Raw genomic sequence first — 114,348 nt, forward strand, 5'->3', positions numbered from 1 at the left:
ACCTGCCGAAGCAGGCCGGGGTATCAACATATCTGGCGTTGACTTTTGGCACGCTGTTGAGTTCTCAAGGAACGGACGCTTCCTTTGTACTCACCCCTGCGGGCTTTCCTCCGGGCGCTTCCCTTCGGTCTTGCGTTTCCGACTCTATCAGACTCTTTCGTGTCCGATTCCCGGTCGAAGCGGGTCGCGCTTTTTCGCTTTCCAGTTCTTCGCTTTCGCGTTTCCCTTTCCGGCGAGTCCGACTCTATCAGATCCTTTCGGGCCTGATTCCCAGTCAGTGGGGCTTGTCCTCGCGGCTGTTGGGCCGTTCCGACGTCCAAAACTCTAGCGGATTTTCCCGGCGACTCATAATCGAGCCTTCGAAATTAATTTCGGCATGCCGAAATTTCTCCGAGTGGGAGATCGTGCTGAGTTTTGGTTGCCGCATCCGCGGCGGGATCGGTTTCCACAGAACCGCAAGGGCTCCGTGGCAACCCGAAGAACCTTACGGATGGCAGAGGGGCGTGTCAACCCCCCTCCTGGTCAGTCCAGGTCGGTGAGCCGGCCGCCCGCGTCCGGCTGCGCGTGCTCCACCCTGCGCAGCAGGCGGGTCAGCATCTCACCGAGCACTCCGCGCTCGCCGCTTCCGAGGTCCTGGAGCAGGTCCTCCTCGAAGTCGGTGGCCATCCGCATCGCCTCCAGCCACTTCGTACGCCCCTCGTCCGTCAGCTCGACGATGACGCGTACGCGGTTGTTCTCGTCGCGGTCGCGGGTCACCAGACCCTCGCCGGCCATGCGGTCGATGCGGTGGGTCATCGCGGCCGGGGTGAGGCCGAGGCGCTTGGCCAGCTCGCCCGGGCCGAGCCGGTACGGCTCCCCGCCCAGGACGAGGGTCTTGAGCACCTCCCACTCCGCGTTGCTGATGCCGAGAGCGGCGAGCTGCCTCCCGTACGCCACGTTCATCCGGCGGTTCAGCCGGCCGAGGGCGGAGACGACCTGTTCCACCTGCGGGTCCAGGTCGCGGTACTCGCGCTGGTAGGCGGCGATCTGCTCGTCGAGGCTCGGCTCCTGGAGCTCGGGCTCGGTGGTGTCAGACATGGCGCGCAGTATGGCACGCCCCCCATAGCCGTCGAAGTCCTTCGGACTGTAGTGTTGAGGGTTGAAGTTTAGTGGTAAAGTCTTCGGGTTCGAGTCGTTCGGTACGCGACGACACAGAGAGTTTCGAGAGCTTGAGGTAGGTGAGTGTGACCAGGGAGATGGGCGCAGCGCTGCGGAGGATCCAGTTGGGGAGCGCGCTGAGCGCGTTCGGGCTCGGGTTCACCGTTCCGTATCTGTACGTCTACGTGGCGCAGGTGCGGGATTTGGGCGCCGGTACGGCGGGGGTCGTGCTGGCGGTCTTCGCGATGGCGGCGCTCGCCGTGCTGCCGTTCACCGGCCGGGCCGTCGACCGGCGCGGGCCGCTGCCCGTGCTGATCGTCGCTTCGGTCATCGCCTCCCTGGGCGCGGTCGCACTGGGTCTGTCCTCGCAGGTCACCGCTGCCGTGCTGTCGGCGGCGGTGCTCGGCGCGGGTACGGCCGTGATGCAGCCGGCACTCGCCACGATGCTCGTCCGGTGCACGGGCACCAGTACGCGTACGCGGGCGTTCGCCATGCAGTTCTTCCTGCAGAACCTGGGCCTCGGCATCGGCGGGCTGGTCGGCGGGCAGATCGTCGACACGAGCCGGCCGGCGTCGTTCACCCTGCTGTTCCTGATCGAAGCGGTGATGTTCCTGGTGCTCGGCGCCATCGCCGCGACCGTGCGGATGCCCCGTACCCCCGTGGCCGCTCCGGGAGCGGTGGCGGACGGGACGGCTCCGCGTGGCGGGCTGCGGGCGCTGCTCTCGCACCGGGCCATGGTGCAGCTGTGCGTGCTGGGCTTCGTGGTGTTCTTCGCCTGCTACGGGCAGTTCGAGTCCGGGCTCGCGGCGTACGGCACCGAGGCGGCCGGGATCCAGCCCTCGACGCTCGGCGTGGCGTTGGCCGCGAACACCGCCGTCATCGTCGTCGCCCAGTTCGTGGTGCTGCGTCTCGTGGAGCGCCGCCGGCGCACCCGGGTCATCGCCGCGGTCGGTCTGATCTGGGCGTTCGCCTGGATCGTGGCCGGTTACGCGGGCCTCGGGCACGGCAGCCAGACCATGGCGACGGCCGCGATGATCTCGACGTACGCGCTGTTCGGGCTCGGTGAGTCGATGCTGTCGCCGACGGTCGCGCCGCTGGTCGCTGACCTGGCGCCGGAGTCGATGGTCGGGCAGTACAACTCGGCGTTCGCCCTGTGCAAGCAGCTCGCGCTGGCGGTCGGCCCTGCCGTGGGCGGGCCGATGGGGGCCTCGCTGCACGGCCCGTACATCGTGACGTTCGTCCTGTTCTCGCTGGGCATCACCGCGCTGGCGCTGCGGCTCGGCCGGCGGCTCACCCCCGTACAGGACCAGCCCTCGCTGGCGAATGTGCCGTCGCGGGTGGTGGCCGTGTCGGTGCCGCAGGAGACGCCGGCGGAGGTGCCGGCTCCGGTTGCCGCCGTGCACTGACGGCGGGTGCTACTGCGGCAGGGCGAATTCGCACCACACCGCCTTGCCGCCGTCGGGGGTGCGGCGGCTCCCCCATGACGTGGCGATCGAGGCGACGATCGAGATGCCCCGGCCCGCCTCGTCCGCCGGCTCCGCGCGGCGGCGGCGCGGCAGGTGGTCGTCGCCGTCCGTCACCTCGATGATCAGCCGGCGGTCGGTGCGGCGCAGGCCCAGGCGCATGGGCGGGGTCCCGTGCTGCAGGGAGTTGGCGACCAGCTCACCGGCGGCGAGGACGCCGAGATCGCACAGTTCCACCGGGAAACGCCATGACGTGAGCACGCCCGTCGCGAAGGCGCGGGCGCGGGGGGCCGCCTCGGTGCCGCCGAGCAGATCGAGCGAGGCGTTGTGGAAGAGCTCGGCTGCGGCGCCCGTGCGGGCGGGGTGCTGCACGACCAGGACCGCCACGTCGTCATCGTGCTCGGCGGTGACGTTGAGGGAGCGGATCAGCCGGTCGCAGACGACCTGCGGTGCGCCCTTCGCGCCGGACAGCGCCCTCTCCAGCGCGGCCACACCCTCGTCGATGTCCTCACTGCGGCGCTCGACCAGCCCGTCCGTGTAGAGGACGGCGGTGGAACCGGGCGGCAGGGGGATCGTGCCCGAGGTGTGAATCCAGCCGCCGGTGCCGAGCGGCGGGCCGATCGGGTCCTCCGCGCGGTGGACCGTGCCCTCCTCGTCGCGCACCAGGATCGGCAGATGGCCGGCGGAGGCGTAGACGAGCAGTCCCTCGTTGGGATCGTGGACGGCGTAGGCGCAGGTGGCGATCTGGCTGGCGTCGATCTCGGCGGCGAGCCCGTCGAGCAGCTGGAGCACCTCGTGCGGCGGGAGGTCCAGGCGGGCGTAGGCCCGTACGGCTGTGCGCAGCTGGCCCATGACGGCGGCGGCGCGCACCCCGCGGCCCATCACGTCTCCGATGACGAGCGCGGTGCGGCCCGCGCCGAGGGTGATCACGTCGTACCAGTCCCCGCCGACCGCGGCGTCCGTGCCGCCCGGCTGGTAGGTGGCGGCGATCCGCAGGTCGTCGGGCTGTTCGAGCTCCTGGGGGAGCAGTGAGCGCTGGAGCGTGACGGCGGTTTCGCGGTGGCGGCCCTCGCTGGTGCGCAGCCGTTCGGCCGCTTCGGCGTGGTCGGTGACGTCGGCGGCGTAGACGAGGACTCCGCCGTCGCGCCCCTTCTCCCTGTCCTCGCGCACGGGGGAGCAGGTCACGGTGTACGAGCGGCCGTCGGCGGCCTTGCGGGACTTGACCGTGCGCGGGGTGCCGCTGCGCAGGACCTGGTCCATGAGGGGCAGCAGGCTGAGGTCGGCGAGCTCGGGCATGGCCTCGGCGGCGGGGGCTCCGCAGGGGCGCGGGCCGAAGGCGGTGGTGTAGGCGTCGTTGACGTACGCGATGCGGTGGTCGGGGCCGTGCACCAGGGCGATGAGGGCGGGCAGCCGGCCCAGGATGTCGCGGGCGGAGAGGTCCTCCAGGTCGGGCGCCGAGGGCAGGGGGATGCCACCGGGCCCGTCCTGCGGCGGGCCGGCCCCGGGCTCGGCGCGGGCCGCCGGTACGGAGCTGTGGTCCTCCCGGGCGGCGCGACGCTGCGTACCGGGGAGGCGGGCGCTCCAACGCGTGAAGTTCACGGAATTTCTGGCCTCGTGTGTCGGTCTGGTCCGCTCGGGCGGGCTGCTTCCTCTGCCGGGGCGTCCCACCTGTCGGGGGGCGTTCGTCGCCCCTGGGACGGTCTTCGCTGGTCACTGTCGGTTGCGGCCGGCCGGGTCACTCTGTGCAGATGTGGGCCCACCCATGGTCACACGTCCAGTGTGTCGGACCCTACTGACAGTCGTCCCCGTCGGGCCGTGGGCGCCTGCCCGCGGCGAGTTCGAACTCGGCCCTGGGGTGTTCCAGGGAGCCCAGGGAGACGATTTCGCGTTTGAAGAGGCCGGCGAGCGTCCATTCGGCCAGGACGCGTGCCTTCCGGTTGAAGGTGGGGACCCGGCTCAGGTGGTACATGCGGTGGATCAGCCAGGCCGGGTAGCCCTTGAGCCTGCGTCCGTAGATGTGCGCGACACCCTTGTGGAGGCCGAGCGAGGCGACGGAGCCCGCGTAGCTGTGGCGGTATTCGGTGAGCGGTCCGCCGTCGAGCGCGGCGACGACGTTGTCCGCGAGGACCTTGGCCTGGCGGACCGCGTGCTGGGCGTTGGGTGCGGTCGTGCGGCCCGGTTCGGCGGCGGTGAGGTCGGGTACGGCCGCGGCGTCCCCCGCGGCCCAGGCGTGTTCGGTGCTCTCGACGGTGAGCCGGGCCGTGCAGCGGAGCCTGCCGCGTGCGTCGAGGGGCAGGCCGGTGGCGGCGAGGAGCGGGGCGGGTTTGACGCCGGCGGTCCACACGAGGGTGCGGGTGGGGAAGCGGGAGCCGTCGCTGAGCACGGCGATCCGGTCCTCGCAGGAGTCGAGCCGGGTGTCGAGGCGTACGTCGATGTTGCGGCCGCGTAGTTCCCGTACGGCGTACCGGCCGAGCGATTCGCCGACCTCGGGCAGGATGCGGCCGGTGGCCTCGACGAGGATCCATTTCAGGTCCTCGGCCTTGATGTTGTGGTAGTACCGCGCGGTGTAGCGGGCCATGTCCTCCAGCTCCGCGAGTGCCTCCACGCCGGCATAGCCGCCGCCGACGACGACGAAGGTCAGGGCGGCGTCGCGGACGGCGGGGTCGCGGGTGGCGGAGGCGATGTCCATCTGCTCGATGACGTGGTTGCGCAGCCCGATGGCCTCCTCGATCGTCTTGAAACCGACGCCGTTGTCGGCGAGGCCGGGGACGGGGAGGGTGCGCGAGACGGAGCCGGGTGCGAGGACGAGTTCGTCGTACTCGATCTCCAGGGCGCCGGTGCCGTCCTCGCCGCCGGCGAGCGTGGTGACGGTGGCGGTGCGCTTGGTGTGGTCGACGCTCCGGGCCTCGCCGATGACGATGGTGCAGTGCGGCAGGACGCGGCGCAGCGGTACGACGACATGGCGCGGTGAGATCGAGCCGGCGGCCGCTTCCGGAAGGAAGGGCTGATACGTCATATAGGGCTCGGGCGCGACGACGACGATCTCGGTGTCGCCGCTTCTCAGTCTCTGCTTGAGCTTCCGCTGGAGGCGCAGCGCTGTGTACATCCCGACGTAGCCTCCGCCGACGACGAGAATGCGCGTGCCCGGCGGGGGGCCGGGGGGTGTTCCCCCGGAAGCTGAAGCCATCACCACCCCATGACGCAACGTGCACCGGAGTTTGTCCACAGGCCCGGCAAATTGTGTGACCGGAGGTTCGGAACGGGCCGGTGGTGCGGGGCGGTTCCGTGGCGGGCCAGTCCCGCAGGTCAGGCATTGCGGCGCAGGGCAGGGGCGGGTGGCCGATCGGTGACCAACCGGTCCTTGCTCCGATCGGGGGGCGCTCCGGGCGGAACTGCCCTCTTCTGAATTGACCCTGGCTCAACTATGTTCGTATGTCGTCGGGGTGCCGGACGGTGACCATCGGTCCGCCCTCGACTGACACGGCGGGAGTCTCCGGGGGGAGACGTCATAACCGGGGGAACTGTTATGGATATTCAGGAATCGCATTGGCCGACCACTGCTGTCGCGCCTGAAGAAACCGGACACATCGGGGCAGTCGGCACCCTCAACGGGGTGGGGCCCACCACAACCGCCACGTCTTCGGCGCCGGTGGGCGCGCTCGGCAGCGCGCTCGGCGCCCCGGCCGGTGTCACCTCCGCGCATGTGCGGTCGGCCCCGCTGCGGGTGGACGCGCAGCGCAATCTGGAGCACGTACTGCGGGCCGCGCGCGAGGTGTTCGGAGAGCTGGGATACGGCGCCCCGATGGAGGACGTGGCACGCCGTGCCCGGGTCGGCGTCGGCACGGTGTACCGGCGCTTCCCCAGCAAGGATGTGCTGGTGCGCCGGATAGCCGAGGAGGAGACCTCCCGGCTGACCGACCAGGCCCGCTCCGCGCTGGGGCAGGAGGACGAGCCGTGGTCGGCGCTCTCGCGCTTCCTGCGGACCTCGGTGGCCTCGGGGGCGGGCCGGCTGCTGCCGCCTCAGATACTGCGGGTGGGCGTGGAGTCCGATGACCCGACGGGCGTCGGTGAGACGGGTGCCGCGGGGGCGGCCGATCCGGTGGGGGACGCGCGGAACGAGGCCCGGGTGCCCCAGCAGCGGAAGGAAGCGGGCGCGGCCGCGCGGGTGGCCTCTGCCGGCCCCCGGTCCGACCGGGAGACCGGTGGTGAGGATCTGGGCGCCGGAGCGGCGGAACTGCTGGAGGTCGTGGGCCGGCTGGTCGACCGGGCGCGGACGTCGGGTGAGCTGCGGCGCGATGTGACGGTGTCGGACGTGCTGCTGGTCATCGCGACGGCGGCTCCTTCGCTGCCGGACGCGGTTCAGCAGGCGGCGGCCTCTTCCCGGCTGCTGGACATCCTGCTGGAGGGGCTGCGCTCCCGGCCCGAGTGACGGCGGGCCGGCGGACGAGGGGGCGGCGGGGGCTTCGGCCTTCGGCGGGGTGAGGAGTTCCTCGCCCTCCCCGTGTCGCGCCCTGTCGCGTCACCCCGGCCGGTTCCTCCGCATCAGCCCAGCCGGTTGATCCTTCCCCGAATGAGTGCCCGCTAGTGCTCACATTCGGCAGTACGCCCCGGATGAGTGGTTGGCGGGACTGAGGGCCCGTCGCCTCGGCGCTCTGTGGCACGCTTGCCCGGTATTGGGTCCGATGGCGCATACGGGGGCGTCCGCGATGAGTGGTGACGGGCAGAGGGAAGAGTCGTACGACGGTGTGTCCACCGCGGGCGACGGTACGGGGTCAGGCGGCTCGCCCGGGTACCAGGTGCCGAGCCAGGCTGCCCCCGGACACCAGGGCGTCGTTCCCGGACACCAGGGCGTCGTTCCCGGGCACGAGGCCGCTCCCGGGCATCAGGTCGGCTCCGGGCACCAGGGCGTCGTTCCCGGACACGAGGCCCCCGGGCATCAGCGCGGCTCCGGGCACCAGGGCGTCGTTCCCGGACACGAGGCCCCCGGGCATCAGCGCGGCTCCGGGCACCAGGGCGCCGGTGAGGACGACGGCGGCGGAACGGTCCTGCCCGGTCCGTGGCCGCCCGCGCCGGTCGGCAGCGGTGTCCCGGCGGCCGATGCGGGGCCTTCGGGGACGGGGGCCGTCGATGTGGCGGTTGCCGTGCCGATGCAGCGGGCGGGGCGGGGCTCGGGGGCTGCGGAGGGCTCCGCGGCGGGACCGTCCGACGCGCGGTTGATCCAGCGGATGCGTGAGGGCGACGACCTCGCCTACGACGAGCTGTTCCGCCGCCACTCGCAGGCCGTGCGCCGTTACGCCCGCACCTGCTGCCGGGACGGGCACACCGCCGACGACCTGACGGCCGAGGTATTCGCCCGGACGCTGCAGGCGGTCCGGGGCGGCAAGGGGCCCGAAGAGGCGGTGCGCGCCTACTTGATGACGGCGGTGCGGCATGTCGCCGCCGCGTGGACGAAGACCGCGAAGCGCGAGCAACTGGTGGACGACTTCGCCGCGTTCGCCGCACAGGCCGCGCGCTCGTCGGAGGTGTCGGACGCGGACACCCTCGACCTGGGCGCCGACGTGCTGGCGATGCACGAGGCCGAGCAGTCGATGGCCATGCAGGCATTCCGCAGCCTCCCGGAGCGCTGGCAGGCCGTCCTGTGGCACACCACCGTCGAGGAGGAGTCGCCCAGCGACATCGCCCCCCTCTTCGGGCTGACCGCGAACGCCACGTCGGTCCTGGCCAGCCGGGCCCGCGAAGGTCTCAAGCAGGCGTACTTGCAGGCCCATGTGAGCCAGGCGCTCACCTCGGGCGGGGGCTGCGCGCGGTACGCCGACCGGCTCGGCGCCTACGCCCGGGGCGGGCTGCGCATGCGGGCCGAGCGCGGGCTGCGCGGGCACCTGGACGAGTGCGCGAAGTGCCGGGTCGCGGCGGGCGAGCTGGCCCAGGTCAACGCCGGCATCCCCGCGCTGCTCCCGGTCGCGGTCATCGGCTGGTTCGCCGCCGGATACACGCTCAAGGCGGCCGGAATCGCAGCGGGAGGCGCGGTGGGTGCCGCCGGGGCGGGGGCCGCCGCCGCGGCGACCGGAGGGGGCTCGTCCGCGGGCTCGGCCGGTGGCGCGGCGGCCTCCGAGGGGCTCGGTGCCCCGGCGAAGGCCGGGATCGCGGCGGCGGTCGTCGTCGCGGCGGCGGCCGGGCTCGTCTGGGCGCTGGTGGGCGACGACCAGCCCAGGCCCGAGGCGAAACCGGTGCCGAAGCCCCCGGCCGTGGCGCCCGCCGTGCCCACGCCCGCACCTACGCCCCCGGAGCCCGAGCCGACCCCGCCGAAGCCCGCGCCGCCGGCCCCCGCACCGCCGAAGCCCACCCCCGCCCCTACTCCCCCGAAGCCCACGCCGACACCGACACCCACGCCGACACCGACACCCACACCGACGCCAACTCCGACCCCCACGCCCACCCCGACTCCCCCGCCGCCTCCCGCGCCGGTGCCGGAGGTCTACCGGGTCAGCGAGCTGGCCTACACCCTGATCGGCGACCACAGCGCCCCCGAGGTGGTGCTCGGTGAGAGCAGCTGGGTCTGGCAGCGTTCCGGCATGTCGATCGGCGGCGCGCGGTACGCGCACGGGGTGACCGTCCACAGCCGTTCCTCTGTGGTCATCCAGCTGAACCGCCAGTGCACCCGCTACGAGGCGATGGCCGGCGTCGATGACCTCACCATGGGGGTCGGCGCGGTGCGGTTCTCGGTGTTCGACGGCGACGGGGTGCGGTTGTGGCAGTCCCCGGTGATGCGCGGTGACGATCCCGCCGTGCCGGTCGGGGTGAACGTCAAGGGCCGGACGCGGATTCGGCTCGTCGTGGAACCGGAGCATCCGTACGGCAGGGTGGCCCTCGCCGACTGGGCCGAGTCGCGGATCATCTGCCGCTGAGGGGGCTCGGCGGTGTCGCTGCGGTTGCGGCGGGCCTTCGAGCGGGGCAACAGGCTTCTACGGCACCGGCAGGTCCGCGACGATGCCCGTCAGGAGGTCGATGACGTCGTCCAGGGTCAGCCCGAGGCCCGCGGCGTGCTCCTCCTCGTAGCGCTGCGCGCCCAGTTCCTTGCGGCACAGCCGCTCGACCGCCTCGATCTCGGCCTGCTCCCCCGCGGTCCTGGGGCTCGACAGGTGCCGCCAGTCGTCTGCGGCGGCGAGGATGCGGACGGCGGCCGCGCGGTGGCCCAGCTTGGACAGGACCGTCACCGCGCCATCGGCCAGATGACCGGTGACGATCTCGGCGCACTGCGCCTCCTTCGCCGCGACCAGGGCTGCGGCCAGCCCGCGCGCCCCGGCGTCGAGACCGCCGTCGGGCCCGGGCTCGTACACGGTGATCCGGGCCGACAGCCCGTTCATCGCCACGGTGAAGTGCGACGGCGGGCCGCCGCGCCCGGCCTGCTCCTGGGCGACGGTGAGCAGCCGCCGGGCGTCCGCGATGTCGCCCCGGTGGAACGCCATGGTGGCGCGCAGGTAGTGGGTGTACGCGGTGGCGTCGTGCGCCTGGTGGCGTTCCGCCTCGGCCTCCGAACTGTCCAGCCTCTGGTGGGCGGCGGCCAGGTCGCCCGTACGGTAGGAGAGTTCGGCGAGCCGGGCCAGGATGAACGGGGCCTCGGCGTGGGCACCGACCTCGCGGGCGAGCAGCAGCGCCTCCTCGTAGGCGGCACGCGCCTCGTCGTAGCGTCCGCGCATCATGCCCGCCTCGGCTGCGGCGCTCGCGACCTGGGCGCGCATCCACCGGTCTCCGACGCGGCGGCTCAGGGCGCGCAGTTCGGCGAGGTCGTCATCGATGCCGGGCATGCCGCCCGGCATGTCCACCAGCATGTGCGCGCGGAACATCAGGATGACGCCGTACTCCCAGGCGCCGCCGTACTCGCGGGCGTTGTCGACGGCCGCGTCGATCTTCCCCCGGGTGTCCTCCGTGGTCCCGGTGAGGTACGAGGTCATCGGCCAGAGCAGCCCGGGGAAGCAGACGCTGTGGGGCCTGGAGGCGGCGAACGCGTCGGCCACCCGGCGCACGAGCGCATGGAGTTCGGCGTCGTCGTGGGCCATCTCGGACTGCCCGCTCTCCGCCGCGAAGAAGAACCACAGCAGGTGGAGGTTCATCCGGGGCCAGTACCGGGGGTCCGACTCGTCGGTGGGTTCGGGGCCGAGCGAGCGGGCCCTCCGGGTCCAGGCCAGGCCCTCCGAGCGGTAGTTGCGCAGCCACCAGAACCAGCCCATGCCCAGCACCAGACGCGCGGCCTCCGGCTCGGCGGGGCCGGAGGGTGCGGTGGTGCGCTGGAGGGCGGCGCGGATGTTGTCGAGGTCCGTCTCCAGGCGCTGGATCCAGGGGAGCTGGTCGCCGGAGCGCAGGCGCGGTTCGGCCTCCTCCACGAGCGCGAGGAAGTACGCGGTGTGCGCGCTCTCGGCTGCGGCGCGCACCTGCGGGGCCTCGGCGCACCGCTCGGCGGCGTACTCGTGGATCGTCTCAAGGAGGCGGTAGCGCATCGCCCCGTCCGCGGCCGGGGCGGCGACGACCAGGGACTTGTCGACCAGTGCGCCGAGCAGGTCGGCCGTGTCGGCGGCGGGGCGGCCCTCGCCCGCTGGTGTCCTGATGACGGCTTCGGCGGCGGTCAGGTCCCAGCCGCCCGCGAACACGGAGACCTGCCGCAGGGCGGTCCGTTCGTCCTCGTCCAGGAGGTCCCAGGACCAGTCGACAACGGCTCGCAGAGTCTGCTGGCGGGGCAGCACGGTCCGGCTGCCGCCCGTCAGCAGACGGAACCGGTCGTCCAGCCGGTCCGCGATCTGGCGCGGTCCGAGCAGACGCAGCCGGGCGGCGGCCAGCTCGATCGCGAGCGGCAGACCGTCGAGCCGGCGGCAGATCTCCGCGACGGCGTCAGGATCGTGCGCGGGCTCGTGGTCGGGGTCGAATCCCGGGCGCACGGCCCTGGCGCGTTCGGTGAAGAGGCGGTGGGCGGGGTCGGCGGGGAGCGGGTCGACCGGTCGCACGGACTCGCCGGGGACGGCGAGCGGCTCCCGGCTGGTGGCGAGGATGCGCAGCTGCGGGCAGCGGGTCAGCAGGGTCTCGGCCAGCGCTGCGGCGGCGCCGATGACGTGCTCGCAGTTGTCCAGGATGAGGAGCACGGGCGTGGAACGAGAACCGTGCCCCAGGCGGTCGACCAGCAGATCGACGGGGCCGGTGCGCGGCAGGGAGCCGTCGAGGGTGTTGTCCCGCAGCAACGCGGTCTCGCGCAGGCCGAGCGCGGAGAGCACGGCTCCCGGGACGGCTTCGGGGTCTTCCACGGGGGCGAGTTCGGCGATCCAGACGTCCGGCGCGGTAGTGCCGGCCGGATTCCGGCGTGCCGCTGACTCCTCGGCGAGTCGGGTCTTCCCCGAGCCGCCTGGGCCGGTGAGGGTGACCAGCCGGGACCGGGCCAGGTCGTCGTGGATGGCGCGGAGTTCGGGTTCGCGCCCTACGAAGGAGGTGAGCCGGGGGCGCAGGTTGCCCCGGGCAGGTTTCACGTGAAACAAGCCGCTTTCGGCGGGCGCGGGAGGTGCGGGTGCGAGGAGTTCGCGGTGCAGGGCGGTCAGTTCGGGCCCGGGGTCGGTGCCGAGCCCGTCGGCGAGGGCGCGGCGCGCGTCCTCGTACGCGGCGAGCGCGTCGGCCTGCCGGCCGTCGGCGCGCAGGGCCCGTATGAGCTGAGCCCGGAAGCGCTCGTCGTACGGGTGGGCGGCGGTCAGCTCCGTCAGCTCGGCGACGAGGGCGGCGGGGGGCGGGGCGGAGGGGAGGGTGGAGGACAGGGCGGACCCGTTGGCGGTGGCGTGGGGGCCGGCGGTGGCGGTCCCTGCCTCGGCCCCGGGCTCGGTCCCTGTCCCGGCCCCGACGCCTGTCCCTGTCCCGGCCCCGGCCCCTGTCCCTGTCCCTGTCCCGGCCCCGGGCTCGGCCCCTGCACCTGCCCCGGGCCCGGGTTCGGGCTCGGACCCGCTCCCTGCCCCGCTCCCTGCCCCGGCCTCGGCCTCGGCCGGTACGGACGCGCTCGTTGGGCGTGCGGCGCCGGATGCGGCGGCAGACCCGGGATACGCGGCGCCGGAGGTCGCGGCGGGCCCGGGATACGGAACGCCGACAGCCGCGGCAGGCCCGGAATACGCGGCGCCGTGAGCCGCGACATGCCCCGGGTACGGAGCACCGGAAGCCGCGACATGCCCCGGGTACGGAGCACCGGAAGCCGCCTCCGCGGTCTTCCCCGCGCCCGTCGCGCGGCGCAGGTCGGCCTCGATGCGGCGTTCCAGGGCGGCCAGGCGGTGGGCCTCGGGGCGCAGGGCGTGGCCGTGGTCGCTCTCGGGCAGGTCGGCCAGGGCGGGGCCGCGCCACAGGGCGAGGGCGGTCCGCAGGGTGCGGGCGGCCGCGTCCGGGGTGCCGGCCTCCAGCTCGGCCCCGCCCTGCCGGGCCAGCCGCTCGAACACGTACAGGTCCACGTCGTCCGGTCCGGCGGTGAGGCGGTAGCCGCCCGGAGTGCTGGTCAGCGCCTCCTTGCCGAGCACCCGGCGCAGCCGCCCGACGAGGGCCTGGAGCGCGGCGGGCGCGTCGGCGGGGGGCTCGTCCGCCCAGACGTCGTCCACGAGCTCGGCGACGGTGACGGGGCGCCCCGGCCGCAGGGCGAGGGCGGCGAGAAGGGCGCGCAGCCGGCTGCCGCCGAGAGGCAGCGGGCCGCCGTTCTCGTCTCGCGCCTCGGTGGCGCCCAGGATCAGATACCGCACGGCACCATTGTGTCCCGCCCCCACCCCCTGAGAGCAGCGGTCGGGCGGACCGGGACGTCTCAGGACAGTCCGCCCGCGCCCGCCGGGACCACGCGGCGGGGCCCGGGCCGGCCGGCTCAGCCCTGCAGCGAGCGGCGGGCCGGGACGACTCCGCCGGCGACCGCGCGCTGGCGGGGGGCCGCCGTGCCCGTCCAGCAGGTGCCGCGCCGTGAGACGAGGCGGCGCAGCCACAGTTCGGTGGAGGCGAGGTCGGCGAGCCCGTCCAGGGGAAGGGGTTCGCCCTCGGAGGCCGCGCGCAGGGCCTTGCGTACGACGCGGGCCTCGACCAGGCCCGCGTCGGCGAGCAGCGGGGCGTCGAAGAGGGCGATCAGCTCGGGCAGGGCGGCGCGCAGGCCGGTCCGGGTGACCTCGGTCGAGCCGGCCTGGGAGGGGGCGCCCCAGCCCGGCGGCAGCTCGTGGATGCCCGCACCGGCCAGGACGCGGCGCAGGATCGCCGCGCGGGCGCCCGGCTGGACCCGCAGGGACTCGGGGAGCGCGCGGGCGGCGCGTACGACCTGGTTGTCGAGGAAGGGGGCGTGCAGCCGCTGGCTGCGGATCTCGGCGGCCTGCTCCAGGACGCGGTGGTCGGCGGCGCTGCGGGTGAGGGCGGCTCTGGCCCGGGCCTCGCCGGGGCGCTGGACGGAGGACGGGCGGATCGCCGCCTCCTGGAGGCGAACCGATACTTCAGCCAGCGCCTCTCCGGTCAGCCACCGGGCGGCGGGCCCCGGCCTGGACCAGGCGAGCGCGGCGAGCGAGGCGTCGGCCGGGGTGTCGAGGCCGGGTGCGAGGCGGTTGGCGTCGGGCAGCCGGCCGGCGGCCGTTTCGAGGCCGGTGCGGTAGGACGTACGGGCGAGCCGGCGGGCCGCGCGGTAGACGGTCAGCGGGACGAACAGGGAGTGCGCGGAGGGCCCTTCGGCCTTGGCGAGGGCGGCGACCGGGCGCAGCAGGTGGCGCCGGCGCCGGTCCATCAGCAGGTCGGCGAGGCGGGCCGGGTGGGCGTCGAGGACCTGCCGGGCGCCGGCCCCCACGAAGTGGTCGGCGCTGCCCGCGGAGAGCCGGCGCCGGTGGCGTTCGGCGAGGACGAGGGAGGGGGCCGGTTCGTCGGTGAGCGCGCCGGCGCCCAGTTCGGCGTAGGGCAGGGCCTCCTCGCCCGCGGCAACGACGACGTGGTGCAGGCGGGGGTTGGCCGCGATGGCGCGGGCGCGTTCGAGTTCGGCCTCGTGGGCGCGGGTCGTCAGGTCGTTGAAGGTGACGGCGAGCAGCCGCTCCCCCGCGCCGGTGCCGTGGCCGAGGATCGTGCCGGGCAGCCCGGGGAGGCCGGCGGCCAGCAGGGCGAGGGTCGCCGACGCGCTGCCGCCGGAGAGGTCGGCGCCGATGCCGGGCACGGGCGCGCCCCGGGCGGCGCGGCGTTCGGCCGGGCCCATGCCGGGGACCGGGCCCGGGTCGGGCGGCAGGGTCTCCGGGGCGTGGCGCGGGGCCAGCAGCCGGGCGCGTACCGCTTCGACCAGGGCGTCGCGCACCCCTTCGACGGCGCTCACCGGGTCGAGCTCGGGCGCGGCCACGGCGAGGGAGGCCACGGCCTCGTACCCGGTGATCTCCCGCGAGCCCTCGCGGAGGATCAGGGCGTGGCCGGGCGGGATGCGCTTCACGCCCGCGTAGGGGGTGCCGTCGCGCAGCGCCTCCGGGGTCTCGGGGCAGGCGAGCAGCGCGGCCAGGTGGCCGATGTCCAGCTGCGCCTCGATGAGGTCGGCGAGGGGGAGCGCGGCGGTGGCGTACGCCGTGCCGGCGGCCCAGGGCGTGTAGAAGACGGGCCGGGCTCCGGCGAGGTCGCCGACGACGGTGATCCGGCGGCCGATCTGGACGACGGCCGTGTAGCTGCCGGTCCACGCGGTGAGGTGGCGCAGGGCTCCACCGCGGGCGGCGAGCAGGCCGACGCGGAGTTGTTCGTCGGTGGCGCCGCAGCATCCGAGCACGGCGAGCCGGACGGTGGTCGCGCCCTCGGCGGTGTCCAGCCGGACGGTACGGATCTCGTCGGGCCGCCAGTCGCCGACCGCCCAGAGCGGATCGGGGTCTCCCCACAGGAGTTGGGAGCCCACGGGGTGCATCGTGCGCCCGTCGTCACCGCCGCCCACCGCACCGGCCGTGCCGAAGCTCGCGGCGATACTGCTCCAACCCACCAACCAACGCATCGCCGCCTCCACAGGCTGTGGACAAAAACGGCGCGGCAGGGAAGCACCCGGAGAACTCCGGTGGCGGTCGGCGCCGTTGCGGACATGCTGCCACGACAACGGCGCGCAGGAGTGGCTACGGACGGCGCACGTCGTGAGCGCATGCGCCCCTGGCAAAGGCCGCAGGGCCGCCGCCGGAGCAACCGGCCCGCGAACGGCCCGCGCGCGTCGCGCGCGTCGCCAACGGAGGTACGGATTCCGGGCGTTGCGTTCCCCGCACCCGCTCCGCGTGAACGGCCCTCTTCCGGCCATCTCGCGCAGTCGGCGCGAGCGGTGGCGGGAATGTCCGCGCACCGCTCGACCCAACCTCGTCCGACCGTCGAGATCCGGCCAATCTCCGAAGGAATGGGAACCGGCGGGGAGGCGACGAGTCGCCCTGTTCCTCCGTATTCCTCCCTGTTCGGGCGACGCTTTGCCGGGCGGCGCCCCCCGATCCCCCGCACGCCCGGCAAACGCCTGTGGAACGCCCCCGCGGGACCCGGAACCCACGGTCCGGGAGGCGGGCTACGCCTCCCGGACCGGTCCACCGCCCGCGGGGAATGGGACGGTGATATCCCCCAGCCCCTGTGTCCAGCACAGCGGGCCGATCCACGCAGCACCCATGCAAGCGCCGCCTCCGGGGCCGGGCCAGAGCGCACGTACGGGCGCACGGCCACACACCGGGGTGCACGCGCGAGCACCCGGGACCGGCCTCGGGAAACCGGCCGGGAGCGCCGGGGACACGGCCCCGCCCGTACGCCCCCGATGCCCGTCCGCGCTGGTCGGCGGGCGGGGAGCCGCCGGGCTCCCCGCACTCGGTGACCGCCGCACACCCCGTCGACTGCCGCCGGCGACCGGGCCGGCACCCGCCCCGACGCCTCCACACGCCCTTCCCCACTCCCCCGTATTTCCCCCGCCCTTCCTTCGCCCTTCCTCCGCCTCGCGTTCGCCCCTGCTGCCCCGTACGCCTCTATCGTTCTCATCCGCCACACGACTCCCCGCGCGTGGCCGGGACGGACAACAATCCCGCCATACGGACGTCCGGCCCTTAACGGTAGGGATGCGACGAACTACGCTGGGTTGACTGATGTTCTCAGCAGGGCGGCATATTCCCCGGGGCACGGCCAAATGCGTGTGCGGGCGGAGTGACGGGGTTCGTCCCTGGGGAGAACACGGTACGAATGCCGCGCGCCGTGACGGTGACGCGGCTGCCGTCTGTGTGTCGAGGGGTGGCCCATGTCCAGGGAGCAACGCGGACCGAACGAGAAGCTCGGCACCGTTCTCGCCCTCGCGGGAATCAGCAACGCCGGGCTCGCCCGGCGGGTCAACGACCTCGGGGCGCAGCGCGGGCTGACCCTCCGGTACGACAAGACGTCGGTCGCCCGGTGGGTCTCCAAGGGCATGGTGCCCCAGGGCGCCGCGCCCCATCTCATCGCCGCGGCGATCGGCGCCAAGCTCGGCCGGCCCGTTCCGCTGCACGAGATCGGGCTCGCCGACGCCGATCCGGCGCCCGAGGTCGGGCTGGCCTTCCCGCGCGACGTGGGCGAGGCCGTGCGATCGGCCACGGAGCTGTACCGGCTGGATCTGGCCGGACGGCGGGCCGGCAGCGGCGGGATCTGGCAGTCGCTGGCGGGCTCCTTCTCCGTGAGCGCGTACGCCACCCCCGCGTCCCGCTGGCTGATATCCCCTGCCGACCCGTCGGTGGCCCGCAGTTCGGCGGCCGTCACGGGACCGCCGCCCGGCGCCCAGGGCGCGCGGGGCGCATCGGGGGCGCACAGCGCATCGGCGACGGCCGGGGCACAGGGACGGCAGGGCCTGCCCGGCACGGCCCTCGCCCCGCCCGCCCAGGGCAGCGGCGCACCGCCGGTCCCCGGGCACAGTCTGATGATTCCGGCCCAGCCCGGCCCCGAGTCCGGACCCGACGCCTCCTCGCTGCGCGTCGGCCACAGCGATGTCTCCAAGCTGCGCGAGGCAGCCCAGGACGCGCGCCGCTGGGACTCCAAGTACGGCGGCGGGGACTGGCGTTCCTCGATGGTCCCGGAGTGCTTACGCGTCGACGCGGCCCCGCTGCTGCTCGGTTCGTACAGCGACGAGGTCGGCCGGGCGCTGTTCGGCGCGGCGGCCGAGCTGACCCGGCTGGCCGGCTGGATGGCCTTCGACACCGGCCAGCAGGAGGCGGCCCAGCGGTACTACATCCAGGCGCTGCGCCTGGCGCGGGCGGCGGCCGACGTGCCGCTCGGCGGTTACGTACTGGCGTCGATGTCGCTCCAGGCGACCTACCGCGGCTTCGCCGACGAGGGCGTCGACCTCGCGCAGGCCGCCGTCGAGCGCAACCGCGGCCTCGCGACGGCCCGCACGATGAGCTTCTTCCGCCTGGTGGAGGCCCGGGCCCACGCCAAGGCGAACGACGCGCCGGCCGCGGGGGCCGCGCTCAAGGCGTCCGAGAGCTGGCTGGAGCGTTCCCGCGACGGCGACGCGGACCCCGCGTGGCTGGGCTTCTACTCGTACGACAGATTCGCGGCCGACGCCGCGGAGTGCCACCTCGACCTGAAGGCGCCCCGCCAGGTGCGGCGCTTCACCGAGCAGGCGCTGTCCCGGCCCACCGAGGAGTTCGTCCGCTCGCACGGGCTGCGGCTCGTGGTCTCGGCGGTCGCCGAGCTGGAGTCGGGCAATCTGGACGCGGCCTGCGCGGCGGGCACCCGGGCCGTGGAGGTGGCGGGCCGCATCTCGTCGGCGCGGACCACCGAGTACGTGCGCGACCTGCTGCACCGGCTGGAACCGTACGGGGACGAGCCGCGCGTCGCCGAGCTGCGCGAGCGCGCCCGCCCCCTGCTGGTCGCCCCGGCGTAACCCGCCCGCTCTCGGGACGCGCCAGGCTCGCCCGCACTGGTTCGAGTGCGTTGTCAGTGGGTCAGTGCACTATCGGGGTGGGAGGTGGCGTGATGATGACTCACGCGGCGTACGACTGCGACGTGCTGGTGATCGGCGGCGGGATCGTCGGCCTGTCGGCCGCGTACGCGCTCACGCGGACCGCACCGGGCACGCGGGTGACCGTGCTGGAGAAGGAGCGGGCTCCGGCGTGCCACCAGACCGGGCGCAACAGCGGGGTGATCCACAGCGGGATCTACTATCCGCCGGGCTCCCTCAAGGCCCGGTACGCGCTGGGCGGCGCCGCGGAGATGGTCGACTTCTGCCGGGAGCACTCCATCGCGCACGCGGTGACCGGCAAGCTGATCGTCGCGACGGACCGCGCCGAGCTCCCCCGGCTGCACACCTTGGTCCAGCGCGGCCGCGAGCACGGGCTGCCGGTGCGCGAGCTGGGGCCCGCGCAGATCGCCGAGTACGAGCCGAGGGTGCGGGGCCTCGCCGCGATCCGGGTGGGCACGACGGGCGTGTGCGACTTCCGGGCGGTCGCCGGGCGGCTCGCCGACGAGGTGCGCGGCGCGGGCGGCCTGATCCGGTTCGGCGCCGAGGTCACCGCGATAGACCGGCGCCCCTGGGGCGTGGCCGTGCGCACCGCCGACGGCCTGGTGGTGCGGGCCCGGGTGCTGGTCAACTGCGCGGGGCTGCACTGCGACCGCGTCGCGCGGCTGGCCGGTGACGACCCGGGAATGCGGATCGTGCCGTTCCGGGGCGAGTACTACGAGCTGGCCCGACCCGAGCTGGTGCGCGGCCTGGTCTATCCGGTGCCCGACCCGGCGTTCCCGTTCCTCGGCGTGCACCTGACCCGCGGCCACGACGGCTCCGTCCACGTCGGGCCCAACGCGGTCCCGGCGGCGGCCCGCGAGGGCTACGGCTGGCCTGTCGTCCGCCCCCGCGAGCTGCTGTCCACGCTGGCCTGGCCGGGCTCCTGGCGGATCGCCCGAAGACACTGGCGGTACGGGGCGGGCGAGGTGCACCGCTCACTGTCGAAGCACGCCTTCACCCAGGCCGTGCGCCGGCTCCTGCCCGACGTCACCGAGGACGACCTGCGCCCCTCGCCGGCCGGCGTCCGCGCCCAGGCCGTGCTGCGGGACGGCACCCTGGTGGACGACTTCCTGATCCGCGAGGCCCCGCACACCGTGCACGTGCTGAACGCCCCGTCGCCCGCCGCCACCGCCTCCCTGCCCATCGGCCGGGAAGTGGCCCGCCGGGCGCTGCTCCGGGCCCGGTCGGCCGGATGGAAGCCGCCCACCCTGGAGGCCGCCGGGTGACCCGCGCCGGAGCCCGCCGGGTGACCCCTGCACGCGCCCGCCGGGTGACCCCTGCCCGTGGTCGCCGAGTGACCCGTGCGCGGGCGGCCCCGTAGAATCAGGCCATTGTGTCTGAGTCCTTGAACCCCTCCCACCCGACGCCCGGCGACGCCGCCGCGCCGGACGGCACCGCGTCCACCACCGCCGGAATCCCGGACGATCTGCGGGCCGCGTCCCTGGAGCGCGCGCGTCGGCTGCGCCAGGAGCCCCGTTTCCCCGGCGGCCCCGCCGCCGACCCGGCCGGCTCGCACCACGAGCGCCGCATCCGCAGCTTCCAGCCGCGCCGCAGCCGGGTCACGCCCGGCCAGCAGGACGCCCTGGAGCGGCTGTGGCCGAAGTGGGGCCTGGACATCGACGGGCTGCGCGTCCTCGACCTGCCCGCGATGTTCGACGGGCTCCCGGTGGTGCTGGAGATCGGCTTCGGCATGGGTGAGGCCACCGCGCAGATGGCGGCCGACGACCCGGGCACCGGCATCCTCGCCGTAGACGTGCACACGCCCGGCCAGGGCAACCTGCTCGGTCTCGCCGACCGGAACGGGTCGACCAACGTCCGGGTCGCCAACGGGGACGCGATCATCCTGCTGCGCGAGATGCTGGAGCCGGACTCGCTGGACGGGCTGCGGGTGTACTTCCCCGACCCGTGGCCCAAGACCCGCCACCACAAGCGCCGGCTGATCCAGCCGGAGTTCCTCGACCTGGTGGCGGGGCGGCTGAGGCCCGGGGCGATCGTGCACTGCGCGACCGACTGGGAGCCGTACGCCGAGCAGATGCTGGAGGTGCTGACCGCGCACCCCCGTTTCGAGAACACCGCGGCCGACGGCGGTTACGCCCCGCGGCCCGCGTTCCGGCCGCGGACCCGGTTCGAGGGGCAGGGCCTGGACAAGGGCCACGTGGTGCACGACCTGCTCTTCGCCCGCCGCTGATCCGGGCACCTCGCACGCCCCGGGCCGCACCCCGCGCCATGGCCGTTGTCAGTCCCGCTCGTTAGGGTCGTGGGGTGTCCGACGGGTCTGTTCAGCGACAACGGCAGGATCAGCCGGCCGTCCCGGTGCTCGAGGAGCAGCGGGTCGGCGAGATCCTGGCCGCCGTACCGGAGCGGGGCCAGTGGCGTTACCGGCCCCGCCGCGTCGGCGTGCTGTGGCGGAATCGGACGTTCCGCGTGTTCGCCGTCTTCGCGCTGCTGGCGCTCTGCGGCGTGGTGATCCTGGCCCTGGTGCGGGACGAGACCGGGACCGAGGGGTTCCTCGTCGGTCTGGGGCTGGCCGTGCTGCCGGTCCCGGTGCTGATGACGGCCTTCCGCTGGCTGGACCGGGTCGACCCCGCGCCCTGGCGCAACCTGCTGTTCGCCTTCGCGTGGGGCGCGTGCGCGGCGGCGCTGGTCGCGATCCTCGCCAACTCCTTCGCGACCCGGTGGATCGCCACCGCCGACCCGGGCAACGCGGACACCCTGGGCGCCACGGTCATAGCCCCCGTGGTCGAGGAGAGCGCCAAGGCGGCGGCCGTCCTGCTGCTCCTGCTGTTCCGCAGACGGCAGTTCACCGGCATCGTCAGCGGCATGGTCGCCGCCGGCTTCGCCGCGACCGGTTTCGCCTTCACCGAGAACATCCTCTATCTGGGCAACGCCTTCGGCGAGGACCAGCAGATGGGCTCCGCCTTCGCCTCGGTGACCGTGATGACGTTCCTCGTGCGGGCGGTGATGACGCCGTTCGCGCACCCCCTGTTCACCGTCCTGACCGGCATCGGCCTCGGGATGGCCGCGAGCAGCGCACCGCGCCAACGGGTCAGGCGCATCGCGGCGCCGCTGCTCGGCCTGCTCCTCGCGATGGGCATGCACGCCCTGTGGAACGGCTCGGCGACCTTCGGCCGGTACGGCTTCTACGTCGTGTACGGGGCCTTCATGGTCCCGGTCTTCGGCCTGGTGACCTGGCTGGCCGTCTGGTCGCGCCGCAACGAGCTGCGCACCCTCGCCGTCGAGCTCCCGGTGTACGCGGAGGCCGGCTGGCTGGCCTCCGCCGAACCGCTCACCCTCTCCTCGATGCGGGCCCGCTCCCTGGCCAGGCACGCCGCGCGGCGGCGGTATCCGGTGGCGGAACACGGAAGGGCGGCGGCACGAACGGTCGCCGAGTACGAGGCGTTCGCGACGTCCCTGGCCTTCCTGCGCCGGCAGGTCCGCCGGGGCACGGCCGACCCGGACTTCGCCGCCCGCGAGCTGGAGCTGCTGCACCACCTGTGGCAGCGCCGGGACATCGCGGGCCCCGCCCTGGCCTACGCGGCCCGGATCACGCACCGCGCCCGCACCCACCGCCTCGCGCCGCCGGGCCCGTACCCGTATCCGTGGTACGGGACGCGCGGCCCCTCGGGCCCGTACGGCCCCTCGCCGTACGCGCATCCCGCGCAGCCGTACGGCCCCCGGCCCTACGGACAACAGCCGTCCTCCGCCCCGCCGCCGTACGGCCAACAGCCCTCCGCGTACCAGCCGTACCAGCCCGACCAGGTCGGCCGGCCGTACGCGCAGCCGCCGTACACCGCCCCGCAGCAGACCGGCAGCCCTGACGTCGGGGGGTGAGCGTCAGGACTGCCGGGGTTCGATGGGCGCGCGGCGGCCGTGCCGGGCGCGCGCCGACGCGAAGGGGCGCGCGCCGGAGTGCGTAAGGGGTCAGACGGTCAGGCCGCGGGCGCGCAGCCAGGCCATCGGGTCGATGCCGGTGCCGTCCGGGGTGTGGACCTCCAGGTGGAGGTGCGGGCCGGTGACGTTGCCGGTGGCGCCGACGCGTCCGATGGTGTCGCCGGTGGTGACCTTCTGGCCGACGGTGACGCCGATCGAGGACTGGTGGCAGAACCACAGCTCCGTACCGTCCTCGAGCTCCAGCACCGTGCGGTAGCCGTAGGCGCCGGACCAGCCGGCCGACTTGATGGTGCCGGAGTGGATGGCCTTGATCGGGGTGCCGGTGGGGGCCGCGAAGTCGAGGCCCGTGTGGTAGCCGGAGGACCACATCGAACCGGCCTCGCCGAACGTCGAGGTGATCGTGTACGAGGAGGTCGGGATGGCGTAACTGGCGGCGAGCTTGGCGAGGCGCAGGGCCTCGGCCTTCTTCTTCGCCTCCTCCTCCGCCTTCTTCTTCTCGGCGGCGGCCTTGGCCTCGGCCTCGTCCTGCTGCTTCTTCGCCTCGGCGGCGGCCTTCTCGGCAGCGGCCTTCTCCTCGGCCGCCTTGGCCTCGGCGTCGGCGGCGCCCTGCTGCTGCTCGGCCTGCTGGAGGATGCGGGCGCGCAGCGCCTCACCGGCGTCGGTGGTGCCCTGCTCGGCCTCGGCCGTGGTGATGCCGGCGGTCGTCAGCGGGGCGGCGGCTGCCGCGGTGGCCGGGGTATCGGCCTCGGCCTCGGCCTCGGCCTCACCGGTGAACAACGCACCCACGCCGGGAAGGGACTTGGCGTCGGGGAGATTGTCCGCGATGGAATCGGGAAGGGAGATGGAGACCGGCGGTTTGCTCTGCGCGGTGGCCATGCCTCCCGCACCGACGGCCGCGATGACACCGACGCCGAGGACGGTGGAGCTACGGGCCAGACCATTGCGCTGCTTGGCGACACGATGCTTGCCGCGGACGGGGCGGACGGACTCCTCGGTGGGGTTCCATTCCTCGAAGGCCCGGTCGGAGTCGGCCTCGTCGGCGCGGAAACCGGCACCGAAACCTGAGCCGGTGCCGTGGGCGAAGCCGTTGCCCCGATCGGTCGTGTAGTCCGCGTAGTCGCTTCCCTGCTCGGGGACGTAAGCGGCGGCGGGGCCCGACGCGAAGTCGGGGCCGTACTCGGGCACGAACCGGGAAGGCGATTCGGGGGCAGGCTTGTTGGACGCCACGCGGGCGCACTCCTTTCCTTCCTTCTCGCCTACCGGGTTAGCTGACGGGTTCGGAGCAGGAAGGTCTCCTACGGGTGCCTCCGCCTCTTGTGAAGACAGAGATGCCCGATTCACCCCATGTAGGTGGTTCCCCGGTTCCCTTGCGGAATTCGGCGCTCGCGCACGGTGCCGCCACTGACGGCGGCTGGGACAACCGCGCTGCGTTATCGAACGTTAATAGACAGACGGCTCCGATTCCAAGCCGTTCCCACTGATCGTTCACGTCCTTGGCCTGGACTTTACGGGACACAACCGGGTGCAATCGGGCGAGTTGATCGCCCCTCGGCCATTACCCGGTTCCTGACATTGCGTCAAACGTTATGCGGAGCGACGCCCTTCAGTCACGCAGGGTGGCGTCCCTCTTGATGATCTTGACCGTCCTGCGTCGGCCGGGCTGCCCCTTCGCCGGCCGCTGGACCGCGAGCAGCGCCATGTCGTCGGTCGCCCTGCCCCCCGTATGCAGCCGTACGTCGTCGCTGAGCGCGGACAGCAGCTCCTCGGGCTCCGGGAAGAGCCGGCCGCGCAGCCGCTCCACCGGGTCGTAGAAGACGCCTTCGGCGTTACGGGCCTCGGACAGGCCGTCCGTGTAGAACAGGAGCGTCCCCCCGTCCGGCAGCCCCCACTCGTCCGCCCGGTCCGGCCGCACGTCCAGGCCCATGCCCAGCGGCAGCGCGGGCTCCGAGGGCGCCAGGACCTCCACCGCCCCGTCCTGGCGCAGCAGCAGCGGGTCGGGGTGGCCCCGGTTCACGATCCGCACCAGGTGCGCACCCGGCGGGATTTCCGCGAGCACGGCGGTGACGAACTCCTCGAACGCGTCGAAGCCGCCGCCCCGGGTCGACTCGCGCGCCAGCGCGCGTTCCAGCCGCTGCGCCACCCCCTCCAGCGACTTCTCCTGCTCGGCCGCCTCCCGGAACGCGCCGATGACCACCGCCACCGCCGCCACCGCGTCCAGCCCCTTCCCGCGCACGTCACCGAGCACCAGGCGTACGCCGTACGGGGTGTCGGTCGCCGAGAACAGGTCACCCCCGACGAACTCGTCCGCCTGCGCCGCCTCGTAGCGCGCGGCCACGTGCAGCCCGCCGATCCGGTCGGCCGGCGTCGGCAGCACGGCCCGCATGGCGGTCTCCGCGATCACCCGGGCGGAGGCCAGCTGCTCGTCACCGCGCCGGACGACCCGGTTGATCACACCGGCCTCGACGGAGACCGCGAAGACGGTGAGCAGTTCGATGAAAGGGACCACTCCCGGCAGGTCCCCGGTGTACAGCCGCATCCCGGCGATGGCGAGCATCCCGGCGATCCCGATCCGGAGGGTCGCGCCCAGGCTGAAGAAGGGGGCGGCGAGCACCGGGGCGGCCGCGAACATCGGGACGGCCGTGAAGGCGGGCGGGGTGAAGAAGTCGAACACCACCCCCACCACGATCATCGCGGCGGGCAGCAACCGGACGAACCCGCGGCTCCGCACACCGCGCACCGGCCACCGTCGCTTCCACTTCCCCACCTGCGGTCTCCTGCCCGGCGCCACCACGGCCGCGGACGGTACCGCGCACCACTCCCAGACTCGCCGCTGCCGGGCGCCGGGGCGACTTCTGGTCGGCCGATGGAGCGAAGCACCCGGGAAACACATCGGGCCCGGCACGCTGCTCGCGTGCCGGGCCCGATGTTTCAGTAGCGGGGACAGGATTTGAACCTGCGACCTCTGGGTTATGAGCCCAGCGAGCTACCGAGCTGCTCCACCCCGCGTCGATGAACACAACTCTACGGCATGTTCGGAGCTCTCATGACCACCCGCCCCGCACGCCCCCCTGCGCACCGGCTCCCGGACCGCGGCCGGCCCTCGCCGGAACGTCAAAGTGTCGAAAACGAGAAGGTGTTGCGAGGAACACGTGTTCTGCCGCAAGGTAACTGCTGCGCCCCCGGCCCGGTGGGCTGCCCGTACGAGCAGGCCCCCGACCGCGCATGCCGGCGCACCCGGGAGCCGCTCCCGGTCTCTCATCGCAGCCTGTCTGGAGGGCTCTCGACGATGACCGCACCGCTCACCTCCGATCACACCCCCGCCTCCTCGGCCACCCCGCCGTCGCCCGTACGCGCCGCCGCCACGAGCGGTCTCATCGGCGGCGTGATGGGCGCGGTGATGAGCGCGGCGGTGAACTACCTGGCGATCGGCCTCCCGGCCAGTGAGTCGGCCAACGCGGCCAACCATGCGATATCTGGCCTGATCAGCGGATTCATCGCCGGTTTCATCGGCATCATGGTCCACAGCAGGAAGACGGCCGCGGCGGCGGTCGCGACGACCACCACCGTCACCGCCGACACGGACACCGCCCCGGACGCGGACGCGGAAACGGGCACGAAGACGGCCCCCGAGGCGGACGCCGGCAAGACTCCGGCCACCGCCTCCGTACCGGAGAAGTAGCCGCCGCACTCCACGCCGCGCCGCGCCGCGCTCCGTCCGGACCGCTCCCTCCCCTCCTGGCGGAAGCCGGGCCACACCAACGGACGAGCGCGCGCATACGGCGATATGACGTGATCGCGCGCGGCACACCCATGGGCGAGCGCGACGTCCAGGAGGCGAAGGAACGCGAGGCGGCCTTCGAGGCGTACGTCAGAGAGGCGGTCGCACCCCGCGCACGGCCGACTCCCACTCCGCCCGCCCCGGGCCGTCGAACCCCGGCGCGAAGTCCGGGTGTTCCGCCGGCCAGACCGCCGGCCGGCCCGCACCTCCTCGGTGCCGTAGGCCAGGTCGGCGGGCTGGACGAGATGGCGGACCCGGGCGCGGGCCCGCATGACGACCGGGTCGTCCCAGGAACACGCGGACAGGGCGGCCTTCTCACGGGCGCTCTCACGGGCCCCGTCCTGAGTCCCCGTCCCGGCGGGCGGCGGCCGGTCCGGCTCCCGGCCGAGGTTCCTCAGCCGGGCCTCGTCGGCCCGCTCCATCGCGGCCTGGACGTCGAACCACGGGCGCAGCCGCCGCCCGGCCCAGCGGTGGTAGGCGTCCGCGAACGCCGCCGGACCGCCCGCAGCGTCCTCGGCGTGGCGGACCACCCACTGGGCCGCCCACAGGGCCGGGGACACCCCCTGGCCCATCGTCGGGTTGGTGTGCGTGGCCGCGTCCCCGACGCCGACCTGGCCGGTGACGACCGGCCCGCCCGCGTCGGCCGGCGCGGTCCAGCGGTTGTCGAGGCCGCCCATCGCGAGGATGGGTACATCCCACCAGCTTGGCAGGTCGGTCTCGCCCGGAAGACCGGGATGCGCAACTCACCGGCACCGGCCCACGGATCCTCCCCACCCGCCGAACAGCAGGACGCCCCGACCGGCCGAAACCGATCGGGGCGCTCCACCGCAGGTCAGAAGGTTTCCCCTCCCCCGCTGTCGGTAGGCCGTGTGGGACTCGAACCCACAACCAACGGATTAAAAGTCCTGGTCAGGGCCGGGTGGGCGATGCCGACCGATGTTGCTCCGTCCGGAACGGCCTAGTCGGACGGGCTGTCCGGTACCACGCGGTCCGGACGAAACCGGGCTGTGCCGGAGCGTCCGCTCACGCATCGCTCACGCACGGACGGCGCTGCGACCCACCGTCGACGTCGATCCTGTGAGTAACCCAATCGGATGAATCCGACATGTGGAGTCCGTTTATTACACCGGCCACGCTGGTACCGCCAGCTGCAACCGGTCCGCAGAGGCCCGGAGGACATAGCGGGTCACCCAGGTTTCCTGGCTCGTCCAGAGTGCGGCGTGCCCACTCAGCGACCCTAGTGTGCCTCCCGATGCGCGAACACGGATGCGACTCCCGGCTGGCCTGGCAGCGACGGCAAACTTTGGGCAGTGGGTTTGTGCACGGGTATGAGCCTGAAGGTTTCGTGGGCCGGACCGGGACGAAGTCCGACCCTCTCAACCGTTAGAGAGTCGAGTCGGCCAGCCGTCGGGCCTTCCGCGGGACGTCGTGCCTGCCCGCCGTTCGGCTGTCGCGCATCAGAGTGTGCTGGGTGTCGACCAGCCGGGGCGTCAGCCTCAGGGGGACCTCCTGCACCGGGTGGAGGAGACCGTCGTCACCGAGTTCCGCCCGCCAGACCCGGTAGTCCAGCTCGGAATAGGCGGGATTGACGCCGATCTCCCCCTTGGGCATGGTCCCGTTGAAGGGCAGCGCGATGTCCATGTGGTTCCAGTAGTTCCATGCCTGGACGGCCTTGTACGCGTCGAAGAAGTGGTAGAAGTCCGGGTACCGGTGGAAGCGGCGCAGCTCGCGGTGGATGAGGTGACCCAGGAGCGGACCGAAGACCTCCGCGACGTGGTCGAAGTCCCAGCGGATGCGATGCCACGGCTCAGCGCTCCGCTCCGGCCCAAGGAAACGCGCGGTGGCCAGGTGGCTGATGCGCGCCGTGAGGTGGGCTCGGGCATGGGCCGCCTCGATGCTCGGGTCCACCTGGTCCAGGATCTGCTCCAGGAGGGCAAAGCCGGGACGGAACCGTGCCAGGTCGAAATGGCCCGCCGTGCCGGGGAATCCCTCGAACAGCACTTTCTTGTAGAGCCAGTTGTTGAACTCTCCCTGCTCCGCCAACCGCTGGGTGTGAGGCGAGCGGGAGTACAGCATGAGGTACTCCGACAGGGCCTCGAAGTAGACGTAGCCCAGGACAGGAAGTCGAGGGATGGTCTCGGAGAGGAGGCGGGGGAACGCCTCGTGCTCCGCGGGTTCCGGCCGGTGGGCGATGGTGGCCGCCAGGCCGAGGAAGTCCGCCGAGTTCTTCACCCGGCTCACCACCGCTTCGCGCAGCTCGCACCGTTCCGTGGGTCCCAGGAGGTTCTCCAACTCGCGGTAGTTGCGCAGGTGGATCGAGCCCAGCCGGAGGTAGTCGATGCCCGCCAAGCCGCGGTAGCCGTGGCGCGGCGTGGTGATCTCCAGGACCAGCGGGGTCGTGATCCGGCCGGAGAACGGGGAGCGGGCCAGGGAGGCGGGCGCCTCCCTGGTGAGGACGTACTCAGCGAGGTTGTGCATGCGCAGCCCTCCGGACGTGGGCGCGAGCGGCGCGCAATAGAGGCTTCCCACCAGGCAGCCGCCCGACGGACGGAGCGTGCCGTCTCGCACGATGCGGTCGAAGGAGTGGGTGACGTGGAGCAGGTGCTGGGTGTTCCCACCGCGCAGCGACGCGAACATGGCGTTGTCGGTCAGCAGGGCCCCCTGAGGTGCCGTTTCGGCCAGCCGGGCGTTCCACGCCGCCGCCTGTTCGGCGAGAGGGCCGGAGCGGTGGGCGGCGCCCGGCCCGGCGGGCGCGGAGTAGGAGACGTGGGCGTCGGCCCACATGCCGTGGAGATCGAGGTTGCTCATGGGGCGATCACTCCTAGGTCGAAGCAAAGCTGAACGGCTCCGTCGTCTTCTTCGGGCTCCGTCGGTTGATCCCGAGTGGTGGGCAGGACGTACTCGGTGGCCTTGCGGGCCAGGTGGAGTGGAAGCGGTAGGGCGAGCAGGGGGGCCCGTCCGGGCGACTGCCGCAGCCGGTGGGCGAGGGTCGCCCACAGCTCGGGGTCGTCGTCGGGCAGACATCCCGCGACGACGATCTCCAGCAGCCCGGGATTCCACGCCGGCCGGTCGGTATCAATCGTGGAACCCGTCTTTCCCTCCCTGGTGTAGGAGCGGAAGGCCCAGCGAGACGCCATGACGGATACGTTCGTGCCCGGCCCCGCCTTTTCGCCGGTGCTGCCGAACACCCGGTTCCGCGGGTCATGGCCGGCCGGTCTCCACAGCCCGGTGGCGATGCCGAGCCTCTCCTCCTCACCGTCGTCCGAGGTCTGCGATCCGCGCCCCCACCACTGGGGGGTTTCGGTGTCGGTGCTGTCCCGGACCCGGATCAGGCGGAGCCCGTGGCCTTGGACGGCGAGCCTTTGAGCCGGCCGGCCGTGGAGCCGGACTCTATCCGGCTCGATGTGGCCGTCCTGGAGCCACGGCCACAGCCGGCGGGCATTCTGGGCGTGGACCAGCAGCAGGGTCGGGCGGTCGCGCAGGCCGAACAGGACCTCCTGCACGGCGTCCGCCACGATCCTCCGATGCCGTTCGGTGGGGCCGTTCCGGTCCTCGTCCTGATCGGAGGCTTCACCGTCCTCCGCCCCGGAGGGGCCTCCCGCATCGTGGGAGGGCGGCTCCTCGTCGGGATCATCGGCGGTCGGCAGTTCGGCCGATTCGGCCAGGCGCACCAGGAGCGTCGGGTACGGGACCCACTCGCCGGTCCTGACGTCCCAGCCGGTGATGCGCTCCGGGACGGGATCGCCGGGGCGCACACGGACGGCGATCGGCACGAGGTCCGCCCGGCGGGTCGGCCCGTCCCGGCGCCGCTTGACCAGCCACAGGGCGGCGTACTGCGTGTCGGCGGGGATCGCCGGTCCGAGGCCGTGGGCGGGTACGGCGCGGTGGCCGAGCTGACGGAAACCGTCCGTCCAGCATGCCTCGAGCTTTCTGGCCCTGGCCGTGTCGGCGTCCGCGGGCTTGCCCGGCACCCGACGCGGGTTCACCACGAACTGGGTCACCTGTCCCGCGTCCCGGAATCCCAGTCGCAGAGCGAACTTGGGGTCGGCGGGGCGCGGAGCGTAGGCGTCCTTGGGATGGATCTCCAGCAGGGCGAGCGAGGCACGGTCGTCCGCCGACGCGGCGGGCAGGCGCCGTACGACCTGGGCACGGCGGTCCGCGATGGCCGCGTGCAGGGCGCTGGTACTCCTTTGGTCGGCGGGGGAGAGGACGAGGCTGTCGGCGAGCCCGCCGATCCGTGCCAGGTGCAGTTCCACTGTGAGCTCGGGCGTCTGCCACGAGAGGGTCTCTCCGTCCGGGGAGGGTGCTTCCCCGGACGGTTTCCGCACGGGTTCCTCGTCGAGGCCGAGCAGGGTGGCGAGTGCCTGTACGCCCGCGTCCCTGATGGGCTCGGTGAGCCAAAGAAACTCCGCCCGGAAGGGTTCTCCCGCCAGGAGCTCGGCCAGCTCCTGACGACGTTCCGTGGTTTCCCACGTGTCCGGGTCAAGGACTTCCCCGCTACGCTGCCCGGCCGGTCTCCGCACCGTGGACCAGCGGTTCGCCCGCACCGGGTCCGGTGCCCGGCGCAGACCTTCAGGCAGGGCCTGCTCGAACCATTCCGTGAGCGGGACGCGATCACCGGGCATCAAACCGGCCTTCACCCCGTGCGAGCCCATCGGCGCGCTGTGCACCACGGCGGCGGTGACTCCCCTCGTACCGGCGAGCCAGCGGGTCGGGTCGCCGGTGAGGCTGTCGGGCTGGGGGAACGGTTGCCGGAGCCGCAACCGGGAGAGCATTCCGTCGGGCCCGCCCGCCTCCCATCGGCGGGCGCGAAGCTCGCGGTCGTACCGGAGGCGTCCCACGGAGAAGCGGGCGGAAGCCCGGCTCTCCGGGCCGTCTTCAATCCACGGCGCGTTCGCCAGCAGGTAGACGGAGGCGGCACGACGGGGCGGGAGGTACAGGCCGTTCGGTCCGGTCCGCGTTGCCCACCGCCGGACACCGGACCGCAGGTGGACCCGGAACTCCGGGGAGAACGGGACGGTCTGGAGGGTCAGCGTGAGGAGGGCCGAGAACCACCACGTCCGCCCGTCGCGGTCCACGTACCGGTCGGGCGGCCAGGAGAGCAGCTCGGCACCCCGGTCGGAGGGCCGCCGGGCGACACCGCGGAATCCCAGGGACCCGCCGGGGTAGGAGAACGGATCCAGTCCCAGGGCCAGATCGGCGAGGGCATCGGGGAGCAGCTGGTAGAGCCGCCCGTCCGGCTGCGCCGTACCGGCGGCCGTCGGCGTCCGGGCCAACATCGGGACCTCGCACCGCTCCCAGCGGAGTTCACCGGGGCGTAACGCGTCGAGCACCTCGCGGACCGCCTGCCGGTGCTCGGGCTCGGGGCGCAGGTCGTTCACCCAGGCGTGCACCAGTGTCGCGAAGACGTCCGCGGGTACGGGGCCCCGGGCGTACAGCCATGGCTCGTCGTGGGAGACGTCGAGCCATTTCGCCACCGAGACCACTTCGGGGGCCAGCGCTTGAAGGAGCGAGTTGAGACGGCCGACCGGGACGGCGAGGCAGTCGTCCGGCCGCTTGAGTCCCAGGCGGTAAAGGTCGAGGAGCAGCCTCCGCTGGGGCCGAGGGAGGGCCAGCGTGTAGTAGGGGACGGTCCACTCGGCGTCCGAGTCGGGGACGTAGCCGGCGAGTCTGATGGTGTCGTAGCGGGTCACGGGGTTCCTCATGCCGTACGGCGCGGCGAGTCCGGCCGGTGGGTGGGGATGTTCTTGAGTGCCAGGTAGAGGGGCTCGTAAAGGGTCTGCACCAGCTGCCGCTGGTCAAGGGGGAGCGGTTCGTCGTCGTCGAAGTACGGGGCGAGAACGTGGACCATGCTGGCGAGGAGTCCGGTGCGGAAGGTGTCGGGCCCCAGGCCGGCAGCCTCGCGCTCAGCAAAGCGGGAGTCCACGAAGACGACCCTGGCCGGGACCCCACCTCGCACCAGCCGCCCGATCACCTGCCACATCACGACCAGCCGGTCCCAGGTGAAAGCCGCCTTGTCCTCGTCGTTCAGGTGCCGCCAGGCCATCTTCCGGGTGAGCAGGTAGCGCCACCGGATGCGCGCCTCCCGGCGGAAGGCGCGTCCGGCTCGGTCGAGGTCCGGGGCCGAGGAGACCAACTCGTCGAATCCGCCGTCGGCCACCAGGCGGGTCACCCAGCTGTTGATGCCCTGTACCGCCAGACCGATGTCGTGCGGGCGGGGATGGGGCCGGGCCAGGAAGAAGACCGAACCGATCGCCGCCTGTCCGGAGTCGTTCAGGATGTTGTGCCCGCGTTCCACGGACATGAGCGGTGCGATGAGGATCTCGGCGTCCATGGAGCCGAAGGAGGAGACGTCACCACGCCGCAGCGTCCCTGGCTCGGTGACTGTGGACGGGTCTCCCGGCGTGGCCCCGCCGAAGGAGGTCTCCAGCTCCGCGTCGTCCGCGATCAGCCGGCGCACCTTTCCCTTCCAGCGGGGGATGGTGTTGAGGAGCTGGAAGCCCCGGCGGGCCTCCTCATACGAACCGACGAGCACCAGCAGGCGCTTTCTCCTGGCGCTCCCGATGAGGTTCAGCTCCTGTTCGAAGTCGCTCTGGAGCTGGTCTCCCCGAGGTCGGGCGAGACCTTCGAGCATCAGCTCCAGGACCTTGGGCCGGCGGTCGGGCCGCATGCCGGACAGGTGGAGGGGTTTCCCGTCGGGCCCCGGGATGAAGATCTTCCGGAAGGAGGTGCGGCGCAGTGCGCCGCGTTCTTTGGGAGAGGACTTCAGGATGGCTTTGACCGGCGCCAGCACGTGGGCGCCCACCGCGGTGCCCGCCCAGCTGGTCCCCGACATCAAGAGGACGTTGGCCCGCGGGGCGCCGTCGAGCGAGGACACCTCGTGCAGTGAGGTCAACAGCGACCGTCCGACTCCGGCGCAGCGGAAGAAGCGGAGCACGGCGCTGCCGGAGCCCGGTACGGCGTCCGGCTCCTCGGTGAGGAACTGAAACCCGAGGATGTTGCCCATCGGCGACTCCGGGACGAGAGGGCCGTAGTCGAGCGGAGGCCGGCGGGACAGCTGGTTGTCCGTCGATTCCAGGTTGAGCGCGGCCTCCACCGTCGGCCACAGCTCGGTGAGGACATCGAGGCGCTGCTGGAGCACCCCGAGCAGCAGGGTGAACTCGAACCGCATGGTCTTGTCGAGGAGTTCGTCCGCGGAGGCGGGAACGATCCCAGACAGCCGCCGCAGTGCGGCTTTGGCCCTGGCCCGGGTGCGGTCCTCGTCCAGGGTGTGCAGCAGATCGTGGGCGAGGCCCACCAGCTCGGCTAGTTCGGAGGACTCGGGATGGACGCCCCCGAGGGGCTCGTCGCGGAAGGCGTCCAGCACCTCCATGACCGCGGCCCGGCGTGCGTCGTCCGGGTCCGCCGGCTCCTCGCCCTCTCCGGTGCCGTGGGCGTCGGGGTCGTCCGGGTCGTCCTCCTCGGAATGTTCTTCCTCGAATTCGTCGTCCGTCTCGTCGTCCGGCTCGTCCTGGGCGTTCTGGTCGCCGAGGGCGGAACGGCCCCGGAACCAGTCCTCGACCAGCTTCTGCTGGAGAGTCCAGGTACTGAAGTAGTCGGCCTGTACCCAAGCCCGGAGCTTGGGGTGGCGCATCAGCATCGAGTACAGCCGGTTGGTGGCGGCGATCGATGCGGTCAGGGCGGAGGACCAGCGATCCACGTCCGCGTCCGACAGTTGCAGGCGTCCGTTCCGGGCGAACTCGTCAGTCGTGTGGGCCTGCAGCTCGTCGAGCCAGGAGTCCGGGGATCGTCCGACGAGGGTGGCGGAGGGCACGAACATCGAGTCGAGCTGCATCTGTACGCGATCGGCCTCGTCCACGATGATCAGGTCGCTACGGACGCATGCGATCTCCAGGAACCGGGCCCGCTCCCGGTTCTGGTGCCGGGGGACCAGTCCATAGAGGAGGCTGGCGGGGTTGGCCACCCAGATGTCCGCGTCGACCAGGTCGTGGGCGCCGCGTTGCCGGGGGCACCCTGACCACAGGGGGCAGCCGTGCCCGGGGTCTGGCCGGTCGGTGCCCGTCTCGCCGGGCACGTCGGCGGTCGGTACGGCCGGTGCTCCCGGGGCCGACGCGTCCGTTCCGGCCGGCTCCTGAACGTCCGCTCGCGGGTCCGCCGGGTACAGGCGGGTGCAGGGCGATTCGAGGATGTCCAGGGGCTGGTGCGCCTCCGTACCACGCAGGGCGTCGAGCGGGCAGGCGGTGCTCAGATAGGTGAAGTGCCTGGCCTCGTGGCCGAGCAGGGACGTCACGCCGGCGCCCGCGAGCCTGCGGTGCATGCGCTGGGTGTTCCGGGCCCGGGTGGAGGACCCCAGCACGGGGGCGACCTTCAGTTCCAGCGCGCCGAAGAGGGCCACCAGCGTCAGCTGTTCGGCGACGTCCCCCACGACGATGGTCACCTTCCGTCCTTGCCGGACGGCCTGGACGGTGAGCACGTCCCGCAGCGTGCTCTTGCCGGCGCCGACCATGCCCACCAAGTGGAAGAGGCCGGCGACAGACAGTTTCCGGCTCGGCCGGTAGGCCGTTCCTTCGGAATCGAGCATGTCCAGTTCGACTCGCTGCACCCGGTTGTGCCAGGTCCTGCGTGGGTCGGTGATTCCCAGCCGCTCGTCCATCCACGCGGCGGTCGCCAGCAGCTCGTCCCAGGTCGTCTCGATCGGAAATCCCACGCCGGGAAGGCGCAGGAGGCCGTGCGGCCGGGCGACACCGACCGGGAGGTGTTCGGGCAGCCGGACGGAGGTATGGAGCTTGCCCTGCGTGAAACGGTAGGACCTTCCGAGCCCGGCGATCTTCAGCCGCTGCCTCAAATGGAAGGGGGGAGCGGTGGTGAGGGCTCGTTCGTACGTTCTCCAGCGATCGGAGGCGATGGCCGGTTCATGCCGTTGGGCAGGTGCGTCGTAGTCGGTGATCAGGTAGCCGCGCACCTCGGCAGGGAAGGACGCGTACTGCCGCAGCGCGCGTTCCCAGGTGCGGGGGCGCCGGAGCATCCACAGCAGGTGCCGTGCGACCCGGAGCATCCTCTCCCGCTCCGGTGTCCGGTCCCCGACCAGGGCGAAGGGGTAGCCTCCGAGGACCGTCCATGCGGCGCGGGCCGACTCGCCGGGGCAGAGGCGTTCCAGCAGGTACAGCCCCAGCTCCACACGGAAGAGGCGGGTCGCTCGGATCGGGCCGCGCTCTTTGGGCCAAGCGGCGCGAACGCGTGGGGAGAGCTCGGCGAACCAGAAGCTGCGGTCACGCATCAGAACAGTCCCTCCGGTGCTTCCCCGGGCGTGACCGGGTCGATGTCCTCGTACGGGCGACCGGCGGCGACGAGTCGCCGCGCGGTGCGGAGCAGTTCCCGGTCGGTCACGAGTTCCGGCGACGCGGACGGCCGGTAGCGCTCGAAGACCGCCTGGAAGCCGGGGTGATCGCGGAGCCTGCCGGCCGGTATCACCCACAGGCAGCGGTCGTACGGAGGGTCGGGCGGCGGCGGGGTGGCCCGGCGTCCCAGCAGTGCCGGGCTCGTCCAGTCCCTGCAGTCGACGGCCAGGGTCGGGCCGCTGGGAAACCGCACGCGCATGCCGTACGCACCGAAGCCGGGCCACAGTTCGACCTCCGCCCCGATGTCCGTCAGCTGGTCGGCCAGCCGCTTCTCCATGAGGCCGGGCGCCGACACCCACTGACGCAGCGGCCTGACCAGCAGCTGGACTCCGCCGCCTTCGTCGGCCCGGTACTCGCGCCCTCGTCGGACGGTGCCGGCCTCTTGGCACCGCCGCTGCTCGCACCACAATCCGCCCCCGGTCGTGGGGTGGAGCAGGCCGTGACAGCGCTTGCAGGAAACGTAACTGCGCCGTTCCCGGTCGAGATGGCTGGCCGGTGCAGGCTGGTAGACGTCGTACAGCAGGTCGCCGAGCGACCCCAGGTCGCTGCCCGCCGCGGCGGGAAGGGTGGCCAGTTCACGGTGGGTCAATACGGGACGCCGCACCAACAGGAGCCGAAAGGCCCGGTACGCCTCCGGATACTTCTCCTCGCGGCAACGCTGGGCCACGACGCTCATGTGGTGCTGCCCGGAGTACCGGGCTGCGGAGTCCACCTCGTCCACGGCCCATTCGTAGCAGAGCTGGGTCGGCTGGCGGGTGTCCTCGTCAAGGAGCCGGGCCTCCGGAGGAACCACGTCCGGCGGCAGCGTGACGGGCCAGCGGTCCAGCGACCGGCACGCCGCCCATTCGACGAGTTCGGGAAGGCTCTCCGGGGGGCGTGCCTTGAGCAGCAGACAGGTGAGGACCGTGGTGTTCAGGGCCCGCTGCGCCTCCTCGGGATACGGCACGGCGGACGCCGTCCCCGGGTCGCCAGCCTCGCTGAGGCGGACCATGGCGGTGGCGACGCTCCGCAGCAGGAGTACGCCGTCCGCCTCCGACCATCGGGCCGTGCGAACTGTCCGGTCGGGATTCATCTCAGCCTTTCGTCGGGTCGGGAAGGGCGGGGCGGCACCAGACGGACATCTCGCAGGTCCGGCAGTGGGGGCCCGGGCGAGCGACCGCGGTGGTGTCCGCGTGCCAGTCGGAGGCCAGGGACCGCACTACCTGGCGTGCCGAGGCGCGGATCTCGGTGTCGAAGGGGTCGATGACGGTGAGCCGGGCGCCACGCGGTCCGAGGACCTCCAGCTCCACCCGCGCGGCGGAGACGTCCTCGCCGACGACCGGACTGGTGCTGAGCAGGACGGCGAGCGCGAGTTGCGGCCGTTCGCGCAGGACGTCGGTCTCTGGGGGAGGGTCCCGCCGGGCGTCCGTCTTCGTCTCCCGGTAGACCCAGGAGGAGCCGTCGAGGTAGAGCGTGTCGGTTTTGGCGAGCACCACGACGTCGGCGTCGGCGTCGTGCGCCACGAGGGTGCGTTCGTGGACCAGTTCGCTGACGGTGGAGAGCCGATACGGGCAGTGGCGGGCGTGCGCGGCGACCATCCGCGCGCCGAGGTCCGCCTGGTCCGGCGGGACCGTCCAGCGTCCCGCCGACCAAGGGGCCCGGCCGTCGGGAGCGTCGTCGGGGCGGCAGGCGATTCCGGGGTGGGCCTCGTGGTGCTGCTGGATCCAGGTGTGCACGGCGTGGCCGCGGACGACGTGCGGGGTGAGGGCGCGGGCCTCGGGGTCCGGCAGCCGGAGCCGGCGCAGCCGCTCCCGGGCGGGGCAGCTCTCGTCGCGGTCCGGACGGCCGACGTACGACCGCCCGTTGGTGATCGACCACGTACGGCGCGGCCGGTTCAGCTCCTCGATGCCCAAGAGGCCGCCGAGGCGGGGTAGAGCGGGGCAACTGGGCGCGTATTTGCAATCCTCACAGTCGTGGCCGGGGAGGAAGGTGCCGGCGGAGACGGCGGCGGTCAGCCTCGGACGGCCGTGGACGGCGTAGCGCCGGGCCACGTCCTCGGGACCTTCGGAGAGCACCTCGCGCCGTTCCCCGTCGAGGCAGCTCACCTCGGTGATCCTCACTTCCTCGGGCTTTCGCAGGGCCGCTTCGCCGACGTCCCGCACAGGTCGAGCTGCGTGGCTCCAGTGGAAGCGATCCGGTAATCGGTGCGGCTCGCCGAAGGCCACGACCTGCGCGGCCGCCGCGAGGTCGGCCCGTTCGGCGTGTCCGACGCGCTCCGATGCTTCCTGGCCCGGCCCGCTCAGGCCCCTCGCAACCGGTACGCGCAGTTCGCGCAGCCGGCCGTCTGCCGAGGCGTACGGGCGCCCCCAGACGCACTGTTCGTAGCGCCGCGCACCGCGGCCATCGGGTTTCTCGAGCCGGGTGACGAGCACCCAGGAGTAGGGGACCGGCCGCAGGTCCGGAGTGCTGTTCTCCAGGTAACGGTCGAGGGCGGAGCGGGTCCAGGAAACAAGTCCCGGATCGGCCCGCGGGCGCTCTCGGGTGGCCGTCAGGGCCCTGCGGAGGGCTTCCTCGGCGTCGACGTCCTCGTACTCGATCAAGTCGAGCGCCTCCCCAAGGGGCCCGAGGTTGAAGCCCTCTCGAGCGTCGGCCTTGTACGCGGGAAGCGGGCCCGGAGCCAGCCTGATTCCGGCCCGGGCCTTCAGCGCCCCTTTGTAGGGGCAGCTGCCATGGGCGTTCGGGCGGAGGAACGATCCCGCGAACACGCGGATCAGTCCGCTGGTCCACGTGCTCTCACGGGGGGCCATCCATGCAGGCATGCGATCTCCAGGACATCGACCTTGATGGGTTCCCCATGGGAGCATTTTCCTGTGAAAGGAGTCAACACACTCTTTCGAGTGATACCAATCAACCTTCTCGCCCTCTATGATCCTCGGGATGCGGCCTGCGAGGAGGATCACCATGACGAACGGAGCCACGGTCACCGCGACCGAGATCGCCCGTATCGCCGGGGTCGGGCCGGCGGCGGTGAGCAACTGGCGCCGGAGGTACGCGGAGTTTCCCACTCCTGTGGGCGGTACGGCGGCGAGTCCGCAGTTCTCCCTGCCAGAAGTGATGGATTGGCTCGAAGCCCACGGCCGGCCGGTGCACCTCTCGCCGGTCGACGAGGTGTGGCGGGCCATGAACGCCTTGCGGGACCCGGGACGGCCTGGCGGAATACTTGCCGCGGTCGGGTTCCACCTGCTCGGCGAGGAGCCGCCCCGGCACTCCGGCCGGACGGAGGCGGACGCCGGCGGCCTGCCCATGGACCTGGGCCTCCATGTCGACGCGCTCGGAGACCGGCTCGGCGCGGCCGAGGCGTTCGAAGCGCTGCTCAGCCGCTGGACGGAGGCGCACGCCCGCCAGGTGGAGGTGACCCCCGCCCCGGTGGCGTCACTGATGTGCGCCCTGTCCGGCTCCGTGGACGGCACGGCTCCCGACTCCGTGCTGGACCCCGCGTGCGGGACAGGCGGACTCCTGCTCCAGGCAGCGGAGAACGGCGCCGTCTCCCTGCTCGGTCAGGAGGTCCAGCCCGATCTCGCCGAGATCGCGGATGTGCGACTGCGGCTCCACGGGCACCACGACGTGACCGTGGCCACGGGTGATTCCCTCCTGGAGAACGCCCACGACGCCGCACGGGTGCGGAGCGTCGTCTGCAACCTTCCTTTCGGTCAGCGGGATTGGGGCCGCTCGAAGCTGGGGTACGACACCCGGTGGACCTACGGTCTGCCCCCGAAGGGAGAGCCCGAACTCGCCTGGGTCCAGCACGCCCTGGCCCATCTGGACGACGGAGGCAGCGCAGTCTTCCTGATGCCCGCAGCGGCAGCGGCCAGGCCCTCGGGTCGCCGCATCCGGGCCGAGTTGGTGCGACGCGGGGCGCTGCGCGCGGTCGTGGCCCTGCCGTCCGGATCCGCCTCCACCCACTCCCTGGGAACCCATCTCTGGATCACCCAGCCGAGCAACGAGCCGTCCTCCCCCGACGTGCTCTTCATCGATGCCGAACCGCTGGTCGAAGCAGCTCCGGAGAACCGTGCCGCCGGCACGGACTGGAAGGCCGTGCACACCGCCGTGACCGAGGCGTGGCGGCGCTTCCGGACGGGAGCGGAGCTCGACCGGGCCGTCTCCAGCGCGGTCCCCGTCATTGCACTCCTTGACGAGGAAGTGGACATCACCCCCGCGCACCACGTCCGCTCGGAACCCGGTGAGACCTTCGACCTGGCACAGCTGGAGGAGGACCGGACCCGCTGGCACCGGACGCTGACCGGGTTGACGAACGTCCTCCCCACGGTGAGGGAGGTTCCGGCGGCCGACCCGCAGGTGCTCGTCTCTTTGGAGGACCTCATCCGTTCCGGTGCCCTGCGGATGTGGCGCGGCTCCTCCGCCAGAGAAGCGCCCGACGGGGTGGAAGCGCGGGTCCCGCTCCTCAGGCTGATCGACGGGCAGTCCCGCACGCCGCCGGGCCGCTGGGCATACGCCCCCGAGACCGAACGCATCCGCGAGGGGGACGTCCTGGTATTCGCCGGCTCACCGCAGGGCGCGCGTCCTGCGGATCCGCAGGAGTACGGTGCCGCGGCTGGCCAGAGCATCACCGTCCTGCGTCCCGAACGGGATTTGCTGGACTCCTGGTTCCTGGCCGGAGCGCTGACCGGGGGCCCCAGGGTCGGGCGCTCCGGAAGCTCGACGGGGCCCACCGGGCGGCCGAGCCGCCTTGATCCGGGGCGTGTCTTCCTGCCGGTCCGGGAACCGGCCGAGCAGCAACGGATCGGGCGGGCCTTCCGGGACATCGCACGGCTCGACGAACTTCTGGACGAGACAGCCGAGCACGGTCGCCGCGTCGCCCGCCGCCTGGCGGACGCGCTGGCCGCCGGGCTGGCAGACCTGATCGACGACGACAGGCGGGGCTGAGGCGCCGTGGGAAGAGGCCGATGGCATGTTTGAGATTCGGCAGGGTCACGTCCTGAACTCCCGCTACCGGCTCGACGGACCCCTGCGCGCCGGTGGCATGGGAATGGTCTGGCGGGCGTACGACGTGAGGCTCAGTCGCGTGGTCGCGGTGAAGTTCGCGAACCCCGCCGCAGCCCTGACCTTCCAGGACCGGGACGAGATGCTGAAGCGCTTCCAGCAGGAGGCCGGGGTAGCGGCACGATTCACGAACACCGGGGTGGCGTCGGTCTACGACGTCGGAGAGGATCGCCCATACTCCTACCTCGTCATGGAACTCGTCCAGGGCTCAACCCTGGACGAACTGATGGATGAGTGCGGGCCGCTCGAACTCTCCGTGGCCGCCAGCATCATCGTGCCCATCTGCGCCGTCCTCGCGGCGGCCCATCGCGCGGGCATCGTGCACCGCGACCTGAAGCCCTCCAACGTGATGGTCTCCGAACAGGGCCACACCAAGGTCCTGGACTTCGGCATCGCCCGGGTGGAGGGTGCCGCCGTCGACACCAGGCTCACCAGGACGGGAAGAAATCCGGGAAGCCCCGGCTACATGTCGCCCGAACAGTACGAGGGCAAACAGGTCACCGGAAGGTCCGACCTCTACGCCCTGGGTTGCCTGCTGTACGAGATGCTCGCGGGTCGCCCGGTCTTCCCCCAGGACGACGAGTTCGCGCTCCGCCACATGCACACCACCGTCACCCCCGACGCGCTGGGCGGGTTGCGCGAGGGGCTGCCAGAAGCGGTGCTGAACCTCGTCGACCGGCTGCTCGCCAAGGACCCGGCGGACCGCCCCGCCAGCGCGGACGAGGTCAACAGGATCCTCCGTGTCTACCTGCCCGCCAGCGGTGACGACCCGCCGGACGACTACGTCTTCCCGGACCCCACCCGTCCCTTCCGCCTGCCGTTCGCACCCGAGGACGTGCCGCTGACCGGCCCTCGGGTGGAGCTGCCAGGCACCGTTTCCCGCACGTACCGGGCGAGGGCCGACGCCAAGGACCTCCACCACGAGGTGCGACGCCTGCTCGGGACGGAGCCGGCGAAGGCGGTCGACCTGCTCAGGGAGCGCCTGCCGGACCTGGCGGAGCAATACGGCCTGCGCGCCCACGAAGTTCTGGACCTCCGCTTCGATCTGGCCGAGGCCGTGCTTGTCCAGGTCGACCGCGAGGAGGCCAGGGACCTCTATGCGGCGATCCGCCAGGACACCGCCGATGTGGACGGACTGGAGATGTACCGGACCCGGGCGGAGGAGGGCATCGCCCGCTGCGGCTGACGGGGCGGGCGGTCACGACTCCGCCGCCACGGCCTCGGCCCGTTCCTCGGCCCGGTCCGCCCATCCCGCGATCCTGCGGCTGACACGGTCGAGAGCGTCCCGTACCTCTTTCACCTGGGGGGGGTCCCAGCCCTCCTGGGCGACGAAGCTCGCCCCGCCCTCCTCCACGGGCACGCCCGCCATCCCGTCCACGTCCCTGCGCAGCCTGTCGACACTCTCACGCACGCACGCCCAACTCACGGAGGCGGCTTTGACACCCACCCGGGAGTCTTCGAGCGGCACCGGCCCGCCACTGTAGGCGTGGCGCACCAAGGCATCCGTGAGGATCCGTGGTCGACCCTCGGCCGTGGCCAGGGAGCCGCCGCTCTCGTCCACCTCGTAGAGGCGTTCGCCCGCCCGTCCCGCCCGGACGGCCTCGTACGCCTGGAGGATGCCGCGCCGCCGGGACAGCATGGCCCGCAGCACCGTCGCGGGCCCCCGATCGTCCTCCTCCTCCCCACCGCCGAAGACCTCACGCTGCAGGGCCATCGGCTCGGCCATCGCCATGTGGTAGGCCGCCTTCACCGCGAGTTCGGTCTGCGCGGGACCGAGCCTGCCGCTGTCGCCCAGTCCCCTGTCCGCTTCGGCCAGGGCCGCGTCGCGCAGCTTCTCCAAGGCGCGGTTGCCTGCTTTGGGCCCCTCCCACCGCATCTCGGCCCGTAGCTCCTCGATCTCCGGCAGCCGGTACGCGCGCTGGAGCACCGCGCGCCGCGGACGGACGAACTTGACGTCTTCACTCAGACCGGTGCGCACCGCTCGCAGGATCAGCTCTACCGCGACGTCGACGCGCTCCTCCCGCTTAGGCCGTTGCTTTGCCGTGAGGGACCGGATGCCCTCGTTGACCCGCCGTGCGGTCCTGATTCCGCCACCCAACAGTGAGCGGAGGATCTCTTCCGCCCGGATGTCCAGCTCATGGCTCAACCCGGCGGTCTTCAGCTCCTCCCGGGAGATGGTTCCAGCGAACCAGCGCTTCTCTGTCTCCGTGATGTGGGCTGTGATGGACCGGCCCATCTCGGCAAGGCTGTCGAGTACAGCATCCGCTTTCGCCTCGTTCTCCACAGCCGGCCCGTAGGGACGTGGCGGGCGAATGTGGGTGAGCCCGATGAAGTTGCGTACCGCCGTGTGGAACATCTGGCCCGTGCGGGTGTCGGGGCGGAACCCGACGACCACACGGGCGGGGACGCTGAGCGCGCGGATCTTGCGCCGCTCGTTCTCGGTCAGTTCCGGCCACCCCTGCTTCCGCACCAGCCGTCCCCAGCGGCTGATCTCACCCCGAAGCTTCCGGTTGTCGGCACCCCACTCGTACGCGATCTTCGACGGCTGGTAGTCGAGGAGTTCGTGCACCGCGCTGATTCGGCTTGACCCGTCGGCTGCGATGAGCAAAGCGCAATCGGGATGGCCGTTCTCGTGCACCACAGTCAGAGGAACCACAGTCAGCGGCTGGAGGACCCCCTCGACGGCGATGTCCTGGGCCAAGGGGTTGTCCCGGACCAGTCGGCCCTTCGCGTCCTCCAAGCGTTGAGCGAGCCTGGACGGCGTCTCGGCACGCATCTCCAACCCGGCCGCACCACCTGGGGCCGACCGTGGTTCCACCAGCGTGGGCCGTTGCATTCCCAAGCCCGACAGCGCGTACTGGCGGTGCCCGTACTCTCGGGGGTTTGCGGGATGCGGCAGCACGGTCGCCGACCATAGCCGCGTCTCTGCAATCAGCAAGGTCCCGCCCTGGACCCTCAGCTCGGCGGGGTCTGCGAGCCTCCGCCGCATGTCGTCCGGGCGCACGGCGGCCCGAGCCATCGCGCGCGCCCCACCCTCCGTTAGTCCATGCCCTCGCAGGGCGTTGGCGAGGTTATCGACCGCCGCAGTGCGGGGCAGCGCCCAGGGGGCGGGCTGCCATCCCGGGACTACTTCTTCCTCTACGACTCCGCCGGGGTCCGTAAGATCGTCAGCCACGGGCGACGACCTCCGTGATGCGATCCACGAGGAGCAACGCGCGTGTGGCCTGCCTGCGGTTCTCACGTGGGGACGGCGGGTTGCCTGCGGCCCGCGTCAGATGGGCAGCGTATTCGCTGAGTGCTGCCCGTGTCTGGTACCACCCCTCCAGGGTGAGCGGGACACTGTATAGCCGCTCACCGTGGACGTTGACGACCTCGCAATGCTCCTCGCGCTCAGAGATGGCGGCCCATCGCGCCGCCATACGACCGAGGGTGACCACCGAGCGGTCGTCCGTCGAGGTCCCGGGCACGTCCACGGCCCGGCAGTCCCGGGCCGCCCGGTGCAACACCGCTGTCACGAGGCTGACTTGTGCCTGGTCGAGGGGGATGAAGAAGGTGTTGGTCGTTTCCGTCATGGGACGCGCTCCGCTGGGTCGGCCGATGTCTCATCGGCGTTGGCACCTGGCTGCCCGGTTGCGCCGGACAGAGCGAGAGAGCGCGGGCGTACCCGACCGCCGACCTCCACCCGTGTCGGTCTGGGGCAAGAATGAAATCCACAGACCTCCGGTGCCGCGCGGACCGCACACCATCCGGCCCTGGAGAGGAGGCGGTAAACAGCCTCATTCCCGAGGAGCGTGGCGAGACGACACGACGGCTCGGAACCTGGGTACCGAGCGGGCCGCGCCGCCATGGTGTCGGACACCGAGCGGGTCGCTCGGGGCGGAATGTAACCACTCGAACACACACCGTGCAAGCCGACTTGCACCGCAGGGTGCCCTAGCGTTGCTCGCAGCCGAGCAGAAGCCGGGCCCACTCGGTACGGCGCCCATTCGATGGGCCATTATCAGTGACATCTTCGGACGTGATCGCAGTGGGTGGTGAGTGGGTTGATCCCTCTCGCTACGGGAGAACTCTGCGTCTGATTGCGCCATTGCCCGACGAAGTGAGGGCTGTCATCACTTTTCCGCACCCCGATCTGCCAGCGAGAACAGCTACGCAACCCGCCCTTGGCCTGGTAACAGAAGGTCGCAAAGCCGCGTCCGTCGCGCCTCATGCCAGGCCATCCGCTCACGCACGAGGCCGGAAACGATGAAGCGCCTCGACCGGCCGAAACCGATCGGGGCGCTCCACCGCAGGTCAGAAGGTTTCCCCTCCCCCGCTGTCGGTAGGCCGTGTGGGACTCGAACCCACAACCAACGGATTAAAAGTCCGCAGACCCCTCATAGGGTCTCGTTTGGTGTCGTTGTCTTCAGTCGGCGCCGTACGCTCCCCTGCTGGTCAGCGGGATGTCACTTCCATTCTCGGTGGCGCCTCACGCGCTCTCATGCGGTCTCGGGTGGTGCCGTTGGGTGGCGTTCGGGCCAGCACGGGGCCAGCAGAAAGGCCCCGCCACCTGCGGTGACGGAGCCTCGTTCGTTCCACAACCAGACTACTCCCCCGGCGCTTCCACCGGGGGCTGTTCGGCCGCCTTCCTGGCACGGGGCACCACGGCCGCCGCGCGCTCGGTCAGCTCGTCCTCGTACTCCTCGAACAGCTCCATGTACGTGTCCGAGGTCAAGACGATGGTGCTGTGGCGCAGCTTCACCTTGGCATCGTGGAGATCGCCGCCGCCGGCCTTCACCAAGGCCGCCGCGCCGTGCCGCAAGTCGCGCAGGTTGATGGGCGGAAGATCGGTCTGCGCGAGGATGTCGCGGAACGTCGCGGAGAAGGTTTCGGGGTGCACCCACGAACCGTCTTCCTGGGCGAAGACCTTGCCCGTCTCCACCCACGCCTTGTCCGCTTCGAGACGCGCGGCGCGCTCCTGCTCCTGGCGGGCCTTGTGAACGCGGAGAACGGCGACGGTCCCGGCATCGATCTTCACGGTGCCAGCAGACCCGGCCGTCTTGGGGTCCGTCTCGATCGCGGTCCAGCCGTCGACGACCAGCTCCTTGGCCACCGTCACGGTGCGGCGCCCGAAGCTGATGTTCTCCCAGTCCTGCCCGGCGGCCTCGCCCCGCCGGAACCCGTGGTACGCCACGAGGTGGAAGAAGGCGTAGAGGCGGTGTCCCTCCGCTGCGTCCAGGAACGCGCCGAGCTGCGCCGGGGTCCACACCATGACGGGGCTCGGCTTCACGCCGGTCTCGCGCCACCGGGCCACCCGCTCCTCTGTCCAGAGCAGGCCCTTGGGACGGGCGGCAGGCGCCAGCTCGACGTGCGCGGCGGCGTTGAAGGTGGTGACCTGCTTGGAGATGGCGTAGTTCAGCGCGGCGCGCAGCGTGCGCCGGATGCTCTGCACGGTGGCTGGCCCCGTGACCTTCCGGAAGGGCGGCATGGAGCCGAGCTTGGCGCGCTCCTCGGCCAGACGTGCGCGCTCAGCCGCTGGCGGCCTGCCCCCCTTGGTCCACTTCGCTCGCTCCACCTGCTCCCGGCGTGCGGCATTCTCGGCCCGGACGACGTCGGCCCGGTCGGCGATGTCGTCGAACAGATGCTGCGCCTGGCCGACGCCGAAACGGTCCACCCTGTGGTGGCCCACCCCTGGATCGAGGTGGACGCGGACGTGGGAGCGGTAGCCGTTGGTCGTCGTGGCGCGCGTCTTCTTCGAGCCGAGCCAGGATTCGAACAGCTGGGACATCGTCATCTTGCCTTCGAGGTCCACGCCGACGCCCAGGCGCCGCCTCACTTCGGCAGCGTCGGGGATGTCCCGGCGGTCGCGCATGACGCCTTGCAGGAGGTCGCCGACCCGCCGTGCGGCATCCTCGTCGTCATCGCTGATCAGGTCGAGGATGCTGCGCAGCTTGTCGAGGTCGTCCTGCGCCTCTGACACCTTGGCATACCCAGTGCGCCGGAACGGCCGGCGCTTGCCGTTCTCGTCGAGCGGGAGTTCCTGGCGGACGGCGTACGAACCGTGGTTCTTCTTCGTCAGCTTCGGGCATGCCGAACCGAGCAGCCGCGCGTCTGGCCCGCGGCATTCACACCGCTTGGTGATGCTCCCCGCTCTACGCGATGCGGGCACAGGTCACTCCTCCTGGCCGACCAGCCCGAGCGCGGTCAGCGCGTCGTGCCACTCGACGATCTCTCGCAGGATCTCAGGAGTAATTTTGCCCTCTCGTACAACCAATACGACCCCGGTGGGCGTCGTAATGGGCACTACGTTTCGTCGGCCCGTGGGGAGGTCGGCGCTCACGGCGAAGTCGTACCCGGCATCTGTCGCTTGCGTCGTCGATGTGGTGTCCACCGTCGCCCCCGTTCGCTCATACGTTCGATCCCTGGAGCGTACTACTCCGCTTCGTGTGCGCTCCGTCACATGCCGACATCATGTCACTACGAAACGTTGATGCCTACACCCTTTCGAGCGGTATTACGTTCCGTAATGCGGAGGTCCAGGCCGCAGATCAGCCCTCGTTCCGCCCCGGTGGCGCGAACGCATCGAGCAGCCGCAGGAGTTGCTCGCGCTGGTCGGCCGTCAGGTCGCCAGCTCGCCTCACCAACGCCGACGCTTCACCACTCTCCGCCCACACGCGTTCGATGCCAAGGAACTGCGCGGCGGCCGCATCCTGCAACTGTTCGAGCGGCAACTGGGCGGCCGCCGCCAGGGCCCGCAACTGGGGCAGTCGTGGGGGGATGACGGGCTCCCCCTTCTCCAGCCGGTGCACCCAGCCACTCTTGACCTGAACCCCCGTCCGAGGGTCCACGCTGCGGTCCTGGAACTTGTCCAGTGAAAGGCCGAGCACCGCGCGACGGTCGCGAATCAGGTCCGCGAACTCTGTCGTCTCGGTCTCGGGCTCGTGTTCGATCATGACGCTCATCCTGTCACTCCAAGTCGGGGCTGTTCAGGGCGATCACTCGCGTGCGGGCCTATCCCACCATGTCGCAGGTACGGGCTATCACGCGACCTGAACGAATTGTTCAGACGTTGACACGGATGCGCTAGGGGCGCATTCAGGTCACACAGGCGCGCGTTGCGCCCGATCTTCAACCATCTGGACAGTCCGTTCAGATCGTGCAATGCTCACGGTGTTCAGAAATTTGAACGGACCACTCAGCGAGGTGAACATGAGCGAGGCACCCATGTGCCGCGTCTACGACCGCGAACTCCTGGCACGCCTCATGAAGAGGACCGGGACCGGCGCGCGTCTCACGACTCGCGACCTGGCCAAGGTCGCCGGGCTCTCCCACGGAACGGTGGGCGCCCTGCTCTCGGGCGGGCAGCGCTTCATCTCCAGGGACAAGGCCGAACGCATCGTCGGCGCCCTCGGGGTCGACCTGATGGTGCTGTTCGTCCCCTGCGAGCGCGCCGGCCGCGTCTGGCTCGACGCCATCGCACCGAAGGCGGTGACGGCATGAACACGAAGACGACCGCCGCCCTGACAGAGGCCGAAGTGCTGGCGCTCCCCGCGATGACGACCGCCGAGCAGGCGTTCGCCGCGCTCGGGATCGGCCGCGACCTCGGCTACCGGCTCATCCGGGAGCGGCAGTTCCCGCTGCCCACCGTCGCGCTCGGCCGCATCATCCGCGTCCGCCGCACCGACCTCTTGGCCTTCCTGGGCCTGGAAAACACCGATGCCGCCAGGGGTGGAGCCCTGACGGCATCGAGCGAACGCACCACAGATACAGCCGCGAAGCAGATCGGAAGCGCTCGGTGACCACTGTACGAGAGACCACTGACACCCCGCAGTTCGTTGGGGGTGCGGCATGAGGTGCGACGAGCCGCTGGTCCGTCCCGGCGAGGACTACTCCTACCGCGACTGCCAGCTGGAGCTGGGTCACGCCGGTGCCCACGACTACCTCGGCGAGAAGTACCCCCGCCCGATGCCGTCCGGCGAATTGCACCCGGAGATTGCCGACCTGATCGAGTCGGCCGCCCGCAAGCGCGGCATCTGGGACCTGGACGAGCGGCAGTGGCCGATCGTCGTGGAGGTCACCTCCGTCTACGTCGTCCATGCCCCGGGCGAGACCGAGGACGAAGCTCTGAAGTACTGGGCCGACGGCGGGGACTACCCCGACCTCGACGTTGAGCAGGCGATCGACGGCGGGCTCGAGATCCGCCGCGCCGACCGCTACCAGCGCGACACCCTGACCGGCGCCCCGATCGGGCCGGTAATCGCGTGCCCCGACTGCGGCAGGACGGCTATGCGCCGCGAGTGGTTCCACGACCCCTTCCGGAAGTGTCACGGCGCGATCACGTGGCGCGAGAACACCCACGCCCGGACGCCACAGTGGCGCTACAGCCGCGAGCACAACGCCACCCCCGCACAGGTGGTGACTGGCTGATGACTCGCACCACGGCGGCCGGGGGCAGCTCCCCCGGCCGCCGGGCCCTGGCCCCCCGCCAGACGGTGGTCGGCGCCCTCTTCGTCGACTTCGGCAACGACCGGGGCCCCAAGGAGGAGCAGCGCCCGCCGCGCGCCCGCTACGAGTGCGTCCGCTGCAACTACCGCAGCGAGGTCGTCACCGGCCCGGCCGCCGTCGCCGCCTTCAACGCCACCGCCGCCGCTGCCCACCGCGTCGTCTGCCCTTCCCTCCAGGAGACCCACCAGTGATCGATGCGCAGACCCCCGACATGCGGGCCGCCGCCCGCGAGTACCACGACGCCGGGCTGTGCGTACTCCCCATCAAAGCCGACGGCACCAAGAAGCCCGCCGTGTCGTGGCTCGGATACAAGGTCGCCCGCTCCACCCCGGAGGAACACGACGGCTGGTTCTCCGGTGCGAAGCCGCGGGGCATCGCGGTCGTCTACGGCGCGGTGTCTGGCGGCGTCGAGTTGATCGAGTTCGAGGGCACCGCCATCGCGGAGGGACTTCTCGAAGACGTCACCGAGATCATGAACGCGTCCGGACTCGGCGAGGAGTGGCAGGCAATCCTCACCGGCTGGGCGAGCGAGTCCCCGTCCGGCGGCCGGCACTACCGCGTCCGTGTCGACGGTGGCACCATCCGAGGCAACACCAAGCTGGCGTCTCGCCTCGCTCGGCCGGAGGAGTACACCCCGGTCGACCAGCAGCGCCTGGCCGAGAAGCCGAACTCGCGCATCATCCGCGTGCAGATCGAGACGCGGGGCGAGGGCGGCTACGGGCTGGTCGAGCCCAGCGGCGGCACCGTGCACGCCACCGGCCGCCCGTACCTGCGTCTCGCTGGCGGCCCGGCCACCATCCCCACCGTGAGCGCGGACGTCCTGGACGCCATCCACGAGGTCTGCCGGATGGTCGACGCCCTGCCGGTCCCCGAAGCACCGAAGACCGCGCCGCGGACGCAACCTCTTCCCGACGGACGGCTGCGGCCCGGCGACGACTACGAGGCCCGCGCCGACTGGGCCGAGATCCTGCACGGCATCTTCCGCCCCGTCATCACCCGCGGCAACACCACCTACTGGGGGTGGGCCGACGGGCAGGGCGGCATCAAGGCCACCACCGGCCGAGGCGACGCCGACCGCCTGTACGTCTTCACCACCAGCTCGGAGTTCACCGCCGAGACGCCCTACAGCAAGTTCGGCGCCTACTCGTTGCTGGAGCACGGCGGCAACCACAAGGCCGCCGCCGCCGAACTCCGCCGCCGCGGCTTCGGCTCCGAACCCGCCCGGCGTCGGCTGGCTGCGGCCCCGGCGCCGGGTGGCCCATTCAGCGACGGGTCCACGGCGCTCGACCCCGACACCGCGGCCGAGCACGGGCACACACCGCCGGACCTCCAGGTCGTCCCGGCCGCACGGCCGGACCTCGACATCACGAACGAGGCGGACGCCATCGACGGCGTGCTCGAACTTATGCGCACCGGCCAGCTGCCCGACCTCTACAAGCGCAGCGGCGGGCCGTGCTGGGTCCACCACGACGACAACAACAACCCCGAGGTGAAGCAGCTCGGCACCGACAACCTGCGCGCCTACCTCGCCGACCACCTGACCAGCTACACCGTGCGCGTCGACCCCAAGACGGAACTGGAGAAGGAGGAGCGGGAGCTCCTCATGCCGAAGACGTGCGGGACGATCCTCGGCCGGAAGGACTGGCCGCTGCCGCCTCTGCGGGGCATCGTCACCTCCCCCGTCGTCCGCTCCGACGGCTCACTGCTCCAGGCGCCCGGCTACGACACGGCGACCGGGCTCTACCTCCACCCCCGTGTCGCGCTGCGGCGACTGCGGGCTGAGGTCACAGCCGATTCGCTGGCAAGGGCCAAGGACATCGTGCTGCACCAGATGCTGGCCGACTTCCCGTGGGAGAAGCCCGCGCACCGGGCCCACTACCTCGGGGCGCTGCTCACCCCGATCCTGCGCCCGTACTTCCACGGACCTACGCCGATGGTCGTCCTGTCGTCCACGTCGGCCGGGTCGGGCAAGACCCTGCTGAAGGACATCTTCAGGTACGCCTACGGCAGCTCGGACACGCCGTGGCCGGAGAACGACACCGAGCTCCGCAAGAGCATCACGACGCAGCTCTACACCACCGGCCAGCCCGTCATCGTCCTCGACAACCTGCCCAACGGATACACCATCAAGAGCGCCGTGCTCTCCGCGCTGCTCACCGCAGAGACATGGGGCGACCGCGTCCTCGGCGCCAGCGCCGCCGTCAGCATGCCGAACGACCGGCTGTGGATCCTCACCGGCAACGGGCTGCAGACCGGCGGCGACAACGGCCGGCGCGCCCTGTGGGTACGCATCAACCCGAACGTCCCCGACCCCGACCAGCGCGACGGCTTCAAGGTCGGCGACTTGCGACCGTGGCTGCGCGCCAACGCCTCCACCGTCGTCGCCGCCCTGGTCACCATGGTCCGTGCCTGGGTCGCGGCCGGGGCTCCCACGGTCCGCACCCGGATGGGCGACTACTCGGAGTGGGCCTCCATGATCGCGGGCCTCCTCAGCTTCCTGGGCGTCTCCGGCTGGCTGACCGACCGCGCCGACGCCATGCGGCAGGACAGCGAGACCGCCGAGTGGGCCGCCTTCCTCATCGAGTGGGCCGAACGGTTCGGTGAGGAGGACGTCACCGCGGGGGCGGCATGCAGCACGCTCGCCGAGCACGTACCGCGCCACCCGAAGACCGGTGAACTCCCCAGCGCGAACGTCCTGGGCGGCTGGCTGAAGGCCCGCGACGGCCGGTTCTTCGGCAACTACCGAATCGTCCGCATCTGGGATTCGCACCGCTGCTCGAACAAGTGGCGGGTTCAGCAGCACCAGCAGCCCGAGGCAGAGCGATGACGCTTCCGCGCGTTGCAGGGACCACAGGGACCACGCAGGGACTCGTGCAGGGGGCTCGCCAGCTCCCTGCACGGCCCCTGGCCTGCGCCTCTGCCGGGAGGCAGGGAGCAGCAGGGACTCGGCCCCACCTCCCCTACGCCGCGCGCATCACACACATCGCGCATCACACATGCCTCTGCATGTGTGATGCGAAGTTCTCCAGCTCTCCTAATGCACTGGCTTACGGGTATCTCCCTGCAAGTCCCTGCGTCCCTGCAAAACCGCAGACCAGAGCGCCACAACTGCGCTCCGCAGGTCCCTGCACCACTCCCTGCGGCTCCCTGCACTCCCTGCAAAGCCCCTGGAACCACAACGAGGTGACGACGAACGTGCCCGAGACCTTCCGCCCCCGCCCGTACCAGACCGCCGCCATCGATGCGCTGACCGCCGGATGGGCAGGCCCCAACAACCGCCTGGCCGTTGTACTGCCGACCGGCGCCGGGAAAACGGTGGTGTTCGCGAACCTGATTGCCCAGATGCGCCACCAGCTCGGCCGCAAGCGCGCCCTGGTCATCGCTCACCGCGAGGAGCTGATCGAGCAGGCCGCCGCGAAGATCCGCGCGGTGTGCCCGGACCTTCGCGTTGGCATCGTCAAGGCCGAACGGAACCACCACCGCGTCATGGACGTGATCGTCGCCTCCGTCCAGACCCTGGCCGTGAAGCGGCGCCGCGAGCAGATCCAGGGCATCGGCCTGGTGATCGTGGACGAGTGCCACCACGCCGCGGCCGCCACCTACCGCAAGGTGCTCGACCACTTCGGGGCCTGGCGTGGTGTGCCGGTCGCCGGTTTCACCGCGACGATGACGCGCGGCGACGGCGGTCTGGGCGAGGTCTGGCAGGACGTCGTGTTCACGCTCGACATCCTGGAGATGATCGGCGACGGCTACCTGTGCGACGTCCGCGGCCGCCGCGTCACCGTGGCCGGCCTCGACCTTGACGCGGTGAAGACCCGCAACGGCGACCTTGCCGACGGCCAGCTGGGTCAGGCGCTCGATGACTCCGGCGCGGCCGCCACCATCGCGGCCGCGTACACCGAGCACGCCGCGGACCGGCCCGGCGTCGTCTTCACCCCCACCGTGGCCACCGCCCAGTCCATGGCGGCCGCATTCACCGCCGCAGGGATCTCGGCCGCGCCGATCTGGGGGGACATGCCCCGCGATCAGCGGGCCCAGGAGCTCGCCCGGTACAAGTCCGGGGCAGTGCAGGTGTTGACCAACTGCATGGTGCTCACCGAGGGGTTCGACGCCCCGTGGACGTCGTGCGTCGTTGTCGCCCGCCCGACCAAGTCCCCCGGCCTCTACTGCCAGATGGTCGGCCGGGGGCTGCGTCTGCACGACGGGAAGCGTGACGCCCTGGTGCTCGACGTCGTGGGCGCCTCGACCCGCCACAAGCTGGCGTCGATCGTGGACCTGACCAGCCAGGAGGCCGGGGAGGTACCGGAGGATCGTCCGCTGCGCGAGGCGGTCGCCGAGTTCCAGGCCGAGCAGGCCCAGCGCCTGGTCGTGCAGCAGCTGCACATGGAGGAGTTCAACCTCTTCGGCCAGTCCAGCACGCAGTGGCTCCGGACCGCGGCAGGCGCCTGGTTCATCCCGCTCCGCTCCGACCTGTTCCTCTTCCTCGTCCGCGACCCCGCCAGCAAGGGCTACCGCGTCCGCCGCTGGGACGCCAACAAGGGCGTCCGCCCGCCGAACCCGGACCCGGCTATGCCGCTGGCCGACGCCATGCAGTGGGCCGAGCGCGCCGGACGGGCGCTCGCCCCGGCGCACTTCGTCGCCAAGAGCGCCGCATGGAGGGCCCGGCCCGCGTCCACCCGACAGCTCGGCTACTGCCGAGCCCACCACATCCCCGTCCCGCGCGGGGCCACGGCCGGCGAGGTTGGCGACCTCCAGGCCATCCACCGGGTGAGCGGCGTTCTCGCCCGCCTGGCGGCCGTGCCCGCAGCCGCATGAAAGCCGGGCCTGTCGTTACCAGGCCCGGCCTCCCCACCCATCACACCACGGAGGAAGCCGTGAACAAGACCGTCATCGAAGAGGGCATCTGCGCCCAGACCTACCCCGACCTCTTCTTCCCCGAGAAGGGGGAGGCCGGCAAGACCCGTGCGGCGAAGGGCATCTGCTTCGTCTGCCCGGTGCGTCGGGCCTGCCTGGAAGAGGCACTCGCCGAGGAGGGCACCGTCGCGGCCTCCCACCGGTACGGGGTGTTGGGCGGGTGCAGCCCCCGGGAGCGCGCGGACATCGCCAAGCAGCAGCGGTACAGGGCCGCGGCGTGACGGCCGCCCTGGCGCGCGCCCGCGCCCTCCTCGACACCCCACCACCAGAGACCATCCCCGGACAGCTCGCGGCCCCGTACGGGCCCCGCATCGGCTCACTGTGCACCGGATACGGCGGGCTCGACATGGCCGTCCAGGCCGTGTTCGGCGGGACCACCGCCTGGGTGTCCGACATCGACCCGGGCGCCTCCCGGATCCTCGCCCACCACCAGCCGGACGTCCCCAACCTGGGCGACCTGACGGCCATCGACCTGGACGCAGTCGAGCCGGTCGACATCCTCACCGCTGGCTACCCGTGCCAGCCCTTCAGCAACGCCGGCAAGCGGAAAGGAACCGCAGATGAGCGGCACATCTGGCCGTGGATTGCCCGTGCCCTTGGGGTTCTACGACCCCGAGTCGCGATCTTTGAGAACGTCGCAGGCCACGTTCGACTGGGATTCGACACCGTCCTCGCCGACCTTGCCGCCCTCGGGTTCGATGCGGAGTGGTGCACTGTTCGCGCGTCGGAGATCGGCGCTGCCCATCAGCGCAACCGCCTCTTCCTCCTCGCCTGGCCTGCCGACACCGGCAGCAAGGGACTGGCGTGGCGGTGGGCAGAAGGGGCAGCTGCCGACGGCCGTCAGCCTGTTGCCGACGCCCACCGTGTCGGAGGCGACCGGGCCGGGGCACGCGGCGGACGGGGGGATGAATCTGCGGCACGTCGTATCGCTGCTTCCCACGCCGCGGGCCTCGGCGAACGAGAACCGGCAGACGAAGCGAACGCCGTCGCAGGAAGCAGGGAAGCACGGGCTGTCGCTGGCGGCCGAGGTGTGCTCGCTGCTGCCGACACCGACGGCGACGCCCTACGGCACCAATCAGTCGCCGAGCCCCGGCGCCGCGGTGCGGCCGTCGCTCAACTCGCTGGCACCGACTCTGCTGTCGATGAGCGCTGCTGCCCCACCTGCGGATGTGGTGAGTCCTTCCACGACGCAGGCGGGTTCTGTGCCGGCTGCCTCCACTGCACCGACCCCGAACTCGGTCGGCCCATCTGCCCTGCGGACTGCCCCGACTGTGCCGGTGAATCTGCTGTCGACGCCGCGTGCGTCGGACTGGGAGAAGGGCGGCCCGAACCAGCGCGGCTCGAAGGGCGACCTGACGCTCCCATCAGCAGCCCACCGGATTGGGGTCAGTACGCCCCCGCCATCGCCCGGTGGGAGCACGTCATCGGGCGCCCCGCCCCGAGCGCAACCAACGCTCTGGGACGGCTGAACCCGCCGTTCGTGGAGTGGCTGATGGGCCTGCCCGCCGGCCACGTCACCGACGTCCCGGGCCTGTCCCGCACCGCGCAGCTCAAGGCCCTCGGCAACGGGGTCGTACCCCAACAGGCCGAGGCCGCGCTACGGCTGCTTGCCGCACGGGCCGGTATCACCGCCCCACACCCGGCATGACCGCGCAGTACGCCCCGGCCGGGACTCAGCCGGCCGGGGCGCACGCCGCCCAGTATCCCCCGACCCTGAAGGAGCCCACCATGACCGACCAGCCCACCGCCCGCCCGCCGTACCGGTACGTGGATGAGGACGAGTTCTGTCTGTCCGCCCACCGCCTGTCCGACCTGGCGACCGGCGTCCCGCTCGACACGGTGTCGATCACCGTCGAGGGTGACTCCGACCCGCAGTCCGCGCACGTTCCGGTCGGGGACCTGCCTCGGGTCCTGGTCGGGATCGCCGAGGCTGCGGGTCTTGCCCCGGCTGTGGCGCCCACCCCCGACCGGGTCACCGCCCTGTACGACGCCATCGACGCCTTCCAGCGCCAGCACCGCACCACCGGCGGTCTCCAGCACGCGCAGATCCGGGCGCTGCTGGCTGAGCACCTGGACGCGGCGCTGCCTGCCGCCCCGGCTGTGGCGCCCACCGCCCCGCCTGCCGCCGACCAGCCCGCACCCGCCCCGCTGTCCGAGGTGTGGTCCGTGTGGCGCGAGGACGAGCCCGCCTACAACCACTTCGCCACCGTGGACGCCGCGCGGCAGGGCACGATCGACTTCTGGGAAGAGGACGAGCCCTCGTGCCCGGACTACAGCTGGGACCAGCAGGCTGGCGGCGCCCGCCTGGAGCTGCTGGTGGGCGGGGTGCACTCCGGTGTGTACGCGTCCCGCCACCCCGTCTACGGCGGACCGGCTGCCGCACCCGTTGCCGAAGCCGACGCCGAACTGCGGGCCGAGGTGAAGCAGTGGCGGGCCACGTTCGGCCGTAACGCCCTCCCCGGGGCGCTCCGCCGCCTGGAGACCGTCGAGGTCGAGGTGGAGCGGCTGCGCGCCGACCGGGCCACCACGCTGCGGGAAGCCGCCATCGAGTCCGAGGTCATCGCCCGCCGCCTCTACGACGACATGGGCCAGCACGCCGCCGCCGGGGCACGCGCCGTCGGCGACCGTCTCCGCCGTCTGGCCGACGAGACGCAGCCCACCGAGGCGGCACCGTGGCCAGCGGTCACGACCTACGTCGTAGAGGTCTTGGACTTCGGCACCTGGGTCGGGGTCAGCTTCAACCGGTCCACGCTCGATGAGGCCCGTGCCAGCCGCGAGACCTGCCGCCGCCGCCTTCCCGACGGCCAGTTCCGGATCGTGCGCTGGGACGAGACAGCCACCGTCGCCGAGACCGACTCCGAGCCCGCCACCGCCGCGACCGATGAGTCGCAGCCGTGACCAGGACCGGGCCCAACCTTCCGCCCTGCATGTACGGCCGCGCCTGCCAGTACGACGACGATGCCGGCCTCTGCCCCTGCGAGGACGACGCCGACACCCTCGAACCCCGCCTCACCGTGAACGTCCCCACGGGGGACTACCTGTGACCGGCCCGCACCGTCACCAGGCGCAGCAGCACACCACCTGACCCACCGGCCGCCCGGGTAAGCCCCGGGCGGCCCGCACGACCAGCAAGGAGAGACCCATGGACATCTGCCTGCTCTGCGAGAGCCCGATGGACGGCGGAATGCTCTGCGTCGGGTGCACGAAGTCAACCCGGGTGCGGCTGGAGTCTCTGCCCACCCTCTACCGCGGGCTGGCCCCGCTCCTCGCCCCGTCCGCCAGCGTCGGACAGGGCCGCTCCGGGAAGGGCGGGCCCGCCCCGCTCCCGGTATCCCTGGACGTCCTCGACGTGCGGGGCCCCGGCGGCATGGCGGCACTCCTGGAGTCCTGGGTCGACGCGGTCCGGAGCGAACGCAGGCGGCCCGAGCAGCCGCACCTCGGCAGCCCGGAAGGACGCGTGGAGCGCGCGGCCGGTGAACTCCTCGACCAGCTGCCGTGGATCGCGGTGTCGTGGTCGGAGGCCGGCGACCTCGCGCGCGAGGTACGGGAGCTCACCCGGACGGTGTCCACGATGATTCGCCCGCCCGTGCACGACGACAGCATCCGCATCGGGCACTGCCCGGCGGTCCACGAGAACGGGACGATCTGCGGCGCCGTGTTGCGGCTGGGCCGCGGCGAGCGCGTCGTGGTGTGCGGGTGGTGCGGCTACTCGTACCCGCCTGCGACGTGGGCCGGGTTGAAGGTGTTCATGGACGAGGACGCGGCGGCCGGTGCGGCTTGACGCTTGACGTCTAAGCCTGGGTTAGATAACGTCTTCCTCGTGAACGCGATCCCATGGCGGGACCGGGTCCGCGGGGAAGACGCGCTGGTGGAACAGCTTCAACTCCTCGTCTCCGAATCCGCCAAACGGCGAGCGATCGCCCTGCTCGACGGCGTAGCTGAGCTCGGGACTGTGGCCGACGTGGCCCGCGACCTGGGAAAGAGCTGGAACGCCGTAGACGCGGCGATCAAGAAGAACGGGCCGAAGAGCTCGACAACCGAATAGAACGGGGCCGGACGGCAGCTCCCGGGTGGTGGAACACCCGAGGCGCGCGCGCCGCCCGACCCCAACGCACCGGAGCGGTTCAGCGCTCCGGCACTTGCCCACCACGAGATCGGACCTCGTCATGGACCCTCGGCATCTTCGCATGCCCGCTGCCCTGAGCAGCATCCCGCCCGCCCGGCGTCTCGTCGCCGTCGGCACCCACCGCCACCTCGGCGGACGCACGATCACCGTGCGCGCCACCGAGACCGGCGTCACCGGCACCATCACCAGCCGCTGCCCCAACTGCCGGCGCACCTTCGAGGACTGCACCTGCGGCGGTGCCCGATGACGGCGCCCCTTGTCCTCAGCGACGACACCATCACCCTCCTGGGCTGGCTCGCGGACCTCCTCGACGCCCAGCGGCCCACCGCCGAGATGCGCGACGAGATCCGCCTCTGCCGCGCCCTCGTCCTCGCCGAGCAGCTGCACGGCCCCACCGAGGCCGCATTCGACGCCGAGAAGGACCTCCTCGCCGCCGCCCCCGCCGTGCGCCACGGCCAGACCCGCGGTGAATACGCCGCCCTCCTCCGCCTCATCGCGAAGGGAGTGAGCACCGGATGAGCGTCGACACCAGCGCGGCCCACCAGCCGCTGTATGACCCGGCCATCGACGGCGATGCCTACGTCCCACCCCTCGACACGGCGATCCGCCTCGCCCGGAAGGCCCTCACCGACAAGGCCACCGCGAACATCCACGACCACACCGAGATGCTCAAGGCAGCCGTCACCCTGGAGCTCCACCTCCGAGCCCTCGTCGCCGCCTTCGACAAGGAGGCCAGCCGATGAAGACGCCGACTCCATCGCGCGGACTGGCCGCCGGGGCCGCCACTGTGACGGTGCTCCTCACCGCTGCAGCGTTCTGGCTGTCCTACGAGCACCTGCACGACGTCGCCGACCTCAACGGCCTCGACGGCGAACGCGCCTGGGCCTGGCCCGCCACCGTCGACCTGTTCATCGTCGCCGGGGAGCTCCTGATCCTCCGCGCCTCGCTCCAGCACCGCGTTGACGCCTGGGCGATCGCCCTCGCCGCATCCGGGTCGCTCGGCTCGATCGCCCTAAACGTGGCCGGCGTGGGAGCGGGGGCCGAAGCAATGGAGTACATCGTCGCCGCCGTCCCCCCGGTCGCCGCGCTCCTCGCGTTCGGTGCTCTCATGCGGCAAGTTCACGACGCCCTCGCCGGACATCACGAGCGGCCACGGCCGCGCGCCACCGCCGCACGCCCGACGCCGGAGCTGGTCCCGGCCGGGGCTCGGCTCCTGCCCCTTGTGTCCCTCAGTGTGGCCACAGAAGTGACCACAGCAGCGGCGGCACGCCCCCTGCCTGAGGTGGTACCCGCCGGGGTCCGTTTCCTGCCGCTGGTGCCCGGCGATGTGACCGCCGAGGTGACCATTGAGCGCGTCGGTACCGAGCCCGAGCAGGTGGTCACCCGGCCCTCGGTCGAGACCACCTTCAAGATGCTCGACTGGTCGTCCCTCGGTGCAGGCGGTAACCACCAGCGCTCGGCCGAGCTGACCACCGCGCTGGCCGCCGCAGAGCCCCGCCAAGTGGTCACCGTCCCGGTCACCATCACCCCCGCTGAACTGCGGAGACAGGCCCGCACGCTGAACCGGCAGGTGGTCGCCGAGACCAACCGGCCGGTGACCATCGAACGGCTCCGCGACGAGTTCGGTCTCTCCCGCCGCGACGCCACCGAGCTCCGCCGCGAAATCGTCGGGAGCAGCCGGTCATGATCACGTACCACGGCATCGGCTACTACGGCCTCTTCGCCGCCCTCGGCGCGCTCGTCCTCATCACGCTGCTACCCAACGGCTCCCGGGCACACCGCCTGCTCTCCAGCGCCTTCCTCGCCGCGCTCCTCTTCACCGCCGCCGTCGTCGGCCTCTCGTACTGAAGGACCCCGCCATGAAGACCACCCTGCTCGCCGCCATCGACACCGCCCACGCCCACACCATGGCCGCCCCGCCCGCGTCGGCCACGACCGGCGGCTCCGTCCCCATCAGCGTGCTGCTGATCATCGCTCTCTCCGGCGTCGCCTGGTGGATGTTCAAGCACGGCGACAAGACCAAGAAGCTCCACCTCGGCCCCGGCTTCGTCTGCCTCGGCCTCGGGCTCTCCATGTCCGGCACCCAGATCGGCGCCATGGTCAACCAGCTGTTCGGCACCCTCGCCCAGATGGTCGCCACCTTCGCCAGCAACGCCTGACCATGACCACCGAGTCCGAGGCCGACACCCTCGAACTGCCTCCCGTCCCCGAGTTCGGGGCTGGGAGGCCCCGGTGGGCCGCCCAGCGCATCCACCCCCGCCGCCTCGCCCGCGGCCACCTCATCCAGTGGACAGGGATTCGCGCCTGGACCATGGCAGTCGGCCACCCCACCCCCGGCAAAGTCATCCCACGCCGCATCGCCGGACTCACAGCCGCCGCACTGCTCGCCTGGCGCACCGGTCACCAGCAGCCCCAGCTCCTCGCCATCGCGGCTGGCGCCTACACCGTCACCGCCTGGCGGGCCGGGCGCCCCGTCCCCCCGACCCCGCCCACTGAAGAGGAGTTGCAGCGCCGCGTGATTCTCGGCGTGCAGCATCTGCTCGGTGACTCACCAGCCGTGTTCGTCTGCGACGTCTACGCCGCGCTCCGGGCCCGGCCAGCCGCCGCCCACCTCGATGACGCCCGGCTCCGCGCCGTGCTCGTCCACTGCGGCATCACCATCCACAAGAGCGTCCGCGTCAGCCCCACCCAGACCGGCCGCAGCGGCATCAAGGCCGCCGACATCGCGGCCCTCCTCTCCCCCACCCCGTAGACCCCCCTTCCGAGGACGTAGACGCAGGTCAAGACGCCCCGGAAGGGGCTGTAGACCGCCCGTAGACCGGGCCGTAGACCACCCTCCACCCACCCACTGAAGGAGATCACCATGCCCGAGAACCACGACATCACCATCCGAGGCCGCCTCCTGGCACCGGACGGAAGCGTCGTCACCTGCCCCGTATGCGACGCCAGCACGCAGCTCACCGTGTACGGCCCCGACGGCGGCGCCGGCCGACTGATGTGCCCCGACGGCCACCACTTCGCCCCCCCGGCCCCCATCGACCCCGTCGACCTGCTCGCGCGCGCCGTCGCCGACCCGCGCACCGAGTTCCTGGGCTGACCACACCACCCCGAGGGCGGCCGACTCACTGCCAGGCGACCGGTCGCCCCCCATCCCAACCACGAGGCAGGACCCGATGAGCGACTACGACGAGATGACCAACGCCGACGTGATGAGCGGCGAGGAGATGCGCGAGTACGACCAGGCTGCCGAGGCCCTGCTCGACGCCCAGGACGAGGAGCGGTGGGCCGCCGAAGAGGCCGCCGCCCAGCTCGATGACGGCGAGCCGTGGGAGGGCCTTGCCGACGGCGAGGAGCGCTGACCCAAGCCATCTCCGGGGGCGGCCGCCATCGGCCAAGACACCGGCCGCCCCCGAGCCCATCCCCAACCACGAGACAGGACCACGATCATGGCACCCATCGAGTTCCCGCCCCTCCCGTACTGCGCGAAGTGCGGCGGCCACTACCCCGCCCACAGCCACTGAGAGAAGCTGAGCACCGTGGACGAAGAACCCTTCTACGAGCCGTGGGGCCCGGTGTACGAAGCGCCGAACCCTGACTGCGCCGCCTGCCCCTGCCACACCGCCCGGGTCTGCGATAACGGCCTCTGGGGGCAGGCGAGCCAGCCGACCTACCCCGGCGGCAGGCCGTACACCGCGCCGTGCCCCTGCCGCACCGCCTCTGTCACACCCCCGCAGTAGCGTTCGACCATCACACCCGTTGGATTTCGACTGGCTGCCGAAGCCGACGGAGGACCCGGCCCCGCCCGACTGCTCTCGGGCGGGGCTTCCTCATGCGCCACACTGGACGCATGCAGCCGATCATCCTCGACCTGTACGCCGCCCAGGCCGCAACCGGCATCCGGCCCGGCACCCTCCGCCAATGGCTCCGCCGCGGCAAGCTCACCCACCACGGGCACGACAAGGCCGGCCGCGCCCTGGTCGACCTCAACGAACTACCCGCCACACTCGCCAGCGCAAAGGCCGCTTGACCCGGGTGATCACCGGGTGTAACACTCAAGGCACGTCCGGCATGCCCGGACGGCGGGCCCGCTGAGACCGGTGGGCCTTCGTCATGTCACGAGACGATGACACCCCCTTCGCCCCGCCCACACATGTGGAAGCGTGGCCCCCTCAGCCAGCCATCCCAGGGGGGACCATGAACACCCGCACCACCGCCGTTGCACTCATCGCCGTTGCCATGCTCGCCACGCTCACCGCATGCGACGGAGACGACGACAAGGCCGCCGCTGCCAAGCCCAGCGAGGCACCCACCGTGTCTGCCGCAGACCGCGACGCCGCCCGCGAAGCCGCCGGCCTCCCGCCCGAGCCCACGGCCGAAGCCCGCACCGCGTACCTCGACGCCCTCAACGCGATCGACACCCGCATCATCAAGCCCGGCAAGGAAGACCAAGCCGTGAGCCGCGGCCTCAACCAGTGCGGCTCGATCAAGACGACAAAGGACCGCGCGAAGCTCATCAAACTGACCCTGAGCCGGTTCACCATCGACACCCGGCTGCCGGAGATCAGCAACGAAGCCACCGGCGGGAAGGTGCTGGACGCCGTTCACAAGAACCTCTGCCCGGACTTCTGACGCGCCATGAGCGAGACACCGGCGAAGACATACCCCTGCTGCGCGATCCCGCTGTTCATTCTGCTGGTGCTGGTCATCGCCGGAAGCTGTTCAGCCAGCTTGGATGGGACCGACGACGCACCCGCGCCGACCCGACCCACTCTCAGGGACCCTGGGTACACCGACAGCCTCTGCGAGGGCGGCGACTACGCCCTGTACGACGACTGCCGCTGACCTTCCAACCCGAGCCCGGCCCGCACCACGCAGGCCGGGCTCACGCATGCTCAGGAGGACAATGTGGCCGAAACTCCACCCATCACCGTTGAGCTGCCGCCAGTCCCGAGCTACGTCACCAGGGACACCCTGCGGGACATCTGCCGCACCCTAGGTCTGGACCCCGCCAACGTGCGTGAGATCCGCCTCGACGTGCACGAGGTCACCGCCACGCTACTTTTGTGCACCCCTGACGGCTGCAAGATCCGATACGGCGACGGCGCGGCCACCACCACGGTCACCATCCCCATCAGCTGACCCAGGAGGACACCGTGGCCGACGACCGCATCACCCAGCCCGACCCGCTGACCAAGATGGCCCAGGGCGCCGTCTCCATGCACGAGCTCTACACCGCATGGATCGACGCTGGCTTCACCAAGGGCGAAGCCCTGGAACTGCTCAAGGCGCTGCTCCTCGGACAGCAGAGGGGACGCTGATCATGCCCGTCTACCCGAACCGTGAGCGCGCCCTGCGGCACCTCAAGCGCACCCAGACCGCCTACCTGTACGGGCGCTTCCCCCAGCGCTACATCCTCGGCATCCAAAGCCCCGAGGAGTACGAGGACATCGTCCGTGACCTCGTCAACGACCTCGCCGATCAGCAGGGCATCCCCCGCCGTCTGCTCCATGTCTCGGGCAGCGCATACCAGGTCGAGCATGACTACTACCAGGGCTCGCACAGACTGCCTGCCCTGCCTGGTGCATCCGCCTCACCCCCCTGGTCACATGGCCAGGCGTAAGGCCATGCAGGTCTGCCCCACCCCCGGGTGCCCCACCCTCACCCCCGGGGGGAGGTGTCCCCCCTGCCAGGCCCAGGCCACCAAGGACAGGCCAGCACACCGCAACGCAGGACGAGGCACACGCTGGATCAAGTCCAGCGCTCGCTACCTCGAAGACCATCCGTACTGCGAGTGCGACCATTGCAGCATGTTGCCTCCGCTGCAACGCGACCTGGCCACCGAGGTCGACCACATCGACGGCCTCGGACCGCTCGGACCACGCGGCTTCGACCCCACCAACTGGCAAGCCATGAGCAAGCGGCACCACAGCCGCAAGACCGCCTACGAGACCTGGGGCCGCTGACGTCACGCTCCGCGACCGCCACCCAGGGGGGTACCCCCACCGACCAGGGGGTTCCCAGACGCGGGGGAGGGCGCTCGGGGTGGCGCCGGGTTCAAAGGGTGCCCCGCTGTCACGCAATGTGACGGCCGAGTGCTGCGCAACGCAGCGCGTGAAGGAGTGATTGACATGCCTCGTGGTGGAGCTCGCGCGGTGTCCGGGCCGCCCCCGGATCCGCGGTCGCTGAAGTCTGCGGCGTCGATGGAGCGGGGCGGGTGGCGGACGCTGCCGGCCGAGGGTCGCGGCGAGCCCGCGCCCGAGTGGCCGCTGACGACGCCGGCGGACCGGGAGCTGGAGCTGTGGGACGAGATGTGGGCGAAGCCCCAGGCTGTGGCGTGGGCCGCCCTCTCGCAGGAGCTGGAGGTGGCGCTGTTCGTGCGGACGCTGGCCGAGGCCGAGCGCGCGGACGGCCGCGTGGACGTGAAGAAAATGGTGCGCTCGTACCTGGATTCTCTGGGGCTGTCCGTGGCGGGCATGAATCGGAACCGGTGGAAGGTCGCGCCGGCCGCCGACGCTCCGGCCGTGGAGGCCGAGGTTGCCGCGGTCCCGGCGCGACGCCCGTCGGCGCGGGACCGGTTGAAGGTCGTGCCCAATGGCGAAGGCGCCTGACGCCGCCGCCGCCGAGTTCGTTGTCGACTTCCCTACCCTGTGGATCGTCCCGGACTGGATCGAGGCGCATTGCCCGGTCCCGGACGGGTTCCGTGCGGGCGAGGACATGGAGCTGTACCCGTGGCAGCTGTGGTGCACGGTCAACCACTACCGCGTCAAGCCTGGTGCGACGGTGGGCCAGCTGGCGCCGGCGTTCACGTACCGGCGGTCTCAGGTCGTCGCGCCGCAGAAGACGGGGAAGGGGCCCTGGTCGGCGACTGTCGTCCTGGCCGAGGCCGCGGGCCCGGTGGTCTTCAACGGCTGGGCGCGCGGCGGCGAGCGGTACCGGTGCTCACAGCACGGGTGCGGGTGCGGATGGTGGTACGACTACGAGCCGGGCGAGCCGATGGGCGTGCCGTGGCCGACGCCGCTGATCCAGTTGACGGCCACGTCTGAGGACCAGGTCGCGAACGTCTACCGGCCGTTGCAGTCGATGGTGAAGCGGGGCCCGCTGTCCGAGCAGCTGCGTGCGGGCGAGGAGTTCACCCGCGTCGGCGACCAGGGCCGCATCGACGTCGTCACGTCGAGCGCGCTCAGCCGTCTCGGCAACCCGATCATCTTCGCGCTCCAGGATGAGACCGGCCTGTACAACACGGCGAACAAGCTGCGCCGCGTCGCTGAGACGCAGCGCCGTGGTGCGGCCGGCATGGGCGGCCGGTCGATGGAGACGACGAACGGGTGGGACCCGTCGGAGAACAGCGTGGCGCAGACGACCAGCGAGTCACGGCGCCGGGACATCTTCCGGTACCACCCGCAAGCGCCCAAGACGCTCTCCTACGCGAACCGCCGTGACCGCCGGAAGATCCACACCGTCGTCTATGCGGGCTCGTCGCACGTCGACCTGGATGCGATCGAGGCCGAGGCCGCCGAGATCATGGAGAAGGACCCGGCGCAGGCCGAACGGTTCTTCGGTAACCGGTGCGTGGCGGGGGCGTCGTCGTGGCTGGACCCTGCGAAGTGGGCAAGCAAGGCGAAGCCGCGGCGCGTTCGGCCGATGACTCGAATCGTCCTCGGTTTCGACGGATCGGAGACCGACGACTGGACTGCGATCCGCGCCGAAACGATGGACGGCTACCAGTTCACTCCGGTGTACGGGCCGAACGATGAGCCGACGATTTGGAACCCGGCGGACTACGACGGGCAGGTGCCAGCGGCCGAGGTTCATGCGGCCGTAGAGCAGTTGATGGCCCGGTACGACGTGGTGCGGCTGTATGCCGATCCTCCGTACTGGAGCACGGAGATTGACCAGTGGGTGGATCTGTACGGCGAGGAGCGGGTGATCCGGTGGTACACGCGCCGAATCGTTCAGATGCACTCTGCGGCTGAGCGGCTGAAGACCGATGTGGTGCGGGCGACCAACGGAACGGTGACGTTCTCGCACGACGACTGCCCGATCACTGCGGACCACATCGCCAACACCCGTGCGGCGGCGCGGCCGATGGACCGGTACGTGCTGAAGAAGGCCAGCCCGAGCCAGAAGATCGACGCGACCATCCCGAGCATCCTGGCGCACGAGGCGCTGGGCGACGTCATCGCGGCCGGCCTCGCCGAGCTGGAGACGTCGTACTACTACGGCGGATGAGGAGGGCCCGATGGCTACGGAGGGGCAGGCCCTTCAGCTGGTCGCGCTGTTGGAGAACGAGTTGATCCGGCGGCGCGGACCGATCGACCGGCACAACGCGTACTACCGCGGGGACCACCGACTGAAGTTCGCGAGCGCGGAGTTTCAGAAGTTCCACGGCGAGCGCTACCGCGATTTCTCCGACAACTGGACTCAGGTCGTGGCCGACTCCCCGGTGGAGCGGTTGACCGTCACGGGTTTCCAGGCGGACGGGGCGACGGAAGCTGACAAGGGACTGTGGAAGGTCTGGCAGGTCAACGGCCTGGACGCCGACAGCCAGCTTGGGTTCCTCGGCTCCGTCACGAGCGCCCGCTGCTTCGTGCTGGTGTGGGGCGACCCTGACGACCCGGACATGCCCGTCGTCACGTTCGAGGATGCCTCGCAGTCGATCGTCGCCTACGAGCCCGGCTCGCGCCGTCTGCGCCGGGCGGCGCTGAAGCGGTGGCAGGACGGCAACGAGGACTACGCCACCCTGTACCTCGCCCGTGAGGTGTGGAAGTTCTGCCGGCCGTTGGCCCAGCAGGACAAGAGTCCGCAGATGGCCGACGTTGACGAGGAGCTGAAGCGGTGGCGGCCGCGGGAGCTGGGTGACGAGCCGAACCCGCAGCCGAACCCCATGGGCGTGGTGCCGATGGTGGAGCTCCCGAACAAGCCGATGCTGGTCGACGAGCCGCTGTCCGACGTCGCTGGTGTGACGTCGATGCAGGACGCGATCAACCTGTTGTGGGCGCAGCTGTTCACCGCCTCGGACTACGCCAGCTTCCCGCAGCGCGTCGTCATGGGCGCCGAACGGCCGATGATCCCGAAGCTGAATAGCGCGGGCGAGATTATCGGTAAGCAGCCGGTCGACCTGGATAAGTTCCAGATCGACCGTGTCGCGTGGATCACCGGCAAGGACGCCAAGATCGCTGAGTGGCAGGCCGCGAACCTGGCCGCGTACAGCGAGATTATCGAGGTGGCAGTCGGCCACCTCGCAGCCCAGACCCGCACCCCTCAGCACTACTTGATCGGGAAAATGGCCAACCTGGCCGAGGGCGCTCTGCTCGCGGCTGAGACCGGTCTCGTGAAGAGGGTCGACGAGAAGAAACTCTGGCTCGGTCAGGGCCTGCGCGAGGTGGCCCGGCTGATCGCCCTGGCCAAGGGCGAGGACGGCAAGGCTCAGGCGCTGCGGTCGGGCCGGGTGCTGTGGGCGGACTCCGAGTCCCGTTCGCACGCGCAGATGGCCGACGCGCTGCTGAAGCTGAAGCAGCTCGGGTTCCCGTTCCAGTGGCTGGCCCTGCGGTACGGGCTCACGCCGACCGAGGTTGCCGACGTCGTCGCAATGCGGGAGAGGGAACTGGAGATGGACCCGGTCGCGGAGATCACCCGGCAGCTCACCGGCGGCGCCAGCCCCGCCCCCCAGGATGAGGCCGAGGAGGAGCCCGCTCCCGAGGAGGCGGCGTAATGCCGGGCGTGCTCGCGCAGGCGCACGCTCTCTCCCGTATCCGCCTGGCTTTGGCTGCGGCCCGGGCCGCGCAGGGGGCATGGCGGGGCATCGACCGGGACAGCCTCGCGAACTCCTGGGCCGTCGCACTGGGCCCGGTCGTCGCGGCCGTGGCCGGGGCCCAGCTGGCCGCCGCGCAGGGCACCGAGCCCTGGCTGTTGCGGCTCCTTGGCCGTGACCCGGATCAGGCCGAGTCGGACCGGCTGGACCCGCTCTCGCTGGCCGGAATCACTGGAGATGGCACGCCCCTTGTCCAGGCGCTTCAGGTGCCGATGTGGACGACGCTCCGCTTGGTCGGTGAGGGCATGCCGATCGTGCACGCCATGGCGCGCGGCCAGGCCCTGCTGAATCTCATGGTGCGCACGGCTGTCGCGGATGCCGGGCGGGCCGCGGATCAGGTCGCGATGGTGGCCCGGCCTGCGGTCACGTCGTACATCCGGGTCGTGGAGGCGGGCGCGTGCTCGCGGTGCATCATCCTGGCCGGCCGCGAGTACGGGCACAGCACCGGGTTCCTGCGGCACCCGCGCTGCCACTGCGGGATGGAGCCCGTCACCGACGAGCACCGGCCCGAGGCGCAGGATCCGCAGAAGGTGTACGACGGCATGTCGGACAAGCAGCGGCGGGCCGCGTTCGGTGAGGCCGCGGCCAAGGCGATCAGCGAGGGCGCCGACATCGGCATGGTCGTGAACGCCCGTCGTGGCATGGCGACCGCTGCCGCGTTCGGCCGGACCGTGCAAGCCACCACCGAGAGCACCACGAAGCGCGGCTTGGCCCACAAGGCCAGCCGGGGCCGCGGGCCTCGGCTGATGCCCGAAGAGATCTTCCGGCAGGCCGACAACCGCGAACACGCGGTGCGTCTACTGCGCCGATACGGCTACCTGTTCTGACCCCTCGCCCGCGCGCAACGCCCGGGCCCACACCCCGCAACGGGAGACACCCATGAACCGCAGCACCCTGCCCCGTCACGTCCGCACGCGCGCGCACGCGCCCGGCTGGGCCCACCCCTACGCCGACCCGTTCACCCTGTACGCCGACGGAGGCGAGGGGGACGAGGACGGCACCGAGGGCGAGGAGAAGCCCGACGGCGAAGAGCCCGACGAAGAGCCGGACGGCGAGGAGCCGGACCCGGACGGTACCGACGAGCTCGGCGACAAGGGGAAGCGCGCCCTCGCGTCGATGAAGGGGAAGTGGCGCACTGAGCGCGACAAGCGCAAGGCCCTCGAAGACCAGCTGGCCGCGGCCGCCGCCGACGACGAGGCCGCGACCGCGCGCCGCGAGGCCGAGCAGGCCGCCCTCTCCAAGGCCAACCAGCGCATCATCCGCGCCGAGGTAAAGGCCGCCGCCAAGGGCGTGCTGGCCGACCCCGCCGACGCCTACAAGTTCCTCGACCTCGACCAGTTCGAGGTCGACGAAAACGGTGACCTCGACTCCGAAGAGGTCACCGAAGCGATCAACGAGCTCATCAAGACCAAGCCCTACCTGGCTGCCGCAACGGCGAAGAGGTTCCAGGGCACTGGCGACGGCGGCGCAGCGCGCAAGGCGGGCCGGCCGAAGCAGCTCACCCGGCAAGACCTCAAGACCATGTCCGCCGAGGCGATCGACAAGGCCCGCGAAGACGGCCGACTCGACGACCTCATGGGCGGCAAGTAACCAGGAGGAAACCCCATGACCGTGCGGAACTTCGTTCCCGAAATCTGGTCCTCGCGACTGCTCGTCGCGGTCCGTAAGGCGCTCATCTACGCGGGCCCGACCGTCGTCAACCGGGACTACGAGGGCGAGATCAGCGAGGCGGGCGACACCGTCCGCATCACCTCGGTGTCCCGGCCCGCCGTCGGCAACTACGTGCCGGGAACGACCGTCATCACGCCGGAGAAGCTGACCACCGGGCAGCGCACCCTTGTCGTCGACCAGTCGAAGTACTGGGCGTTCAGCATCGACGACGTGGACGCCCGGCAGGCCAAGGGCGGCCTGGTCCCCCAGGCGATGTCCGAGGCGGCCTACGCCCTCGCGGACACCGTCGACCAGTACGTGGCCGGGCTGTACACGCAGATCCAGACGGCGAACTTCGTGAACCAGTCGGGCTCGCCGATCGACACGTACACCACGCCGACCGACGCCTACGACAAGGTGCTGGTGCCGCTGCGCACCAAGTTGACCAAGGCGAACGTTCCGACGGCGGGCCGGTACGCGATCGTGTCCGCCGAGTTCTACGCCTCGCTGCTCCTCGACAGCCGGTTCATCAAGGTGAACGAGAGCGGGACGAGCGACGGCCTGCGCAACGGCATGGTCGGCAGGGCGGCCGGGTTCGACATCTACGAGTCGAACAACATCCCCGTGCCGTCCGGCGACACGCAGGTGGTCACCGCCGGGACGAACGCCGCGATCACGTTCGCCGAGCAGATCAACAAGACCGAGGCGTACCGCCCCGAGTCCTCGTTCTCGGACGCGGTCAAGGGCCTCGCCCTGTACGGCGCGAAGATGGTCCGCCCGGACCACCTGGCCGCCGCGTTCATCAACCCGACCGCCGCGTGATCGGAGTCTGAGACATGGCACGCACAGCAGTCCCGTACAGCAACCTCGTTCCGAACGGCGGGCTGGCCGATCCGGCCGGAACCGCAGTCACCTCGGGCGCTGGCAACGGCGGCCAGGTCGCCAACGCCTTCCCCGAGCTGACGCTGTTCCGGGTGGTCAACGCCTCGGGCGGGTCCGGCACCGTGTCGCTCCTGGCCGGCACGCAGCCGGCCGCCATCGCGTCCGGGCAGGGCCCGCTCACCGTCACCGTTGCGGACGGCGCTACCCAGTGGATCGGTCCGGTGGAGTCTGGGCGGTTCGTCCAGCCGGACGGCTCGCTGATCGTGGAGACGTCGGCCGCCATGACCGTGACCGCCTTCCGAGTCCCGAGGAACACCTGACATGGCCGAGACCATTCACGTCCGCGGCGAGGGCGGTGCCATCTTCGCGATGGACCTGCCGCTGCCCGAGGGCATCGCCGACCGCTACGAGCGGGGGCTGCTCGTCCGCGTAAACGCCGACGGCTCGCCGTATGCGGGCGCGCCCGCGAGCGCCCCCCCGCCCGCACCGTCGCAGGACCCGGGCACTCCGCCCGCCGACCCGGACCCCGAGCCCGGCCCGGTGGACACGGCCGGGCGTCCGGCCATCAACGCGCCGAAGTCCGAGTGGATCGGCTACGTCGTCAGCAAGGGGCTGCTGTCCGCCGACGACGCGGCGAACTACACCAAGGCCGACCTGATCGACATGGTCAGCTGACACCCAGGAGGCCACCGTGGCACTCGATCCCCTGGCCACGCTCGACGACCTGGCCGAGCTCGGCCTGACCATCTCGGACGACGAGACCACCGTGGCCACCCGGTACCTCACCGTCGCCTCGGCAGCGGTCCGCGAGGCGGCCGGGGCGACGATCTCCCAGACCACCTCCACCGTGGTGCTGGAGGGCGAGGCGGATCAGCGGCTGCGGCTGCCTGGCTCGCCGATCCAGTCCGTGGCCGCAGTCGCCATCGACGGTGCCACGGTCACGGACTGGCGGCTGCGCTCGGACAGGCTGTGGCGCTTCGGCGGATGGACGGGCGCCGAGCCCTCCGAGGTGGAGGTCACCTACACCCACGGCCTGCCCGAGGTGCCTGCCGACATCGTGGACCTGGTCGGCCGCCTGGTCGCCGGGGCCATGGCCTCGTACCGGGCCGAGGACGGCGGGGCCAGCCTCGGAACTCAGGTCATCACCTCCGAACGCATCGGCGACTACGCCGTGACCTACGGCGGGGACGGCCTGGCCACGGATATGGAGCTCCCCGCGTACCTGCGGGAGCGCCTGGCCGCCCGGTTCGGCGGCGGGGCAGGGCTGGTGCGGTCGCGGTGAGGGGGCCGGGCCGGTTCCTGAACCGGCGCCTGGAGGTGTGGCGGCCGACGACCGTCCCGGACGGGTACGGCGGGCAGGAGACCACGCTGGTCCAGCAGCCCAGCACCGTCCGGGCCAAGGTCGACCAGCCCAGCAACGCGGACCAGATGCTGGCCCAGCAGGCCGGCAGCGAGCACGACCACACCGTGTACCTGCTGCCGTCCGCCGACGTCCGGCGCGGCGACGAGCTGCGCGGCACGGACCGGCTCGGCCAGGCCCAGGTGTTCCGGGTCCTGGCCACGGTCCAGCCGTCCACCCCGGTCTACTCCAAGGCCCCGTGCAAGCTGATTCAGAGAGGTGGCTGACCATGACCGACCCCGTGCCCGATGAGCGACGTCCGACGCCGGCCGACTCGCTGGAGTGCCGGCAGAACGCCGAGGACGCCCTGCGCGATCAGGCGCCCTTGAGCGCGTGCGCGTGGGCCCTGCTCGCCCTCGCAGCCGAGGCCGCCGCCGTCCGCCGCTCATCGAGGAGGTAGCGCGGTGGCCAGGCGGCGGCGCTCGCGGCGTCCCGCGACCCGGCAGAGCGGGCTCCAGGTCAACGTCCAGGGGCTCGACGAGCTGCGTGACCGGCTGGAGGAGCTCGGGCCTGAGTACCGGGCGGCGTGCTTCCGGGCCTTGAAGGAGATCGCCGGGACGATCGTGACCGACGTGCAGCACAACGTTCACGTGGACACCGGGAATCTGAAGCGGGACGTGAAGGCCCGCTTCCACAACAACCAGCTCAAGGCCGAGATCGGCTGGTGGCAGGACGACAACGACTACGCCAAGACGCAGGAGCTCGGCACCCGGCGCCTGCCCGCGAACCCGACGCTGCTGCCCGCCCTGGAGCGCGAGAAGCCGCACATCGCGGCGCGCATCCGGGACGAGATCAGGAGGGCGACACCATCGTGACGACCTCGCCCGCTCCGATGCTGCCCGTGCAGGGCGCTATCGACGCCCTGCTGCGCGGCGACGCCGAGTTCATGGCCATGGTCAAGGGCCTGTACGACTACGTGCCCGAGGAGTGCGAGTATCCGTTCGTCGTGACCGGCGACACGATCGAGACCCCGGACAACCGGCTCGCCTCGTTCGGCCGGCAGACCGTGGTCACGCTTCACGTGTGGTCGCAGTACCGCGGCTACGCCCAGGCGCTGCGGATCGGCGCCCGGATCACCGCCCTGCTCGATCATCAGCCGCTCACCGTGCCTGGCCTGGCTCACGTTGTGACCCGGTATGAGTTCGGGCAGACGCTGACCGACCCGGAGCCGCCGGGCGACATCCGGCACCTGGTGCTGCGGTACCGGGTCGTTACCGAGCAGCCGTAACCCACCCCAACATCCTGCCCCGTGCCGCCATGGCCGGGGCCTCTTGCATGCCGAGGAGGCAGCCATGGCCGGTATCGACGGCTTCGGAACGATCCTGAAGAGGGGCGACGGCGAGGAGCCGGAAGTCTTCACCGCGATCGCGAACATCACCGGGATCGAGGACGGGGGGCGGTCCCGGAACACGATCGACGTGACCGCGCACGACAGCCCCGACCAGTACATGGAGTTCGTCGGCGGGCTCGTCGACCCGGGCGAGGTGACGGCCGACATCAACTACGACCCCGCTGTGCACGACACCCTCGAAGCCGACCTGGAGGACACCGACCCGCGGAACTACCAGATCGTGTTCCCCGACACCGGCGAGACGACGTTCTCCTTCGCCGCGGTGATGACGGGGTTCTCGAAGTCGGCGCCCTACGACGACAAGCTGTCCGCCTCGCTGACCTTCAAGGTCTCCGGCAAGCCCACCATCGCCTAGGAACGGAGCATCATGGCACTGCTCAGCAAGGACCAGATCGACGCCGCGGACGACCGCCAGTGGGAGGACGTCCCCGTGCCGGAGTGGGGCGGGGACGTGCGGGTGCTCGGCATGTCCGGCACCGACCGCAACGCCTACCAGTCCAGCCTGATCGTCATCGGGGCGAACGGGAAGCCGCAGCGCGTCAACCTCAACGACCAGCTGGCGAAGATCCTCGCGCGCTGCCTGGTCGGCGAGGACTTCCAGCGCCTCTACACCGACAAGGAAGTCGCCGCGCTGGGGCGGAAGAACGGCGCTGTCCTGGACCGCCTCGCCGACGTTGCGAAGCGCCTGTCCGGGCTCAACGACAAGGCCACTGAGGACGCGGCGGGAAACTCCGAAGCCGCCCAGAGCGGCGCTTCTACCACCGACTAGCGCTCGAACTCGGCTGCACCGTGGCTGAGCTGCTGCGCCGGTGCAGCTCGGCCGAGCTCACCGAGTGGATGGCCTACGAGAAGATCACCGGCCCTCTCGGGCCCGAGCGCATGGACGTCCTGCTCGCCTCCCTCACAGCCACCGTCGCCAACACCGCCCGCGGCAAGGGCCAGCGAGCCAAGGGCCCCGAGGACTTCATGCCGAAGTGGGACCAGGGCGCCCCCGCCCAGGGCGGCGACTGGCAGCAGATGCTCACCACCGTCACGTCGCTGAACCGGCGGCTGCGCGGCCACGACGCGAGAGGGGGCGGCAGTGACGCTTGAGGAACTTCTCGTCTCGGTCGGCATCGACACCGAGGAGCTGACAACCGGGGCAGCCGGGGCGGCCGACGACGTCGAATCCAGCCTCGGCGGGATCCAGGGTGCGGCGGCCGGCGCGGCCGTGGGCGGGCTGTTCGCCGCTGGCCTGTCCAACGCCATGGACGCGTCGGCGGCGAACGCGAAGCTGGCCCGGCAGCTGGGCCTGTCCTCGGAGGAGGCTGAGCGCGCGGGCACGGTCGCGGGCGACGTCTTCAGTGCCGGGTTCGGCGAGAGCATCGACGGGGTGAACGAGTCGATCGAGGCCGTCGTGTCGTCCATGGGTGGTATGTCGAAGGTCTCTGACGACGAGCTGTCCTCGATGACGACCAGCGCGCTCATGCTGGCCGACACCTTCGACATGGACGTGGCCGACTCGGCGGCCGCCGCCGGACAGATGATCAAGTCCGGGCTGGCGAAGGACGGCACCCAGGCTTTCGACATCCTCACCGCCGCCGCGCAGAAACTCCCCAAGGCGATGCGCGAGGACATCACCGCCGCCGTCTCCGAGTACGGCAAAACGTGGTCCCGCGTCGGGCTCACCGCCCAGGACGCTTACGGGATGATGGCGCAGTACATCAACGCTGGCGGCCGGGACATCGACCAGGCCGGTGACGTGCTGCACGAGTTCGCGCGCATCACCTCGGAGGAAACGGACCGCGCGGGCAAGGCGTACAAGGGCCTCGGACTCAACGCCAAGGACATGCTGTCGAAGGTCCACAAGGGCGGCGACTCCGCGAAGCAGGCCCTCACCGAAACGCTGGCCGCGCTGCGCGGAGTGAAGGACCCGGCCAAGCAGAGCGCCTTGGCCGTCGAGCTGTTCGGCGATATGGCGGGCGAGGGCGCCGACGCGCTATGGGCAATGGACCCGGCGACCGCCGCCGCGTCCTCGGGCATGGATGACGTGGAGGGCGCGGCCAAGGCGGCCAACGACTCCATGGCCGCATCCCCGGTGCAGTCCTGGGACGCGCTCATGCGGACCCTGTCGACGACCATCGGCGAGTTGCTGGCGCCCGCGCTGAAAGTGGTCAGCGACTTCCTCAAGGAACACCCCGGCCTGATCAAGGTGTTGGCGCCGATCCTGCTGGGGCTGGCCGCTGCAATCGGCATCGCGGTCGTCGCGCAGTGGGCGTGGAACGCGGCGCTGTGGGCGTGGCCGGGCACGTGGATCATCGCGGGGATCATCGCCCTGATCGCCATCATCGTGCTGATCATCGTCTACTGGGACGAGATCGCTGCAGCCACCGGCCGGGCCTGGGACTGGATCGTGGGCAAGCTCGGTGAGGCGTGGGACTGGATCAAGACGAAGTCCGTTGAGACGTGGGACTGGATCACCGGCAAGCTGAGTGACGCGTGGGACTGGATCACCGGGAAGCTCGGCGACGCCTGGGACTGGATCAGCGACAAGACCACAGAGGCGTGGGACTGGGTAACCGGCACGATCGAGGACGCCATAACCGCGCAGATGACCGCGATCGGCTGGCTCGCCGCAATCCCCGGCCGGGTCGCGGGCTGGCTCGGAAAGCTGGTCGACTGGGTGGCTGGCCTGCCCGGCCGGATCGGCAAGGCGTCCAAGGGCATGTGGGACAGCATCGTCAGTGGCTTCAAAGCGGCGGTGAACTCGTTGATCCGCATGTGGAACGGGCTCTACTTCCAGCTCGGCGGCGGGTCCTTCATGGGCGTCGACATTCCGTCAGTCCGACTCGACACCCCGGACATTCCGTACCTGGCCGAGGGCGGTGTGGCGACCGGGCCGACGCTCGCGATGATCGGTGAGGGCTCGGAAGACGAGGTTGTGGCGCCGCTGTCCAAGCTGGACGGGATGCTGCGCGGCGTCGCCAACTCCGTGCGGGACACGGGCGGGCAGCCCCGCGAGCAGGTCATCACTCTCGACATCGTCGGCGCCGACAGCGCGTTCGTCGACTTCTTCAAGGACGTCGTCCGCACCCGAGCGGGCGGCTCTGTTGTCCGTCTCGCAGAGGGGTAACCAGCATGCCGTCCTTGCCGCCGCCGCGCACCACCGAGCTCTACTACGACGGGGCGTGGCACGACATCAGCGGCGATATGCGGGAGTCGGCCCCGGTCCGGATCACCAGGGGGGTGACCGGGCTGGGGGCGCGCCAGGACCCGACCGCTGCCACCGCCACGCTCGACAACCGGTCCGGGAACTACAGCCCGCGCAACCCGCTCTCCGGCCTCTTCGGGAAGATCGGGCGGAACACCCCGTGGCGGTTCTCCGTCAACGCGGGCGGTCTGCGGCTGGCCCTGCCGAGCAGCGCCTACACGCTGTCGACCCCGGACGCGGCCACCCTCGACATCACCGGAGACATCGACGTCCGTATCGACGTCGCCCCGGACACGTGGGCGAGCGGGCAGATGCTGGCCTGCCGGTACTCCGTCGGCGGGAACTTCGCGTGGGCGCTGGAGCTGACCCCGGCCGGGCGCTTGATCTTTGTGTGGACGCCGACCGGGCTGGCCGCGAACCAGCGGTACGCCGTATCAACTGTTCCGGTCGCGGTCGGCCGGCGGCGCAGGGTGCGCGCCACCCTCGACGTCGACAACGGGGCCGGCGGCTGCACCGTGACGTTCTATGTAGCGTCCGGCACGGGTGGCTGGACGCAGCTTGGCACCCCTGTCGTGTCTACCGGGACCACGTCGATTTACAACCCGACCGCGGCCCTGAACATCGGCGACCCCGTCGCCATCGCCGTGACCCCCGAGGGGGATGCGCTGGGGCGCCTGCGCGGCAGCGTGTACGGGCTGCAGGTGTACGCGGGCGTCAATGGTGCCCTGCGCGTCGACGTCGATCCCGCGGCCCAGGGCACGGCCGGGGCGTCGACGTTCACGGACGGTACGGGTCTGGTCTGGTCCCTCACTGGGGGCGCGGCCCTGTCCAACCGGCACGTCAGGATGGTCGGCGAGATCCCGGCGTGGCCGCCGAGCCGGGACCTGTCCGGCGCGGACCGCACCGTGCAGATCGCCCCGGCCGGGATCATGCGCCGTCTTGGCGCCGGCAACAGGCCCTTGGACAGCGCCCTGCGCCGGTTCATCCTCGGTGCCAGGCCAGTTGAATGCTGGCCGCTCACCGACGGCGAGCAGGCCACGCGGGGATCGTCGCTCTTCGGGTCGCCGCCTGCTGCCGCGCTCAACGACCAGCCGCCGTCCTGGGGGAAGGGCTCGGTCACCAGCTGGTTGGAGCCGACGGTCCTGTGCCCGGCGGGCGAGCCGTTCGCCCTGGAGGGCCGGCCGCGCACCAGCGGCGCGACCAACAGCTGGTCCGTGGACTTCGTCCGCAGCGGCGGCGCTGGGTTCACGGCGCTGACCATCGTGGACAGCGGGCGCGGTACGGATGACTCGCCGCAGACTCTCTGGCAGGTCTCATTCATCTCCGCCCTGGACCAGATCACCGTTGGACGCGAGGTCAGGGTCTCTGACTCGTCGACGTTCTCGACCCTCGCCTCGATCACGCCCATGGGGATTTTCAACGCCAGCCCGCACCACATCCGCCTGTCGACCTCGGTGGGCAGTTCCAGCACGGCGTGGGTCCTCTACGTGGATGGGGTGATCGTTGGGTCTGGCTCTGAGTCCGGCCTCGGCCGCCCCGTCGGCCGACTCATCATCGCGGGCAACGCCGGCGACGCCGACCTGTCGCTCGGGTACTTCACCGTCTGGACCAGCAGCGCCCCCACAGCGGCCGCCATGGTCCAGGCGTTGCAGGGATTCCCCGGCGAGGCCGCGGGGGCGCGCGCACTGCGCATCAGCGCGGAGAACGGCGTGCCCATAGCGCTGGCTGGCGTGGCCGCGGACTCCACCCCGCTCGGCGTGCAGGAACCGCAGCGCTACCTGGAGGCCCTGGACACGATTGCGGCTGCGGACCTCGGTCTGGTGTTGGAGCAGCGGGACGCCCTGGCGCTCGTCTACCGGGCCCGCACCACCCTCTACAACCAGGCCCCGGTCCTCGAACTGGACTTCGCGAACGGGGAGATCAGCGCACCGTTCGATCCAATTGACGACGACAAATTGACGCAGAACGACGTCACCGTGAGGCGGCGGGGCGGGGCGTCCAGCGTGCCGGCAGTCCGGGAGGACGGGCCGCTATCCGTTGACGCGATCGGCCGGTACGACGTCGCGGTGGACCTGTCCCTGGCGGTGGACGAGCAGGTGACACAGCAGGCGTGGTGGCGCCTGCACATCGGTACGTTCGACGGCCTGCGCTACACCAAGATCACGGTCAGCCTGGCCAACCCGCGCGCCTACGCGAAGGTGCACGATGCCTTGGCGGTGGACGTCGGGGACCTGATCCGCCTGCAGAATCTTCCGCCGGATCAGCGCCCGGGGGACGTGGACCTGCTCGTGATCGGCTACGACGAGGAGGTGGGCGCCACCGCCTGGACGATCACGTACACCTGCGTCCCAGGCGAACCCTGGTCAGTCGGAGTGGTCGACGACGCCGCGCCCGGGCGGGCGGACACCGCCGGGTCCGAGCTCGCCGCCCCGGTGTCCGCTACGGCCACCGTGCTGCCGGTGGTCACCACGGCCGGGCCCGTATGGGTCGGCACCGCGGCGTACCCGGACGAGTTCCCGTTCGACGTGACCATCGACGGCGAGCAGGTCACCGTCACCGCGATCACCGGCGTGGCGGAGGATCGCTTTGCCCGGACCGTGAGCGGTGGGTGGGGCACCGCCGACTCGGGCCAGGCGTGGACAGTCGCGGACGGACCCGCCGCCGACTGGTCTGTGTCCGGCGGTGCCGGCCGCTGCACCATATCCACGGCGAACGCCTTCCGGATCATCGCTGCCCCAGTAGCCGTCCCGGACGTGGATCTCCAGTTCGACTTCGCGCTCTCGGCACTGCCCGTCGGGGACAGCGTCTACGTCTTCCCCACGATTCGCTACCTCGACGGAACGCACCTTTACATGGGGCGAGTGCAGATCACCACCGCAGGCAGCATGGTCCTGAGCCTGCGGCGGCGGTCCGGCGCCGAATCCCAGATAGGCAGCACGTACACCACCGGATACACCTACGCGCCTGGGGCCTGGTACACGGCGCGTGTCGCCATGACGGGCAGCACTCTGGCCGGCAAGGTCTGGCCGCGCGGCGGCGTCGAGCCGGACTGGCAGCTGACGGTCTCTGACACGACCCTCACCGCCCCCGGCTCTGTCGCGGTCCGGGCCCTGCTCGGGCAGAACGTCAGCAACGCACCCGTCACCCTGCAGATCGACAACCTGTGGTGCGGCCCACAGCAGATGACCGTGATCCGGTCCGTCAACGGGGTCGTGAAAGACCAGGTGGCCGGGGCGGACGTGCGGCTCACCCATCCCATGATCATCGCCCTGTGAGAGGAGCACCGTGCCCACGTACCCCCAGATCCTGGCGGGCCGGAGCGTCACTGCCGCACTGCTGGACGCCATGATTCCCAACGTCGTCACCAAGGCCGCGACGCAGACCGTCAACAACAGCACGACTCTGGTCAACGACGACAGCCTGTTCGTCCCCGTAGAGGCGGGCGGGGTGTACGAGGTGACGGCCTGGATCGTCCACTCGTCCCAGACTGCCGGGGACATCGCGATCGGCTGGTCCGGCCCGTCTGGGAGCACGATGACGTGGGGCGTCCAGGGCCCGGCCGCCTCCGCGACGGCGGCCTCCGACAGCGCTGCGAACTTTCAGCAACGCTCGATCAGCCAGACGGCCGGGCTGGGGGGCGGTGCGGGGACAGCGGTGTGCACGGACGCCCGCGGCGTCCTCACCGTCGGCAGCATGTCCGGCCTGCTCCGGATGCGCTGGGCCCAGAACACCGCGAACGCCTCGGACACGCAGGTCCTGGGCGGCTCGCACCTGCGCGTCAAGCGCATCGCCTGACCCTCACCCACCAACCGCCCCGCGCCGTCGGCCCGGGGCTTCGTCATGTCTGGAGAAGCGCATGGCCTGGTACCCAGGTGCCAAGAAGATGGAGCTCCAGCCGGAGAGCGACAGCCAACCGGCGATCAAGCCGACGCAGTTCATCCTGCACAGCATCGTCGCGCCGTGGACGGTACAGCGGACCTACGAGTACTGGCGCGACAGCACGAACCTGGAGTCCCACTTCGGGCTGGCCTACGACGGCACCCTCGGCCAGTACATCGGTACCGAGACCCGCGCCGACGCAACCGGGGCGGCGAACCGGCGGACGGACGGGTCGGGCGCCGTCTCGCTGGAGTCCGCGTCCAACTTGCAGGCTTCGGACCCGTGGACGGCCCAGCAGGTCGAGTCGATCATCCGGCTGGGTGTGTGGCTGCACGAGCAGCACGGCATCCCGCTCCGGATCTGCCGGACGGCCAGCGACCCGGGGTTCGGCTACCACCGCCTGCACGCCGCGTGGAACCCGGACGCGCACAGCTGCCCGGGGCCTGCGCGGGTGCGTCAGTTCCACGACGTGATCTTTCCCGGCATCGTCGCCCGCGCGACTGGTGCCACTACCAACCAGGAGGACGACATGCCCACCCCCAAGGACCTCTGGTCGTACAAGAACACGGAGCAGGGCGAGAAGAGCGACGCCTACGCCTACCTGCGCAACACGAAGGCGAAGGTGGATGCCGTCGAGGACACCGTGACCGACACGGCGAAGGACGTGGCCGCGCTGCGCGCCGACGTCGCGGCCCTTACCCAGGCGGTCACCGCCCTGACGAAGAAGGTGGGCTGACCCATGAACAAGCAGCTGCTGCTCGACCTCGGCGAGCGCGCGGCCTGGACTGGCACACAGGCCGCCCTCGGTCTGGCTGTCACCGAGCTGGCCGACGTACCGGTGTGGTGGGCGGCCCCGGTCGCCCTGGTCCTGTCCTCGGCGAAGAGCTGGGTCGCCGGGCGTCTGGGGCGGAAGGGCACTGCGTCGACGCTGCCTGCCACCGCGGACCCGGCGTCGCGCCCGACGGGTGCCTGACCTTCCCACCGCGCACCACCGGGAGTACGTATGGACGCTGCGATCGCTGGAGCGCTGGCCGCTGTGCTGGCCTCGCTCGTCACCGCGGCAGCGGCGGCCTACGGCTCCCGGGGCGCGACCCGGGTGGCCCAGGAGGGCGGAGTCATCACCGGATACGACAAGCTCACGGAGCGGCTGGCGAAGGAGCGGGACAAGGCCGAGACGGACCAGTCGACGGCTGAAGCGAAGGTCGCCGCTCTGGAGCTGGAGGTCGCGCGGTTGCGGCTGCTCGTGACGCAGCTGGGAGGTACGCCATGACGCGCACCGAACGCCTGCTGTACCGGCGGCGCCGTGGGCTCTGGCTGACCGCCGTACTCCTCGGCCTGGGCGGCGGCCTGGCCCTCGCCTTCCTGCTCATCGGCCGGGCGGAGTCCCGCGCGGACCAGCTGGCGACCGAGGCTGATCGGCGGGGCACCGCGGTCAGCACCCTGGCCACCGACGTGCGGACACTGCGCGCCCAGGTCCAGGCCCGCGGCGGGACGCCGGCCGCGCCGGACCCCGGCGACGCGGTCGAGGATCTGCCTGCCCGCGCCGAGGTGCCGGTGCCGATCCCGGGTCCGCCGGGCCCGCGCGGAGAGAGGGGTGACCGCGGCCCGACCGGGGCGGATGCGACACCGGTACCGGGCCCGTCGGGTGCAGACGGGCAGGCGGGCGCCGACGGTGTGGCCGGGCCGCCTGGTCCTGCCGGACCGGCTGGCCCTGCTGGCGAGCCGGGGCCCGCGGGTCCGGCTGGTCCTGCGGGGAAGGACGGGGCGGCAGGGAAGGACGGGCGGGACGGGCAGACCTGCCCCAGCGGCTACAGCCTCCAGCCCCCGCCCGACGACCCGGACGCGCTGGTGTGCCGGCGTGACTCTGCACCAGATGCCCCGAGCCCGACGACGTCCCCGACAATGGCCGCGCTCGCTCCCGACCGGCGCCGCACCTAAATGCGCCCCCGTCCCCGGCTTCGGCCGGCGCGGGGGCGCCTTCGTCATGTCCGGGGCGGTGTAACAACGTACGTCCCCTTGTTCGGGAGGGTGACGACGAGCCCCCGCGCGCGAAGTTCTTGGACGGCTCGGCGGGCGGTGCCGGGCGCGACGCCGTACTGGGCGCCCATCGCCCGCTCGTTCGGTAGGCGGGCGCCTGGCGGTAGTCGCCCCTCGCGGATCTCTTGCTCCACTCGGTCCGCGACCTGCACGTATACGTAGCCGATGGGGTCCTGGTCCATGCCCGGAACGTATGGCCGAACGGGGTGGCGGGCATCCGCAGGTGGCCGTATGGGGTGCCATGGGGCGGCCTGTAGCGGTACGGTCTGGTCAGGTAAAACCCCCGCAGCCGGTGGCACGGCTCGGGGGTGTGGACGACGCATGGAGGCGACGCCATGGCAGAGCGTACCGGGCCTGTACAGGCCCAGCACAGAGTGACCGAGGCCGTCGTGCAGGCAGCGTACGGCCGGTTCATCCGGCACACGCAGCTGTGCACGGAGTGCCGCACCCAGGGCGTGGACTGCGAGGACGCGGCCGAGCTGCGGCAAGCGTGGCGGGCGGCCCGGCTGGGGGTGGCGGCGTGATCTGCGACCGCTGCGACAAGCCGATGAGCCCCTCGGAGTCGAAGCCCTACGACATCCCGGGCGCGACCGGCCCAGGCATCACGATCCGGGTGCACCGGGAGCTGTGCACTCCACCGCCCCGGCAGACGTCCCCGGCGCGGTGATCTCCTGCCCGTCCCCGAGGCCGGCGGCGGCCGGGGGGGCGGACAGGGCTACTCCCGCACCAGTTCGGCTGCTGGTACGCCGATGGCGTCGGCGATCCGGAGCAGGGTGTCAACGCGGGGGCTCGCTCGGCCGTGCTCGATGTCCTGGTAGGCGGAGCGGTCGAGGCCGGTGCGGGTGACGATGTCCTGCTGGCTGAGGTTGGCGTGCAGCCGAGCGTCCCGTATCCGGGTGGCGATCCGCCGGCGTCTCTCCAGGAGGGCGGGGTCTGGCGGAGTGGTGCGCGGCACGGTTCCCACGCTGACCGGTCATGATCGTTTTGCATGCAGGGTAGACCCGGCATTGTTCGATCATGGATGCTGCCCCCACGATCTCGACCACGAGGAGCGGCCATGCTCTACCTGATTCGCCAGCCAGCAACCCGCCGCGCGGACACCGCCGCAGACACCGCCGCAGTGACGCGCGAGTGGACCGACCCGCGCTACGCCGAGCTCGCGACCGCATGGCGGGAGGCGGACCCGCCTCCCGGAGTTGCGGGGTTCCTCGACACGCTGCCGTAGCCACCAAAAGCCTCGACCGCCAAACGGAGGTCGGGGCTTCTTCATGCTTCCGGTGACCCGTCGGGCCAGCAGCGGGCCAGCAGCGCTCACGCATGAGGCCCCGAACGGAGAACCGCCCCAGGTCAAACATGCTCTGACCTGGGGCGGAGATGTAGGCCGTGTGGGACTCGAACCCACAACCAACGGATTAAAAGTCCGCTGCTCTGACCAATTGAGCTAACGGCCCCCGGCGAATCACCCCCGAGCATAGCCCGCCCCGGCCGCGCAGCCGATCGGGTATCGGCTGCGCGGCCCCGTCATCGGGGTGGGGACGGGCTCAGGGGCTCAGAAGCTGCGGGGGTCCGGCCGGCCGGTGTGGGCCGGACGACGCGTCAGAAGAGGTACTGGTACATCTGCCAGCCGCCGCCGACCTTCGTCCGCGCGGCCAGGGCGCCCTTGCCGTCGCTGCGGTAGCTCCACAGCACCCCGGACGCGTCACGCGCGAGCAGGTCCGCCCTGCCGTCGCCGTTCAGATCGCCGGAGCCGACCATCGTGTCGTACATGGACCAGCCGTAGCCGACCTTCACGCGGGTACCGAGCGTGCCCTTGCCGGTGGACGGGTAGCGCCAGACCACGTCCGAGCGGTCCCGGGTCAGCAGGTCGCCGTTGCCGTCGCCGTCAAGGTCTCCCATGCCTGCCAGGAGGTATCCCTGCCAGCTGTAACCGATCTTCACCCGGGGCTCGAAGAGGCCGTTGCCCTTGCCGCGGTAGAAGTACAGGTCGCCCGCGGGCGTCCGGCCGAGCAGGTCCGCGCGGCCGTCGCCCGTCATGTCACCGGGCGAGGTCAGGGCGTCGAACATGTTCCAGCCGGTGCCGATCTTCGTGTACGGCGTGGAGGGCTTGAGGGCGGCGCCGCAGGCCGGCTTGTACGCGCGCAGCTCGCCGGCCTTCGTACGGACCAGCACGTCGTTGCACCGGTCGCCGTTGACGTCCTCGAAGGGCACGGCGGCGGTCACGGTGTCGTCGCCCGTCCAGCCGGTGGCCGACACCTTGTCCTCGACCCGCCCGGTCCCGGTCCCCGTACCGGCCCGCCAGTCGGCCTGGCCGGCCGAGGTGAAGGCGAGGAGGTCACCGAACCCGTCGTTCCCTACGAAGTCCCGCGCCACGGCCGCCCCGCCGGTCACCCTGACGGTCCCGGAGGTGGTCAGGGCGGCGCCCACGCCGTCGGCGGGCTCGGCGGTGAGCGTCCAGGTGTAGGCGCCGTTGGGGGCGTACGCGCCGGCGGCGGTCCTGCCGTCCCACGAGGCCGTCACCAGGCCGCGCGCCTCGCCGCCGGAGAGCGTGCGCACCGTGGCTCCCGACGCCGTGTTCTTCAGCGTCAACTGCCAGGAGGCGGCGGGCTTGGACAGCCACCACGAGCCCTGCACCTGCGGGGCGGACGCCCGCAGGTCGAGCGAGCCGCCCGGTGCCTCGGCGTCGATCACGGTCAGGGTGGAGGCCGGGATGCCCGTGGGGACGATGCGCACCCGCCGGTCGTCCCCGGTGTACGCGACGTGGCCGCCGAAGCGGTCCACGGTCCAGCCGGAACGGCGCACGGTGCTCCGGCCGAGGTCCGCCGCGTCCACCAGGGTCCGCTGGGGCAGGCCGGCGTACGTCCCGCCCGCCGGCAGGCCGTTGTGCAGGTCGAAGAGGGTGAGTCCGGCGCCCTCCTCGTGGGTGACGAAGTAGCCGTCGGCGAGCAGGGTGTCGGCGTCCGGCGCGGTCACGAACCGCCCCGTCTGCCGGTCGTAGACGCCCGCACCCGAGGGCCCGCTGTAGCCCCGGCACGCCCAGTGGACCCAGCGGCCCACGGCCTGCAGTTCGGTGGGGACGCACTTGTTCGGGGTGGTGAAGGAGGTACCGGCCACGCCTGTCGTCAGGGACTTGGAGGTCACGGTGGGCGAGTCGGGAAGGTTGCTCCACAGCGTGTCGCCCCACAGGGCCGCAGCCGCCTGCGACCCGCTCTCCAGCACCTTGCCGGAGTCGTTGGACTCCTGGAACTCGACGACCTTCTTGAAGTCGCCCGACGCCTCGTTCACCACCGCGAACCGGCCCGACAGGTCGACGAGCTGAGGTGACGTCAGGCCCGTGGTGAGCCGTGGGCCCCAGTCCTCCGCCCCGTTGCGGAAGAGCATCGTCTGACCGCGTTCGGTGCCTTCCTTGCGGCCGTGGAACCCGTCGCCGCTCGCGAACATGGTCACGCAGTACGGCCCGTCGCCGCCCCAGCCGCAGTCCGCGTCCTGCCCGCTGGCGAGGCCGTCCACGGTCGTGCGGATCTCGTCGGGGCGGCCGGACGTCTTGAGCCACGTGCTCCGGTACGCGCCGATGTACGTGAACGGCTGGAACAGGCGCGAGTCGTCCGCCGTGGTGAGGATGCCGCTGCCCAGGGCGATGCCCGCGGGCTGGGCGGGCATGTCCTCGATGTCCGCGACGCGCGTGCGCTTCACGGTCCCGTCTGCGGCTTCCGTGAACCGGTAGTAGCCCCAGTCGAGGGCGCCCTCGTAGGTGTGGGTCTCGGCGCCCGCGACCAGGAGGGAGCCGTCCGGCGTCCGGACCATGTCGGTGTGGGCGACGGCCAGCAGTTCTCCGGTGGTCCTGCCGTCGGCGGAGATGCGGATCAGGTTGTCGCCGCGGTACTCGTTGTTGCCCCCGGTCACGGGCGCGACTCCTACGAGGGTGTTGCCGAGCATCCGGTAGCTCGTGTCGTACCCGTACCGGCCCAGGTCGAACGTCCGGGGTTCGGCCGACAGATCGTCGCGGTCGAACAGCTGGGCGGCGTAGGAGCCCACCTGCAGCACGGTGTCCGTGCCCAGAGTGACGTCCGAGGCGTGCTCGTCCAGGGTCTGGAGCTTCCCGCTCGCCAGATCCACGAGCCACCAGCCCTGGGTCATGGTGGTGTCTTCCCAGAGGATTCCCCGGACGACGATCGAACGGGCGTCACCGTCGGAGACCGACAGGTTCCAGCCTTCGGGAAGACCCCGCAGCTGCTGATCCTCGACTTCACCGCCCGCCGCCCGCAGCAGGTGAAGACTGCTCACGGCCTTCTCGGCGCCGGTGCGGGTGACGACGGTCGTCCCGTACGTCCCCACGTAGGTCTGGCCCTGCGGGATCGCGATGCTGGTGGCCGGCCCGCCCCCCGCGCGCTGCTGCAACGTCACGTGCGGGCTCGGGCTCTGCGCGTAGACGGCGACGGTGTCGGAGCCGTGCCCGAACCCGGTGGGCCAGTCGCCACGGGGGCGGACCTCCTCGGGGTCGTACTCGAGCGGCTTCGCGAGCCGGTCGGGCAGCACGGTGGCCGTCCCGCTCTCGTAGTCGATCCAGCGCAGGCTGTCGTCGCCCTCACGTGCCGTCAGGAAGCCCGTCTCGCCGGCGTTCAGCACGCGCGTTTCGCGCGGCACGAAGCGGGCCCCTGGCTTCACGATCACGGTTTCGGCGGCCGTATCGGCGACGGCCGTGCCCGTGGTCATCGCCGCCGTACCGGTGGTCATCGCCAAGGTGACCAGAAGGGCGATGCGCCCGGACGCACGCCGGCGTCTCCACCCGCTCGAGTGGGTCACTTGAAGGTCCCTCCCCAGGAACAAGGCGCGGGGAGAGGCCGGCGGAGAACGCCTACGGCCTTCGCGGTGCGGCGGCTGCCGCTCGCACCCACCCCGCGCAGATGCGGCGACTTTAGCAGCAGTCGCGGACACGCCAACGCCCATTTCGAACTCGTTCAAAGGGGCAGGACCGTGCAGGTCGGCGAACCCTTTCCCGGCCCATGCGAAAGCGGGTCCCCGGCCCATGCGAAAGCGGGCCCGTCCATGGAGGACGGGCCCGCTCTCAGCAGACCTTCAGCAGGTCTTCAGCACACTCAGCCGTTGCGCTTCCAGCGCGGCTTGTCGTCGCGGCGGCCGAAGGAGCCGGTGCTCGTACCGGTGGAACGGTGGTCGTCGCGGCGGCCGGTCGGGCGGTCGCTGCCGCCGGAGCGGAAGCCGCCGGAGGGGCGGTCGTCGCGGCGGTCGCGGTTGAACGGACGGTCGCCGCCGCCGGAGCGGAAGCCGCCCGAGGGACGGTCGTCGCGGCGGTCGCGGTTGAACGACGGGCGGTCGTCGCGGCGCTCGAAGGAGCGGCCGCCACGGTCGTCACGACGGTCACCACCGGAGCGGAAGCCACCCGAGGGACGGTCGTCGCGACGGTCGCGGTTGAACGACGGGCGGTCGTCGCGGCGCTCGAAGGAGCGGCCGCCACGGTCGTCACGACGGTCACCACCGGAGCGGAAGCCACCCGAGGGGCGGTCGTCGCGCCGGTCGTTGCTGCTGCGGAACGAAGGACGGTCGCTGCTGCCCCGGTAGCCGCTCTGGCCGGCCGGACGGCCACTGCGCTCGCCGACACGGTCGTCGCGGCGGTCGTTGCCCCGGTAGCCACCGCGGTTGTCACCGCGGTTGTCGCGGCGCTCGTAGTTGCCCCGCTCGTCGCGGCGCTCCTCACGGGCGGCCGGCTGCTCCGGCACGGCGGCGGCCGCGAGGGCGGCCTCGGCCTCGGCGGTGACCTCGGCCACGGCGGCCTCGGGGTCCTCGCCCCGCTCGCGCGCGGCACGGGCGACCAGGCGGCCGGCCTCCTCGCGCAGCTCCACGGCACGGCGCTGGACGCGCTCCAGCTGCTTGCTCAGCTCGGCGGCCTCGCGCTCGGCCTGCTTGGCGGCGTTGTTCGCGGAGTCGGCCTGGACCTCGGTGAGCGAGCGGGCGCCGGTGATCTCGGCGACCTCCGGCTCGAAGACGCCCGCGCCCTGGACGATGTGGCGTGAGGCGTCGACGCCCGCGTCCTCCATCAGGCGGAAGATCTGGCGGCGCTGGTGCGGCAGGGCCAGCGAGACGACGACACCGGACTTGCCGGCGCGGGCGGTACGGCCCGAGCGGTGCAGGTAGTCCTTGTGGTCGCCGGCCGGGTCCACGTTCAGGACCAGGTCGATGCCGTCGACGTGGATACCGCGCGCGGCGACGTCGGTCGCGACGAGCGCGTTGACGTAGCCCTTCTTGAAGTCCTCCAGGACCCGGGTGCGCGCGCCCTGGGTCATGCCGCCGTGCAGCGCGTCCGCCTTGACGCCCGCGTCGACGAGCTGCTCGGCGATGCGGTCGGCGCCCAGCTGGGTGCGGACGAAGATGATGGTGCGGCCCTTGCGGGCGGCGATGGCGGAGGTGACCGGCGCCTTGTCCTTCGGCTTCACGACGAGGACGTGGTGCGACATGGTCGAGACGTTGCCCTGGGCGGAGTCGACCTCGTGGGTGACCGGGTTGCTCAGGTAGCGCTTGACCAGGGTGCCGATCTCGTTCTCCATGGTGGCGGAGAAGAGCATGCGCTGGCCGCCGCCGGGGATCTGGTCCAGCAGCTCGGTGACCTCGGGCAGGAAGCCCAGGTCGGACATCTGGTCGGCCTCGTCGAGGACGGCGACCTGGACGTTCTCGAGGGAGCAGGCGCCCCGGTTGATGATGTCGCGCAGCCGGCCCGGGGTGGCGACGAGGACGTCGACACCGCGCTCCAGCGCGTAGATCTGGTTGCCCATCGACGTACCGCCGCAGACGACCTTCATCTTCAGGCCGAGCACGTCGCCGTACGGCTGCAGCGCGTCCGCGACCTGCATCGCGAGCTCACGGGTCGGGGTGAGGATGATCGCGCGGGGCTTCTTCTTCTCCGTGTGCCCGCCGGCCAGGGCGGACAGGGTCGGCAGACCGAAGGAGAGGGTCTTGCCGGAGCCGGTACGGCCGCGGCCGAGGATGTCCTTGCCGGCCAGGGCGTCCGGGATGGTCGCCGCCTGGATCGGGAAGGGGGCGGTCACACCGTTCTGCGCGAGCTTGCGGACGATGCCCTCGGGCAGGCCCAGGTCGGCGAAGGTGATGGTCGGCTCGGCGTCCGCCGACTCGGCGTCGGTCGGCTCGGCGTCCGCCGACTCGGCGGACTCGACGACGGCCTCCGCGACTGCGGTGACCTCGGTGAGCTCGTCGTTCTCGACGTGCTCGGGCATGACGGTGCGGTCAGAACTGGAAATTGACATGCGAAATGCGAAACCTTCCGGAGTCTCGGCACGCGCCCGTAACTCCGTGTTTTCGCAATTTCGACCGCCTCAATGCGGTCCAGCCACGGCAAGGGAGAGTACGCGCCACACGGCGCTCTTCTGTGTCGGCGCCGGGCAATGGGATCAAGCGATCTACCACCATACGCACTCCCACCCACTTCGCGCAACCCGCCCCCCGAAGGCCGTCCTCTCAAGCCGGTCCCGCCTGCGGTGATGCCTCCGGCGTCCGCAGTACGTCCACCTCGTCCGGCCACCCCATCGCGTCGGTACGGAACTGGGCGGCCGGAGACGCCGAGGGCGCCGGCTGCTCGGGCTCCGAGGGGGTCGAGGGCTCCGGCTCGGGCTCCGGCGGGTCGGGCGGCCGAGGCGTCTGCTCCGGGTCCGGGCCGGGGTCCGGATCGGCCGGGGCCGGCGGCTCCGGCTGCCCGCTCGCCCCGGGGTCGGCCGAGCCCTCCGGCACGGGCAGGCGGCCGGCCCGGTCCCGGCCCCGGTCATCCGGCCGGGGCTCGTCCGCATCCGGGCTCCCGGAGGGCGACGCGGAGGCGCCCGGACCGCCCGGACCGGCGCTCCGCCGCTGCGACTGCGCGCCCGCGCCGCCGGCACCGGAGCTGCCGGTGCCGGTCACCGTGGCGCCGTTCGGCTCGACCGCCGCGCCCTTCTGGCCGGCGGACCGCGAGGGCGCGGGCTCCGCACCGTCGGAGCCGACGCTCATACAGCCGGTGGACGTGGCGAGCGTCACAGCGGTGACGGCCGCCCAGCGGACGGGGACGGGCAACTGGCGCACGGGGCACCTCCGGGGGCGCGAGGGAGGACGGCCCGGCCGGTCTGGCGTTCCTGACATGAACCAGCCGGGTGTGCCGTGCCCAACTCCCGCCACCCCGCCGGGGACACGCCCGCCCGGCCGGTCCGCACACCTCGTTCACACGTGAAGGCCCCCGCCCGGCTCGCGGGGCGGTCCCCGCCGGGTCACCCGTAACCCAGCGCGTGCAGCCTCTCGTCGTCGATGCCGAAGTGGTGGGCGATCTCGTGGACGACCGTGATCTCGGTCTCGGCCACGACGTCCTCACGCGTCTCGCACATCCGCAGCGTCGGCCCCCGGTAGATGGTGATCCGGTCCGGCAGCACGCCCGCGTACCACTCACCGCGCTCGGTCAGCGGCGTGCCCTCGTACAGACCGAGCAGTTCCGGATCGTCGGACTCCGGTTCGTCCTCGACGAAGACCGCGACGTTGTCCATCAGCCGGGTCAGCTCCGGCGGGATCCGGTCCAGTGCCTCGGCGACCAGTTCCTCGAACGCTTCCCGCGTCATCTCCAGCACCCGGCCATTGTCCCGTACGGCCGCCGTGCGCGCCTCGGCCCCCGGAAAGGGCATATCTGCTCCGGGCCCGGGGCACAGGCACCCAATGGCCCGCGCCCGTCGCCCCTTCCGCCCGCTGCCCCGCCTCACCGCCGCCGGGCCCCTCGCCTCGCCCCGCCCGTTCGTCCGGGCGCTGGGCCTGGTCGTCGTCGTGCTGTTCGGGGCCTGGCTGGGGCTGCTGGCCGTCGGCAGCGTCCGTACGCCGGTGGGGCCGATGGACACCACGATGACCCTGCGGCCCTCGCTCAGCGGCGGCACCAAGATCAACGTCTCGCCGCTCGGCGCCCTGGAGCTGGACTCGCACCACGCCCCGGTCCGGCTCGACGTCGATGTGGACCGGCTCGACCCGGTCCGCTCCGAGGCCCTGGTCCAGCACCCCGAGCGGCTGGCGGGGCTTGAGGACGAGGTCACCACGGATGTCGCATCCGGCACCCGCGAGCTCGCCCTGCGCTCCTGCGTGGCGGTCGTCACCGGGGCCACCGCGCTCGGCCTCGCCGTCTACCGCAGGCCGCGCCGGGCCCTGGCGGCCGGCGGACTCGCGCTCGCGCTGCTGGCGGCCTCGGGCGTCGGCGCGTACGCCACCTGGAACCCGAAATCGGTGCTGGAACCCCGGTTCTCCGGGCTGCTCTCCAGCGCCCCGTCCGTCGTCGGCGACGCGCGCTCGATCGTCACGGACTTCGACGTCTACCAGCAGGAGCTGGCCCGCCTGGTCACCAACGTCACCAAGCTGTACGACGCCACCTCGACGCTCCCCGCCTACAGCCCGAACCCGGCGACCCTGCGCGTCCTGCACGTCTCCGACATCCACCTCAACCCGGCCGCCTGGCACATCATCGGCTCGCTCGTCGAGCAGTACGACATCGACGTGATCATCGACTCGGGCGACACGATGGACCACGGCGCCGCCGTCGAGAACAGCTTCCTGGACCCCGTCGCCGACCTCGGCGCCCCGTACATCTGGGTGCGCGGGAACCACGACTCGGCGGTGACGCAGAAGTACCTGGAGAACAAGAAGCGCTTCAAGAACGTGCACGTCCTGGACCAGGGCCGGGCCGTCACCGTCGGCGGGCTGCGGGTGGCCGGGATCGGGGACCCGCAGTTCACCCCGGACCGGACCGGGCCCGAGCAGTCCGAGGGCGTCCAGGGCGTGGCGGGCCGCACGCTCGCCGCCGCCCTGCGCGAGCAGCAGCGCTCCGGCACGCCGGCCGACATCGCCGTCGCCCACGAGCCGGAGGCGGCGAAGGAGACGGACGGGGATGTTCCGCTGGTCCTGGCCGGCCATGTGCACCACCGGCAGAACGAGGTCCTGAAGGGCGGCACCCGGCTGATGGTGGAGGGCTCCACGGGCGGCGGCGGGCTGCGGGCCGTGCAGAACAAGAAGCCGGAACAGGTGCTCGCCTCGGTGCTCTACCTGGACCGCTCCACGCGCCGGCTGCAGGCATGGGACGAGATCACGCTGGGCGGTCTCGGACTGACGACGGCCGAGGTCAGCCGCCATCTGCCCGAGGAGAAGCCGGCCCTCACAACCCCGTCCCCGACCACCCCCACCCGCTCCCCGTAAACCGTTTTGGCGATAGCTGCCGCCATCCCATATGCTTCTCACGTCCCCGACGCGCTGGAAAGCGCGCAGGTGGGCCCTTAGCCCTCATCGTCTAGTGGCCCAGGACGCCGCCCTTTCAAGGCGGTAGCACGGGTTCGAATCCCGTTGGGGGCACGCTTGAACGTGTGCGAGACTTGTCTCGCACATTGCTTGGTCCTGTGGAGCAGTTAGGAGTGCTCGCCACCCTGTCAAGGTGGAGGCCGCGGGTTCAAATCCCGTCAGGACCGCTGCAGCCCGTAGTAGCTGCGTGGCTGGGTAGCTCAGTTGGTACGAGCGATCGCCTGAAAAGCGATAGGTCGCCGGTTCGATCCCGGCCCCAGCCACCACCCGAGGGCCCCGTCCGGTGGACGGGGCCTTCGCCGTGTCAGGCGGCCTCCCCCTCCGTGGTGTTCGGCTCGTCCTCGCCCGCCGTGGGGCGCCGGCGCGCGGCCCGTACCGCGAGCACCAGCAGCACCACGGCCACCACCGCGACGAGCAGCACCGCGTCCGGCACGTGCCGGCCGACGCCCTGGGCCCACTGCTCCACGGCGAACGACCGGTCCACGTCCAGCAGCCCGGGCAGCGCGGTCGTCCCGTCGTACGCCAGGAACAGCGCGCCGAGCGCGACGAAGAAGAGGCCCGAGAGCAGGGTCGTGGTGTGCAGCTCGAACCGGCCCAGACGCAGGACCCGGCCCCGCAGCCAGGCGCGGCGGCCCAGCTCGAACCGCTCCCAGAGCAGGGCGAGCACGAAGAGCGGCACCGCCATGCCCAGGGCGTAGACGGCCAGCAGCAGTCCCCCGTACGCCGGGCTGCCGCTGACCGCCGCCACCGTCAGCACGCTGCCCAGGATCGGGCCCGCGCAGAAACCGGCGAGGCCGTACACCGCGCCGAGCGCGTAGACGGACAGGGCGGTCGTGGGGCGGATGCGGCCGCTGAGGGCGGAGATCCGGCGCGAGGCGAAGCCCAGACCGACGATCTGGGCGACGCCGAGCGCGATGATCAGCCAGCCGGCGCCGAGGACGAGGGCGTCGCGGTGGCGGTAGAACAGCCGCCCGGCGTACGAACCGGCGGCGCCCAGCGGAACCAGGGTGGTGGCCAGACCCGCGTAGAAGATGCCGGTCCGGGCCAGCAGCCGGGACGTGGAGTCGATGGAGTACGCGAAGAACGCGGGGAGCAGCAGGGCGCTGCACGGGCTGAGCAGGGCGAGCAGCCCGCCGAGGAACGCGGCGAAGTAGCCGACGTCGGCCGTCACTTCGCGGAGCCCTTCGTTGCGGACGAGCCGGCCGCGGCCGCCGCCTGTTCGATGGCGCGGGTGAAGGTCTCGGTGGGCTGGGCGCCGGCGATCGGGCGGCCGTTGACCAGGAAGGACGGGGTGGAGGTCGCGCCGATCGAGTACCCCTGCTCCTGGTCCTCGCCGACCGCGGCGGTGGCCGCCGAGCCGTCGGCGTCCCGGGTGAAGCGGTCCAGGTCGGCGACGCCCGCCTGGCGTGCGAGCGCCTTCAGGCGGTCCTTGCCGAACCCCTTCTCCTTGACGCCCTCGGCGTAGGCGGCGCGGTGGAACTCCCAGAAGCGGCCCTGCTGCCCGGCCGCCCAGGAGGCCCGCGCGGCGGCCTCGGACTCGGCGCCGAAGATCGGGAAGTTGCGCCACTCGATGCGCAGGACGCCCTCGTCGACGTACTTCTTCACGAGGGCCGGTTCGGTGTCGCGGGCGAACTTCGCGCAGTAGCCGCACTTGAAGTCGGCGTACTCGATGAGGACGACGGGTGCGTCGGCCCGGCCCAGGGCCAGCTTGTCGCCGGCGTCGCGGCGGGCGAGCCTCGCCAGTTCGGGGTAGACGCCGTCCTGCGGGTCCGCCGTGACGCCGGCGACCGCGGAGGACTCGGCGCTGCGGGGCTCGGGGGCGGTGGCGCGGTAGGAGACGTAACCGAACAGGGCGGCGACGGCGACGACTCCGGCGCCGTACACCAGCGGCTTGCGGGACCTGCGGGGCTTGGGGGACTTCGGGGACGGCTTGGACGTGGGCGTGGGCATGCGGAACTCCGGGGTGGCGGTACGGGAGAGGGCGGACGGGCGGGTGGCCGGCCGCCGTCTACACCCGTAGGACGGAGAGCTCCACCGGGCCCGGCGCCGCCTCGTCCGGCCCGCGCGGCGTCAGCGGCGCGGGCGCCCGGACCGGCTCGGTGCCAGGGGCGGCGGGCAGGCCCCACTCGGCGAGGCCGGGCGCCTGGTCGTGGGCGGCGCGGGCGCGTGCGGGGACGGCGGGCTCGCCGCCGTCGCGCATGCCGCCCTTGCCGCAGCCCGGAATCCCGTGCCCGCCGTCCACGGCGGAGGCGGCGACGGCGGAGGCGGCGACGGGCGCGGGAGCCTCAGCCGCCGAGGCCCGGACGGGCGCGGGAGCCTCAGCCGCCGACGCCCGGACGGCCGGTCCGCAGAACAGCCCGAGCACGACCGCGAGCACCGCCACCAGGCAGCACCACTGCGAACGGGACACGGGACGGGCCTTCCGGCTGGGAATGATCGACTGCCCGGAATCGTACGTCCTGTCATCGCGCCGCTCCCCACCGTGCGGACCGGGCGCCGACGCCGTGCGCCTCCGTACGGGGACCGTGACCGGGGCCGCGGGAAATGGGTTCGCCGTTCTTCGGGGCCGGGTGAGATCCTGGGCTCGGTATGTCTACTTCCTTCGCCGATCTCCAGTCCCAGCTCGCGCGGCTCTCGCTCCGCGACGCGCACCGGCTCGGCCGCCGCCTCGAAGGCGCCCGCCGCATCCGCAAGCCCGAGGCACAGCAGGCCGTGCTGGACGAGATCGCCGCCCAGGCCGGCAAGGCCGCCGGGCGGCTCGCTCAGCGGGCTGCCCGCGTGCCCGACATCTCGTATCCGGAACAGCTCCCGGTCAGCCAGAAGAAGGACGAGATCCTGGAGGCGATACGCGACCACCAGGTCGTGATCGTCGCGGGTGAGACCGGCTCCGGCAAGACCACCCAGATCCCCAAGATCTGCATGGAGCTGGGCCGCGGTGTCCGCGGCATGATCGGGCACACCCAGCCGCGCCGGATCGCCGCGCGCACGGTGGCCGAGCGGATCGCCGACGAGCTGAGGACGCCGCTGGGCGAGGCGGTCGGCTGGAAGGTCCGCTTCACCGACCAGGTCAACCAGGACGCGACCTTCGTCAAGCTGATGACGGACGGCATCCTCCTCGCGGAGATCCAGACGGACCGCGAGCTGCTGGCCTACGACACGATCATCATCGACGAGGCCCACGAGCGGTCGCTGAACATCGACTTCCTGCTCGGCTACCTGGCCCGGCTGCTGCCCAAGCGCCCCGATCTGAAGGTCGTCGTCACCTCCGCGACCATCGACCCCGAGCGCTTCGCACGCCACTTCGGCGACGCGCCGATCGTCGAGGTCAGCGGGCGTACGTACCCGGTGGAGGTGCGGTACCGGCCCCTCCTCGAAGAGGACAGCGAGGACGCCGACCGCGACCAGATCACCGCGATCTGCGACGCGGTGGACGAGCTCCAGTCCGAGGGGCCCGGCGATGTCCTGGTCTTCCTCTCCGGCGAGCGCGAGATCCGCGACACGGCGGACGCGCTCGGCAAACGCAACCTCGGGCCCACCGAGGTACTCCCCCTCTACGCGCGCCTGTCGCACGCCGAGCAGCACCGGGTGTTCCAGCGCCACACCGGCCGCAGGATCGTTCTGGCGACCAACGTCGCCGAGACCTCGCTGACCGTCCCCGGCATCAAGTACGTGATCGACCCGGGCACCGCCCGTATCTCCCGCTACAGCCACCGCACCAAGGTCCAGCGGCTGCCGATCGAACGGATCTCGCAGGCCAGCGCCAACCAGCGCAAGGGCCGCTGCGGCCGTACGTCGGACGGCATCTGCATCCGGCTGTACTCCGAGGACGACTTCCTGACCCGCCCGGAGTTCACCGACGCGGAGATCCTGCGGACGAACCTGGCCTCCGTCATCCTCCAGATGACCGCGGCCGGCCTCGGTGACATCGAGAAGTTCCCCTTCATCGACCCGCCGGACCACCGCAACATCCGCGACGGCGTGCAACTGCTCCAGGAGCTGGGCGCGCTGGAGCAGGAGGAGAAGTCCCCCCGGGAGGGGAAAAAGGGGCAGCGGCTCACCCCGCTCGGCCGCAAGCTCTCGCAGCTCCCGGTGGACCCGCGCCTGGCCCGCATGGTCGTCGAGGCCGACCGCAACGGCTGTGTCCGCGAGGTCATGGTCATCGCCGCCGCGCTCTCCATCCAGGACCCGCGCGAGCGGCCCTCCGAGAAGCAGACGCAGGCCGACCAGCAGCACGCCCGGTTCAAGGACGAGACGTCCGACTTCCTGGCCTTCCTGAACCTGTGGCGCTACATCCGCGAGCAGCAGAAGGAGCGCGGCTCCTCCAGCTTCCGCCGGATGTGCAAGCAGGAGTACCTGAACTTCCTCCGCATCCGCGAATGGCAGGACATCTACGCCCAGCTGCGTACGGTCGCCAAGCAGATGGGCATCGAGCTCAACGAGGACGATGCCCCCGAGCAGTCGGTGCACACCTCGCTGCTGGCCGGTCTGCTGTCGCACATCGGGCTGAAGGACACCGAGAAGAACGAGTACCTGGGCGCCCGCAGCGCCAAGTTCGCGATCTTCCCCGGTTCGGCGCTGTTCAAGAAGCAGCCGCGGTTCGTGATGTCGGCGGAGCTGGTGGAGACCTCCCGGCTGTGGGCGCGGGTCAACGCCCGGGTCGAGCCGGAGTGGATCGAGCCGCTGGCCCAGCACCTGCTGAAGCGCACCTACAGCGAGCCGCACTGGGAGAAGGACCAGGCGGCGGTGATGGCGTACGAGCGGGTCACGCTCTACGGCGTCCCGATCGTCGCCCAGCGCAAGATCAATTTCGGCCGTATCGACCAGGAGACCTCGCGGGACCTCTTCATCCGCAACGCCCTGGTCGAGGGCGACTGGCGCACGCACCACCAGTTCTTCCACGACAACCGCAAGCTGCTCGGCGAGGTCGAGGAGCTGGAGCACCGGGCCCGGCGCCGCGACATCCTCGTGGACGACGAGACGCTGTTCGACTTCTACGACCAGCGCATCCCGGAGCACGTCGTCTCCGGCGCGCACTTCGACTCGTGGTGGAAGCACAAGCGCCGGGACGAGCCGGACGCGCTCGACTTCGAGCGCTCGATGCTCATCAACGAGAAGGCCGGGGCCGTCACCAAGGACGACTACCCGGACTCCTGGCGGCAGGGGAAGCTCAAGTTCCGGGTGACGTACCAGTTCGAGCCCGGCGCGGACGCCGACGGGGTGACCGTCCACATTCCGCTCCAGGTGCTCAACCAGGTCACGTCCGAGGGCTTCGACTGGCAGATCCCGGGCCTGCGCGAGGAGGTGGTGACCGAGCTGATCCGGTCCCTGCCGAAGCCGATCCGCCGGCACTACGTGCCCGCGCCGAACTACGCGGACAAGTTCCTCGACCGGGCCGTGCCCCTCCAGGAGCCGCTGCCGGTGACGCTGGCCCGTGAGCTCCAGCGGATGGTCGGCGTCCCGGTCGCCGCGGACGACTTCGACCTGGCCCGGGTCCCGGACCACCTCAAGATCACGTTCCGGATCGTGGACGAGCGGCGCCGCAGGGTCGCCGAGGACAAGGACCTGGAGGCGCTGAAGCTCCGGCTGCGCCCGAAGGCCCGCCAGGCGCTCTCCAAGGCCGCGGCGGCCACCGCGGGGCCCTCGGGCGAGTCCATCGAGCGCTCGGGCCTCACGGACTGGACGATCGGCACGCTGGACAAGGTCTTCGAGACACGGAGGGCCGGCCAGCCGGTCAAGGCGTACCCGGCGCTCGTGGACCAGGGCGCGACCGTCGCCGTACGGCTCTTCGACACCGGGGCCGAGCAGCAGCAGGCGATGTGGCGCGGGACGCGGAGGCTGATCCTGCTGAACATCCCGGTGAACCCGGCGAAGTTCGCGTCGGACAAGCTGACGAACCAGCAGAAGCTGGCCCTGTCCCGCAATCCGCACGGCTCCATCCAGGCCCTGTTCGACGACTGCGCGACCGCGGCCGCCGACCGGCTGATCGCGGCGCACGGCGGCCCCGCCTGGGACGAGGCGTCGTTCCGGAAGCTGTACGACAAGGTGCGCGCGGACCTGGTGGACCTGACCGTACGCACGATCGGGCAGGTGCAGCAGATCCTGGCGGCCTGGCAGGCGTGCGAGCGCCGGCTGAAGGCCACCAACAGCCTGGTCCTGATCAACAACGTCACGGACGTACGCGACCACCTCGCCCGACTCGTGCCGCCCGGGTTCGTCACCGCGACCGGGCTGCGCAGGCTGCCCGACCTGATGCGCTACCTGGTCGCGGAGGACCGCCGGCTCCAGCAGATGCCGACCAACGTCCAGCGCGACACCACGCGCATGGAGAAGGTCCACGAGATGCAGGACGAGTACGCCTGGCTTCTGGAGCAGCTGCCGAAGGGCAGGCCCGTCCCGCAGGAGGTGCTGGACATCCGGTGGATGATCGAGGAGCTGCGGGTGAGTTATTTCGCGCACGCCCTGGGCACCGCGTTCCCCGTATCGGACAAGCGGATCGTCAAGGCGATCGACGCGGCGGCGCCCTGAGGCGGGGCAGTGGGTGCGGGTGACGGCTCCGCAACCAGGAGTGAGTTCGACCGCACCCGCTGACCTCCTGTAGAGTCTGTCTTCGCAGCGGGCCGCAAGGCAGCAGCGAAAACCTGGTCCTGTGGAGCAGTTAGGAGTGCTCGCCACCCTGTCAAGGTGGAGGCCGCGGGTTCAAATCCCGTCAGGACCGCAGTAACGAAAGCCCGGATCCCCTGGATCCGGGCTTTCACGCGTCTTGACTCCGGTGTCCGCCGACGAGTACTCAGAAACCAGGGTCCGCCCCCGGATTCCCGGAGTGGGGCGGCGCGCATCCACCGGGAGGTGGCGCGATGGGGGCGACCACGGGCGACGGGTACCGCGAGCCGGCGCAGGGGCCCGGCAGGGCGCCCCGGCACGAGATCCGCGCGCTGCTGCGCGCGCACCTGGCGGCCGCGTCCGGCTACCGCCATCTCACCCGGCACTGCGCGGTCTGCGCCCGGCTGCTGCGGCTCGCCATGGAGCCCGTGACGGCCCCTCGGGGCGCCCGGGCGGCCGACGAGCCCTCCGGGGCGCCCGATGACCCTGCGGAGCGGCGACGAGGCTCTGTGCCGGCACCACAGGCACCGCGGGCATCGCGGGCGGGGGACGTAAGTCCTCCCACGACATGACCTTCGGCGCGGCCGTCGGCTTCCTCACAGTGGCAGGCTCGTAGGTGGCGGCACCCACGCGGTGCAACACCCGCGCAGTGTGACGGGTGTCACTGAATCAGTTTTGAGAAGAGGTGACTTTACACCCTTCCTACAACTGGCGAATTTAATATGTGCAATTGCACCTCTCGGGAGGGTGTCATCCGAACCCTCACGGGGCGGACCCGGCAGACCCCCGGGCCGGTGCGGCGGGACCACGGAGCGACGCGGCAGGGGCGCGGAAACACTCCCGCGCAGGTCCGCACGGAGCCGGACCGGCAGACGTACGGGAAGCCGGCGCGCGCACAAAAAAATCGCGCTGGACCCGGCGGAGTCCAGCGCGATCGGATGACATGACCCGTATGGCACAGGTATGGCGCCCGTTGGGGCGGGCGCCCGTCATATGGAGCTATGGGTGAGCAAGTGGGTTGGGGGACCCAAAAGCCCAGGTGTGACGCGGTGACAGGGGGTATGTCAGGCCTCGCTGCGCTGCTGCGGAATACCCGCAAGCAGTGCGCGGACCTCTGCCTCGCGGTAACGGCGATGTCCACCGAGCGTGCGGATGGACGTGAGCTTGCCAGCCTTCGCCCAACGGGTAACCGTCTTCGGGTCCACGCGGAACATCGTGGCAACCTCAGCCGGGGTCAGCAGCGGCTCGGCATCAGGGGTGCGAGCGGTCATGAGCGGCCTCCTCGGGAGAACCGAACCATCTCGGTTCTTTCCTCTAAATTCTGCACCTTGACCCACGTTGCCCGAAATGGCGGACGCGGGCCGAGTCGGTTATAGGACGAACGGCTTGTCCTCGGCACTACAACTACACCATCCGTCCAGCCACGTCGGCCAAACCGATGGAATTGCCCTCCCAGGTGTTCATCAGCGACGGAAAGCCGATGGACCATGCCATAGCGGACAGTCACACCCCCGTGACGATCAGTCACAGAGCGATCAGGGGTCACCAGACCCCCCATAGCGTGCAATGCAGAAGCAATCCGCCCATACATGGACGGATGGAGTCCTCCCCGGACTCCTTGTCCTATTTTGGCACGAGGGGAGGGGAAGGGCGCAAGGGCCCCGTAAGTGCTATCCGTCACGGTTGAGGCAAAGGCCCGGTTCGGGACGTAGGTCCTGACGCCCCCTGAGAAGCTTCCGCCCCTTCACCCCCACGTGTCACACACGCAACAGGTTCATCGCTCGTCAGTTGGCGAACTGACGGTCCCTGACGGCCCGCCAGCGCTCCGCGAGACGCGCGTACGCCTCGGCCGCCCTCTCGGCGTCCCCGGCACGCAGCGCGGCGATGCCCTCGGCCACATCGGCGGCGCTCCGGTCCTGAGCGAGCTCCCGTTCCGGCAGCGCGTGCACGAGGCCGCCGTAGTCCAGCTCGACTAGCGCGCGCGGATGGAACTCCTCCAGCCACCGCCCGACATCCACCAGCCCCGCGGTCAGCGGCCCCTCGTCCATCGTCTCCCGCAGCGTCCTGAGGGACCTCGCCAGCCGGCGCCGCGCCTGGACCATCGGCGTGCGGTACCGGAACACGGGCGGCTCCCCGTCCGGCCCGGCCGTCACGTGCTCCCGCTCCTCGTCCGCGAACAGCACGAACCAGCGCACCGGAACCTGCCACACCGCCGTCCTGATCCACGGCCGGGCGTCCGGATTGCGCTCCGCCCACCGCTCGTGGTCGGCCAGCGCCTGGCCGCGCACCACCGGCGGCAGCACCGCGTCGAGCACCGGCCCGGGGAACAGGTCCGCCAGCCCTTCCAGGGCCAGCCAGCCGCGCAGCCGGGTCCGCCACGGGCACACGCACACCACGCCGTCCACCTCCGCGACGAAGGCGTCCGCGCTCTCGTGGACGGGCACTCCGGCGGGGGTGGTCGCCGCCAAGTCGGCCAGCGAGCGCCGCAGTTCGTCCTGGGCCGTGGGGATCCGGTCGCGGGCCGCATAGCGGACCCAATGGGCGCGCTCGGCCTCCGGGAAGGCCGCCAGTGGCTCGTAGACCCGGAGGTAGGACGCGTAAGGGACGAGCACCGAAGACACCACCGACATGCGGTGATCGTGTCACGCCTGTCCCCCGGTAGGGGGTGATCCTCGGCACTGGAACAGATCTACGCGGGCGTAGGACTTACCCTCTTGCCCATCCGGATCGTCCGTGAAGGTCGGCCCGGTGGGCCCTCCCCACCTTCAGGAGGGTCCTTCCGCCGCTTCGTACTTGGGAGTCACCACAGTGACCGATGTGACCGGCGTGCCTGTCGATGTCCTGCACACCCTGTTCCACTCGGACCAGGGCGGACACGAACAAGTCGTCCTCTGCCAGGACCGTGCCAGCGGCCTCAAGGCCGTCATCGCGCTCCACTCCACCGCCCTGGGCCCGGCCCTCGGCGGCACCCGCTTCTACCCGTACGCCTCCGAGGCGGAGGCCGTCGCCGACGCGCTGAACCTCGCGCGCGGCATGTCGTACAAGAACGCCCTGGCCGGTCTCGACCACGGCGGCGGCAAGGCCGTCATCATCGGCGACCCGGAGCAGATCAAGAGCGAGGAACTGCTGCTCGCCTACGGCCGGTTCGTGGCCTCGCTCGGCGGCCGCTACGTGACGGCCTGCGACGTCGGCACGTACGTCGCCGACATGGACGTGGTGGCCCGCGAGTGCCGCTGGACCACCGGCCGCTCCCCCGAGAACGGCGGCGCCGGCGACTCCTCCGTGCTCACCGCGTTCGGCGTCTTCCAGGGCATGCGCGCCTCCGCCCAGCACCTGTGGGGCGACCCGACGCTGCGTGGCCGAAAAGTGGGGGTCGCCGGCGTCGGCAAGGTCGGCCACCACCTGGTCGAGCACCTGCTCGCGGACGGGGCCGAGGTCGTGATCACCGATGTGCGGGAGGAATCCCTGCGCCGGATCACCGAGAAGCACCCCGAGGTCGCCGTCGCGGCGGACACCGAGGCGCTCATCCGCACCGAGGGCCTGGACATCTACGCCCCCTGCGCCCTGGGCGGCGCCCTCAACGACGACAGCGTGCCGGTGCTCACCGCGAAGGTGGTGTGCGGGGCCGCCAACAACCAGCTCGCGCACCCGGGCGTCGAGAAGGACCTCGCGGACCGCGCGATCCTGTACGCGCCCGACTACGTGGTGAACGCGGGCGGGGTCATCCAGGTCGCCGACGAGCTGCACGGCTTCGACTTCGACCGGTGCAAGGCCAAGGCCGCGAGGATCTTCGACACGACGCTGGCCATATTCGCACGTGCGAAGGAAGACGGGATTCCGCCGGCCGCCGCGGCCGACCGGATCGCCGAGCAGCGGATGGCCGAGGCCCGCCGCCGCTGACCCCCGCAGGCCCCCGGGCCGCCGGCTCCGGCCGGCGGCCCTCTTTCGCGCGCCCCGGCGGCCGGCTGGCGAGACAAGACTCACGCCGGTCGGCGGGTCGCCTGCCGATAAGAGGTTAAAATCGCAGTTGACCAGCGAGGACGGGGCGTCTCGCGGGTCCTCTTCCGGGGCGCGTGATGCGGGCGGCGTACCGTATGGCCGCGGAAGCAGGTACCGTTAAAGCTCTACAGGCACGGTCTCTCTGCCGAGAGTCCGTCCTGAAACATGAACGCGTGTCAAGACTCTGGGGCCGTCGAGCCCCGTCACCGAGGGGGTCGAGCCATGGGGCGCGGCCGGGCAAAGGCCAAGCAGACCAAGGTCGCCCGTCAGCTGAAGTACAGCACCGGCGGGACTGACCTGTCGCGTCTGGCCAATGAGCTGGGCGCATCGCCTTCGAGTCAACCACCGAACGCGGAGCCGTTCGAGGACGACGACGAGGAAGATGACCCGTACGCACAGTACGCGGATCTCTACAACGACGACGAGGACGAGGGCGAGGACCAGCAGTCCGGTCCGTCGTCCAAGCGCCGCGGCGCTTGACCTCGCGCTGACACATCGACCCGGTCCGGGCCTGTCCCGGACCGGGTTCTGTGCTGTCCCGGTCCGGAGCGGACGAGGCGGCGGGTGACCGGCCGGGCTCGAGGGCCCGCCCGGCGTTCCGTGCGTGTCCCGGCGGTGCGGGAGCGATCGCCGGTCCCCACTCAGCGTGCGTACGCGCCCACGAGCTCCGCGCCCGTCGTGTGCGCGCCCCGGTCGGTGATCTCGCCGGCGACCCAGGAGTCGACGCCCCGGTCGGCCAGGGTGGTCAGCGCCGCGTCCACCGATTCGGCGGGGACGATCGCGATCATGCCGACGCCCATGTTGAGCGTCTTCTCCAGCTCCAGCTGCTCGACCTGACCGGCCTTGCCGACGAGGTCGAAGACCGCGCCCGGGGTCCAGGTGGAGCGGTCCACCGTCGCGTGCAGGGAGTCGGGGACGACCCGGGCCAGGTTGTTGGCCAGGCCGCCGCCGGTGACGTGGCTGAAGCCGTGCACCTCGGTCGTACGGGTCAGCGCCAGGCAGTCCAGGGAGTAGATCCGGGTGGGCTCCAGGAGCTCCTCGCCGAGGGTCCGGCCGAACTCCTCGACCTGGCGGTCCAGCGTCCAGCCGGCCCGGTCGAAGACCACGTGGCGGACGAGCGAGTACCCGTTGGAGTGAAGACCGGAGGACGCCATCGCGATCACGGCGTCACCCTTGCGGATGCGGTCGGGGCCCAGCAGGCGATCGGCCTCGACCACGCCCGTGCCGGCGCCGGCCACGTCGAAGTCGTCCGCACCCAGCAGGCCCGGGTGCTCGGCGGTCTCCCCGCCGACCAGGGCGCAGCCGGCCAGCACACAGCCCTCGGCGATGCCCTTGACGATGGCCGCGACACGCTCGGGGTGCACCTTGCCGACGCAGATGTAGTCGGTCATGAACAGCGGCTCGGCGCCGCAGACGACGAGGTCGTCGACGACCATGCCGACGAGGTCGTGGCCGATGGTGTCGTACACGCCCATCTGGCGGGCGAGGTCGACCTTGGTGCCGACGCCGTCCGTGGCGGAGGCCAGGAGCGGACGCTCGTAGCGCTTGAGCGCCGAGGCGTCGAAGAGGCCGGCGAAGCCGCCGAGACCGCCGAGGCCCGCGACCTCGGGGCGCTGCGTCTTCTTCACCCACTCCTTCATCAGCTCGACGGCGCGGTCGCCGGCCTCGATGTCGACGCCCGCTGCCGCGTAGGAAGCACCTGTTGTCTCAGACATTGCCTGGGATCTTTCGTGTGGAAATACGGGGCTGGGGGAAGGGCTGCCGGGCGGTCCGGGTCACGGACGGCGCAGCGCGTCGGCCGCGGCCGTCGCCGCAGGGCCTGCCGCCAGCTCGGTCTCCAGCAGCTGCTTGCCGAGCAGCTCCGGGTCCGGAAGCTCCATCGGGTACTCGCCGTCGAAGCAGGCGCGGCACAGGTTCGGCTTGTCGATCGTCGTGGCCTCGATCATCGAGTCGATCGAGATGTACGCGAGCGAGTCGGCGCCCATGGAGGTGCCGATCTCCTCCACGGACATGCCGTTGGCGATCAGCTCGGCGCGGGTCGCGAAGTCGATGCCGAAGAAGCAGGGCCATTTCACCGGCGGGGACGAGATCCGGATGTGGATCTCGGCGGCGCCGGCCTCACGGAGCATCCGGACCAGTGCGCGCTGGGTGTTGCCGCGGACGATCGAGTCGTCCACGACCACCAGGCGCTTGCCCTTGATGACTTCCTTGAGGGGGTTCAGCTTGAGGCGGATGCCCAGCTGGCGAATCGTCTGGGAGGGCTGGATGAAGGTCCGGCCCACGTAGGCGTTCTTCACCAGTCCGGCGCCGAACGGAATCCCGCTGGCCTCCGCGTAGCCGATGGCGGCGGGGGTGCCGGACTCCGGGGTCGCTATGACCAGATCCGCCTCGGCGGGCGCCTCGGCGGCCAGCCTGCGGCCCATCTCCACGCGGGAGAGGTACACGTTGCGCCCGGCGATGTCGGTGTCGGGGCGGGCCAGGTAGACGTACTCGAAGACGCAGCCCTTGGGCTTCGCTTCCGCGAATCGGGAGGTACGCAGGCCGTTCTCGTCGATGGCGACGAGCTCACCCGGCTCGATCTCGCGGACGAAGCTGGCGCCGCAGATGTCGAGGGCGGCGGACTCCGACGCGACGACCCAGCCGCGCTCCAGGCGGCCGAGGACCAGCGGGCGGATGCCCTGCGGGTCACGGGCGGCGTAGAGCGTGTGCTCGTCCATGAAGACGAGGGAGAAGGCGCCCCGCACCTCGGGAAGCACCTTGGTGGCGGCCTCCTCGATGGTGAGCGGCTTGCCGTCCTCGTCGGTCTGTCCGGCGAGCAGGGCGGTCACCAGGTCGGTGTCGTTGGTCGCGGCGACCTGGGTGGCGCGGCCGTCCTTGCGCGGGAGGTCGGCGACCATCTCCGCGAGCTGGGCCGTGTTGACCAGGTTTCCGTTGTGACCCAGGGCGATCGAGCCGTGCGCGGTCGCACGGAACGTCGGCTGCGCGTTCTCCCACACCGAGGCGCCGGTGGTGGAGTAGCGGGCATGACCGACCGCGATATGGCCCTGGAGCGATCCCAGGGAGGTTTCGTCGAAGACCTGCGAGACCAGTCCCATGTCCTTGAAGACCAGGATCTGGGACCCGTTGCTCACTGCGATGCCCGCGGACTCCTGTCCACGGTGCTGCAGGGCATACAGTCCGAAATAGGTGAGCTTGGCGACCTCTTCGCCCGGAGCCCAGACACCGAAGACGCCGCAAGCGTCCTGGGGGCCCTTCTCTCCGGGGAGCAGGTCGTGGTTGAGTCGTCCATCACCACGAGGCACGCCACCGAGTGTAGGGGAGATCGACCACTGGTCCGAATTGGGGATGCCCCGCCGGACCGCTGCGGAAGCGCCTCCGGGGAACGCCCCCGGGGCCGCCCGAACGGTCACCGGGAGTGATCGCCTCCGCGTCCCGGTCTACGCGCGGCAACCGCCGCAGGGCAGGCGACATCCGGATCACCGGCCGGTTACCGACAGGTTCCGGCCACCCGGCCTATGGCATCGGCGGGCCGGTTCGTGGCGCTGCGTGAGGCGGCTCGCGGCGGCCTCGCGAGGAGAGCCCGAACGGTCGTTTCGTGGCGAGCCTCACACCGCCGCCGCCCGGTATGCGGCATCTCGGTGCACCCGGCGGCCCTTCGCGGCCGGTTGTCCGTCGTCAGGCGTTCGCTTCAGCCGCTTCCGTCCGCCGCCGAGGCGCCGAGCCCCCGGGCGCCGTCCTCGGTGGTGAGCGTCAACGTGCGCTGATCGATGCCGAAGGTCGTCCGGTTCCCGTCGAGCACCGCCCGTACGGCACGCTCCAGCCGCATCTCCGGGTCCGGGCACATCTTCCGGGTGGCGGTGAGCGGGCCGAAGGTGATCGTGGAGCCGGAGACCTTCGCCGTGGACCGGAAGGTGTTGCAGCCGAGGGTGCCGTGGACCGTGCCGTCCCGGCCGAAGGTGATCCGCGCCTCGTCCTGCGTACCGCTGGGCACGGAGGAGGCGCTGGAGCCGGTGGCCAGGGTGGTGACCCGCCAGTCGGTGCCGGCGAGCGGGACCGGGCGCCGGGCGGTGAGGGTGATGCTGTCGCCCTCGGCGGTGGTCAGGGTGAGGGTCTTGTTCTCCACGGTGGCGGTGAGCTTGCCGCTGAAGGCTTTGGCCAGCAGGGATTCGAAGCGCTGGACGCCCGGTTCGCAGCCCGTCTCGGTGGTCGTCCCCGGCTCGACGCTGAGGGTGTGGCCGTCGAGCCGCGCCCGCGCCGTGAACCGGTTGCAGCCGTAGCTGCCGCTCGCCCGCCCCTTCGCGTCGATCTCCACGTGCGCGCCGGTCGGGGCCTCGGTGCGCCGCCCGTCGACCGTCACCGCGTCGACGCTCCAGCGCACGCCGGTGACGGACCGGGCGGGCTGTGCGGAGCCGCTGTCGCCGGCGGGGGCGGACCGCGAGGAGCCCGAGCCGGTCCCGTCGGCGGACTCCGTGCCGCAGGCGGTGAGGGCGATCAGGGCCAGGAGGCCGACGGCCAGATGCCGCAGCCGCGTGGAGAGCCGCGTAGTGAGCTGCATGCGGGTGAGACGGCCGGCACGGGCGGTCCGGTTCCCGCACTCGGCCATCGGGGGCCGGGCCCGGGGCCCGGTCAGCCCATGAGGGGCAGCAGGGCGGACAGGTCGGCCCGCTCGCCGCTGGCCCCGACCTTCGCCGCCTCGACCTCCCGCGCCCACTCCGTACGCCCGGTCGCCAGCCGTATCCAGGTCAGCGGATCGGTCTCCACGACGTTGGGCGGGGTGCCCCGGGTGTGGCGCGGGCCCTCGACGCACTGCACCACGGCGAACGGCGGGACCCGCACCTCGACCGACCCGCCGGGCGCCCTCTGGGCCAGCGCGTCCGCGAGCAGCCGGGTGCAGGCGGCGAGCGCCTGGCGGTCGTACGGGATGGAGAGCCCGGTCGCCTCATTGAGGTCGTACGTGTGGACGACCAGCTCCACGGTGCGGGTGACCAGGAAGTCGCCGAGGCGCATCGCCCCGACCCGGGTGGCCAGCAGCCGGTCCTCGGAGGCCGCCGGCACCAGCGCCTCGAAGCGGGCGGCGACCTCCGCGTACAGCGTGTCCAGGTCCGGTGCGCCGGTGACCCGTGCGGCGGTGTCGTCGGCGCTCCGGGGGGCGCGGGCGGCCGTGGTGAACGGCCACTCCAGGAGGGAGACCTCGGGCCTGGCCAGGGCGGGGGCGGGCAGCTCCAGGGTCTGGCTGACGTGCGAGAGCGCCATGGTGACGTGGGCGGCGAGCTCGCGCACCGTCCAGTCCCCGAGGCCGCTCGGGGCGCCGAGCTGCTGCGGGGTCAGGGTGCGGACGGCGTCCCGTACATGGGCGAACTGGGCCTGGACCGCGGTGCGGGTCCTGACCGGGTCGTAGCGACGGGCGCGCTTCTGCGAGGGCGGCATGGTGCGGAGCCTACGGCCTTGCACTGACAGGCCGCCCGGGACGGGGCGAGGCGCCCCCGCAGGCGGTCAGGAACGGCTCGCGTAGTCGCCCCAGGCCGCCCGGAACGGGGGCGAGGCGCCCCCGCAGGCGGTCAGGAACGGCTCGCGTAGTCGCCCCAGGCCGCCCGGGACGGGGGCGAGGCGCCCCCGCAGGCGGTCAGGGACGGCTCGCGTAGTCACCCCAGGCCGCCCGGAACGGGGGCGAGGCGCCCCCGCAGGCGGTCAGGGACGGCTCGCGTAGTCGCCGAGGCCCTTCTCCAGCAGGTCGAAGCCGCGGCCGGCGAGCATGACGGCGTCCGCCGCGACCGCGTCGGCGGACTCACCGGCCAGCAGGCGCCGGTGGTTCTCGGTGATCAGCGCGTTGCGGGTGCCGAGCAGCTGGGAGGCGACGACGCGGGCGATGGCCGGCTCCTCACCCTCCTCGATCAGGACGTCGGTGAGCTCGTCGAGGGTGCGGACGAAGAAGGCGTGGGCGCGGGTGAGCAGGGCGGGCGTCCGCTGGATGAGCCGGACGAGACCGAGCGCCACCGGGAAGTCGCTCATCCCGACCGACGGGTCCCGGCGCTCGACGGCCGCCAGGAAGTGCCGGCGCATGGCCGCGACCGCGGATTCGCCGGGAGCGCGGTCCCGCACGATCCGGGCGGCGTCGCCGATGTGCTCCTCCATCGGCGCGAAGACCAGGTCTTCCTTGCTGTCGAAGTAGTTGAAGACGGTCATCTTCGATACGTCGGCCGCCTCGGCGATCTCCGCGACCGAGACCTGGTCGAAGCCGCGCTCGGCGAAGAGTTTCGTGGCCTGTGCCAGCAGACGGCGTCGCGTCTCGATCTTCTTGCGCTCGCGCAGGCCCATCCCCTCGGTCATGGGATCACTGTACCAGGATGAAAATTAATCCTGGATGAAAACTTGACTCAGTACATGATTACCGGAACGGGGGGGGCCGCAGCGGCGCGCTGCCCGTGCTGCCGAGAAGGGGGAGCCCTGCCATGCCCGGGACGAAGACCGCGGACCCACCGCCACAGGCCGCCGTCGCCGAGCGACCGGCCACCGACCGGGGCGTCACCGTCGCGGTGGCGCTCTGCATCGTCACGATCCTGCCGGCCGTCCTGGACTCGAACATCCTGTCCTTCGCAACCGTGCCGATCGTCCGCGATCCCGGCCCGGTCCACGGCGTCGACCGGATTCCGTGGCTGATCACCGCCTACCAGCTCGCCGCGACCGCCGCGCTGCCGCTGTACGGCAAGCTCTGCGACTCCGTCGGCTCGAAGACCGTCTTCATCGGGGCGCTCGCCACCTTCCTGACCGGATCGGCGCTGTGCGGAATGGCCCAGTCCATGGGCGAGCTGATCGCCGCACGCGCCATCCAGGGCATCGGCGGCGGCGGCGGGCTGATGAGCGTGACCATGGTCGTCCTGCACCAGCTCGGCGCCGGTCTCGCCGCCGCCTTCTCGACCGCGCTGCTCCTGGTCACCGAGTGGGGCGGCGAGGACTACGCCTGGACCTCCCCGACCGACGCGGTCTTCGCCTGCGCCACCGGCGTGATGGTCCTCGCCCTGCTCCTCTCCACCCGGCTGCCGGGCACCCGCTCAAGGGCCTGACGCTTCCCCGTACGCACATCGCACGAAGCCCCCGACCGGTCGGACCGGTCGGGGGCTTTCTGCCGGGGCGTACCCGCGTGCGGGCTACGCGAGCAGCGCGGGGATCGTGTCCTCGTGCGCCGTACGCAGCTCGCTCAGCGGGATGCTGAACTCGCCCTGGACCTCGACCTCGTCGCCGTCCACGACACCGATGCGGGTCACGGGCAGACCGCGCGCCCCGCACATGTCGTTGAACCGCAGCTCCTCGCTGCGCGGCACCGCGACGACCGCGCGGCCCGCGGACTCCGAGAACAGCAGCGTGAACGCGTCCAGGCCGTCCGGCACGACCAGCCGGGCACCCTTCCCACCGCGCAGGCAGGACTCGGTGACCGCCTGGATCAGACCGCCGTCCGACAGGTCGTGCGCCGCGTCGATCATGCCGTCGCGGGACCCCGAGATCAGGATCTCGGCGAGCAGCTTCTCGCGGCCCAGGTCCACCTTGGGCGGCAGACCGCCGAGGTGGTTGTGGACGACCTCGGACCAGGCCGAGCCGCCGAACTCCTCGTGCGTGTCACCCAGCAGGTAGAGGAGCTGGCCCTCTTCCGCGAAGGCGACCGGGGTGCGCCGCGTGACGTCGTCGATCACTCCGAGCACGGCCACGACCGGCGTCGGGTGGATCGCCGTCTCACCGGTCTGGTTGTACAGCGAGACGTTGCCGCCGGTGACCGGGGTGCCCAGCTCCAGGCAGCCGTCCGCGAGACCGCGGGTGGCCTCGGCGAACTGCCACATGACGTCCGGGTCCTCGGGCGAACCGAAGTTCAGGCAGTCCGAGATGGCGAGCGGCTTGGCGCCGGAGGCGGCGACGTTGCGGTACGACTCCGCCAGCGCGAGCTGCGCGCCGGTGTACGGGTCGAGCTTGGCGTACCGGCCGTTGCCGTCGGTCGCCATGGCCACGCCGAGGTTGGACTCCTCGTCGATGCGGACCATGCCGGCGTCCTCGGGCATCGCGAGCACGGTGTTGCCCTGCACGAACCGGTCGTACTGGTCCGTGATCCAGGACTTCGACGCCTGGTTCGGCGAGGAGACCAGCTTGAGGACCTGCTCGCGCAGCTCGGCGCCGTCGGCCGGGCGGGCCAGCTTGCCGGCGTCGTCGGCCTGGAGCGCGTCCTGCCAGGACGGGCGGGCGTACGGGCGGTGGTAGGTCGGGCCCTCGTGGGCGACGGACCGCGGCGGCACGTCCACGATCTGCTCGCCGTGCCAGAAGATCTCCAGCTGCGAGCCCTCGGTCACCTCACCGATGACGGTGGCGATGACGTCCCACTTCTCGCAGATCTCCAGGAAGCGGTCCACGTGCTGCGGCTCGACGATCGCGCACATGCGCTCCTGCGACTCGCTCATGAGGATTTCCTCGGGCGAGAGGGAGGAGTCGCGCAGCGGCACGGTGTCCAGCTCGACGCGCATGCCGCCGGAGCCCGCGGAGGCCAGCTCGCTCGTGGCGCAGGAGAGCCCGGCGCCGCCGAGGTCCTGGATGCCCGCGACGAGCTTCTCCTTGAAGATCTCCAGGGTGCACTCGATGAGGAGCTTCTCCTGGAACGGGTCGCCGACCTGGACGGCGGGGCGCTTGGCCGGGCCGGTCGACTCGAAGGTCTCCGAGGCCAGCACGGAGACGCCGCCGATGCCGTCGCCGCCGGTGCGGGCGCCGTACAGGATGACCTTGTTGCCGGGGCCGGACGCCTGCGCGAGGTGGATGTCCTCGTGCTTCATGACACCGATGCAGCCGGCGTTGACCAGCGGGTTGCCCTGGTAGCAGGCGTCGAAGACGACCTCGCCGCCGATGTTCGGCAGGCCCAGGCAGTTGCCGTAGCCGCCGATGCCCGCGACGACGCCCGGCAGGACGCGCTTGGTGTCGGGGTGGTCGGCCGCACCGAAGCGCAGCGGGTCGACGACCGCGACCGGGCGGGCCCCCATGGCGAGGATGTCGCGGACGATGCCGCCGACGCCGGTGGCCGCGCCCTGGTAGGGCTCGATGTACGAGGGGTGGTTGTGCGACTCGACCTTGAAGGTCACCGCGTACCCCTGGCCGACGTCGACCACACCGGCGTTCTCACCGATGCCGACGAGCATGGCGTCGTTGGCGGGGACCTTCTCGCCGAACTGCTTGAGGTGGACCTTGCTGCTCTTGTACGAGCAGTGCTCCGACCACATCACCGAGTACATGGCGAGCTCGGCGCCGGTGGGACGGCGGCCCAGGATCTCGCGGATGCGGGCGTACTCGTCCTCCTTGAGGCCGAGTTCCTTCCAGGGCTGCTCGGTGTCCGGGGTTTCGGCCGCGTGCTTGACCGTGTCCAGGCTCATGCGTTGACCAGCTTCTTGATGATCGAGGTGAAGAAACCGAGACCGTCGGTGCGACCGGTGCCGATCAGCGGCTCCACGGCGTGCTCCGGGTGCGGCATCAGGCCGACGACGTTGCCCGCGGCGTTGGTGATGCCGGCGATGTCGCGCAGCGAGCCGTTGGGGTTGCGGCCCACATAGCGGAACGCGACGCGGCCCTCGGCCTCCAGCTCGTCGAGCGTGTGCTCGTCGGCGGTGTAGCGGCCGTCCATGTTCTTGAGCGGTACGGAGATCTCCTGGCCCGCGGAGTAGTCCGAGGTCCAGGCGGTCTCCGCGTTCTCGACGCGCAGGGTCTGGTCGCGGCAGATGAAGTGCAGGTGGTTGTTGCGCAGCATCGCGCCGGGCAGCAGGTGCGCCTCGGTCAGGATCTGGAAGCCGTTGCAGATGCCGAGGACCGGCATGCCCGCCTTCGCCTGCTCGATCACCGTCTCCATAACCGGCGAGAACCGGGAGATGGCTCCGGCGCGCAGATAGTCGCCGTAGGAGAAACCGCCCGCGAGGATGACCGCGTCCACCTGGTGCAGGTCCTTGTCGCGGTGCCACAGCGACACGGGCTCGGCGCCCGCGACCCGTACGGCCCGAAGGGCGTCCTGGTCGTCGAGCGTGCCCGGAAAGGTGACGACTCCGATACGAGCGGTCACTTCGACTCCTCGGCGTTCTCCACCTTCACGGTGAAGTCCTCGATCACGGTGTTGGCGAGGAAGGTCTCCGCCATCTCGTGAATACGGGCGAGGGCGGCGTCGTCGACCGGCCCCTCGACCTGCAGCTCGAAACGCTTTCCCTGACGTACGTCCGCGATTCCCTCGAAGCCGAGACGGGGCAGTGCGCGCTGCACCGCCTGTCCCTGCGGGTCGAGGATCTCGGGCTTGAGCATGACGTCGACTACGACGCGTGCCACTGGCACTCCCGGTGTGGTGGTGTGGTGCGGCTGTTTCTCCGGGGGGTTCCCCAGACCCCCGCGGGTCCACTCAGCGTACCTGCCCGGAAATTCTACGCGGGTAGATATCAAACGGGGCAGATCACGCCGAGATATCGGCCGATCACCGGGCAGCGGAAATCCCGCGAAACAAATGATCGCCGGCGCACACATAGGGGCGGACACGCGCAGGTAATTGCCCGGGCTTCACAATGCGGCACCAGTCGCTGTACAAATGATTACCGGGGAAAGCAGGATTGCCCCCGCGACACCGACAACAGTCGGCCCGCATCCGCGCTCACAGCCGGAAGGCCGGCATCGGCGCATGTCAGAAGCGCCGGCGCCGTAGGAAAGGACCGATATCCGTGGCTCAGCGCGTAGTGGTCACACTCTCCGACGACATCGACGGGGGAACAGCGGCGGAAACGGTCACCTTCGCCCTCGACGGGAAGTCGTACGAGATCGACCTCAATCCGTCCAACGCAAAGAAACTGCGCAAAGCCCTGGCCCCGTACATGGCGGCCGGCCGCAAGCAGACAAATGCCGGCAAACACGGCAAGGTTCCCGTCTCGTACCGGCACACCTCGCTCGCGCCCGACCCCGCGGCGGTGCGCGCCTGGGCGCGCTCGCACCGGATGGACGTGCCGGCCCGGGGCCGGATTCCCAAGAGCGTCTACGAGGCGTTCCAGGAAGCCAGTTGACCCTG

Annotated in this window: 107 protein-coding genes, 7 tRNA genes, 1 pseudogene and 1 riboswitch; of the genes and pseudogenes, 75 read left to right on the plus strand and 40 right to left on the minus strand. The window is 71.4% G+C overall.

Annotated elements, in window-relative coordinates:
- Positions 1-522 precede the first annotated feature (522 nt).
- Complete coding sequence (locus tag E6R18_RS15480) at positions 523-1,077, minus strand: MarR family transcriptional regulator (RefSeq protein ID WP_136317474.1); 555 nt, start codon at positions 1,075-1,077, stop codon at positions 523-525.
- 158 nt (positions 1,078-1,235) lie between these two features.
- Between E6R18_RS15480 and E6R18_RS15485 the strand changes: the two genes are divergently transcribed.
- Positions 1,236-2,543 (plus strand): MFS transporter, encoded by a 1,308-nt coding sequence (locus E6R18_RS15485; protein ID WP_136317561.1) that lies wholly within the window; start codon positions 1,236-1,238, stop codon positions 2,541-2,543.
- A gap of 9 nt (positions 2,544-2,552) precedes the next feature.
- Here E6R18_RS15485 and E6R18_RS15490 read toward each other — a convergent pair whose 3' ends face one another.
- Positions 2,553-4,199 carry a SpoIIE family protein phosphatase gene (locus tag E6R18_RS15490; protein ID WP_136317475.1) on the minus strand — a complete coding sequence of 549 codons (1,647 nt, stop codon included), beginning with the start codon at positions 4,197-4,199 and terminating at the stop codon, positions 2,553-2,555.
- Between the two features lie 190 nt (positions 4,200-4,389).
- Positions 4,390-5,787 (minus strand): FAD-dependent oxidoreductase, encoded by a 1,398-nt coding sequence (locus tag E6R18_RS15495; RefSeq protein ID WP_136317476.1) that lies wholly within the window; start codon positions 5,785-5,787, stop codon positions 4,390-4,392.
- A 462-nt stretch (positions 5,788-6,249) separates the two neighbouring features.
- Between E6R18_RS15495 and E6R18_RS15500 the strand changes: the two genes are divergently transcribed.
- Entirely contained in the window at positions 6,250-7,029 is a 780-nt protein-coding gene (locus tag E6R18_RS15500; RefSeq protein ID WP_136317562.1) for a helix-turn-helix domain-containing protein, read from the plus strand.
- Between the two features lie 343 nt (positions 7,030-7,372).
- Here E6R18_RS15500 and E6R18_RS15505 read toward each other — a convergent pair whose 3' ends face one another.
- Positions 7,373-7,591 (minus strand): hypothetical protein, encoded by a 219-nt coding sequence (locus tag E6R18_RS15505; protein WP_136317477.1) that lies wholly within the window; start codon positions 7,589-7,591, stop codon positions 7,373-7,375.
- A 156-nt stretch (positions 7,592-7,747) separates the two neighbouring features.
- Here E6R18_RS15505 and E6R18_RS15510 point away from each other — a divergent pair, with 156 nt between their 5' ends.
- Entirely contained in the window at positions 7,748-9,505 is a 1,758-nt protein-coding gene (locus tag E6R18_RS15510; RefSeq protein ID WP_136317563.1) for a sigma-70 family RNA polymerase sigma factor, read from the plus strand.
- 57 nt (positions 9,506-9,562) lie between these two features.
- Here the strand turns inward: E6R18_RS15510 and E6R18_RS15515 are convergent, their stop codons facing one another.
- Both E6R18_RS15515 and E6R18_RS15520 read right to left on the minus strand, forming a co-directional pair.
- Positions 9,563-13,345 carry a BTAD domain-containing putative transcriptional regulator gene (locus tag E6R18_RS15515; protein ID WP_136317478.1) on the minus strand — a complete coding sequence of 1,261 codons (3,783 nt, stop codon included), beginning with the start codon at positions 13,343-13,345 and terminating at the stop codon, positions 9,563-9,565.
- Between the two features lie 116 nt (positions 13,346-13,461).
- Positions 13,462-15,573 (minus strand): asparagine synthase-related protein, encoded by a 2,112-nt coding sequence (locus E6R18_RS15520; RefSeq protein WP_136317479.1) that lies wholly within the window; start codon positions 15,571-15,573, stop codon positions 13,462-13,464.
- Between the two features lie 1,254 nt (positions 15,574-16,827).
- Here E6R18_RS15520 and E6R18_RS15525 point away from each other — a divergent pair.
- From E6R18_RS15525 to E6R18_RS15540, 4 genes are all read left to right on the plus strand, one after another.
- A complete protein-coding gene (locus E6R18_RS15525) occupies positions 16,828-18,441 on the plus strand; it encodes a sporulation protein (protein ID WP_136317480.1) in 1,614 nt (537 codons plus the stop codon).
- Between the two features lie 92 nt (positions 18,442-18,533).
- Positions 18,534-19,784: an L-2-hydroxyglutarate oxidase gene (lhgO, locus tag E6R18_RS15530; RefSeq protein ID WP_136317481.1), complete on the plus strand. Its 1,251-nt coding sequence runs from the start codon at positions 18,534-18,536 to the stop codon at positions 19,782-19,784.
- 119 nt (positions 19,785-19,903) lie between these two features.
- Positions 19,904-20,746, plus strand: a complete 843-nt coding sequence (gene trmB, locus E6R18_RS15535) for a tRNA (guanosine(46)-N7)-methyltransferase TrmB (protein WP_206308297.1) — start codon at positions 19,904-19,906, stop codon at positions 20,744-20,746.
- Positions 20,747-20,820: 74 nt separating this feature from the next.
- A complete protein-coding gene (locus E6R18_RS15540; protein WP_168712358.1) occupies positions 20,821-22,389 on the plus strand; it encodes a PrsW family intramembrane metalloprotease in 1,569 nt (522 codons plus the stop codon).
- Between the two features lie 90 nt (positions 22,390-22,479).
- On the opposite strand, the gene E6R18_RS15545 is transcribed toward E6R18_RS15540, so the two are convergent.
- From E6R18_RS15545 to E6R18_RS15555, 3 genes are all read right to left on the minus strand, one after another.
- Positions 22,480-23,676 (minus strand): M23 family metallopeptidase, encoded by a 1,197-nt coding sequence (locus tag E6R18_RS15545; protein WP_136317483.1) that lies wholly within the window; start codon positions 23,674-23,676, stop codon positions 22,480-22,482.
- 11 nt (positions 23,677-23,687) lie between these two features.
- A riboswitch (cyclic di-AMP (ydaO/yuaA leader) is annotated at positions 23,688-23,841 on the minus strand.
- A 211-nt stretch (positions 23,842-24,052) separates the two neighbouring features.
- The gene (locus E6R18_RS15550; RefSeq protein ID WP_136317565.1) at positions 24,053-25,138 is read right to left on the minus strand and encodes a PP2C family protein-serine/threonine phosphatase; all 1,086 of its coding nucleotides are present in this window, start codon (positions 25,136-25,138) and stop codon (positions 24,053-24,055) included.
- Between the two features lie 243 nt (positions 25,139-25,381).
- Positions 25,382-25,455: transfer RNA gene (locus E6R18_RS15555), tRNA-Met, on the minus strand.
- A gap of 280 nt (positions 25,456-25,735) precedes the next feature.
- On the opposite strand from E6R18_RS15555, the gene E6R18_RS15560 reads away from it, so the two are divergent.
- Positions 25,736-26,128: a hypothetical protein gene (locus E6R18_RS15560; RefSeq protein ID WP_136317484.1), complete on the plus strand. Its 393-nt coding sequence runs from the start codon at positions 25,736-25,738 to the stop codon at positions 26,126-26,128.
- Between the two features lie 1,482 nt (positions 26,129-27,610).
- Here the strand turns inward: E6R18_RS15560 and E6R18_RS15565 are convergent.
- The 5 genes from E6R18_RS15565 to E6R18_RS15585 are packed head-to-tail and all read right to left on the minus strand — an operon-like array spanning position 27,611 to position 38,423.
- Entirely contained in the window at positions 27,611-29,035 is a 1,425-nt protein-coding gene (locus E6R18_RS15565; protein ID WP_136317485.1) for a hypothetical protein, read from the minus strand.
- Positions 29,032-31,920, minus strand: a complete 2,889-nt coding sequence (locus E6R18_RS15570) for a DUF3962 domain-containing protein (RefSeq protein ID WP_136317486.1) — start codon at positions 31,918-31,920, stop codon at positions 29,032-29,034. Before E6R18_RS15570 ends, E6R18_RS15565 begins: the two co-directional genes overlap by 4 nt.
- A gap of 8 nt (positions 31,921-31,928) precedes the next feature.
- Positions 31,929-35,504 carry a signal recognition particle gene (locus E6R18_RS15575; RefSeq protein WP_136317487.1) on the minus strand — a complete coding sequence of 1,192 codons (3,576 nt, stop codon included), beginning with the start codon at positions 35,502-35,504 and terminating at the stop codon, positions 31,929-31,931.
- Positions 35,504-36,697 carry an HU-CCDC81 and SPOR domain-containing protein gene (locus E6R18_RS15580; RefSeq protein ID WP_136317488.1) on the minus strand — a complete coding sequence of 398 codons (1,194 nt, stop codon included), beginning with the start codon at positions 36,695-36,697 and terminating at the stop codon, positions 35,504-35,506. The genes E6R18_RS15575 and E6R18_RS15580 overlap by 1 nt, the downstream gene beginning before the upstream one ends.
- Before the next feature lies 1 nt (position 36,698).
- On the minus strand, positions 36,699-38,423 hold the full coding sequence (locus tag E6R18_RS15585) for a PD-(D/E)XK nuclease family protein (RefSeq protein WP_168712359.1): 1,725 nt from the start codon (positions 38,421-38,423) through the stop codon (positions 36,699-36,701).
- Positions 38,424-38,565: 142 nt separating this feature from the next.
- Between E6R18_RS15585 and E6R18_RS15590 the strand changes: the two genes are divergently transcribed.
- Complete coding sequence (locus tag E6R18_RS15590) at positions 38,566-40,548, plus strand: N-6 DNA methylase (protein WP_168712360.1); 1,983 nt, start codon at positions 38,566-38,568, stop codon at positions 40,546-40,548.
- 25 nt (positions 40,549-40,573) lie between these two features.
- Complete coding sequence (locus tag E6R18_RS15595; RefSeq protein WP_136317491.1) at positions 40,574-41,851, plus strand: serine/threonine-protein kinase; 1,278 nt, start codon at positions 40,574-40,576, stop codon at positions 41,849-41,851.
- A gap of 12 nt (positions 41,852-41,863) precedes the next feature.
- Here the strand turns inward: E6R18_RS15595 and E6R18_RS15600 are convergent, their stop codons facing one another.
- From E6R18_RS15600 to E6R18_RS15620, 6 genes are all read right to left on the minus strand, one after another.
- Positions 41,864-43,366 carry a hypothetical protein gene (locus E6R18_RS15600; protein WP_136317492.1) on the minus strand — a complete coding sequence of 501 codons (1,503 nt, stop codon included), beginning with the start codon at positions 43,364-43,366 and terminating at the stop codon, positions 41,864-41,866.
- 466 nt (positions 43,367-43,832) lie between these two features.
- Positions 43,833-44,237 (minus strand): hypothetical protein, encoded by a 405-nt coding sequence (locus E6R18_RS15605; protein ID WP_136317493.1) that lies wholly within the window; start codon positions 44,235-44,237, stop codon positions 43,833-43,835.
- A 753-nt stretch (positions 44,238-44,990) separates the two neighbouring features.
- A tRNA-Lys gene (locus tag E6R18_RS34040) sits at positions 44,991-45,052 on the minus strand.
- Positions 45,053-45,250: 198 nt separating this feature from the next.
- Positions 45,251-46,813, minus strand: a complete 1,563-nt coding sequence (locus E6R18_RS15610) for a site-specific integrase (protein WP_136317494.1) — start codon at positions 46,811-46,813, stop codon at positions 45,251-45,253.
- Between the two features lie 3 nt (positions 46,814-46,816).
- Positions 46,817-46,948, minus strand: a complete 132-nt coding sequence (locus E6R18_RS35265; protein WP_276607263.1) for a hypothetical protein — start codon at positions 46,946-46,948, stop codon at positions 46,817-46,819.
- 244 nt (positions 46,949-47,192) lie between these two features.
- Entirely contained in the window at positions 47,193-47,597 is a 405-nt protein-coding gene (locus E6R18_RS15620; RefSeq protein ID WP_168712361.1) for a helix-turn-helix domain-containing protein, read from the minus strand.
- Positions 47,598-47,853: 256 nt separating this feature from the next.
- On the opposite strand from E6R18_RS15620, the gene E6R18_RS15625 reads away from it, so the two are divergent.
- The 51 genes from E6R18_RS15625 to E6R18_RS15860 all read left to right on the plus strand — a co-directional run bounded on the left by E6R18_RS15625 (position 47,854) and on the right by E6R18_RS15860 (position 82,289).
- On the plus strand, positions 47,854-48,144 hold the full coding sequence (locus E6R18_RS15625; protein ID WP_136317497.1) for a helix-turn-helix transcriptional regulator: 291 nt from the start codon (positions 47,854-47,856) through the stop codon (positions 48,142-48,144).
- Entirely contained in the window at positions 48,141-48,443 is a 303-nt protein-coding gene (locus tag E6R18_RS34425) for a helix-turn-helix domain-containing protein (RefSeq protein ID WP_206308294.1), read from the plus strand. Before E6R18_RS15625 ends, E6R18_RS34425 begins: the two co-directional genes overlap by 4 nt.
- Positions 48,444-48,492: 49 nt before the next feature.
- Complete coding sequence (locus E6R18_RS15635; protein WP_136317498.1) at positions 48,493-49,071, plus strand: hypothetical protein; 579 nt, start codon at positions 48,493-48,495, stop codon at positions 49,069-49,071.
- On the plus strand, positions 49,071-49,340 hold the full coding sequence (locus E6R18_RS15640; RefSeq protein ID WP_136317499.1) for a hypothetical protein: 270 nt from the start codon (positions 49,071-49,073) through the stop codon (positions 49,338-49,340). Before E6R18_RS15635 ends, E6R18_RS15640 begins: the two co-directional genes overlap by 1 nt.
- On the plus strand, positions 49,337-51,976 hold the full coding sequence (locus tag E6R18_RS15645; RefSeq protein ID WP_136317500.1) for a bifunctional DNA primase/polymerase: 2,640 nt from the start codon (positions 49,337-49,339) through the stop codon (positions 51,974-51,976). The genes E6R18_RS15640 and E6R18_RS15645 overlap by 4 nt, the downstream gene beginning before the upstream one ends.
- Before the next feature lie 368 nt (positions 51,977-52,344).
- A complete protein-coding gene (locus E6R18_RS15650; protein ID WP_240799746.1) occupies positions 52,345-53,964 on the plus strand; it encodes a DEAD/DEAH box helicase in 1,620 nt (539 codons plus the stop codon).
- A 59-nt stretch (positions 53,965-54,023) separates the two neighbouring features.
- Positions 54,024-54,284, plus strand: coding sequence for a WhiB family transcriptional regulator (locus tag E6R18_RS15655; RefSeq protein WP_346764989.1), 261 nt, complete (start codon positions 54,024-54,026; stop codon positions 54,282-54,284).
- Positions 54,281-55,711: a DNA cytosine methyltransferase gene (locus tag E6R18_RS34880; RefSeq protein WP_240799747.1), complete on the plus strand. Its 1,431-nt coding sequence runs from the start codon at positions 54,281-54,283 to the stop codon at positions 55,709-55,711. The genes E6R18_RS15655 and E6R18_RS34880 overlap by 4 nt, the downstream gene beginning before the upstream one ends.
- Before the next feature lie 80 nt (positions 55,712-55,791).
- The gene (locus tag E6R18_RS15670; protein WP_136317503.1) at positions 55,792-56,961 is read left to right on the plus strand and encodes a hypothetical protein; all 1,170 of its coding nucleotides are present in this window, start codon (positions 55,792-55,794) and stop codon (positions 56,959-56,961) included.
- The gene (locus E6R18_RS34045; protein WP_168712362.1) at positions 56,958-57,107 is read left to right on the plus strand and encodes a hypothetical protein; all 150 of its coding nucleotides are present in this window, start codon (positions 56,958-56,960) and stop codon (positions 57,105-57,107) included. Before E6R18_RS15670 ends, E6R18_RS34045 begins: the two co-directional genes overlap by 4 nt.
- 98 nt (positions 57,108-57,205) lie before the next feature.
- Complete coding sequence (locus tag E6R18_RS15675; protein WP_136317504.1) at positions 57,206-57,844, plus strand: hypothetical protein; 639 nt, start codon at positions 57,206-57,208, stop codon at positions 57,842-57,844.
- Positions 57,845-57,883: 39 nt separating this feature from the next.
- Positions 57,884-58,108, plus strand: a complete 225-nt coding sequence (locus tag E6R18_RS15680; protein ID WP_136317505.1) for a hypothetical protein — start codon at positions 57,884-57,886, stop codon at positions 58,106-58,108.
- Between the two features lie 142 nt (positions 58,109-58,250).
- On the plus strand, positions 58,251-58,436 hold the full coding sequence (locus tag E6R18_RS15685; RefSeq protein ID WP_136317506.1) for a hypothetical protein: 186 nt from the start codon (positions 58,251-58,253) through the stop codon (positions 58,434-58,436).
- Positions 58,433-58,708 (plus strand): hypothetical protein, encoded by a 276-nt coding sequence (locus tag E6R18_RS15690; RefSeq protein WP_136317507.1) that lies wholly within the window; start codon positions 58,433-58,435, stop codon positions 58,706-58,708. Before E6R18_RS15685 ends, E6R18_RS15690 begins: the two co-directional genes overlap by 4 nt.
- The gene (locus tag E6R18_RS15695; RefSeq protein ID WP_136317508.1) at positions 58,705-58,932 is read left to right on the plus strand and encodes a hypothetical protein; all 228 of its coding nucleotides are present in this window, start codon (positions 58,705-58,707) and stop codon (positions 58,930-58,932) included. Before E6R18_RS15690 ends, E6R18_RS15695 begins: the two co-directional genes overlap by 4 nt.
- Positions 58,929-59,876: a DUF2637 domain-containing protein gene (locus tag E6R18_RS15700; protein ID WP_136317509.1), complete on the plus strand. Its 948-nt coding sequence runs from the start codon at positions 58,929-58,931 to the stop codon at positions 59,874-59,876. The genes E6R18_RS15695 and E6R18_RS15700 overlap by 4 nt, the downstream gene beginning before the upstream one ends.
- The gene (locus E6R18_RS34050; protein WP_168712363.1) at positions 59,873-60,037 is read left to right on the plus strand and encodes a hypothetical protein; all 165 of its coding nucleotides are present in this window, start codon (positions 59,873-59,875) and stop codon (positions 60,035-60,037) included. Before E6R18_RS15700 ends, E6R18_RS34050 begins: the two co-directional genes overlap by 4 nt.
- Before the next feature lie 11 nt (positions 60,038-60,048).
- Positions 60,049-60,348, plus strand: a complete 300-nt coding sequence (locus E6R18_RS15705) for a hypothetical protein (protein WP_136317510.1) — start codon at positions 60,049-60,051, stop codon at positions 60,346-60,348.
- A 2-nt stretch (positions 60,349-60,350) separates the two neighbouring features.
- Complete coding sequence (locus E6R18_RS15710) at positions 60,351-60,941, plus strand: hypothetical protein (RefSeq protein WP_136317511.1); 591 nt, start codon at positions 60,351-60,353, stop codon at positions 60,939-60,941.
- Between the two features lie 111 nt (positions 60,942-61,052).
- On the plus strand, positions 61,053-61,286 hold the full coding sequence (locus E6R18_RS15715) for a hypothetical protein (protein ID WP_136317512.1): 234 nt from the start codon (positions 61,053-61,055) through the stop codon (positions 61,284-61,286).
- Between the two features lie 76 nt (positions 61,287-61,362).
- Entirely contained in the window at positions 61,363-61,548 is a 186-nt protein-coding gene (locus E6R18_RS15720) for a hypothetical protein (RefSeq protein ID WP_136317513.1), read from the plus strand.
- Between the two features lie 488 nt (positions 61,549-62,036).
- Positions 62,037-62,216 (plus strand): hypothetical protein, encoded by a 180-nt coding sequence (locus E6R18_RS15725; RefSeq protein ID WP_168712364.1) that lies wholly within the window; start codon positions 62,037-62,039, stop codon positions 62,214-62,216.
- A gap of 167 nt (positions 62,217-62,383) precedes the next feature.
- The gene (locus tag E6R18_RS15730) at positions 62,384-62,818 is read left to right on the plus strand and encodes a hypothetical protein (protein ID WP_136317515.1); all 435 of its coding nucleotides are present in this window, start codon (positions 62,384-62,386) and stop codon (positions 62,816-62,818) included.
- Positions 62,819-62,824: 6 nt separating this feature from the next.
- Complete coding sequence (locus E6R18_RS15735) at positions 62,825-63,031, plus strand: hypothetical protein (RefSeq protein ID WP_136317516.1); 207 nt, start codon at positions 62,825-62,827, stop codon at positions 63,029-63,031.
- Positions 63,032-63,094: 63 nt separating this feature from the next.
- Positions 63,095-63,328, plus strand: a complete 234-nt coding sequence (locus tag E6R18_RS15740; protein WP_136317517.1) for a hypothetical protein — start codon at positions 63,095-63,097, stop codon at positions 63,326-63,328.
- A 14-nt stretch (positions 63,329-63,342) separates the two neighbouring features.
- Positions 63,343-63,507 carry a hypothetical protein gene (locus E6R18_RS34055; RefSeq protein WP_168712365.1) on the plus strand — a complete coding sequence of 55 codons (165 nt, stop codon included), beginning with the start codon at positions 63,343-63,345 and terminating at the stop codon, positions 63,505-63,507.
- 2 nt (positions 63,508-63,509) lie between these two features.
- Positions 63,510-63,809 (plus strand): hypothetical protein, encoded by a 300-nt coding sequence (locus tag E6R18_RS15745; RefSeq protein ID WP_136317518.1) that lies wholly within the window; start codon positions 63,510-63,512, stop codon positions 63,807-63,809.
- 187 nt (positions 63,810-63,996) lie between these two features.
- A complete protein-coding gene (locus E6R18_RS15750; protein WP_240799748.1) occupies positions 63,997-64,152 on the plus strand; it encodes an HNH endonuclease in 156 nt (51 codons plus the stop codon).
- Positions 64,153-64,317: 165 nt separating this feature from the next.
- A complete protein-coding gene (locus tag E6R18_RS15755) occupies positions 64,318-64,797 on the plus strand; it encodes a hypothetical protein (RefSeq protein ID WP_240799749.1) in 480 nt (159 codons plus the stop codon).
- Positions 64,798-64,969: 172 nt separating this feature from the next.
- A complete protein-coding gene (locus E6R18_RS15760) occupies positions 64,970-66,418 on the plus strand; it encodes a hypothetical protein (protein ID WP_240799750.1) in 1,449 nt (482 codons plus the stop codon).
- Between the two features lie 10 nt (positions 66,419-66,428).
- On the plus strand, positions 66,429-67,901 hold the full coding sequence (locus tag E6R18_RS15765; protein WP_136317520.1) for a phage portal protein: 1,473 nt from the start codon (positions 66,429-66,431) through the stop codon (positions 67,899-67,901).
- Positions 67,901-68,827: a hypothetical protein gene (locus tag E6R18_RS15770; protein WP_136317521.1), complete on the plus strand. Its 927-nt coding sequence runs from the start codon at positions 67,901-67,903 to the stop codon at positions 68,825-68,827. Before E6R18_RS15765 ends, E6R18_RS15770 begins: the two co-directional genes overlap by 1 nt.
- A gap of 52 nt (positions 68,828-68,879) precedes the next feature.
- The gene (locus tag E6R18_RS15775) at positions 68,880-69,590 is read left to right on the plus strand and encodes a hypothetical protein (protein WP_136317522.1); all 711 of its coding nucleotides are present in this window, start codon (positions 68,880-68,882) and stop codon (positions 69,588-69,590) included.
- A 15-nt stretch (positions 69,591-69,605) separates the two neighbouring features.
- Positions 69,606-70,472 (plus strand): P22 phage major capsid protein family protein, encoded by an 867-nt coding sequence (locus E6R18_RS15780; RefSeq protein WP_136317523.1) that lies wholly within the window; start codon positions 69,606-69,608, stop codon positions 70,470-70,472.
- 14 nt (positions 70,473-70,486) lie between these two features.
- Positions 70,487-70,852 (plus strand): hypothetical protein, encoded by a 366-nt coding sequence (locus E6R18_RS15785; RefSeq protein WP_136317524.1) that lies wholly within the window; start codon positions 70,487-70,489, stop codon positions 70,850-70,852.
- Position 70,853: 1 nt separating this feature from the next.
- Positions 70,854-71,207 (plus strand): hypothetical protein, encoded by a 354-nt coding sequence (locus E6R18_RS15790; protein WP_136317525.1) that lies wholly within the window; start codon positions 70,854-70,856, stop codon positions 71,205-71,207.
- A 16-nt stretch (positions 71,208-71,223) separates the two neighbouring features.
- Positions 71,224-71,814 carry a hypothetical protein gene (locus E6R18_RS15795; protein WP_136317526.1) on the plus strand — a complete coding sequence of 197 codons (591 nt, stop codon included), beginning with the start codon at positions 71,224-71,226 and terminating at the stop codon, positions 71,812-71,814.
- Positions 71,811-72,158 carry a phage head closure protein gene (locus E6R18_RS15800; protein ID WP_136317527.1) on the plus strand — a complete coding sequence of 116 codons (348 nt, stop codon included), beginning with the start codon at positions 71,811-71,813 and terminating at the stop codon, positions 72,156-72,158. Before E6R18_RS15795 ends, E6R18_RS15800 begins: the two co-directional genes overlap by 4 nt.
- 2 nt (positions 72,159-72,160) lie before the next feature.
- A complete protein-coding gene (locus tag E6R18_RS34060) occupies positions 72,161-72,331 on the plus strand; it encodes a hypothetical protein (RefSeq protein ID WP_168712366.1) in 171 nt (56 codons plus the stop codon).
- A gap of 4 nt (positions 72,332-72,335) precedes the next feature.
- The gene (locus E6R18_RS15805; protein WP_136317528.1) at positions 72,336-72,746 is read left to right on the plus strand and encodes an HK97-gp10 family putative phage morphogenesis protein; all 411 of its coding nucleotides are present in this window, start codon (positions 72,336-72,338) and stop codon (positions 72,744-72,746) included.
- The gene (locus E6R18_RS15810) at positions 72,743-73,159 is read left to right on the plus strand and encodes a DUF3168 domain-containing protein (protein WP_240799751.1); all 417 of its coding nucleotides are present in this window, start codon (positions 72,743-72,745) and stop codon (positions 73,157-73,159) included. Before E6R18_RS15805 ends, E6R18_RS15810 begins: the two co-directional genes overlap by 4 nt.
- A gap of 64 nt (positions 73,160-73,223) precedes the next feature.
- The gene (locus tag E6R18_RS15815) at positions 73,224-73,637 is read left to right on the plus strand and encodes a phage tail tube protein (protein ID WP_136317529.1); all 414 of its coding nucleotides are present in this window, start codon (positions 73,224-73,226) and stop codon (positions 73,635-73,637) included.
- Between the two features lie 12 nt (positions 73,638-73,649).
- Positions 73,650-74,051 carry a hypothetical protein gene (locus E6R18_RS15820; RefSeq protein ID WP_136317530.1) on the plus strand — a complete coding sequence of 134 codons (402 nt, stop codon included), beginning with the start codon at positions 73,650-73,652 and terminating at the stop codon, positions 74,049-74,051.
- Positions 74,052-74,071: 20 nt separating this feature from the next.
- A complete protein-coding gene (locus tag E6R18_RS15825) occupies positions 74,072-74,374 on the plus strand; it encodes a hypothetical protein (protein WP_240799752.1) in 303 nt (100 codons plus the stop codon).
- Positions 74,364-76,394, plus strand: coding sequence for a phage tail tape measure protein (locus tag E6R18_RS15830; RefSeq protein ID WP_136317531.1), 2,031 nt, complete (start codon positions 74,364-74,366; stop codon positions 76,392-76,394). Before E6R18_RS15825 ends, E6R18_RS15830 begins: the two co-directional genes overlap by 11 nt.
- A 5-nt stretch (positions 76,395-76,399) precedes the next feature.
- On the plus strand, positions 76,400-79,747 hold the full coding sequence (locus tag E6R18_RS15835) for a hypothetical protein (RefSeq protein WP_136317532.1): 3,348 nt from the start codon (positions 76,400-76,402) through the stop codon (positions 79,745-79,747).
- Between the two features lie 10 nt (positions 79,748-79,757).
- A complete protein-coding gene (locus E6R18_RS15840) occupies positions 79,758-80,267 on the plus strand; it encodes a hypothetical protein (protein WP_136317533.1) in 510 nt (169 codons plus the stop codon).
- 61 nt (positions 80,268-80,328) lie between these two features.
- Positions 80,329-81,087, plus strand: a complete 759-nt coding sequence (locus tag E6R18_RS15845) for an N-acetylmuramoyl-L-alanine amidase (protein ID WP_206308295.1) — start codon at positions 80,329-80,331, stop codon at positions 81,085-81,087.
- A gap of 3 nt (positions 81,088-81,090) precedes the next feature.
- Entirely contained in the window at positions 81,091-81,324 is a 234-nt protein-coding gene (locus tag E6R18_RS15850; protein WP_136317534.1) for a hypothetical protein, read from the plus strand.
- Between the two features lie 30 nt (positions 81,325-81,354).
- Positions 81,355-81,621 carry a hypothetical protein gene (locus E6R18_RS15855; RefSeq protein WP_136317535.1) on the plus strand — a complete coding sequence of 89 codons (267 nt, stop codon included), beginning with the start codon at positions 81,355-81,357 and terminating at the stop codon, positions 81,619-81,621.
- The gene (locus E6R18_RS15860) at positions 81,618-82,289 is read left to right on the plus strand and encodes a collagen-like protein (protein ID WP_136317536.1); all 672 of its coding nucleotides are present in this window, start codon (positions 81,618-81,620) and stop codon (positions 82,287-82,289) included. Before E6R18_RS15855 ends, E6R18_RS15860 begins: the two co-directional genes overlap by 4 nt.
- Positions 82,290-82,333: 44 nt before the next feature.
- Here E6R18_RS15860 and E6R18_RS15865 read toward each other — a convergent pair whose 3' ends face one another.
- A complete protein-coding gene (locus E6R18_RS15865; protein WP_136317537.1) occupies positions 82,334-82,570 on the minus strand; it encodes a winged helix-turn-helix domain-containing protein in 237 nt (78 codons plus the stop codon).
- 153 nt (positions 82,571-82,723) lie between these two features.
- Between E6R18_RS15865 and E6R18_RS15870 the strand changes: the two genes are divergently transcribed.
- Both E6R18_RS15870 and E6R18_RS34065 read left to right on the plus strand, forming a co-directional pair.
- On the plus strand, positions 82,724-82,912 hold the full coding sequence (locus E6R18_RS15870) for a hypothetical protein (protein WP_136317538.1): 189 nt from the start codon (positions 82,724-82,726) through the stop codon (positions 82,910-82,912).
- On the plus strand, positions 82,909-83,055 hold the full coding sequence (locus E6R18_RS34065) for a hypothetical protein (RefSeq protein WP_168712367.1): 147 nt from the start codon (positions 82,909-82,911) through the stop codon (positions 83,053-83,055). The genes E6R18_RS15870 and E6R18_RS34065 overlap by 4 nt, the downstream gene beginning before the upstream one ends.
- A gap of 48 nt (positions 83,056-83,103) precedes the next feature.
- On the opposite strand, the gene E6R18_RS15875 is transcribed toward E6R18_RS34065, so the two are convergent.
- Positions 83,104-83,343, minus strand: a complete 240-nt coding sequence (locus E6R18_RS15875; RefSeq protein WP_136317539.1) for a helix-turn-helix transcriptional regulator — start codon at positions 83,341-83,343, stop codon at positions 83,104-83,106.
- Positions 83,344-83,445: 102 nt separating this feature from the next.
- Here E6R18_RS15875 and E6R18_RS34070 point away from each other — a divergent pair, with 102 nt between their 5' ends.
- Positions 83,446-83,613: a hypothetical protein gene (locus E6R18_RS34070; RefSeq protein ID WP_168712357.1), complete on the plus strand. Its 168-nt coding sequence runs from the start codon at positions 83,446-83,448 to the stop codon at positions 83,611-83,613.
- 152 nt (positions 83,614-83,765) lie between these two features.
- Here E6R18_RS34070 and E6R18_RS15880 read toward each other — a convergent pair.
- The 5 genes from E6R18_RS15880 to E6R18_RS15900 all read right to left on the minus strand — a co-directional run bounded on the left by E6R18_RS15880 (position 83,766) and on the right by E6R18_RS15900 (position 90,997).
- Positions 83,766-83,839 (minus strand) — tRNA-Lys (locus E6R18_RS15880).
- Between the two features lie 145 nt (positions 83,840-83,984).
- Positions 83,985-87,119 (minus strand): FG-GAP-like repeat-containing protein, encoded by a 3,135-nt coding sequence (locus E6R18_RS15885; RefSeq protein WP_240799753.1) that lies wholly within the window; start codon positions 87,117-87,119, stop codon positions 83,985-83,987.
- 362 nt (positions 87,120-87,481) lie between these two features.
- On the minus strand, positions 87,482-89,659 hold the full coding sequence (locus E6R18_RS15890) for a DEAD/DEAH box helicase (protein ID WP_240799754.1): 2,178 nt from the start codon (positions 89,657-89,659) through the stop codon (positions 87,482-87,484).
- 211 nt (positions 89,660-89,870) lie between these two features.
- Positions 89,871-90,464: a hypothetical protein gene (locus tag E6R18_RS15895; protein WP_136317540.1), complete on the minus strand. Its 594-nt coding sequence runs from the start codon at positions 90,462-90,464 to the stop codon at positions 89,871-89,873.
- Between the two features lie 182 nt (positions 90,465-90,646).
- Complete coding sequence (locus E6R18_RS15900; protein WP_018101725.1) at positions 90,647-90,997, minus strand: metallopeptidase family protein; 351 nt, start codon at positions 90,995-90,997, stop codon at positions 90,647-90,649.
- A gap of 85 nt (positions 90,998-91,082) precedes the next feature.
- On the opposite strand from E6R18_RS15900, the gene E6R18_RS15905 reads away from it, so the two are divergent.
- The 4 genes from E6R18_RS15905 to E6R18_RS15920 all read left to right on the plus strand — a co-directional run bounded on the left by E6R18_RS15905 (position 91,083) and on the right by E6R18_RS15920 (position 92,962).
- Complete coding sequence (locus E6R18_RS15905) at positions 91,083-92,597, plus strand: metallophosphoesterase (RefSeq protein WP_136317542.1); 1,515 nt, start codon at positions 91,083-91,085, stop codon at positions 92,595-92,597.
- Between the two features lie 80 nt (positions 92,598-92,677).
- Positions 92,678-92,750: transfer RNA gene (locus E6R18_RS15910), tRNA-Glu, on the plus strand.
- 38 nt (positions 92,751-92,788) lie between these two features.
- Positions 92,789-92,863: transfer RNA gene (locus E6R18_RS15915), tRNA-Asp, on the plus strand.
- A 22-nt stretch (positions 92,864-92,885) separates the two neighbouring features.
- Positions 92,886-92,962: transfer RNA gene (locus tag E6R18_RS15920), tRNA-Phe, on the plus strand.
- 38 nt (positions 92,963-93,000) lie between these two features.
- Here the strand turns inward: E6R18_RS15920 and E6R18_RS15925 are convergent.
- The 3 genes from E6R18_RS15925 to E6R18_RS15935 are packed head-to-tail and all read right to left on the minus strand — an operon-like array spanning position 93,001 to position 95,106.
- Positions 93,001-93,867, minus strand: a complete 867-nt coding sequence (locus tag E6R18_RS15925) for a cytochrome c biogenesis CcdA family protein (RefSeq protein WP_136317543.1) — start codon at positions 93,865-93,867, stop codon at positions 93,001-93,003.
- Positions 93,864-94,646: a DsbA family protein gene (locus E6R18_RS15930; protein ID WP_136317544.1), complete on the minus strand. Its 783-nt coding sequence runs from the start codon at positions 94,644-94,646 to the stop codon at positions 93,864-93,866. Before E6R18_RS15930 ends, E6R18_RS15925 begins: the two co-directional genes overlap by 4 nt.
- Positions 94,647-94,704: 58 nt before the next feature.
- A complete protein-coding gene (locus tag E6R18_RS15935) occupies positions 94,705-95,106 on the minus strand; it encodes a hypothetical protein (protein ID WP_168712368.1) in 402 nt (133 codons plus the stop codon).
- A gap of 179 nt (positions 95,107-95,285) precedes the next feature.
- Here E6R18_RS15935 and hrpA point away from each other — a divergent pair, with 179 nt between their 5' ends.
- The 3 genes from hrpA to E6R18_RS34885 all read left to right on the plus strand — a co-directional run bounded on the left by hrpA (position 95,286) and on the right by E6R18_RS34885 (position 99,868).
- Positions 95,286-99,221 (plus strand): ATP-dependent RNA helicase HrpA, encoded by a 3,936-nt coding sequence (gene hrpA / locus E6R18_RS15940; RefSeq protein ID WP_136317545.1) that lies wholly within the window; start codon positions 95,286-95,288, stop codon positions 99,219-99,221.
- 115 nt (positions 99,222-99,336) lie between these two features.
- Positions 99,337-99,411, plus strand: a tRNA-Asp gene (locus tag E6R18_RS15945).
- A gap of 139 nt (positions 99,412-99,550) precedes the next feature.
- Positions 99,551-99,868, plus strand: coding sequence for a DUF6274 family protein (locus tag E6R18_RS34885; protein ID WP_136317546.1), 318 nt, complete (start codon positions 99,551-99,553; stop codon positions 99,866-99,868).
- A 492-nt stretch (positions 99,869-100,360) separates the two neighbouring features.
- On the opposite strand, the gene bldC is transcribed toward E6R18_RS34885, so the two are convergent.
- Both bldC and E6R18_RS15960 read right to left on the minus strand, forming a co-directional pair.
- A complete protein-coding gene (gene bldC / locus E6R18_RS15955) occupies positions 100,361-100,567 on the minus strand; it encodes a developmental transcriptional regulator BldC (protein ID WP_003949541.1) in 207 nt (68 codons plus the stop codon).
- 513 nt (positions 100,568-101,080) lie between these two features.
- Positions 101,081-101,926: a hypothetical protein gene (locus tag E6R18_RS15960; RefSeq protein WP_136317547.1), complete on the minus strand. Its 846-nt coding sequence runs from the start codon at positions 101,924-101,926 to the stop codon at positions 101,081-101,083.
- A 178-nt stretch (positions 101,927-102,104) separates the two neighbouring features.
- Between E6R18_RS15960 and E6R18_RS15965 the strand changes: the two genes are divergently transcribed.
- Together E6R18_RS15965 and E6R18_RS15970 are read left to right on the plus strand one after the other, a co-directional pair.
- Complete coding sequence (locus E6R18_RS15965) at positions 102,105-103,196, plus strand: Glu/Leu/Phe/Val dehydrogenase dimerization domain-containing protein (RefSeq protein WP_136317548.1); 1,092 nt, start codon at positions 102,105-102,107, stop codon at positions 103,194-103,196.
- 321 nt (positions 103,197-103,517) lie between these two features.
- On the plus strand, positions 103,518-103,775 hold the full coding sequence (locus E6R18_RS15970; protein WP_136317549.1) for a DUF3073 domain-containing protein: 258 nt from the start codon (positions 103,518-103,520) through the stop codon (positions 103,773-103,775).
- A 161-nt stretch (positions 103,776-103,936) separates the two neighbouring features.
- On the opposite strand, the gene purM is transcribed toward E6R18_RS15970, so the two are convergent.
- The 5 genes from purM to E6R18_RS15995 all read right to left on the minus strand — a co-directional run bounded on the left by purM (position 103,937) and on the right by E6R18_RS15995 (position 109,622).
- The gene (purM, locus tag E6R18_RS15975) at positions 103,937-105,010 is read right to left on the minus strand and encodes a phosphoribosylformylglycinamidine cyclo-ligase (protein WP_136317550.1); all 1,074 of its coding nucleotides are present in this window, start codon (positions 105,008-105,010) and stop codon (positions 103,937-103,939) included.
- A gap of 60 nt (positions 105,011-105,070) precedes the next feature.
- Complete coding sequence (purF, locus tag E6R18_RS15980; RefSeq protein WP_136317551.1) at positions 105,071-106,597, minus strand: amidophosphoribosyltransferase; 1,527 nt, start codon at positions 106,595-106,597, stop codon at positions 105,071-105,073.
- 386 nt (positions 106,598-106,983) lie between these two features.
- Positions 106,984-107,850, minus strand: a complete 867-nt coding sequence (locus E6R18_RS15985; RefSeq protein WP_136317552.1) for an META domain-containing protein — start codon at positions 107,848-107,850, stop codon at positions 106,984-106,986.
- Between the two features lie 71 nt (positions 107,851-107,921).
- Complete coding sequence (locus tag E6R18_RS15990; RefSeq protein ID WP_136317553.1) at positions 107,922-108,722, minus strand: maleylpyruvate isomerase family mycothiol-dependent enzyme; 801 nt, start codon at positions 108,720-108,722, stop codon at positions 107,922-107,924.
- A 261-nt stretch (positions 108,723-108,983) separates the two neighbouring features.
- Positions 108,984-109,622 carry a TetR/AcrR family transcriptional regulator gene (locus tag E6R18_RS15995; protein ID WP_136317554.1) on the minus strand — a complete coding sequence of 213 codons (639 nt, stop codon included), beginning with the start codon at positions 109,620-109,622 and terminating at the stop codon, positions 108,984-108,986.
- A 122-nt stretch (positions 109,623-109,744) separates the two neighbouring features.
- Here E6R18_RS15995 and E6R18_RS16000 point away from each other — a divergent pair.
- Positions 109,745-110,266: pseudogene (locus E6R18_RS16000) on the plus strand (MFS transporter); the annotation flags it as partial.
- 174 nt (positions 110,267-110,440) lie between these two features.
- On the opposite strand, the gene purL reads toward E6R18_RS16000, so the two are convergent.
- The 3 genes from purL to purS are packed head-to-tail and all read right to left on the minus strand — an operon-like array spanning position 110,441 to position 113,624.
- On the minus strand, positions 110,441-112,690 hold the full coding sequence (purL, locus tag E6R18_RS16005; RefSeq protein ID WP_136317555.1) for a phosphoribosylformylglycinamidine synthase subunit PurL: 2,250 nt from the start codon (positions 112,688-112,690) through the stop codon (positions 110,441-110,443).
- Positions 112,687-113,367 (minus strand): phosphoribosylformylglycinamidine synthase subunit PurQ, encoded by a 681-nt coding sequence (purQ, locus tag E6R18_RS16010; RefSeq protein WP_018554114.1) that lies wholly within the window; start codon positions 113,365-113,367, stop codon positions 112,687-112,689. The genes purL and purQ overlap by 4 nt, the downstream gene beginning before the upstream one ends.
- The gene (gene purS, locus E6R18_RS16015) at positions 113,364-113,624 is read right to left on the minus strand and encodes a phosphoribosylformylglycinamidine synthase subunit PurS (RefSeq protein WP_018101738.1); all 261 of its coding nucleotides are present in this window, start codon (positions 113,622-113,624) and stop codon (positions 113,364-113,366) included. Before purS ends, purQ begins: the two co-directional genes overlap by 4 nt.
- A 383-nt stretch (positions 113,625-114,007) precedes the next feature.
- Between purS and E6R18_RS16020 the strand changes: the two genes are divergently transcribed.
- Positions 114,008-114,343 (plus strand): Lsr2 family protein, encoded by a 336-nt coding sequence (locus E6R18_RS16020; protein ID WP_206308296.1) that lies wholly within the window; start codon positions 114,008-114,010, stop codon positions 114,341-114,343.
- Positions 114,344-114,348 lie beyond the last annotated feature (5 nt).

Origin of the sequence: Streptomyces sp. A1277 (assembly GCF_004795015.1) — a bacterium.
Lineage (GTDB): Bacteria > Actinomycetota > Actinomycetes > Streptomycetales > Streptomycetaceae > Streptomyces.

Coding starts and splice junctions, on each gene's coding strand:
- E6R18_RS15480 (WP_136317474.1), bottom strand. CDS start 1,077: ATGTCTGACACCACCGAGCCCGAGCTCCAGGAGCCGAGCCTCGACGAG.
- E6R18_RS15485 (WP_136317561.1), top strand. CDS start 1,236: ATGGGCGCAGCGCTGCGGAGGATCCAGTTGGGGAGCGCGCTGAGCGCG.
- E6R18_RS15495 (WP_136317476.1), bottom strand. CDS start 5,787: ATGGCTTCAGCTTCCGGGGGAACACCCCCCGGCCCCCCGCCGGGCACG.
- E6R18_RS15505 (WP_136317477.1), bottom strand. CDS start 7,591: ATGCCCGGGGGCCTCGTGTCCGGGAACGACGCCCTGGTGCCCGGAGCC.
- E6R18_RS15510 (WP_136317563.1), top strand. CDS start 7,748: ATGCAGCGGGCGGGGCGGGGCTCGGGGGCTGCGGAGGGCTCCGCGGCG.
- E6R18_RS15520 (WP_136317479.1), bottom strand. CDS start 15,573: ATGCGTTGGTTGGTGGGTTGGAGCAGTATCGCCGCGAGCTTCGGCACG.
- E6R18_RS15525 (WP_136317480.1), top strand. CDS start 16,828: ATGTCCAGGGAGCAACGCGGACCGAACGAGAAGCTCGGCACCGTTCTC.
- lhgO (WP_136317481.1), top strand. CDS start 18,534: ATGATGACTCACGCGGCGTACGACTGCGACGTGCTGGTGATCGGCGGC.
- E6R18_RS15550 (WP_136317565.1), bottom strand. CDS start 25,138: ATGATCGTGGTGGGGGTGGTGTTCGACTTCTTCACCCCGCCCGCCTTC.
- E6R18_RS15560 (WP_136317484.1), top strand. CDS start 25,736: ATGACCGCACCGCTCACCTCCGATCACACCCCCGCCTCCTCGGCCACC.
- E6R18_RS15565 (WP_136317485.1), bottom strand. CDS start 29,035: ATGAGCAACCTCGATCTCCACGGCATGTGGGCCGACGCCCACGTCTCC.
- E6R18_RS15575 (WP_136317487.1), bottom strand. CDS start 35,504: ATGCGTGACCGCAGCTTCTGGTTCGCCGAGCTCTCCCCACGCGTTCGC.
- E6R18_RS15580 (WP_136317488.1), bottom strand. CDS start 36,697: ATGAATCCCGACCGGACAGTTCGCACGGCCCGATGGTCGGAGGCGGAC.
- E6R18_RS15585 (WP_168712359.1), bottom strand. CDS start 38,423: ATGCCTGCATGGATGGCCCCCCGTGAGAGCACGTGGACCAGCGGACTG.
- E6R18_RS15590 (WP_168712360.1), top strand. CDS start 38,566: ATGACGAACGGAGCCACGGTCACCGCGACCGAGATCGCCCGTATCGCC.
- E6R18_RS15595 (WP_136317491.1), top strand. CDS start 40,574: ATGTTTGAGATTCGGCAGGGTCACGTCCTGAACTCCCGCTACCGGCTC.
- E6R18_RS15605 (WP_136317493.1), bottom strand. CDS start 44,237: ATGACGGAAACGACCAACACCTTCTTCATCCCCCTCGACCAGGCACAA.
- E6R18_RS15620 (WP_168712361.1), bottom strand. CDS start 47,597: ATGATCGAACACGAGCCCGAGACCGAGACGACAGAGTTCGCGGACCTG.
- E6R18_RS15625 (WP_136317497.1), top strand. CDS start 47,854: ATGAGCGAGGCACCCATGTGCCGCGTCTACGACCGCGAACTCCTGGCA.
- E6R18_RS34425 (WP_206308294.1), top strand. CDS start 48,141: ATGAACACGAAGACGACCGCCGCCCTGACAGAGGCCGAAGTGCTGGCG.
- E6R18_RS15635 (WP_136317498.1), top strand. CDS start 48,493: ATGAGGTGCGACGAGCCGCTGGTCCGTCCCGGCGAGGACTACTCCTAC.
- E6R18_RS15640 (WP_136317499.1), top strand. CDS start 49,071: ATGACTCGCACCACGGCGGCCGGGGGCAGCTCCCCCGGCCGCCGGGCC.
- E6R18_RS15670 (WP_136317503.1), top strand. CDS start 55,792: ATGACCGACCAGCCCACCGCCCGCCCGCCGTACCGGTACGTGGATGAG.
- E6R18_RS15675 (WP_136317504.1), top strand. CDS start 57,206: ATGGACATCTGCCTGCTCTGCGAGAGCCCGATGGACGGCGGAATGCTC.
- E6R18_RS15685 (WP_136317506.1), top strand. CDS start 58,251: ATGCCCGCTGCCCTGAGCAGCATCCCGCCCGCCCGGCGTCTCGTCGCC.
- E6R18_RS15690 (WP_136317507.1), top strand. CDS start 58,433: ATGACGGCGCCCCTTGTCCTCAGCGACGACACCATCACCCTCCTGGGC.
- E6R18_RS15695 (WP_136317508.1), top strand. CDS start 58,705: ATGAGCGTCGACACCAGCGCGGCCCACCAGCCGCTGTATGACCCGGCC.
- E6R18_RS15700 (WP_136317509.1), top strand. CDS start 58,929: ATGAAGACGCCGACTCCATCGCGCGGACTGGCCGCCGGGGCCGCCACT.
- E6R18_RS34050 (WP_168712363.1), top strand. CDS start 59,873: ATGATCACGTACCACGGCATCGGCTACTACGGCCTCTTCGCCGCCCTC.
- E6R18_RS15705 (WP_136317510.1), top strand. CDS start 60,049: ATGAAGACCACCCTGCTCGCCGCCATCGACACCGCCCACGCCCACACC.
- E6R18_RS15710 (WP_136317511.1), top strand. CDS start 60,351: ATGACCACCGAGTCCGAGGCCGACACCCTCGAACTGCCTCCCGTCCCC.
- E6R18_RS15715 (WP_136317512.1), top strand. CDS start 61,053: ATGCCCGAGAACCACGACATCACCATCCGAGGCCGCCTCCTGGCACCG.
- E6R18_RS15720 (WP_136317513.1), top strand. CDS start 61,363: ATGAGCGACTACGACGAGATGACCAACGCCGACGTGATGAGCGGCGAG.
- E6R18_RS15725 (WP_168712364.1), top strand. CDS start 62,037: ATGCAGCCGATCATCCTCGACCTGTACGCCGCCCAGGCCGCAACCGGC.
- E6R18_RS15730 (WP_136317515.1), top strand. CDS start 62,384: ATGAACACCCGCACCACCGCCGTTGCACTCATCGCCGTTGCCATGCTC.
- E6R18_RS15735 (WP_136317516.1), top strand. CDS start 62,825: ATGAGCGAGACACCGGCGAAGACATACCCCTGCTGCGCGATCCCGCTG.
- E6R18_RS15745 (WP_136317518.1), top strand. CDS start 63,510: ATGCCCGTCTACCCGAACCGTGAGCGCGCCCTGCGGCACCTCAAGCGC.
- E6R18_RS15750 (WP_240799748.1), top strand. CDS start 63,997: ATGTTGCCTCCGCTGCAACGCGACCTGGCCACCGAGGTCGACCACATC.
- E6R18_RS15755 (WP_240799749.1), top strand. CDS start 64,318: ATGCCTCGTGGTGGAGCTCGCGCGGTGTCCGGGCCGCCCCCGGATCCG.
- E6R18_RS15765 (WP_136317520.1), top strand. CDS start 66,429: ATGGCTACGGAGGGGCAGGCCCTTCAGCTGGTCGCGCTGTTGGAGAAC.
- E6R18_RS15770 (WP_136317521.1), top strand. CDS start 67,901: ATGCCGGGCGTGCTCGCGCAGGCGCACGCTCTCTCCCGTATCCGCCTG.
- E6R18_RS15775 (WP_136317522.1), top strand. CDS start 68,880: ATGAACCGCAGCACCCTGCCCCGTCACGTCCGCACGCGCGCGCACGCG.
- E6R18_RS15780 (WP_136317523.1), top strand. CDS start 69,606: ATGACCGTGCGGAACTTCGTTCCCGAAATCTGGTCCTCGCGACTGCTC.
- E6R18_RS15785 (WP_136317524.1), top strand. CDS start 70,487: ATGGCACGCACAGCAGTCCCGTACAGCAACCTCGTTCCGAACGGCGGG.
- E6R18_RS15790 (WP_136317525.1), top strand. CDS start 70,854: ATGGCCGAGACCATTCACGTCCGCGGCGAGGGCGGTGCCATCTTCGCG.
- E6R18_RS34060 (WP_168712366.1), top strand. CDS start 72,161: ATGACCGACCCCGTGCCCGATGAGCGACGTCCGACGCCGGCCGACTCG.
- E6R18_RS15815 (WP_136317529.1), top strand. CDS start 73,224: ATGGCCGGTATCGACGGCTTCGGAACGATCCTGAAGAGGGGCGACGGC.
- E6R18_RS15820 (WP_136317530.1), top strand. CDS start 73,650: ATGGCACTGCTCAGCAAGGACCAGATCGACGCCGCGGACGACCGCCAG.
- E6R18_RS15835 (WP_136317532.1), top strand. CDS start 76,400: ATGCCGTCCTTGCCGCCGCCGCGCACCACCGAGCTCTACTACGACGGG.
- E6R18_RS15845 (WP_206308295.1), top strand. CDS start 80,329: ATGGCCTGGTACCCAGGTGCCAAGAAGATGGAGCTCCAGCCGGAGAGC.
- E6R18_RS15850 (WP_136317534.1), top strand. CDS start 81,091: ATGAACAAGCAGCTGCTGCTCGACCTCGGCGAGCGCGCGGCCTGGACT.
- E6R18_RS15855 (WP_136317535.1), top strand. CDS start 81,355: ATGGACGCTGCGATCGCTGGAGCGCTGGCCGCTGTGCTGGCCTCGCTC.
- E6R18_RS15860 (WP_136317536.1), top strand. CDS start 81,618: ATGACGCGCACCGAACGCCTGCTGTACCGGCGGCGCCGTGGGCTCTGG.
- E6R18_RS15865 (WP_136317537.1), bottom strand. CDS start 82,570: ATGGACCAGGACCCCATCGGCTACGTATACGTGCAGGTCGCGGACCGA.
- E6R18_RS15870 (WP_136317538.1), top strand. CDS start 82,724: ATGGCAGAGCGTACCGGGCCTGTACAGGCCCAGCACAGAGTGACCGAG.
- E6R18_RS34070 (WP_168712357.1), top strand. CDS start 83,446: ATGCTCTACCTGATTCGCCAGCCAGCAACCCGCCGCGCGGACACCGCC.
- E6R18_RS15885 (WP_240799753.1), bottom strand. CDS start 87,119: ATGACCACCGGTACGGCGGCGATGACCACGGGCACGGCCGTCGCCGAT.
- E6R18_RS15890 (WP_240799754.1), bottom strand. CDS start 89,659: ATGTCAATTTCCAGTTCTGACCGCACCGTCATGCCCGAGCACGTCGAG.
- E6R18_RS15905 (WP_136317542.1), top strand. CDS start 91,083: ATGGCCCGCGCCCGTCGCCCCTTCCGCCCGCTGCCCCGCCTCACCGCC.
- E6R18_RS15930 (WP_136317544.1), bottom strand. CDS start 94,646: ATGCCCACGCCCACGTCCAAGCCGTCCCCGAAGTCCCCCAAGCCCCGC.
- hrpA (WP_136317545.1), top strand. CDS start 95,286: ATGTCTACTTCCTTCGCCGATCTCCAGTCCCAGCTCGCGCGGCTCTCG.
- E6R18_RS34885 (WP_136317546.1), top strand. CDS start 99,551: ATGGGGGCGACCACGGGCGACGGGTACCGCGAGCCGGCGCAGGGGCCC.
- bldC (WP_003949541.1), bottom strand. CDS start 100,567: ATGACCGCTCGCACCCCTGATGCCGAGCCGCTGCTGACCCCGGCTGAG.
- E6R18_RS15960 (WP_136317547.1), bottom strand. CDS start 101,926: ATGTCGGTGGTGTCTTCGGTGCTCGTCCCTTACGCGTCCTACCTCCGG.
- E6R18_RS15970 (WP_136317549.1), top strand. CDS start 103,518: ATGGGGCGCGGCCGGGCAAAGGCCAAGCAGACCAAGGTCGCCCGTCAG.
- purM (WP_136317550.1), bottom strand. CDS start 105,010: ATGTCTGAGACAACAGGTGCTTCCTACGCGGCAGCGGGCGTCGACATC.
- E6R18_RS15985 (WP_136317552.1), bottom strand. CDS start 107,850: ATGCAGCTCACTACGCGGCTCTCCACGCGGCTGCGGCATCTGGCCGTC.
- E6R18_RS15990 (WP_136317553.1), bottom strand. CDS start 108,722: ATGCCGCCCTCGCAGAAGCGCGCCCGTCGCTACGACCCGGTCAGGACC.
- E6R18_RS15995 (WP_136317554.1), bottom strand. CDS start 109,622: ATGACCGAGGGGATGGGCCTGCGCGAGCGCAAGAAGATCGAGACGCGA.
- purL (WP_136317555.1), bottom strand. CDS start 112,690: ATGAGCCTGGACACGGTCAAGCACGCGGCCGAAACCCCGGACACCGAG.